Genomic DNA, 115,343 nt, shown 5'->3' on the forward strand with positions numbered 1-115,343 from the left:
ATTATTTTATGGCAGAATTTAATTCTTATTTGTTAGGTAAAGCGAGAAAATCAGTTGGTAACATCACGTTGTGTTACACGAAAGGGAAGAACATCGCGAAGGCGAAGGTGTTCTCGAGGAAAGACAACCCGACACCGGAGATACTGGCACAGCGGGCAAGGATGAAAGCATTGGTGCAACTGGGACGGAATCTTTTACCGGTGATCCGCAAAGGATTCACGGGTATCGGGAAAGGTTCAACGTCAAACGCGTTCGTGGCAACGAATCAAGAGGCGATCTTGGTAGACAACAAGAACGTGGTAACGGTGGACTTCGAGCGGCTGCGGGTGGCAACGGGGTTACTTACTCCGCCGAAGGTGACGATGGCGTACGACGAGGAGAGTAAGAAGTACCAGTTCACGCAGGAGGTACAGGAAGAGGAAGACGGGTACGCTTCCGCGGAGGACAAGGTGTACGGCGTGTTGTACGAAACGGAACGGGACAGGTCAAGGCTAGTGATGTTGAGAGCCCGCGGCGAGAGTGGCAGCACAAGTTACGCACTCCCGGAAGACTGGGATAGCACGAAGGTGAAAGTGTATTGCTTCGCCATGCTGAAAAACGGGAAAGGAGCATCGGACAGCGTACTGATTTCTTGATTTATGATTTCTGATTAGGTGATTCCTGCCGCACGGGCTTTGCTTTTGTGCGGCTGAATCCTCTTTCATTTTCAATTTTCAACTTTTAATTTTCAATTGTATGAATTATTTTATGATAGGAATGTTTTCGACACTGAGTTTAAATTCAGTGTTGTCGCAAATGGCGGATCATTTTTTCGCCGGGGTAGTAAGTATCGTGGGCGGAGTGGTTAGCTCCATCGTTGTCGCCCGGGTGAAACGCCGATGGAAACGCCGACAGGAATAGTGGTAATAGATTCCGATTCGGCACCGAACTGGTGCCGAATCACAAAAGAAGCATAGTGTTGTTAAGTACTTGTTACTCAAACACGAAGTAATTGTTCCAGCTTTCAAAAGCCGATAAATATGGATTTCACGAAAGAGTTTTGTAACTTGCAGCAACTTAAAAACAAACGATATGTACAATTTTGACCAAATAATAAATCGCCGGAACACGGCTTGCGCGAAATACGATAATCTGGCAAACGTGTTCGGGGTTACGGATATCCTCCCCATGTGGGTGGCAGATATGGATTTTCAGGCAGCACCTGAAATTCTGGAAGCCGTACGCCAATGTTGTGAAAAAGGAGTTTTCGGGTACACGTTCCGAACGGATGAAGCAAAACAGGCTTTCATTGACTGGACGGCACGTCGCCACGGCTGGCAGGTAAAACAAGAGTGGATATTAAGTAGCCCGGGTATCGTGACGGCATTGTCCCTCGCCGTGCGAGTGTACACGGGGAAAGGGGATAAAGTACTTATTTTTACCCCCGTTTACCCGCCATTCCATGCCGTGGTGAAAGACAATCAACGGGAACTCGTGTGCAGCACGCTGAAAGTAGAAGACGGACATTACCGCATCGACTGGGAAGATTTCGAGCGGAAACTGCAAGAAGGAGTGAAACTGCTTATCATCAGCAACTCGCACAACCCGGTAGGCAGGGTATGGACGAAAGATGAACTCACCCGCGTGGGTAATCTTTGCCTGCAACACGGGGTAACCATTCTCTCCGACGAGATACATGCCGACCTTGCCTTGTTCGGACACAAGCACACGGTAATGGCAGCCCTATCACCCGAAATTGCCGACATTACGGTAACCATGATGGCTCCCAGTAAAACATTCAATATCGCCGGAATGATGAATTCCGTTATCGTGATTTCATCTCCCGAACTACGCCGCCGTTTTGAAAAGGAAATATTATGCCTGCACTTGGATTTAGGAAATATCTTCGGGCATATCACGTTGGAAGCAGCCTATAAACATGGCGATGCATGGCTGGACGAGATGCTCCGCTACCTCGAAAAGAACATTACCTACACGCGACAATTCCTGCAACAAGAGCTTCCCCGGGTAAAAATGATTCCCCCGGAAGGCTCATTCCTGCTCTGGCTGGATTTCCGGGATACCGGATTGACACACGAACAGGTGCGGGAAAAATTACTCAAGGAAGCAAAAATAGGACTCAATAGCGGAACCGATTTCGGCGAAGAAGGCAGAGGATTCTTCCGCATGAACATCGGCTGTCCTCTTGCCACGGTAAAAGAAGGACTTGAACGAATAAAGAAAACATTTATTCCCCTATTGTAATAATCATTACAAAATATCTCTCCCTCGTGCCTTATCTTTGTATCAGAAATCAAAAACAACTACAAGATGAAACGAACAATAATCAAGATAGACGAGGAAAAGTGTAACGGTTGCGGTTTATGCGTACAAGGTTGTCACGAGGGAGCGTTACAGTTAATAGACGGGAAAGCCGTCATGATCAGCGATTTGTATTGCGACGGGCTGGGTGCGTGTATCGGGGAATGTCCCGTCGGCGCTATTGAGCTGGAAGAGAGAGAAGCGGAACCTTATAGTGAAGAGGCTGTCATGAAGCGTATCGCTCCTAAAGGGCAACACGTGATACTGGCTCATTTACACCATTTGAAAGAACATGGAGAAACAGAATTATTAAAACAGGGAGTGGAATACCTGAAACGCCATAACATTCCCGTGAACCTGCAAGAATTACATCCCGCCCAAAAACTGGGATGCGGGTGTCCCGGCTCCATGGCAAGAGAACTGAAACCTGTCACGAAAGCCGCCCCAGTCGCTTGTGCCGGAAATTCTGAACTCCGGCAATGGCCCGTTCAATTACATCTGCTTAACCCGCAAGCCGGGTATTTCCAAAACGCAGATGTACTCCTTGCTTCCGACTGTTCGGCATTTGCCGCCGGAAACTTTCACGAGCGTTTCCTAAAAGGCAAGATTCTGGCAATCGCCTGCCCGAAACTCGACCACAACACGGACTCCTACGTGGATAAACTTTGCGGTATGATTGACGATGCCAAGATCAACACGCTAACGGTGGTAATCATGGAAGTTCCTTGTTGCGGCGGACTATTCCAAATGGCATTGAAGGCAAGAGAACAAGCCTCACGCAACATTCCGGTCAAACGAATTATCCTTTCCGTGGAAGGAGAAGTAAAAAGCGAAGATTGGATGTAGTATCCTGTTGTAAAACATCTTATAACGAGAGCAATCGACATACATTATTACTATTTTTGTCCCCTCAAAAATAGGATTATGCATATAGATTTCACTACCATTATCGACTATATCGGAACCTTCGCTTTCGCGATCAGCGGTATCCGTCTTGCTTCTGCCAAACGTTTTGACTGGTTCGGGGCTTATGTCGTGGGAGCAGCCACGGCTATCGGGGGTGGAACAACCCGGGATTTATTACTGGGTGTCACCCCTTTCTGGATGCACCAACCATCCTACCTCATCGTCACGGGACTTGCCCTCCTGTTCGTCATCATATTCGGAAAACACGTGATCCGGCTAAATAATACCTTTTTCATTTTCGACGCCATCGGTCTGGGGCTATTCACCGTGGTCGGCATCGAGAAGAGCTTACTCGCCGGATTCCCCACATGGGTAGCAATCATCATGGGTATGACCACCGGAGCCGTCGGGGGAGTCATTCGCGACATTTTCATCAACGAGGTACCCCTTATCTTCCGAAAAGATATTTACGCCATCGCCTGTATTCTCGGCGGTTTTATCTACTTCGCCTGTGATACCCTCGGCATCGGTCACGTCACCACGCAAATCGTCACAGCCGGAAGCGTCATCCTTGCCCGTGTTGTCGCTGTAAAATACCACATCAGCCTCCCAGTACTGAAAGGGCATGAAGATCATTAGTATGAATCGAAAAAATGTGCCTGAAATTGTATTCCATAAGATACAACTCCAAGCACATTATCTCTCGGTCACCACGAGCTTTGCACGTCTACGACAATACCTATTTCACTATAATCCTGAAAATATCATCCTTTACGAAATGATAATCTTCATTACTTATTTCTATTGATAATAGATACACACCCTTGGGGATTTCGTGATGAAACGGGATAGTAAAAATCCCGCCGCCATTAATTGTACAAGCCGCTTTCATAGCTTCGGCATCACCTTCTCCGTCCACCTTTACATCTGCCACCCGATAAGTAATCGGAGCTGTTCCCAACACCCCCTGTATCCCCGTGGAAACCCAATCGGATTCATTCTCCCATCGTATGTACTCCTCCACTGTCCATTCCAAATTCACCACCAACGAGTCCGGAACATAAACAGCATTTTCCGTTTCCAAATAGCCAATTTTCACATCATGACACGACATCGCCACGACAACCAGCAATAAAAAACCAGCAATATATTTTCCCATAATTCTATTCATTTATAATTCACCACAATAAAAATTGTAATCCAAGGAAATCACGACACCTGTATTCGTTTGAATATCCGGACAAGCCAACGGAATACTTTTTTGAAAATCCAAAGAAACACAATAAAGAGTCAGCGGACCGGCATCTTCCACCCCGTGAGCAGGAGTAGACACCGTGTAAAGCCACACCTTTCCTCCTCCCAAAGTTGACATTTCAACACCACCGTCACGTCCGGAAGAGGCACTCGTGCCGATACTGCCGCGAGGAATATCCGTCATCATGTACCGGCCTTTAATCACGTGGCGCAACACGATTTTCTTACACGTGTCCGCGGGGATACTGTTTACATCAATGTATGCGCTGTCATACATCCAATTACGGATAGAATGATTGGTCGGTCCCAAAAACGTTATCTGCTCCCCGGGTCCCTCTCCCTCAAACAAAGAAGTTAACCCGGCACGTTCAATAACACGTACAATGGTATCCCAATTATATGAATCCCCTTTCAAGTACTCCAGCATAGAACAATCATGAACTCCATCTGAAATCCCCGTATCAATATAATTATATTTTGTATTACAAGCCCAAAACGTGGCTAACAACAGTCCAATAATTAATTTTTTCATGGCTATAACTTTATTTTCTATTAAACCAATATGTATTCTGAATCATCATAGGATTCAAAAAGAACGCTCCATCCCCTATCGGTAAAAAAAGAGCACCATCCGCCACTTCCTGATCCGTCAATAAACTATACACTTCCTCCTCTTCCTCGTGAGGGAACGGGAAAGGAACAAACACTTTATTTTTAGGCAATTCTGTTTTATAATATCCTTTATTTCGCATGATATCAAAGTAACGGTGGTCTTCAAAAATCAATTCTTTTTCTCTTTCCCGGAAGATCGCCATTTGCAAATCACCATCCGCGTATTCAACGGCTTTTGATCTCCGCTGAACTCTCCACAAATCCTGCACGGCACCGTTTGTATTCCCTAAATGCATCCGTGCCTCCGCCCTCAACAGAATCAAATCGGCCAAACGCCAAACCATCCTGTTCACGTCGAAATTCACAAATTCTAAAGTCTGTTCAGAAGTCGTGGAAGTACTGTACAACCCTTTTCTGTATTTATACTCGAAAGCATATCCGCCACAGGCGCGTGCGCTGTCCGGATCATTTGAATATAATTCCGGTTTATAAAAAAAAGCGTTCTTGCGTTCATCTGCTCCCGGGTACATATCGAGAACCGTTTGAATTTTCAATTTCCATTGATTACTATTAATATCTCCCGGAAGTGCTCCCGGAACAACAGGAAAACCGACAAACCAACGAGCGGATGTAAAAACAGTCCCATCCAATGTTTTATCTTGCGCGTTCAATTCTATCTCGAAAATACTCTCTTTACCATTACGTGTATTTAAAGTATTCGCGACCAATAACTCGGCACTATTCTCCAATTCATAAAACCCGCACTCGTCCGTGTCGATCACTTTGGATGCATAAGTATCCACCTTTTCCCAACATGCACGCACTTCTTCATCACTCAAACCTTTCCCCATCGCAGCTTTCCACGCGTAGATGTGTGCTATCAAAGTTGCCGCACTACCTTTACTACCGTATTGCTTCGAGGTAATTCTGGCTCCGGCATAATCCACCAATTCTTCATGCTTCTTCAATAACATGAAAGCTCTTTCCGCACAAGCTAATGCCGTATCCAAAACCTCCACCATCGGCTTTTTAGGACGAGCTTGAGTATCCTCTGTATGTCCGGAAATAACGGCATCTCCCCAATAACGGGCCAATTGCAGATAACATACCCCTTTTATGAAATTTGCCTGTCCATAATAAAAATCCATCCGATCTTGAGCGCACACGGGTTGTTGCACGTTATCAAACAACAAATTGCATTGATAAATCGCGTCATAGAAACTCTTCCAACTTGTCCCGACAGAATTCCATAAATGAAAACGCATAAAAACATCGGGAGATGGGAAATGACCGGAAGGAGAAGCATCCGTTTTCACCCCCGCATATTCCAACGTATTAAAAGTTCGAAACGACCATGCCAGTATCGCGTGCATTCCGCGAGTCAGCGCGGCTATATCCTGTTCATTTTTATAAAAATTAGTAAAGGTAACAGAATTTTCAGGCTCAACGTCCAACATACTGCTGCATGAAATACTCAAGCACAACACAATTGCAGCCAATAATCTTATCAATTTTCTCATAACCTATTCATCTAAAAATTTACGGTAAGTCCTAAAGATATCTTCCGGGCCAACGGGTAGTAATTAAAATCATCCATCCCCGAGTACATATCCACAACCTCCGGATCTAAACCGGAATAATTCGTCAATGTGAAAAGATTCTCGCCCGTGAAGAACAATCGCACACCGGACAGCTTCAATTTCTTTACAACCTGTTTAGGCACATCATAACCTATCGTGAATTGTTTCAACTTGATATAACTTACCTTTTCCAAGTTGGAAGCCAAAGTCCCCCCAAATTGCTGCAAAATATCACTATAAGCAGCCTTTCTCGGGTAATCGGTAATATCTCCCTCTTTTTCCCAAAAAGATACTTTACCCACGTTCTCCAGAATCGGAACATCCGGGTTTCCTGTTAAAGATTTATGATTATAAGTTCTATACATCTTACGTCCAAGAGAGTAAGTGAAAAGAATATTCACATCGAACCCTTTCCATTTAACTTCATTCACCCAACCTCCATAAGCCAAAGGCAAGGCACTACCTTGGTAAACCATATCTCCCGCACCGATCATGCCATCCCCATCAATATCCAAAATTCTCCTTGTTCCCTCCTCATAACGGGTAGCAGCATTACCGCTTCCATTTGCACCTACATACATTTTATGCTTGTAACCTCTTTGGTCATAAACATAAGGGATCTCATCATCCGTCTGATAATAACCGTCATCCTCGTACAAGAAAATAGAATAAAGCGGTCGTCCGATAACGTATTTTTCCACGTCACGCCCCGTGTAACTCTTCTTGAAAAGATTCCAGTTACGGGAAATATTAAATTTCATCCTCCAAGAAACGGCTGTTTCACGGAAGATATCAGCCTCCAGCTCCAGTTCCAATCCCTCGTTCGAAACCCGCATGGCGTTCTGCCATTGATTCGTCATAAAACTCCAGTTACCGCCCAAGGGAACGTAATACAAAAGACCTTTCGTCAACTTATAATAATAATCCAACTTAAATTTTATACGATAATCAAACATATCCATATCCAGCCCTAAATCATACTGGTCACTCTCTTCCCATGTCAACCGACGATTAATCATTCCACCCATGGGATTCGGAGAAATTGTCGTTTGTCCCAAGAAAGTCCCGTTCGGAACCATCACGCCGTGCGCCAAGTATGCCTGCCCGAACTGTTGCCCGGAACGTCCCCAAGAAGCACGAATCTTACCAAAATTCAACCAAGACACGTCTTCCAGAAAACTTTCTTCTGAAAAAGCCCACCCGACAGCCGCCGACGGGAATGTAGCCCAACGCACCTTATTCCCAAACACGGAAGAACCATCCTTACGCCAAGTTGCTTCAAAAAGATAGCGTTGCATATAATTATACGCCAAACGGGCATAATAACTGACCAACACTTTTTCTGTCCGATCCGTTTTAGCTTCTTTCAGGTATATGGTCTGCCCATTAACCTCAACAGATGTTCCCTCGTCCACGATATAATGAATCTTGTCACTGGCTCCCCCCAATCCTTTCGCCGCAATATAATCGTTCTGATCAGACTGGTAAGAAATACCGAACAACGCGTCTATATTGTGTTTCTCGTTAAAAGAGGTTTTATAGGTCAACATATTCTCGTTCAAAATTAACAAGTTCCGGTCGACCTCCCCGATAGAAGAACTCAGACCGTTTGTCGGATCCAAAGTACTGGGTCGAAAATTATTTCTCATTCCTTGATTGTAATCCAAGGAGCCAAGTACAGACAAATTCAATCCCTTGTACAACTGGTATCTTAAGTTCAGATTCGCGCGCAAACGGTAAGATTCATTCTTCTCGATGGAAGTATTCAACTCTTCGAGCAATTTCTCCTCATTTATCCCCCCGGCGGCAAGAAGAGAGGAAGTATTTTTGGGATCTACCGTCAACCTCTCGATTTTTGACCCGGACATGGTACCACCGGTACCGGCCCCGCGACTACGGTCTGTATACGCAAAATACAACCTTGTATCCAGACTCAAATTCCGGGCAGGTTGCGTACCTAAATTTACAATCAGATTTACACGGGAGAAATCACTCCCGTACATGATCCCCTTTTCAGTATAATAGCCGGCCCCCACGAGGTAATTTATCGTTTCACTTCCCCCGCTTGCTTGAATATTTGCGTTTACGATTTCCCCGGCACGGAATGCATAACGGAACCAATCCGTGGAATTATTATAATACGGATTCAAGGAATCCTGTAACTGTCTTTTCCCGCTTGTGCGCTTCATCGCGTTGTACCACCAACGGTCATATAATCCCAAACCGGTTTTAGAATCCAAATAATTCTGCGGGAATATATATTCCCCGTTATTATACCCGGCCATATGTTCATTCTTCATCATGTCAAAATTAAAAGCCCTCTCGCCTCGCCCTCCCGTTTGTACCGGAGTCTCGGGTAATATAGAGTAAGAATAGGATACATTTGCAGAAAAACTGGCCCTACCGGCTTTACCCTTTTTCGTGGTAATCAGGATCACTCCATTTCCGGCACGCGAACCGTAGATCGCCGCGGAAGCCGCGTCTTTCAATACCTCGACGGACTCTATCGTCGACGGGTCAATCTCTGCCAACGCATTCGTCCCCGTGATTGGAGAAGTAAACGAATGTACAGGAACCCCGTCAATAACGTACAACGGTTCCCCGTAATCGCGACCGTCCCCCACGAACAGGGAATTATATCCCCGGATAGCAACAACACTACCGCCGCCACCGGGAGCACCGCTCTGCGTATTGATCTCGACTCCCGCCATCCGGCCTTGCAACAGATTTTCGAGGCTTGCCGTCGGAACCTCTTTGATATCGTCCGCTTTCACGGAGGATATAGCCCCCACGACTTCCCGCTTTTTCCGTTCCCCGTAAGCCACCACGGTTACCTCGTCAATACTTGCCAAATCCTCTTCCAACGTGATTCTAAGCGTATCAGAGGGAAGCTTGAATTCCAGCTCTTTCGTCTTAAACCCGACGAAACTCAATACCAGCGCACCTTTCGTAATCGGCAACCGGAAAACAAAAATCCCTTTATTATTTGTTGCCGTACCGATATTCGTGTTCTTCAACCTCACCGTTACGCTCGGTATAGGCTCCTTCTTCTCGTCTATCACTCTACCGACCAACACGTGCTCTTTTTGAACCGAATCCCTCGTGACAACCGGGTTTTTCGTGTTAAGAATAACCACGTTATTCACGATGGAATACGTCAGATTCGTACCCTTCAACACGTGCAACAACACATCCTCCAAAGCCATATCCTTCACGTCGATAGAAATATTCCTGACGCTTTTGATATCCTTGTTATCAATGTTATAAAAGAACCCGTAATCCGTTTGCAATTTCAACGATTGAATCACTTCTTCCAAAGTCGCCCCGTTCAATTTAAGACTGACCGTCTTATTCTGAGAATAGAGGCTTGCCGATACATTCATCGACATCACGAACAAAAAAACTGTCAATAATCTTGTCATAAGCCACATTTTTCGAAAACAGTTCCCCCGTATAGGAACGTTCCAACGATTTTTTTTCATACATTTGTTATTCTTAAATGAAACATTACCGGGAACAACACCTGCAAAATGTTCGTTCCCTATTTGTTATTGACAAGAAGTTGCTGCAAACAACTTCTTGTTTTATTTTTACTCTTTCACGATAACCGTCCGGCCACTCACGTTAAATTGTACATCACCCGCTTTTGCTATGATTTCAAGCACTTCATCCAAACAAGTCTGTTTTTTCATGATACCGAAAAAACGTTTCTCTTTCAAACCCGGATTTTGATAAAACACCTCGACATCATACCAACGTGCCACCTTCCGCATAATGGATTCCAAATCATCATTCCGGGCAACAAACAGCCCATCCTTCCAAGCCACGTAAGGGAATACGTCCACCGTCTCTATTCTCACCTCCCCGGACTGTTTATGCAAACGGAATTGCTCTCCCGGTACTATTCTCCGGAACACATCCTTCCTCTCTCCTTTTACATTTATCCCGACGCTTCCTTTCACCAAGGTTGTTTGCACGACATCCTCATCCCGATAAGCCATCACGTTAAACTCCGTTCCGAATACCTTCACCTCTTCCTGCAAAGTTTCAACGATAAAAGGTCTCTTCTCATCTCTGTAAACAACAAAATACGCCTCTCCTTCCAGAAATACCCTGCGTTCATTCATTCCAGTGAAAGACGTCGGGTAACGCAAACGGGAATCCGAATTCAAGTATATTTTCGTGCCGTCAACCAATTCCACGATATACTCTCCGGAAGGCGGAACAACCAGCTCGTTAAAAACAGGAGCCTCCGTAATAACCGTGTTTTGTCGATAACGCAAAACGCCATTCTCAACTTGAATCGCTACACAATCCTGTCCGACAGTTTTTTCCGAAAACGTGGAATCAATAACGATTTTTTGTCCCCCTCCCAATGAAAGTATCACATTCTTATGACCGGGGGAAAAACGGAAACCCGAATTAACTTCTTGAACATTCTTCGTGCGATCGTTTTGCCAATAAACCGTTCCGAGCGTCACGGACAATAGCAAAGAAGCGGCAATTCCTCCCCAAGTCCATCGGTTCATATAACGACGTCGCTTTCCCCGAATACTAGCATATCCTTTCCGGACATCGACACGGGAACATTGTCTTTCCATAATCTTCTCCTGTTGCCGGCAAAAACGTTTATAATACAACCGATGTTCCTTGCTCTCGGCGTACCATACGTCAAATGCCTTCTGCTCCTCGGTGGAAAGAAGTTCCCCCGTCATTTTCCGGTAAAGAAGAGATACATTTATAAACTCCGATTCACTCATCTGTTTAAATTTTTACACCTATGACGTAAAAATGAAAAAACAGGGTGAACGAAAAATGAAAAAAATTATGGATTGAATAACTTTGAAATTGCTTTTCGTCTCATTTTCAGCAGAACAAAAGACATAAAAAGATGTACATGCTGACCAGAAAGAGTTTCTCGTAAATCTTGATATGCTTTTTTCATGTGAGTTTTTACCGTGTTAACAGACAATCCCGTGACTTCCGCAATCCGCAGATAACTCATCCCCTCGTAGACACTCAACTTCAACACTTCCCGCCGTTGCTCCGGTAATTTTTCAATTTCCTCCTCGACCCTGCAAATCAATTTCTCCTGCTCCAACACATCAAAATCTCCCGTGTAGTAAGCCGCATCAAACAACTTCACGTCCAAAGGATCGGTAATCTTTAATTTACGCAGGTAATCCACGCACCCGTTCTTCACGCAACTATAAAGATAGGAACGGCTATACTCCACATTCTTTAAATCCTTTCGGGATAAAAGTGCTAAAAAAACATCCTGCACCATATCTTCCGCCGTTTTCAAATCCCCCACGTACCCCTCGGCAAACAAGACAAGGCGCTCGTAATACTTCTCAAATAATATGTCGAACTCACTTTTCACCGTATATACACTTTATCCACGGACAAAGATAAAGAATATAATTATTTCCCAACAACGGTGACACAATTTATTACCACAAACCACTTTATAACACAGTTATCCCGCTACCGAACGGTAGCGGGATAACAAAGCATATTTATAATAAACGAGTTGTTGTATTATCAATCATAAATCTCCTCCAAAACGGCATCCAATTGCGCACCCCGCATATCCGTTTTAAAAATACGTCCTTCCTTATCCAAAAGAATACACGTGGGAACACCCTGCACGTTATACACTTTAGCAACCGGACCGTTAAACTCTCCCGGATCATTCAATTGCGTCCAAACCATATTCTCCTCTTTCATGGCTTTTTTCCACTCCGCATCGTTCCGGTCGATAGAGATACTGATAATCTCGAAACCTTTATCCTTATATTCCTTGTATACTTCTCTCAGGTGAGGGATTTCTCCCCGACAAGGTCCACACCACGAAGCCCAGAATTCCAACATCGCGTATTTCCCCGCGGGCACGTATTCCGACAACTTCACTTTCTTCCCCTCCGGATTCACCAACTCAATATCCGGGTACTTGGCGCCCACGGCGATACGCTTTCCGACTTCCGCCATTTTCTTGAACTCGGTAGCCTTTTCCGTGTTTGGCCATGCTTTCTCCACCAAGGTTTCCAATTCATCTATCTGCCCCGGGGTGATACGGACGTACATATCCTGAAAATACTGTTTAGCCATATCAAACCCCACCACGGTCTGGATATTATTCTTCACAAATTCCCATTTCATGTCAGCCAATTGCTTTTCCAGCTTCTCCATGGCACGAGCCAACTCGATCCCCTTCTTCTTGTTGAAAACACCATCCAGTGCCGGGCGGTGATATTCCTCCAAATACTGTCCATGCAAATCACCCAAACGGTTTCTCAACTCCCGTCCATCCGCCTGAAATTTCTTGTAGAGGTCTTCCATCGCCGACCCGCTCACTTTCGCTGCCTTTCGCGGTTTATCACTCCAGTACATAGTGGGCAGACTATCAATATTCCCCGAAAAACTAATCACGGAATTTTCCAGATAGAACGGACTATTCGTGACATTTCTCGGTGAGAATTCCCCTCCCTTAGGATTTCTATCAATCTGTATCGTGTAGTACCCCGGCTCCGCGACCACTCCCTCGAACACAAATTTCCCGTCCTTGATCACCGTGCTGTCAATCAATTCCGATTGCGGGTAATCCACTCTATTCAACACGACTTTCATTCCCTCCGCATTACCGGAGATTTTCCCGTTAATCACGTAACGGGGTGCCTTCTGGCAGGAATATCCTGCCAGCAAACACGCTAAAACAATAATTACTGTCCTCATATACTTTTTTTATAATGGATTTTGTTCTAACAAATTATTTCCAGCCAATGCACTTTGAGGTATCGGGAATATCAACTGCTTATCCGAAACGACGGTCGGCTTCACGTCTGAAATCTTCAAGTCACCCTCTATATGATAGCGTACCAAATCGAACCATTCTTCATAAACCTCCGCGATCAACTCCAACATCTTATGCTGCCGCACCATCTCCAACAGTTGATTATCAGGAATCGTGTTCACGTAATCCGTATCATACCCTGCACGATCGGTAATTTCTTTTAAACTTGCCCGAGCACCGGTATAATCATCATATCCGCGAATAGCGGCTTCCGCATGAATCAAATAAACCTCTGCCAAACGCAAATAAAAATAAGAATTTGACTGTCCATTCAGATCGCTCTCGTTCAACGGATATTTCCCATTTAAATTCGGGCCATAAGTACTTGTTGCAAAAGTCACGGCAAACCGCAAATCAAATCCTGCACCGGTCACCAAGTCACCATCTTTCACCCCACCCACTAACATATCAGCAACTTGTTGGGGATAACTTCCCGGCTTCGTTGACCTTATATTTGTAATTAACCTCTCTTTGAACCCCCAAGCATAAGCGGCAAATAAGGCTTCAGAAGAAGTATGTCCATGCTTGAATATATCCGCAAAATTAGTTTCCATCGTGTAGCCATACTCTGCCGCTTCATCCAATACCTCTTTCGCCAAATCGGTAGCCTCTTTATATTTCTTTTGATATAATAAGACCTTCGACTTAAATGCCCTTGCCGTAAGGTTACTAATATAATAATGTTCGGTTGGTTCTTCCGGTATCATTTTAATTGCATCCTCCACATCCTCCATAATATACTTGTAAGAATCCTCCACGGAACTCCTCGCGGCTGCTTTATTCTCCGTCATATGTCGTTTTACCAGTACGATCCCAAGGGTAGAATTTTCATCATAAAATTGTCCGTAAGCACGCAATAAAAAGAAATTTGCCATTCCCCGAAGGAATCGGCATTCCCCAATCATCCGTGACGTACTGACAGAGTCCAAACCTACGGCTCTCCCCTCTTCCAATTGTTCGCCCACGAGACTCGCGTAATTCACGATAGCATAAAGTCCTTTATAATATTTTGCGATCGTTTCAGATTCAGGTTTGACCGTATTATCACTAAACACGGCCCTATCTGTCAAAGAACTTGCCGTTAATGACCCCGCCAATAATCCCATATTAGGAGTAATCATACTAATGTCACTACTACGCCATAACTCGTACACGCCTCGTAAGGCAAGATCAGCAGACTTCGCATCCCGGATCAAAGAACTCTCGTCTAACTGATAATAGGGCTTAATGTTATCAATATCCCCGGTCAAGTCACAGGATGTCAAACCCAAAACCCCAATGAAGGAATATAGTAAATATCTTAATTTCATATCATCTCAATTTATATTATTAAAAACTAACCTTGAATCCAAAAGTAAATGTCTTACTTAAAGGATAATTGTCATTACTGAACACAGCCTGCGTGATCGGATTTCTACCCACGGTTACATCGTCTCCCATCAATTCCGGGTCCAAACCCGGCCAATTCGACCATGTCCATAAATTAGATGTGCTCACGAATAATTGTGCACTTTCCAACCCAACCCGTTTTGCCCAAAGATTCGGCAAATTATAGGAAAGCGTGATATTCTTCAGCCGCAAATAGGAAGTCTTAAACACGTAACGGTCCGAAGTTCTATAATTTTTTCCGGGATCTAACACCAGTAATTGAGCGTACCGGGCATTCGTGTTTTCCGGCGTCCATGTATTATGATAAAATTCTCTGGGAATACTATATCCTAAATTTCCATAAGCAGACGTCGACAAATCATTTAACATAGCTTCCGCACCTTGAGAGAATTGGAATACCACTGCCAAGTTCCAATTTTTATAGGTAACCGAATTAAAGAAACCTCCGAAAAACTTCGGTTCCGGATTAGCTATCACTTTTCTATCATCGCTCGTGATACGTCCGTCCCCATCTAAATCGCGATATTTATAATCGCCGGCACTTGTACCAGACTCTTGGAAATAAATACTATTATCCGTCGGGTCAACCCCGTTTGCCAAACGTGCCTCGTAATTATAGCGATCGACCTCTTCATTCGACTGAAATATTCCATCCACGACGTATCCTTTCATCACTCCCGCCGGATATCCCACGACAACTTGATCGACTTGGGAAGAGGACAGTGTAGCCCCGTGCAAATCTTTCACTTTATTCCGGTTAAAAGCAATATTAAAACTAGAAGTCCAATTCCAATCATCATTCCGAATAATATCGCCGCTCACTTCCACTTCCAATCCTTTATTCGTCAAGTCCAGCAGATTTGAATAATATGTTATCGATCCCGTTTCAAGTGCCACGGGAGAAAGACTCAAAGCCCCGTCCGTGAACCTGTAATAAGCATCTACACTCCCGTAAAGACGACGATTAAAAAATGAAAAATCTACTCCGCCATTATATTCTGTCGTCATTTCCCAACGCACATCTCGATTCGGGAACGCACCTTTCGGTAATACCGAAGGTTTTTGTGCCCATAGATCGTTGCTTGCCCTACCAAACAATTGTTTATAAACGAAATCGTCAATATTCGTCGATCCGGTCTGTCCCACGCTGAAACGCAATTTCAAATCATCCAATTTGGAAAAATCTTCCATGAAACGCTCGTTACTCATTCTCCAACCTAAAGAAAGCGAAGGAAAATACCCGCGTTTATTACCGGGTCCGAACTTAGAAGAAGCATCCGAACGGAAATTCACTTCAGCCAGATAACGATCCGAGTAAATATAACCGATACGGGCATACACGGAATTCAGACCGTTTACCGATTTACCATCACCGTAATATACAGCACTAGCTGCCGACCCAATATTGTTCAACACCTCATCGTCCGCAAAATCTTGGTAACCGGCATACTCACTCGTCGAGAAAGTACGATCCCATCCATACCCCACCATGAAACTCAAACGGTGGTCCTCAATATCCAAACTATAATCCGCCCGAAAATTAATAGATGTGTTTGAAACATCACTACTCGTTACATCACGGGTAGATGGATATGTACTTCCGCCAATAGCAGACCAATCTTCTTGGGTAAAAGCCGGAGTAAAACTACTGCCCTTGGATTGAAAATTTGCAATATTAATATCTCCCCGGACCTTCAACCCGTCTATAATACGATATTCCGCGTAGGCACTCCCGATAAATTGATACATCTCCGACCTGTTGCTTATCTGTCTTTTAGCAACCGGATTAGCCCCATATACCGGCATCCCCCACGATGGACTAAGATCTATTTGTCCCCAATCCCCGTTTTCTTTTTTAACCGGTGCGTCCGGACGTATGTTCCAAACCTTGTAAAACTCATCTGCAGTTCCCGTGGCATCTTTCCGCTTAGATAACGAATACCCCATAGTCACCCCACTTCTCAACCGGTCGGTAACATTAGCATCCACGGCAAGACGACCGCCATATCGCTTAAAACCGTCATTAATATAAATACCATCTTGATTCACCGAATTGAATGAAAAAGAATAATTAATATTTTGACTGCCACCACTTATTCCCAAATTGAATTGTTGATTCGTGGCATTAGAATTCTCTATTTCTTTCACCCAGTTGGTATTAACATCACCAATAACTCCTTCCAAAAGACCATTATATGTCGTACTTAACGGAGTATAATAATCCACGTCATATACAACATCCAAATCACCCATAGTTAGCATATTACCGAGCATCATCCCACGTGTTCCCTCGTCTATCCGGTAACCACCGCCTATCTGGGCTGACTTTTGGGCATTCATTGCCTCGGCAGAATATTTCATCATCATATCCTGTACTTCCGCAAATTGAGCCGTATTCAACGGTTTGTACCTTTTCACCGGATTCGCCACCGTCACGCTGTAACCCGCCGTCACGGTCAACTTCTCATTCCGTCTCCCGCTTTTAGTTTTCACGATAATTACACCGTTAGCCCCCCTCGAACCGTAAATCGCGGTAGCGGCGGCATCTTTCAACACGTCAATACTCTCGATATCATTCGGGGAAATCACCAATAACGGGCTCATCCCGCCTTGTTGCGAGAAAAACGGCACATCATCGATCACGTACAACGGTTCGTTCGAACTACCCGACACGGGCGAGGTAATACCTCTCACGTTAATCTTCGAGGGAGCACCCGGTGCACCGTTATTTTGTGTTACCAACACACCTTTCAACGCACCACCCAACATCCCGTCAAAAGACGTCGCACTACTGGAAAACTTACTCAACCGATCGGCGTTAATCGAAGATACCGAACTCGTCACGTCATGCTTTGACTTCGTACCATAACCGATCACGACCACGTCACCCAGACTCACTTGCTCTTCCTCCAGAACCACGTTGATCTCTTTCTGTCCCGTGTAAGGAACTTCCTTGCTTTGCATTCCCACGAAAGAGAAGACAAGCGTAACATCCTGCCGTTCGGCAAAAGTCAGCGTGTAATTCCCGTCGATATCGGTAGCGACACCCACCGTTGTCCCCTTCACGATCACGGATACTCCCGGCAGGGGCAGACCGTCCTTATCTTTCACGTTACCGGTTACCCGGATCTCTTTCACTTCCTTTTTCACGTTATCTCTCGCCACTATCGCGATAGAATTTCCCTCGATAGTGTACGTGTAAGGAGTCCCTTCCAACACCTTGTTCAGCACGTTCTCCACCGTCTCCGCCGTCACATTCAACGTCACCGGCTTCAACTTATCCATCTGATCGTCGCTATACACGAAATTGTAAGTCGTTTGTTTACGGATTTCGGCAAACACTTGCTTGACCGCCGCATTCTTAAGATTAATAGTCACCCGTTGCGGTGATGCAGAAGAGGAATTAGCCCAAAGATTCGTTACCATGCACAAACACAGCGTCATAATCACGAACACTTTGCAATAAATCCCCGCAAAAGCTTTCTTTTCTCGCGAATTTTTCATACTCTTGTAAATTAATTGATGATTCAATTGCCTAAACCTCCAATTTAGGCGGTTAACTTATTTACGACGGGAAGTGCTGGTAACACTTTCCGTCTCTTTATTTAGTAATGGTTATTTTATTTCCATCCACTTGAAATTTCACTAATAGCGTACGCTGAAGCAAATTCAACACGTCCCGGAAATCCTCGCTCCTGTCCACCCGTCCCGAGAACCGTTGGGAACGGGCATCATCAGCCGCGAACACCACCTCCACGTCATACCAGCGTCCCAATTTTTCCATAATCTGCTCCAGACTTTCACCCTCGAAAGAGAAATATCCCTCTTTCCATGCCACGTACGCCGACGCATCCACTTCCGTCACCACACATTCCCCCGTTTCCGTATTCACCTCCGCCATCTCGTTCGGGCTCATCATCCGTTCTCTCGAAGCATGTTCCAAAGACCTTACCCCCACTCGTCCCTCTACCAGCACGGTCTGTACCTGCCGCAGGTCATAGCTGTTCACGTTAAACCGTGTCCCGTAAACCTTCACTTCCACCCCGTTCACGCTCACCTTAAACGGCTTCTTGTCCTTCGTCACCTCGAAATAAGCCTCCCCTTTCAAAGAAACCTCTCTCGTCGTGTCACTAAAAATCACCGGATAAGTAAATTCAGACTCGGAATTCAACCAAACGACAGTACCGTCTGCAAGCTCTACCCGAAACTCTCCTCCGCGAGGAATGATCAATGTATGGTGATCCGCTTTCTTTCCCTGATTTGTCGATTCCGTGTAAGCGATTCCATCCTTTCCCGAAGAAACCACTCCGCCCGCGAGTTGTTTCAACAAATTGCTCTCTTTCGCCAAATTCACCCGTGTTCCATCCCCCGTTACCAAAATCGGTTGCGCTTTCCCGTGAACCGCCACGGGCAACACATTCTCGGGCATCACCTCCCGCGAACCGTTCGCATACCAGAAATACAGCCCCACACCCAACAATATGATAAACACCGCCGCGTAGCGAGTGAAATATACCAGACGTCGTTTACTGTTTTTCCGCTTATTCTGCCGAAATTTATCCACGTACCGGTTCCGGTCACGTTGATACGTTTCCCCGGACAATCCCGCGATACCTTCCGAACGGTCAAACTTAGAAATCCGATTGTAAAAAGCCCGATGCTCCGGAGAAGCATCCAACCAAGCATTCAATTGCTCCTGCTCCTCTTTTGTCAAATCCTCTGCAAGACTCTTCCTAATTAACGTCCATTCCAAAGATGCATCGTTTCTCTTTTCCATAGTTTTCGGGTTTAATTTTTATTAAGACGCCTCAAAAGAGAAAAAGGTTAAGACAAAATATCATTATTTTTTGATAAAAATTTTCAAGGTAGTGCATACCAACGAACAAAACACTAATTAACAACTAATTAGCAAATGAAAAATCGGATTAAAAAATTACCGAAGACAAAGAGTAACTCAACTCTCCCTCTGTTTATAGAGGGAAACTGGCGAGTAAGCGAGGGCAGCGGGAAGCTTGCTTCCTTGTTGCCGAGCGAGAGCCAGTTCGAGACCGGTTTCCGGGCTCAATACGGCGAAGCCGAGAGGGAGCTCTTCGATTTAGTGATTCAGTGATTGCCGATTCAGTAATTAATGAAACATCGTTTGTGTGGCTGGAATCATTCAATCACTGAATTAATAAACTCCTCCGTCAGCTACGCTGCCACCTCCTCTATAAACAGAGGAGGAGCTGGGATACAGTCTTAAACACTAGAGGAGCAACTTGTAACTTGCAGAAGGCAAGTTGCAACTCGCCGAAAGCGACTCTAGCCCCTTAAAACAAAGCGAACAACAATAAACGATCTTTCAGATAAGGCAATTTTTCCCGGATCATCCGGATAGCCCCGTTCATCTGAACCTTAGCACTATTTTCCGAAATCCCTAATTTTTCGGCTATCTCCTTAAACTTGTAATCCTCGGTGACACGCAAACGAAAAACTTCTTTCATCCCCGGGGGCATCTTATCGACAATTACCTGCAACTCGTCCAACACGGAGCCGTCCTCTATCGCATCCACGGTATCCGAATACAGGTGGGCTTCCAGTACATTCTGTTTATACGAGTCTTTGATTTTCAGATTCCGAAGGAAACTCAGACAACGATTCCTCACTGCCATAAACAGATAGGCCTTTACCGAAGTCGTTATATTCAACATCTCGCTCTTCTCGAAAAGATCCGTGAACAAATCCTGCACGATATCATGAGCTGCCTCGGGATCACATAAATAATTGGCAGCGAAACGATACAAACGGTTATAATATTGCTCGAACAAGAAAACATAAGCCTTCTCCTCCCGGTTCTTTAATTGTTTCACGAGCAAAATATCGTTTTCGTCCATAAAGTGATAGAGTAAGTCCTACAAAGATAACATATGCGAGTTAAAAAGCAAAATATACCCGAAACAATAAGAATACGGTAGAAAATTCCATAATAATAGCGTATCAATTCCGGTTCAATTCCGTCATGAACGCTATACGAACCCTATATGAACCCTATACGAACCCTATTTATAATAGCGTTTATAAAGGGTTATAAAAGCTTACTTAAAGTTTTTTACACGGAAGTGAACCGGAATTGATATACGACTGTAGTTAAATTCTTCTATATAATGGATAGTACTTCCCCGTAACCTCCCACTGAATATCAGACAAAAAAAAGAAATTAGAATTTGTATTCCTCAACAGAACCTATACCCTCGGCAATCTCTTTGATTATACCTTTTTCCACGTAAACCGGACGGGCATATTTCCGTACTATCGGGCGGTAGTGTTCAAAAATCAAAGAAGCTATAAAACAACAGGCACCTGACAACAAGATAATATTCTGCAATCCCGCGAACTTCTCGATAGCCCCCAACACCATACTTCCCACGGGAGCCATGCCCGTGAATGCCATGGCCATATACCCCATTACCCGTCCCCGCTTATCTTCCCGCGACAGCGTTTGCAACAAGGTATTGATAGAAGCCACGGCCGCGATGATCGTGAACCCGACAGGCACACACAAGACAGCCGCCACCCACGGCACGGTCACGAAAGACATCACGACAAGACCGATTCCCAGCAACGCGCCGGAGAGCATAACCACTTTTCCCAATCCCAACACGCTCTTCCGTGCCGCGAGATATAAAGCCGCGATAAACGACCCGACACCCACGCACGACAGTAACAACCCCAGCATCTCGCTCTCCCCGCCCAAAATAGTCTTCACGTAAGCGGGAATAAACGTCATTAACGGCAAACCGAAAAAGCTAATCGCACTCATCAACAACAACAGCGAACGGATAGGTATATCGTGTGCCACGTACAGGAATCCATCCCGCATATCTTCCCACACCCGTTGTTTCACGACGGTTTCCCGGTTCGGTTTTATCCGCATCATCAACAAGGCGATAATCACGGCGATATAACTGACACCGTTCAACAGAAAGCATATTCCTTCGCCCAACAAGCCGATCAGCACACCTCCCACGGCAGGACCTATCAAACGGGAACCGTTGATCACGGCGGAATTCAAGGCGATAGCGTTACCCAATTTCTCCGCGGGCACCAGACTCGGGTAGAACGACTGGCGGGTAGGATTATCCAAAGCATTGATCAACCCGATAAGTAGGCTCAACACCATAATGTGCCACACTTCGATCCAGCCCGTTAGCGTCAATAATGCCATCAGCAAGGCTTGCACCATAGACAGCGATTGCGTCACGACCAGCAAAGCCCGCCGGTTGAAACGATCGACAAAGACACTCATGTAAGGAGTCACGACCAGCACGGGGATTTGCGCCATAAACGTGACCGTCGCCAACAGGAACACGGATCCCGTCAGGCGGAATACCAACCAGCTCATGGCTATTTGCTGCATCCACGTTCCGACGAGTGACACGCATTGTCCCCCGAAATAAAGCCTGAAATTACGATTCTTCAGCGACGCGAATATCTGGGAGAAAGCCCCCGAGTTATTCGGCAATAACTCACGAAGCCCTCGCCAACCGCCCAAAAATTTATGTCTGCCGCTATTTTTTTTCATGTTTTCTCGTTTACCGGGACAAGTTCTCTCGTTTACCCGAAACTTGTAACCTGCCAACCTGTAACTTGCAACGTGGCGCGGCCACAACAATTCGCAAAAGTAGTTAGTTTTTACTTGAATCATGAAGCAACGCAGAAGAATTTTGGTTACTTTCGCGTAAAGATTAGGGTACATCATGACACTACAAACAGAAAATAGATTATCCGTGGCAGAAGCACAAGCCATTTGCTTGAGGAATAATATTCCTTTCTACTCTTATCGCCTGCCCGGTTCGCGTGAAGTCGTATTCGGGGCACAACTGACCAATAACATCCGCCTTTTTAAAGGATTCGAAAAACACCGGGGCGAGAAAGGCTTCATCATCACCCCTTTTAATCCCGCATCATGGAGTTTCCCCTTCTTCATACAGGCAGACCTGACGTTCACGGATTATCTCACGGATCAGGAAGCTATCGTTAATCTCCGGAATACCGTGTTCAACACGCCGGGACGTATTTTCACCAAGCAGGATTGCGAGCATTTCGAGTATCTGGACGAATTGCGCACCCTAATCGCCACGTTGAAACGGGAGGGAATGCGGAAAGCGGTACTATCCCGCACGATCACCATCCCGTGTGATTCTCTGCGGATAGCTCCCGTGTTGTTTGAACAGATGAGGCAATACCATCATGCCTTTCTTTTCTTTGCTGCCATTCCCGGCAAATGCGCGTGGATGGGAGCTTCGCCGGAGACTTTCTTGAAATACGATCGTAACGGATTTTTCTCTATGTCGCTTGCCGGCACGCAACCCGTGTCTACCGCACAGAACCCGCCGCAATGGGGAGAGAAAGACATCGAGGAACAACAAATAGTAACCGATTATATACAAAATACTTTAAAGCAATTTTTCACCCGCCATCTCGAAACGGAAGGACCGATCACGCTTCAAGCGGGCAACGTGTTTCACCTCTGCACCTTTTTCAGAAGTGACGAACAGATTCCACCCGACCGGATCGACGAACTGGTCACGCAATTGCACCCTACCCCGGCCGTTTGCGGTATTCCCAAGAAACGGGCGATGCAAGTGATAACCGAAATCGAGAAGCAGGAACGGGGATATTATGCCGGGTACCTCGGTCCGTTACAGGCAACCGGGGCGTTTGACCTTTTTGTCAACCTGCGCACGATGGAGGTATTCGACGATGCCTTGAAACTATACGTGGGCGGAGGTATCACCCCGTTGTCCGACCCGGAAACCGAATGGCAGGAAACTTGTCAAAAAGCCGATACATTACTCAATTTGATTCGCCAGATCAACTATGGAAAAACTACATTCTGATATCGAGAGCGTTCGCGTGCTCGTGAGTCTGCTCGTGCAAAAAAGAGTACGCCACGTCGTCCTCTCTCCCGGTTCCCGCAACGCACCGTTGGTGGTTTCAATCGCCCGGGAAAGACGCATACTCCACCGTGTTATCACGGATGAACGCTCCGCCGCTTTCTTTGCCCTCGGGATGGCTCAACAAAGTGGTGAACCCGTGGCACTTGTCTGTACTTCGGGTACGGCTTTGTTGAATTACGCACCTGCCGTGGCAGAAGCTTATTATCAAGGAGTGCCGCTTATCGTCATTTCGGCCGACCGCCCCGCGGAATGGATTGATCAGGATGACAGCCAGACAATCCGGCAACAAGGCGCACTCGACCGTTTTGTCAAGAAAAGCTACCAACTGCCCGCGGTGATTGCAAGCGAAGAGGAGCACTGGTACACGAACCGCGTGATTAACGAGGCTATCAACCTGACGAGACTTTCCCGCAAAGGTCCCGTCCATATAAATATTCCCCTGCGGGAGCCCTTGTACGAGTTTCACCAAAAAACACTTCCGGCGGAACGTGTCATTGAAGCGACTCCTTCAAGGAATGTTTTCCCGGACGAAATTATAAACCAACTGAGGCAGGAGTTCGCGTCTTCGACCAACGTGATGATCATCGCGGGATTTCAAGCTCCCGATCCGGTTTTACAACGACATATCGAACAACTCGCGGGATTCCCGAACACGGTAGTTCTCACGGAAAGCGTGGCTAACTTGACTACACCTTGTTCCTTCTCGACGCTCGATCGTATCATCTCGACCGTGCGTCCGGGGGAAGCCGGGGCATACGCTCCCGATTTACTCATCACGTTCGGGGGTGCCATTATCTCCCGCATGATAAAGGCGTTTATCCGCGAGCACCCGCCCCGCGTACATTGGCATATAGACGAACGTGCCACCCCGCCGGACACGTACAAGTCCATGACACGGCACCTGCAAACAAATACCGGGGAGTTTTTTAAACAATTCCTGTCAACACCGCTTCCCTTGATATCCGCTTCCGGCTACGCGTGGAAATGGTTGCAAAAAGCGGAATCGGCGACAACCAAACACGAGGCATATATAAACCGCATCCCGTGGTGTGACCTGAAAGCATTTTCCGTGTTGATGCCCTCGTTGCCCGCCGATAGCCACCTACAACTCGGGAACAGTACTCCCATCCGTTACGCCCAGCTTTTCCGCTATTCCCAAGTATCCCGTTCGGATGCCAACCGCGGAACCAGCGGCATTGACGGATGTACCTCTACCGCTATCGGGGCAGCCTGTTCTTTTGACGGGACGACAACCCTCATCGTGGGGGATAACAGTTTCCTGTACGACTCGAACGCTCTTTGGATGAAACAGATACCAGCCCGCCTGCGAATCATCGTGATGCAGAACGGCGGAGGCGGAATCTTCCGTTTCCTCCCGGGACCGTCGGCATTGCAGGAGGTGGAAAAGTATTTCGAAACACCGCATAAGGTGAACCTGAAACAATTGGCAAAAACCCATAATTTCGAGGTTTACAAGGCCGACAATGAAGCTGCTTTACGGGAAATTCTACCTGTTTTTTACGGACCGTCACAACGTCCGGCGGTATTGATTGTCGAGACCCCGGGGGAAATAAACGGCGAGATTCTGAAAAAATATTTCGAGGCTTTGAAATAGACTTGGAAGTAATTTATTATCTTTAAATCGTGGAAATGAAAAAGAAATTAATCGGATTAAAGATTTTGAGCATTCTTTCTCTCGTTATCCTTTTATCAGGGTGTAATGATGATGAAGAAAAGATTAGCGCCAAGCAAATCCGACAAGCTCTATTCGATATGAAAGGGACATATCATGGTTCCATTGAAGTTGCATTTTATCACGGGGATGAAATCAAAAAGATTGACAACGCCAAAGCCAAATCACGCGATTCTCTTTCATTCGTGATGCCGCTTGCACCCATTGCCGACATCATCGACGACAAGCAGGTTGCTAAGACCCTACGTGACATTGAAGAAGTGGAAGTCAAAGCCGAATACGAATTTTTACAAATTGACAATGATGGATACTCCGTGCATTTTGTACTCATTCCGGAAAACATTGTCATTCCCGCCAATGGAAACACGCCGGACATTACGATAGTCCTCGCCGACACGTTCGGCGGTGATTTTGAGAAAGCCTTTAATTTTATCATGTTCAATGTTTCTCCTAAAGAAATTTTAGTGGGAGGCACCAAACTTGATTCTTTCAAACAACTTGTCTATCACTTCAGAGGAGAGTATGAATAATCTAGCTTACAGTATGTAAATATTAAAACCATAAGAATATGTCAAAACGAAACTGGACTACTATCAAAGAATACGAGGATATTAAATTTGAGTTCTTCGAGGGAATAGCCAAAATCACGATTGATCGTCAGGAAGTGTATAACGCTTTTCGCCCGCAAACCAATTTTGAAATGTTGGATGCCATGAATATTTGCCGCGAACGCAGTGATATCGGGGTGGTGGTACTCACGGGGGCAGGGGATAAAGCCTTCTGCTCGGGAGGCGACCAAAAGGTGAAAGGCGTGGGTGGATATATTGACGAGAACGGGGTACCCCGGTTGAACGTGCTCGACCTACACAAAGCTATCCGTTCACTTCCGAAACCCGTGATTGCCATGGTCAACGGTTACGCCATCGGGGGCGGACACGTGCTGCACGTGGTGTGTGACCTTACTATCGCTTCCGAGAATGCCCGTTTCGGTCAGACCGGCCCGAAGGTGGGGAGTTTCGACGGGGGATTCGGTTCCTCTTATCTTGCCCGTCACGTGGGACAGAAGAAAGCACGGGAAATATGGTTCCTGTGCCGCCAGTACACGGCAAAAGAAGCCGAAGAGATGGGTATGGTGAATAAAGTGGTTCCCTTCGAGCAACTGGAAGACGAAACCGTGGAATGGTGCAAAACAATCATGCAACGGAGTCCGATGGCAATCCGCATGATTAAACGGGCATTGAACGCGGAACTCGACGGACAACACGGGATAATGGAATTTGCCGGAGATGCCACCCTCATGTATTATCTGATGGAAGAGGCACAAGAGGGTAAAAATGCCTTTTTGGAGAAAAGGGACCCGGATTTCCAACAATTTCCCAAGTTTCCTTGACAGCAGGGGCTATAAAATTTGTCATCATCAAGTATCAATATCCGTTCGTTTATTAAACGAAAAAAGATATTTTGTAGTTACAAACGTAATACATTGAAAATAAGCAAATATTCAAAATTCAATCAAAAAGTAAAGAACACAAAAAACAATATCAATAAACGAACGTTTAATAATATAGAATTACACATGGTAGTACATTGATAATGATAGAAAAAGGTAGTCATACGACTGAAAATGCTAAAAATGAAAAGGCTCAGATAGACCAATCACTATTGGACGCATTAATCAAAGGAGAGGAAGCAGCTTTCGAGAAAATATATAAAAGCTATTTCGCTCTCCTTCGAAACTATTCTGCCTCTATCGTGGGTGATTCCGACGCGGCTTACGAGATTATTCAAAATATCTTTGTCGCCTTATGGGAAAACCGTAAAAATCTCGACCGGGAGAAATCTCTCCGCAATTACCTTCTTCGCAGCGCGCACAACAATTCCTTGCGTTATCTCAAAACCCAATCTCTCCACCTACGACATCAAGAAAACCTCAAAAAGGAAAAAAGCGAAGAGGAACAAGAGAACGTGATCCGACACGAAGAATATCCCGATCCCGAACAACAATTATCCGCTTTACTGAATGAATTACCGGAAAGAAGCCGACAAGTGGTGATCATGAGTCATATCGAGAACAAGAAAAGTGCCGACATTGCCCGAGAATTAGGCATTTCCGTCCGAACGGTAGAAACCATTCTCTACCAAGCAATGAAAAAACTTCGGGGAAAAATAAAAAAATAGTATTTCCGAATACGTAGTTTCGGGAAGTCAGGTATTATATATATACTTTAGTGAATAGTGCGAATGAAAACAGATGCAGACAAATATTTGAATCGCCCCATCGGGGAAAATGAAGATGAGTTGCTGGATGAAATCTGGAACTCTCTCCCGGAAGAGGAGTGCGAGGAACATATATTGAACGAGAATTACCAAGAGGTGAAAAGCAGAATCCGCCGGAGAAGAAATACCCGCCGGATGTATTGGATTTCCGGCAGTGTTGCCGCGGCTTGCGTGTTCGTGTTCCTGTTTCTGTTGTTCCGTCCCACTGCCTTGCAGGATGTTCCGGTATACGCCCAACTCGATAACATGGGAGTATCCGTTTGCAACGAACAGGTGCAGTTGATTGTCGGGGATTCTGCCGTTTCAAACTTGGGAAGCGACGCGAAGATAAATGTAGACAAACATTCGAATGTCGCGCTGCAATCCGCCGACGGGAAAAAGATTATGCTGCAAGAGGCAAAAGTATTGAAAATATACGTCCCCTCGGGCAAGCATTTCAATCTTGAATTAACTGACGGCACACGTATCGTGCTAAACGCCGACACGTGGTTCGAGTATCCCTCGACGTTTGACTCCCAATCGGAACGCAGGGTGAAAATCAACGGAGAGGGATTCTTTGAAGTGAAAAGCGATACGACGAAACCTTTCTACGTGGAGATTCCCAACGGGGAATCGATTCGGGTACTCGGTACCTGTTTCAACGTATCGGCTTATGAAGACAACACGGAAAACGTGACCACGCTACTTTCCGGTAAAATAGCTTATCACGTTCCGGCGAACAACCAAACGGTGACTTTATCACCGAACGAGCAAATTCGCGTGGACAAAGGAACGAACAAGGTAAAAAAACACGAGGTAGATGCCGCGGAATACGCCATGTGGAAAGAGGGCGTAATTTATTTCAACAACGAGAAACTAAGCGTGTTAGCTAAAAAATTGTCCAGGATGTACGGTATCGATATTCAGGTATCGGAGGAACACCACGATTCCCGTTTTTCGGGGATGATCCGACACGAGCGGGGAATCGACTATATCACGAGGTTAGTAACAACGACAAGTAATATCAAATGTATTATTGAGAACGGGATTATATATTTGAAGTAGGTAAGAAAGGAGATAACGATTAATAAATCATAGTTAGAGGAACTCCCTCAATATCAATAATAAAACTTTATTGAAAAATAAAGTTCAAGACTTTGTATGCTTAAAAAAAATGAAAACTCGAGTATAAATAAATATCAATTAACACTAAATCAACATGAAAAAAGACAAATCATTTAGTCTGAGCCGGATGATACCCCGGGATAAACTCCGGGGAAAGATCCTCCTGCCGGTATTCCTGCTTATAGTGCTTTGCAGTTTTACGCGGGTAAGTTACGCTCAAGAGGCACAACTAAATTTAAAACTGGAAAATTCCACGTTACTGGATGCCTTGAAGAAAATCGGGACAGCCACGGGAATGGAATTCTTTTATAATGCCGGACAAATCAGTACTTCCAATAAACGAATCACGAGAGAATTCAAGAATACCCCGTTAAAGACGGCGTTGGAATATGTTTTGGACGAAACTCCTTTTACGTTCAAAATTGAAGATAAGACGATTATCATCACGCAACGTCCGGCGGAACCTCAAAAGCCCCGAACGAGAATCATCGAATTGAAAGGGGTTGTCGTAGACGGCGACACGCAGGAATCATTACCGGGAGTAACCGTCATGGTCGAAGGGACAACCAAAGGGACTGCCACTAACGCGGACGGACAATTCACGTTTCCTCTCGATTCGGCAGAGTATAATATTATTTTCTCGTACATCGGTTACGAGCGCCAAATAAAGAAATTTACCGGAAGCAATATGGCGGATTTTCAGAAAATCGTGCTCGTGCCTGCCGTTGAAAAAATCGAAGACGTGGTGGTGACCGGAATCTACCGGAGAAAGAAAGAGAGTTTCACCGGAGCGGCAAGCACGTATAAGGTGGAAGATTTGAAAGCCGCAGGAACGCAAAATGTACTCCAAAGTATCAGAACTCTCGACCCCTCTTTCAAGATTAATGTCAATAATCAATTCGGATCAGACCCGAACCGGCTGCCGGACGTGGAGATACGGGGCAAGAGTAGTGTCATGGGATTGAAAGAAGAGTACGGTACCGACCCGAACCAACCGTTGTTTATATTGGACGGTTTCGAAACGGATTTGCAGACTGTCATGGATTTGAACATGAACCGGGTTGCATCCGTAACACTATTGAAGGATGCCGCTTCCACGGCAATTTACGGTTCGAGAGCCGCCAACGGCGTACTGGTTATCGAAACGAAAGTTCCGGAAAAAGGAGTGCTTTCCCTCTCGTACAAGGGTGATTTCAGCGTCACCATGGCTGACTTGTCGGACTACAACCTGATGAACGCACGGGAGAAATTGGAGTTTGAAACCAGAGCGGGCAGGTACACCAGTACCAGCAGCAATCCGATGGATCAGGTCACGCTGGACAATCTCAGAAATCAACGTTTACAAGACATCGAACGCGGTGTTAACACCTACTGGCTCAGCGAACCGATTCGCACGGGTTTCGTTCAGAAACACAACCTTTATGCCGAAGGAGGCGAGGAACGCATCCGGTACGGGCTGGGGTTAAGTTACGGCAACACGCAAGGAGTGATGAAAGGTTCCGACCGTCAAACGATAAGCGGAAATATCGACTTGGTTTACCGTACCGGGAAATTCCAGTTCAGTAATAAATTTATACTGGATTACATGAAAACGAATAACCCGGCTGTTCCTTTCTCGGAATACGCAAAAGCCAATCCTTATTTCAGAAAATACAACAGCGAAGGCGGTATCGACAAATATTTATACTACACGGAAGACCCCGAAGAATATTCCGTACCCAATCCCTTGTGGAACGCTCACCTGAATAATTACGACGTGCAGGATCAATTCGGGTTCACGAATAATTTTATCCTCGAATGGTTTGCCACGAATGACCTGCGTGCAAGAGCCAAGTTCGGAATTACCAAAAACAATTCGACAGCCGAGGTACGTCTTTCCCCGCAACACAGTGATTTTGATGAGATGAGCGAGACGGAGAAAGGACTCTACACGAATGCTCAAACGAAAAATTTGAATTACGAAGGAGATATTTCGGTTACCTACGGACGCCTGTTCGCCGGGAAACACATGGTAAATGCTGTTGCCGGATTCAATTTCAGCACCAAGGAAAACACTCGAAACGGTTATAAGGCTATCGGCTTCACGGAAGATGAATTTGACGCCCCGTCTTTCACGAACAGCTACCCGGCAGGCTCTAAGCCGACTTACACGGAAAGCAAAACACGTGCCGCCAGTTTTTATATCAACGGGGGATACGCTTATGACAACCGTTATCTGTTTGATTTCAACTACCGCAGTGACGGTACTTCCGTGTTCGGGACAAACAACCGTTTCAGAAACACGTGGTCTGTCGGTTTAGGCTGGAACATCCACGCCGAGAAATTCATGGAGAATTGCGATTTCTTCCAGTTATTAAAACTCAGAGGTTCGGTCGGGAACCCGGGGAACCAGAATTTCGCTTCTTACCAAGCATTCTCGACCTACGCTTTCACGCACTGGATGAGCAATATTTTCGGAACCGGAGTTATTCTCGAAGGCTTGGGCAATCCCGATCTGGCATGGCAGGAAACTATCAATTACAGTTTGGGAACCGATATCACGATGCTGAACGAGCGAGTGAACCTCACCTTGGATTTGTACCGGAAAAAGACCGATCCGCTGGTAGCAGCCATCACGACACCGAGCTCTATCGGGGTGAAGAGTGTTATGATGAACATGGGACAACTGAAAACAGACGGTATTGAAGTAACGTTAAAAGTTTCTCCCATTTACCGCCCGCAAGAGCGTTTTGTATGGAATATCAGCCTCAACGGGACGCACGCTAAATCAAAATATTCCAAGATAGGGAATAGGTTACAGTCGATGAACGAACAGAATCAAGAGAACCTGAACACGACCAGATACTATGACGGCGGTAGTCCTACCGATATTTGGGCAGTAAGATCGGCAGGTATCGATCCGGCAACAGGTCAGGATTTATTTATCAAGAAAGACGGGACTTACACCTTCGCGTATGACAAGAATGACGAGGTGGTGGTCGGAAATACCGAACCGAAACTGGAAGGAGTGCTCGGCACAACCCTTTACTATAAAGGTTTCTCGTTCGGATGTTACCTGCGTTACCGGTTAGGAGGTCAGGTTTTCAATAGCGCTCTCTACGAAAAAGTGGAAAATATCAACCGGGAAGGGATCAATTATAATCAGGATAAACGGGCTTTGTACGACCGTTGGAGTACCCCGGGACAAGAGGCTAAATTCAAAAGAATCTCTCTTTTCCAAACGACCGAAACTTCTTCCCGATTCGTGATGGACGAGAACACGCTGAGCGGAGAGTCTTTCAACGTCGGTTACGAGTTTTCCCAACCTTTCATCAAGCATGTCGGGTTGTCCACATTAACCGTGCAAGCGAACATGAACGATATTTTCAGAGTTTCGTCGGTAAAGAGCGAGCGAGGCATTGACTACCCGTTCGCACGCACGATGTCATTCTCTATATCTGCAACCTTTTAAACGGAAGAATTATGAAAAGAAAAATACAATTAATCACGCTTATATGTTGCTCCCTTGTTTTCGGGGCTTGTGACAGTTGGTTGGACGTGAAGCCTTACGACCAGATAGCGGAAGAAGACCTGTTAAACTCGGAAGCCGGTTTCCAGAAATTACTGAACGGCGTGTACATCGAGTTGAACGACGAGAACCTTTACGGAAGTACCCTCATGGTGGAGATGCTCGAACTCATGGGCGGAGCCTACAAGATCGGCGACGACCAAGCGAAATGGGGGGATTATATTGATTTGAACAGTTACAAATACAGCACGGAATACTGGCGGGGACGTTTGGATAAAGTTTGGGAGAAGGCTTACGCACTGATCATGAACTGTAACAAGATTCTCGATAACATAGAAGGACGGGAATCACTCTTCACGGGGATCAATTACGATATTATCCGGGGGGAAGCCTTGGCGTTGCGTGCCATGTTGCACTTCGATATGTTGCGCCTGTTCGGTCCGGTTTACATGAATAACCCGGAAAACGTGTGTATCCCCTACTATCTGCATCAATCACCGAACGTGAATGATTTGTTACCCGCGAACAAGGTAATGGAATATATCATCGGCGATTTGCAGGAAGCGGAGAAAGCGTTGGCAAATGACCCGATCATCACGAAAGGTACTTTGATGGAGTCTGCCGGGAATGAATCCAATTTCCTGCGCTACCGGGCATTACGCATGAATTACTACGCGGTACAAGGGCTCATGGCACGGGTTTATCTCTATGCTGGGGATAAAACCAATGCTTCCACCTACGCCAAGAAAGTGATCACGGCGGCAGAAGCGGGGACATTCCCGTTCACGGAAAGGACGGAAGCAAAGAGTGACCGGATTTTCTCGTCAGAGGTATTGTTTGCTTTAACGAACACGAATCGAGTTTTGTTATTCAAGAATTACTACGACCCGTCCCGTAACCCGGCGTTTATATTTACCATGGATGAAAAATTATTGAATTTCCTGTACTCGGCGTCGGGTTCCTCTACCACGAGCGACACTCGTTTTGAGGCCAACTGGGAACAGGCTACTCTTCCCGGATTGACAAGCGGTGCCCGGTATTTCTATAAATACAATGATATGAGTACCACCGGACTGATACAGAACACGATGATTCCGATGTTAAAGTTGGGAGAGATGTATCTGATCGCCGCAGAAAGCGAATCGGAAACTTTGGATGACGGACTTCCATATATCAACACGTTGAGAAATAAAAGAGGTATCTCGAATTTAGGTTCACTAACCATAACGGCTCTGACCTACGAATACATGCGCGAGTTGTATGGTGAAGGACAATTGTTCTATTTCTATAAACGGACGTTTACAATGATCCTAAATAGAACGAATAGTCGCAATAATCCCACAGGTCAAGCGGCATCTACCCAAGTTTTCGTGGTGCCTTTACCCGACACTGAAATCAATAACAGACAATAATATGCGAATCATGAAAACAAGAAATATATTTATATGGATTATACTCATTCTAGGATTAACCGCTTGTTCTGAAGAAGAAGTTAATACCTATAATGCAGAGGAAGGAATCTATTTCAACCAACGTATAAGAGTGGGTAATATATTGACGGACAGCACGAATTTCACGTTCGTGTATATCGAGGAATCACAGAACGAGGCAACCGTATCTATTCCGGTTCAATTAGTCGGGAGGGCTACTGATGAACCTCGCCCGGTAAACATCAAAGTTGTCGGGGGAAGTGCAAAGGAAGGGGACGATTTCGTGTTACCCGTCAACCCGGTATTACCCGCAGGAGCCAGTTCGTTCAATTATGAAATTACGTTAAAGCGCTCGACTACCCTGCAGGAAGAAGCAAAAACAATCGAGATCGCCATTGAAGAGAACGAGTATTTCAGACCGATTATCACGCACGAGATCACAGATATCCAAAGCGGTACGGATGTTACAGCCATGCGTCATAAAATAGAGTTTTCGGAATTATTCACGGAGGCGCCTGCCGCTTGGTACACTTATATATACCCATTTACCCCTCAACGTTTCTTTCTGACTTGCCGGGTAATGGATATTCCGCGTTCAGACTTTAATGATGCGTCAAAAATAACAAGTGCCAGATTCCAATATTTAATATCTGAAATGAGAAAATATGTAGCGGAACAATTGTTACTGGAGAATCCCGATCCGGAAATCTTTGATGAGAACGGAAATCTTATCTTTCAACTACAATAAAAAAACTAATTATGAAACAGATATTATATAGAATAAAATCACTTTTTTTACTTGTTGCAATCGCAGGTGGAATTAGTGCTTGCGCAGACGATAAGGGTAATTATAATTACCATGATATCCCGGAAGTGAAAATTGAAGGTATCGGTAATTCCATTACAGCTTTGGCATACCAGAATTTGTCTATCCCCGTGCAGTTAGACGGCTTGCAAGCCGATGAGAACCGGTATGAATACGAGTGGCGGGCTATCCGTCAATTCGAGGCAGAAGATGAAAATGATGCCGCAAGCGAAGTGTTGGCAACCACAAAAGAATTTAATGATATTATATCTTTACGCCCCGGTCCTTATAAATTGATTTACACGGTAAAGGACAAGCAACTGGACGTATTTTACCAACAGCAGGCAAATCTTTCCGTTGTCACGACAACTTCCGAGGGATGGGTTCTTCTGTGTTCCGAGAATGGCAATGTCCGTTTGGATATGATTTCTACCGTGTTAGGAGAAGAGGTACATTCAAAGGATATGCTTGCCGATTCGGATATGCCTTTCAAAAAAGGACCATTGGCGTTCATCGCTCTTGACCCCGGAAACGAAGAAAGTGCTCCGCAAGTAGACCCTATATCTCCATTTTACTTGCTTACCGAAGAAGGAACTACCCGGTTGCATAAAGATGCTTTCGAATGGAAAGAAGAATATCGTATGAAATACGAAATGGGAGATATGAGCGATGCCAAACCTACTCATATCACATCAGCAGGATATTTTCGGATGATGGTAACACCGGATGGAATACATAGTAGTAATTTCGGTTCAGGAACCGAAGCATTGTGGGAATCAAAATTGAATTATCTCCGTAATGGCGATAACACGAAAGAGTATATACAAGTCGCACCATACGTGGGATGTAATATCACGAATCCGGCACAAATGGCTCCTATTTTCATGTTTTATGATTTAGACCATAAACGATTTGTTTACCATCCGGGAGGTATGTACGGGGCATTGATCCAAGATCTGACTGTCGGTTGCGTGAACATGAGCGATGATGAAGCCGGAATAGATGCTTCTTTTTCATTCCCAATAGGATACAACTACATCTACATGGAAAATACCGGACGTCAATATACGGAAGGCGCCATGGGCGGCTTTAATAATATCACTTTTACGATTCTGGAGAATAACGGCATTTATCATCTCTACGGGATCTCGTTAAACGATTATTATATGTTCATGGTGGGAATGGCGACAGCCCCCTACACAAAAACCCACTACGCAGACCTCTCCAATTGTACCGATATCACACGAGCAGAACATTTTGCATTCAGTCCCTTGAACAATCAGATGTTTTATGCCGTGGACGGAAAGGTTTACCGGGTGAATCTGGACACGAGTACCCCTTCTGCCCAATTCCAGTTTGAGGTGCCGGGAGAAATTACTTGTCTGAAATTCTATCTATACAGGAACGCAGAAAATGCCAGACATTCTTACGATTTGATCGTGGGTAGCGACAAGGGCGGTACTGACGGAGGTGAACTCAGAGTGTACGAAGCCATTGATAACCTTGCACAAATAACCGATTACAAAGAGTATCATTCCGGTTTCGGCAGAATCGTGGATATTATCTATAAAGAACCTATAACTCAAGAATAAAAAATGAAATACATTTTATTTATCGCATTCATTCTATCCGTCGTCAGTTGTGCAAAACACGACGGATATACCCTCACGGGACACGTCCCCGAAGCATGGGAAGGGAAACCCGTTTTTCTGGCACTGGATGATACAAATCAACCTCATTTTATCGACAGCACGAAAATATCGGGAGGCAAATTCAAATTCCAAGGTAAATTCGAAGTTCCGCGTTATTGCACGATTAACATTTACCTTGATCCCAATGACCGACAGACTCGTAGTAAAATTATAAACTTCTCGTTATTTATCGACAGCACAGCGGTTGAAGCCACTTGCGACTATTCCGGCAAACACCCCGTGTTCCAAATCTCCGGAAGCGGCACACAAACTGAATACCAGAACTACCTGAGCGAGATACAGCCCATGGAAGATGACCGGAGTAAAACGTTTTACGCTTACGGGGAAGCCTACTACAGCACGAAAGATTTAGCCAAAGCGCTCGAACTCGCCAAACTTGTCACGGAAAAAAGACTCGCAATCAGAGAGGCTAAAATGAAATACCTGAAAGCGCACCCCGAATCCGCCATCAGCGTTAAGATAGCGCAAGAACTCTCCGACAGAAATTCAGACCTTTCCCTGAAAGAAATTGAAGGATTGTTCACCAGCCTATCGCCCGAAATGCAAAATTCGGAAATGGGGCAGGCTCTTCGGGCAACAATTCAAGGCAGACAGGTATTTATCGGAGGGACTTTCATCGATATGGAACTCATGGCACCGGACGGAAGTAAAAAGAAAATATCGGATTTCGTGAAACCCGGATGTACTACATTGATCGAATTCTGGGCATCATGGTGCAGTCCCTGCCGTGCGGAAATTCCCCACATGCGTAACACGTACAGTAAATACCATCCCAAAGGGTTAAATATCGTGAGTATCTCCATTGACAGTGAGCCGAAGAATTGGCATCAAGCCATGGAAGAGGAAAAAATGCCTTGGGGACAACTTATTGATAATACCAAAGCAGCCTTTCGAGCTTATAACCTGACCGGAGTTCCTTCCTCTATCCTTGTAGACGACAAGGGAAAGATTATTAACGTAAACGCAAGAGGCGGATGGCTGGATGCTGCCATGCAGGAAATCTATGATTAATTATTAATATATACTTGAAATGAGAATCTTTATATTTATTATTTTACTCTCGCTCGCTTGCTCTTGTTCACAGAAGAACAACGACGATATTGTCGTGGACTTCAAAGTGCAAAACATGACCTATTCTAAGATTGCCATTGTTGTCAGCCCGGAAATAATCAAGGAAATGGATTTGGACAAACACGGGAAAGCTACCTGTACATTGCAGGGCGATGTGATATACGCACGGCTGTTTTATGGCGAGGAAGCCAAGAATGTTTTTTTCCGGAAAGGCGATCGTGTAACGATTTCTTTTGATGCCAACAATTTTAAGGACGGTATGAAATTCGAGGGGAAGAACGCTCCGGCGATAGAATACCTTAATTCTATCACTTATACCCCGATAAATCCCCCCGATTACGAGCGTTCACTGGACGGAATTATCAACCTTGCCAACGAGAAGATAGACGAGGCTACCAGCTTACTGAAAGCCCGAAAACTGGAAGCGACAAATCCCGAATTTGCAAAACTGGAAGAGGGACGAATTAAATATTCATATCTAGTCAGTTTGGTCATGTATCCCATAGGGCATGTCATGTTCGACACGACTTATCGCCCGAACGAGGAGTATTATTCAACATTGGAACAACATGTACAAGAGGACGAGAGTTTGATTGACCTCGACATTTACAGGGAATTTATTATAGAGTCCGCCCTTATACTTGGAAGCAAGGATAAAGAAATCTCCGGCATTTACAATAAAAATGTTGCCCGAATGAAATATATCGCTCAACATTTCAAAAATGACAAGCTAAAACAATCTCTTCTTAACGAGATTGCAGTCAGACAGATAAAGAAAAACGGTATTAATAATATCACCGAAATGGAAAATATTTACAATACCTACGTGACGGACCCGACTTTGCGGGCTGCCTATAAAACGGAGTACGACAAATGGAATATTGCCGTTGCCGGAAAACTTTCCCCAGACTTCGAAGCAAAGGACATTAACGGCAAAACTTACTCCTTGAAGGATTTCAAAGGGAAGTATTTATATATCGATATGTGGGCAACATGGTGCGGTCCCTGCAAAAGAGAAATGCCCTACTTGAAAGAACTGGAAAAGAAAATGGAAGGGAAAAACATCACCTTCCTCGGTCTTTCCACTGACGAAGACAAAGCGGCATGGGAAAAAATGGTCAAATCGGGAGAACTCTCCGGCGTTCAACTTTTGCTTGGGCGAGGGAGTCAATTCCAACGGGATTATAATATCAACGGCATCCCTCATTTCATTCTTATTGATCCGGATGGCAAGATTATTAACCCCAAAGCTGTCCGTCCTTCTTCCCCGGACGCCGAAAAGATTTTAAACGCCCTTCCTAATATTTAACCCTAACGCCTCCCTACACAGGCGGGAAAACTGTTTGGTTCGTTATTATTCACGAAAAGAAGTGATTACCGAAGCGGTTTCTCACCCCCTGTGAAGGGGGTGTTGGAGGGGGGGGGGAATTCGTACAAACCGACTTTTTAGCCTCTTCCTTGCTTTCATTTACAGAATATCTTACTTTTGCTTGTACAAAACCGAAGAATGATATGTTACAAGCAAAGTACACGAGATATATTCTGAAATTCAAACAGCCCGCCGGAACCTCCCGCGGCATTCTCTCGGAAAAAGAAACTTGGTTCATCAAAATCTGGGATTCGGAACATCCCGAAATATACGGACTGGGGGAATGTGCTTTATTCCGAGGATTAAGCGCAGACGACCGCCCGGAATACGAGAGAAAACTACAAGAAACCTGCCGGGATATTGGCAAAATACGCCATATACACTACCTACAAAATTGGAGCTCTATCAGATTCGGAGTGAATACCGCCCTGTCGGATTTAAAAAACGGAGGCAAACGCATTATCTATCCCGGTCTTTTTACCGAAGGACAAAAAGACATCGAGATTAACGGTTTAATCTGGATGGGTGATAAGGATACCATGCGCCAACGAATTATCGAAAAACTGGATGCCGGATTCCATTGTGTCAAACTGAAAATCGGGGCTATCAGTTTCGAGGAGGAATTAGATTTATTACGCTATATCCGAAAACAATTCAGCAAAGAAACCGTCGAGTTGAGAGTAGATGCGAACGGGGCTTTTACCCCGCAAGAGGCTCCCCGTAAACTGGAAAAACTGGCTCGCTATGACATCCATTCAATAGAGCAACCTATCCGCCAAAGACAGTGGAAAGAGATGGCTGCTTTATGCCGAAATACCCCTATCCCGATTGCCCTGGATGAAGAATTGATAGGAATTAACAAAACAGGTGAAAAAGGTGAGTTACTTGACATGATTCATCCCCAATATGTTGTAATAAAGCCATCTTTAACAGGAAGTTTCTCCGGCTCATGGGAATGGATAGCACGTGCTCGGGAACGCGGTATCGGCTGGTGGATTACTTCCGCGCTGGAATCCAATATCGGACTCAACGCCATCGCACAATGGACTGCTTATATATTGAATTTCCACCCGACGGGTATGCCCCAAGGACTGGGAACCGGACAACTCTACACGAATAATATTCCCGCCCCGCTGGAACAAACCGGTTCGACTATCCGGTATAACCCGCAATGTTCATGGGATGTAACCCCGATAGAATTTTAGATTATGACAATCAAAATAAACGGTATTCGCTACACCACGCCGGAAGCATTGCAGGCTATCGACAATCCGGATGTAGTCACATTCCTGCAAGAATGGTATGACGATAAAGACCACGTGACCGGACATACTTCCGGCTCCACGGGAACACCGAAAACTATCCGGTTGTCAAAGCAGGATATGCTGGCGTCAGCTAAAATTACAAACGCATACTTCGATATCCATTCCGAATCCCGCTTATTATTATGCCTCTCCCCGTCGTATATCGCCGGGAAGATGATGATTGTCCGCGGTATTCTCGCGGGAGCCGATTTGATTGTAGTTCCTCCCTCGTCATCCCCGTTGAAGAATTTAGAACAAGACATTGACTTTGCCGCCATGGTACCCATGCAGGTAGAAACCTGTCTTGCCACCCCGGAAACAGCAGAAAAATTCTCCCGAATTAAACAAGTAATTATCGGGGGTGCAGCCCTTTCCCCGGTACTGGAAGAACGCCTGCAACAAGTCCCCACACGTTGTTATTCCACCTACGGCATGACTGAAACCGTGTCACACGTTGCCCTGCGGGATATTAACGGCGTAAAGAAATCACCCGACTACTTTGCCTTAGGCGACGTGCATTTCGAAACAGACGAAAGGCAGTGCCTGATCATCCACGCCCCGCATTTGCATCAACAAACCTTTACCACTAATGACATTGTTAATCTCGTCGACACGACACGTTTCGAATGGCTGGGACGTCATGACAACGTGATTAATTCCGGAGGCATAAAATTATTCCCCGAGAAAATCGAAGCAAAGATTGCCCTCCTCGTGAAACAACGTTTCTTTATTATGCCCGAGGAGGATACCCGACTGGGACAACGAACCGTTCTCGTCATTGAAGATGTACCATGGGACAAGGCAGGAAAAAAACGACTTCAGGAACAACTGAAACAGCTATTGCACCCGTACGAAGTACCTAAAAAGATTTACTTCCGGGAACATTTCACAGAAACTTACTCGGGAAAAGTCATCCGAAAACTAATGTAACAAAAACTTTTCTATCTTTGCCGCACAAAAAACATACAAATTAGAGTTGCAATCCAGCGAGTTTCCGGTTTCTCAACTTGTAACCTGCCAACTTGCAACCTGTAACTCAAAAACAAAGTTTTTGAACTTATGAACTACAAGGAAGTTATCGAAAATATATATAACGAGGTAAAACCTTTCTTCGGGAAAGGAGAAGTCGCCAATTATATACCGGCTCTGGCAAACGTGAACCCGCGACAGTACGGGATTGCCATAGCTACCATGGACGGGCAAATCATCGGCACGGGAGATTACCAGACCAAGTTTTCCATCCAAAGTATATCTAAAGTATTCACGCTCGCCATGGTCGTGCGCCACATGGGAAGTGACCTGTGGCAATACGTGGGACGGGAACCGTCGGGAACTCCTTTCAATTCGCTCGTCCAGCTTGAACATGAACACGGCATTCCCCGTAACCCGTTCATCAATGCCGGGGCTCTCGTGGTCACGGACAAATTGATGAACCTCTACCACCGTCCCAAAGAAGCGATACTCCAGTTCGTGCGGGGAGTCGCCGGCTCGGAAGATATTTATTTTGACAAAATTGTAGCCCAATCGGAACAGGAACACGCCAGCCGTAACCAAGCCTTGGGATATTTCATGAAAAGTTTCGGAAACATCGACAACGACGTGGATTCGCTTATTGACGTGTATTGCAATCAATGCAGCCTTGTCATGACTTGCGAGGATCTGGCAAAATCTTTTCTCTTTCTGGCAAATCACGGGGTGAACCCGCACAACAACGAACAAATCCTGACGGTCAGCCGCTCGAAGCGCCTCAGTGCCTTGATGCTTACCTGCGGTTTCTACGACGAATCGGGAGATTTCGCATTCCGGGTTGGTATGCCGGGTAAAAGTGGCGTAGGCGGGGGAGTGGTCGCCATTATCCCGGGAGAACTCAGTATCGCCGTGTGGAGCCCTGAACTAAACGAACACGGAAACTCGTACATGGGTATAGAGACACTCGAAAGATTCACCACGAATATCGGGATTTCTATTTTCTAATCAAGATATATAATTCTTGATTTTCTCGCACTTATTCCTTACTTTTGTTAAGTAAGGATAAATTAACGTTTATGAGGAAAATCATCTTCTTTGGGCTATTGCTGTTTTTTTCTTGTAACCGGGACGAACAAATCACGGGAAAAGAAACACAACTTTTGTTCCAAAGTTACACGCCCGGTAACGCATCTCTCCATACCCCGGCTTTCGAAACGCTGGCTCTGTTCGCCATAGACCGGGATAACCGTGTTGTCCGTCACGAACATTTCACCCGAAATGATTTGCATGAAAACACGCTACGGGCAAAACTTCCCTTCGGACGCTATCGCCTCGCTTGCGTGGCTAACTGCCCGGATATAAATTTCAATACAGGAGAAACACTGGAAAATATACTACTTCGTTTACCTCAAAAAGGAGAGATTTTTGAAGAGGCGGATGATATACTGACGTCTCTCCAAAGTGTAAGTATCTCGGAAAATAAAGATGCAGTCTTTACTGTAAACCTTTATCGAAGGGTGGCACAATTGCAAGTGAGGTTGGAAAATATACCCGAAGAGGTCGATAACGTGAATTTTGAACTGTCATTCGTCCCCTCCGCCATCAATTTTACAGGCTCAAACACGAATACATTCGGGACAATCACGAAACCGATGCATCGGGAAGCAAATCAAGGGCATGTCGAACTCTTGACTTTTCCCGCCGGAAAAGGAGAAGCAACCCTGTCCGTTACCTATCGCACGGGAGATAAAGAAAAACGCAAAATCATCCCGTTCACGGAAAGCATAGACACGAACCGAATCATCCGGGTGGAAAGCAGTTTTCTTGAATTGGAAGAAGGAGGATTACAAGGAAATGGCATCAATTTATTGGAAAACGGGGACTTCGAGATTTGGAGTGATCTTTCCAAAGAGCCTGACAGCTGGCATTTTTTCAAAGACGGACGGGACAGTTCTGCCATAAAAACGGGTGAGGATAAAGTACATTCGGGAAGACAAGCGGTATTCCTGCAAGGAAAGACTTATCTATACCAAGATGTTCCCGTCGAGGCCCTCACCCGCTACGAGATTAAAATGTTCGTGAATGCCCCGTCCGCTAATTTCTCGTGGAAATATTACTGTTACTGGCGAAAGAACAAAAGTACGGCTCTCCCGTCGGAATACAACAAACCGATTCAAGCACAAACTTATCTGAAGCAAACCGACGAGTGGATTAATGTCTTCAACGGCAAAACATTCACCGCCCCGGAAGGAGCAAAATATTTGCGGGTGGAAATCCGCACCTATGGTAAGGCTATTGTCCCCGACGAGGGTATTTATATTGATGATTTTAGCGTAGAACTCGTCGAATGAGATACTTTCATACCAGAAAATCATGGAATTCCTTTTAAGTTTTCAGTATAAAAACTAAATTCGCGTTCCAAATCGTATAATAAATTATATTCACAATAATATGGGAAGAGCGTTCGAATACCGTAAAGCACGGAAGCTAAAAAGATGGGGCAACATGGCCCGCACGTTCACGAGAATAGGAAAAGAGATTGATATTGCCGTAAAAGCAGGAGGACCAGACCCAGCAAATAATACTCGTTTGCGCATCCTTATCCAAAATGCGAAAGCGGAAAATATGCCGAAGGAAAACGTGGAACGTGCCATCAAACGCGCCATTTCAAAAGACACTTCAGATTACAAGGAAATCGTGTACGAGGGATACGCACCTTTCGGTATCGCCGTTGTCGTGGAAACCGCTACCGATAACCATACGCGTACCGTTGCCAACGTGCGCCACTGTTTCTCCAAATACGGCGGCTCACTGGGAACAACCGGAAGTCTGGACTTCTTGTTCGACCGCAAATGCGTGTTCAAAATCTCCCGCCCCGAAAACTTCGACCTCGAAGAGTTCGAGTTGGAAATGATTGACTACGGTGCCGACGAAATCTTTGAAGACGAGGAAAACCACGTGATTATCTACGGTGCATTCGAATCATTCGGTGCTATCCAAAAATATCTGGAAGATAGCAAATACGAGATTACCAGTGGAGAATTCGAACGTATTCCTCTCGATACAAAAGAATTAACCGAGGAACAAAGAGAAACCGTCGACAAATTGCTGGAAAAATTAGAAGAAGATGATGACGTAACCAACGTTTATCACAACATTAAAGAATAATTTTCTTGCAGATTAAAAAATATTGTTGCATATTTGCACCCGCAAAACGGTTAAAACCGCTCGCAACAAGGAAGACTTCGTAGCTCAGCTGGTAGAGCAATTGACTCTTAATCAATGGGCCGTGGGTTCGAGTCCCACCGAGGTCACCGAAAATGAGCCACTTACGAAAGTAGGTGGTTTTTTTATAGGAAGTAAATACCCACCTAACTATAGAAAAGTCAAGTGGGTACCTTGTAGATTATTAACTACTTAATTTTTCTTCACGAAGATAGGATTCGAGTAAAACCATAAATCCTCGAAAGAGACTTTTGCCGCGGCTTCATTATTTGCCGTGGGAGTATCGACTAACGGATTTCCGTTAGCATCGGTTTCACCTGCTTTATTCAAGCCATGATTTGTTCCGCGTAACCTAAAATACGTATCCTTGGTAAGTTCCACCTCGTACTCGATCACTTTAACTCCCCCTTCTCGGGTTGTCCATTTCTGGCTCACGATACCATTCGCGTCAGTTACACCACCGACTGCATCGAAACGAGCGATAACTTTCGTTTTATCGTAATTGTCGATACTGTATTCCGCAGAACCTTTAGTTATTTTAGAACGCATTTCGCCGGCGATTAAATCGATATGATCAAGTTTTGGATTTGTCAGCGACGTGTACATGTTATTATTGTTTGTTTCAGGGTCCCGAACAACAATACTAATCTTGATTTTTTCTGTTTTTGCAGTATACGTTTGTCCCATGGTTGCCGAGCCGATAGAAAATTCAAGTTTATCAATCAGATCACCATGAACCGTAAATATATTACCGGAGCGAAGACCGTCAACAATACCTTGTGCCGTTTTTTCTTTGACAGACACATATGTTTTCTGGTATTCACCGGGATAAAAATCATCCGCCCCCTTACTGACATGCTTATGAAAATCGGAATTGGCAACTAACCAAAAATTCCGCCCTTCGGACAACATCGCATCCCAGAGTCCTCCGACTTGTGCTGCCATGATACCGGTACCGCCGTAAGTATAACTCTTTTTGAATGAAGATGAATTACCTATTCCTCCACGGTTCGCGGATGCTTGATGCCCCGGAGTACTTTCAAAAGCAACAAATACATCCGGTGCGACATCATTCAAATCCCGGAAATCGGATATAGACCATTTGTTCTGGCGTTCCGGGTGTGCAGGTACTATCCAACTTGTTTTCCGGTGATTAGCCTGCAACCAAGCCGCGGCTTCCATTGTTTTTTCGTGACCTGCTTTCGAGGACTTAACCCAACCGTATTCATTGCCGCCAGTCTGATCCTTGTCATTGTTATCAAACATATATTCAAACTGTGCCATCGCATCAGCATTTCTCGAAGCATCGGGACCATCAAATTGTCCCGTGATAATGCACGTACTCGCATGTTCGTGTCCCGCGGGGTTCCATTCCAAACCTTGCATGATAATCATATCTTTGTTTGCATCCCCGAAAGCCTTTGTCTGTAACCAACTATAATCTTTTATCGATTGCCAACGCCACATGTTTCTGCCGTTTGCATCCCCTTTAAATACGGTTGTTTCACTCCATCTCGGACATTCTCCCTCGAAATCCCCCTCACTGGCATCACCCCCGAAAGCACCCCCGTGTTCACTATTCACGGAGAAATCAAGGTCATATTTTTTAGCTTGAGAATAGACAAATTTAATTGGATTCGTACCATCCGAGTAAGCCGTGTGTTGGTGAAAATCTCCTGTCAGATACGTTCCGAATACCGGTTTTTCTTCTTCATTGCCTCCACCTCCGATTTCCGGATCGGAGTTTTCATTACAAGCCGAGAATAAAGCTACAACGAGCGCAAGTGATAATAATAAATTGTTTTTCATGTTTTCAAAGTTTCATTGATTAAATTTTGCGTCACAAATGTATGTACCCGATGTTACCAATAGATTTCAGAATAATGAAGAAATAGTAACGCCCTCTCGTAACAGGTTTTCCCGGGTGCAGGGGAATAACTTTCTTGTTTCTTTCACGTAAAAATCTCAAAATACACTATATTATGAGACACATCACTACATTATTCATGATGCTGGCCCTCGTGCTAGGCACCTTCGCGTCGCTAACCGCACAAAACATGACGGCTAAAGAGCAACGCAAACTAACCAGACAAGAACGTAAAATCGCTCAACAAAAAGAAAATGAACGATTGTACAAGGAAGCGATCCGGGCTCTGGAAAACAATAATTTTGTACTGGAAGCCCACCATTTGATCTTCAAAAGAGGTAGATCAACAAGCGTAAGTGCCACGAGAAATTTCATTTCTATGGCAAATAAAAAAGCTACCGTGCAAGTAAGTTTCGATACCCCCCGTCCGCTTCAAAACGGATTAGGCGGTTTCACGGTCGAAGGGAATGTATCGGACGTCAAAATGAAAACGGAAAAAAACGGAAGCGTTATTTATAGTTTTTATGTCCAAGGAGTGAGTATTTCCGCGTACGTGACTATTTCTCTCTCCCCCGGCTCTAATAACGTTTCGGCAAGGATTTCGCCCTCCTTCAATTCAAATACCCTTACAATGATGGGCAAACTTTTGCCACAGGAAAAAGCAAGTATTTTTGAAGGGATTAAACGTTAGCACACACGTTCAGATACAACCACGCCCCTTCATCCCCCGTACAAAGGAGAGATGAAGGGGTATATTATTAAAAATCTTACGACTTTACATCCTTCGTGTCATCTTTTAACAAAAATGTACTATCTTTACATTTGTAACCTACAAACCACACGAAAGATGAAAAGACTATTCTTCACTATTCTTTGTTGTTTCATTTGTCTTACAGCCTATATGCAGGACAAGCCGGAATGGCAGGACGAAACGATCCCTTTTGTCGGGAAAGAATACCCGAGAACCCCGTTTATGACTTACGGGGATATTGACAAAGCCCGAGATAACGATTTCAAGGCTTCCGCAGACTACAAGTTTTTGAACGGTAAATGGAAATTCCTCTGGGTTTCTACCTACAAGAAACGCCCGATAAACTTTTACAAAACGGATTTTAATGATTCCGGTTGGGAAGAAATCGAGGTTCCGGCAAACTGGGAAGTCAACGGGTACGGGGTCGCCTTGTATACGAATCACCCGTACGAGTTTTGCCCCCGCAACCCGCAACCGCCACTTCTGCCGGAAGAAAATCCGGTAGGATCATATCGCAAATACTTCGAATTGCCGGAACAATGGGACGGGAAAGAAATATTCCTGCACATCGGGGCGGTAAAATCCAGTTGTTACCTTTACGTGAACGGGACAAAAGTGGGATATAGCGAAGATTCCAAAGATCCCGTGGAATACAATATCACCCGTTACTTGAAACCGGGGCAGAATCTGATCGCTCTTGAAGTCTATCGCTGGTCAACGGGCAGTTATCTTGAATGTCAGGATTTCTGGCGTATCAGCGGGATTGAAAGAGATGTCTATCTCTTCGCGCAATCTCCCGTTCATCCTTGGGATTTCTCCATCCGACAGGACTTGGACAGCAGTTATACCAATGGACTTTTCGGGCTTGACCTAACCTTGGTAAACAAAAATCCGAAACAACCGGGACAAATCACCGTGCGTTATCAATTGGAAAGTCCGTCGGGTACACGAGTAGCGGAAGGGCAGAAAATAGTCAACGTCGATTCTATCGCCCATGTTCATTTCGACACCACGATTCCACAAGTAGAGGCATGGACAGCGGAAACACCCCATCTCTACCAACTTTTTATTCAAATCGAACAATCGGGCAAACAAACCGAAATTATTCCTTTTCGGGTCGGATTCCGCAAATTTGAAATCCGGGGCAACCAATTCCTTGTGAACGGGCGTCCCGTACTCATCAAAGGTGTCAATTACCACGAGCATAACGAACACACGGGGCATGTACTCGGCGAAGCCGATATGCGAAAAGATTTCAAAACGATGAAACGCCATAATATCAATGCTATCCGTTGTTGTCATTACCCTCAACAACGTCGTTTCTATGAACTCTGTAACGAGTACGGTTTCTACGTGTGCAACGAGGCGAATATCGAATCCCACGGCATGGGATATGATCTTCGCAAAGGTCGCACGCTCGGTAATAACCCACGCTGGCTGAATGCCCACATGGATCGCACCGTGAACATGTACGAAACAAGCAAAAACTATCCCTGTATCACGTTCTGGTCTCTCGGTAACGAAGCCGGGAACGGGTACAATTTCTACGTGACTTACAATTGGTTGAAAGCACAGGATACTTCTCGCCCGATACAATACGAACGGGCCGGACTCGAGTGGAACACGGATATTTATTGTCCCCAGTACCCGGGTGCCGACGCTCTCGAACGGTGGGGTAATTCACAAACAGACCGACCGTATATCATGTCCGAATACGCTCACGCCATGGGCAATAGTACCGGAAACTTCATGGATTTATGGAACGTGATCTATCGTTATCCCAATCTCCAAGGCGGATTTATCTGGGACTGGATAGACCAAGGCATACTCGTGAAAGATGAGAACGGTACACCATTCTGGGCTTACGGGGGAGATTTCGGGAGGGACGCCCCATCCGACGGCAACTTTCTGTGTAACGGTCTTGTCGGTCCCGACCGGGAACCGCACCCCGGACTCACGGAAGTAAAAAAAGCCTATCAGTACGTTTGGTTTCAGCCGGTCGATATCAGCAAAGGCGTCGTGAAAATAGAAAACCGTTATGACTTTACCAACCTCAACCAGTTCACTATTGAATACACGTTGATCGGCGACACGGAAATTCTACATTCGGGAACTCTTCCTTCGCAAAATATCGCTCCGGGTAAAGACCGTCAAGTAACCATCCCGCTTAGGAATCTAAAGATAAAACCCGGCGTGGAATATTTCTTGAATCTACACGTGAAAACCAAAAAGCCCGCCTTATTCGCTCCCGCAGGCTACATCGTGGCTTCCGAACAATTCCAAATCCCGGTAACGACACCTAAACCCGTTTATCAAGCCGCCCCGGAACAAGTGCTTTCCATGGAAGAGAACGGACCGGAAATTCGTATTTCCAACCCGGACATGGAATTTGTCTTCCACAAGCAAAAAGGGTACGTTACTTCCTACCGGGTGAAAGGCGTACAGTATATAGCGGATGATTTCGGCTTCCAACCCAACTTCTGGCGAGGCCCCACCGATAATGACTACGGCAACGGTATGCCCCATCGCCTGCAAGCGTGGAAACAAGCCGGCAAGAATTTTAAAATCGCCGGAATCCGGACTTCTGCCTCGACAATAAGTACGAATCTGACAATCACGTATCGGTTGCAGGAAAGTAACACCCGTTACCACGTGTCCTACACGATTTATCCCTCCGGCTACCTGAACGTGGCCTGTCATCTGGAAGCTAATCCCAATGCCCCGGAAATACCCAGAATAGGTGCACGCTTCCGTGTCCCGTCAGACCTCAACCAAATGGAATATTTCGGACGCGGTCCCGAGGAAAACTATCGCGACCGCAACCACGGGACACTCGTCGGGCATTACAAGAGTACCGCCGAGCAACAGTACGTGCCTTACGTTCGTCCGCAGGAGAACGGGCACAAGACAGATGCCCGTTGGTTAGCCCTAACTGACAAAACAGGTAAAGGACTCCTCTTTGTAGCCGATTCGAATCTAATGGAATTTAACGTATCCCGCAATCGGATAGAGGACTTCGATAGTGAAGAATCCACCAGCCCTTACCAATGGCAAAACTTCACGAAAGACGAATCCCATGATCCGTTAATGGCACAAAACCGCAAACCCAAGCAAACCCATGTCAACGAGATCCTCCCCCGTAACTTCGTGGAAGTATGTCTTGACCACCGGATGATGGGTGTCGCGGGCGACGATAGTTGGGGTTCCCGACCCTACCCGCGGTACACGCTCTCTGCGAACCGTGATTACTATTGGAGTGTTATGATCATCCCGATCAACAATAACTCTGAAATTAACAACCACACGGGGTATCGGTATTTGCCATAGAAACCTCTTCCAACTTAACCAATTCCCAAGCCCGGTAAACGACAGCGATATAACGTATTTCCGTGAGTCCGGCTTGGGCTTTTATTTTTTTGTCATCGGCATATCGGCGCAATTGCTCTTTTGCCTCTTCCAGTTTATTGGCAACTTCTTGGTCTGTGGCTCCATGCTTTAGATACTTGAACTCCACCACGTAACTGTACTTCATTCCGAGATGATTCACCAAATTCGGTGCCATCCACAGGTCGCAATATCCCTTTCCCAATTCTTGCTCCGGCCAAATAGTAAGATCCAAATGCCCCCAGAAAGATTGTTCCAAACGATCGATATCCGGGCTCACTCCGGCAAAATTAAAACTCAATATCAAATATTTATTCCGTTCCGATGTCGGATGTTGCCCGATGTAATATTTCCCGAACAACTCCTCGAAACGATCCTCGAACGCCACGTCATAATAACTTTCCAGTATCGACAACCACAACGACTTCCCGAAACGACGAGGACGTATCATAAATAAAAAATCGAGGAGAATTCTCCACCTCCTCGATAAAACGAGTTTTGTCCACGTAATAATAATCATCAGTTTGCAATAAACGGAAATCACTTAAACCATAAGGAAGTTTCTTCGTTGCCATAACCTGATATTTTAATCATTACAAAGTTACAACTTTTTCCTACGATTCCAATTGACATAAATACCCACTTGAAAGTTTACATTTTACGTTCCATCAATAATGCCGGGACACAATTCTTCACGCACCTAAAGAAAAGTCCCGGCATAATTAACTCGTGACACGTAAAATATATCACGAGTTATCATCATTTCAATCCTTCACGATAAACGTAAAACAATCCTTCACTACTTGGCTATAACCGGGATTCGTCAATCGCACAGACACCACGTAACGTCCCTCTGGCACATTCGTTCCCTGCGGGTAAACCAAAGCCCCCGCACCGCGGACACTCAAGTTCTTCATGAACTCTGCGGCTCCCGCCTCGTTTCCTTCCGAAGTCACGGATTCGATGGAAAAATTGATCTGTTCCGTTCCCAAGTATCCCTCCATCTTGATCGACACCCAAGGCGCCCCGTTCTCCATCCTGATCTCATCGAATTTCGGATCCAAAGTTTTACGAACAATCAACGTATCAGGATTATAATTAGCTTCCCCCGTTTCCAAGAAACCTTCCGGTATTTCGTGACATCCCCACACGAACATCCCCAACAAAACTATCATCAGTATTAAAAATCTTGTCTTCATAAAATACATTTAAAATTATTACTTCAAACTCTCCCCCGCTTTCAAGAAATCATCTATCGTCACGGCATAATCAAACGAGTGAACCACGCAATTATTCGGCTCAATATCCGCAGAAGCAATCTCGAACTCTCTACTAGCATTCAAGATCACCCCGTAGAGAGATACCGCCCCAATATTAGGAACGCCACCGTAACTCGTGGCAAAGGAGAATATCCACAAATCCGACCCTCCAAGCGTCGTGTAATATTTACCACCCTCCCCGATAACGGACAAGCCGGAAGACTTCTTCCCTCTCGGGATATCATTACGGTAAATTTTCCCCTCCACGATACAACGCAGCAACACGTCCCGACACGCCTCTGCCCTCAAATCCGTCACTTGCTTCAAACCATTCTCCAGCAAATAACGACGAATTGAATGATTGGTAATCCCAAAAAAAGTAATCCCATCGTAATGCTTCCCGTCCAACTCATTCCGTTCGAACAACGACTCCAACTCCGCGTGACGAACCATCACTACCGTGGAATCCCAATCATAGGGATGCTTCTCCATGTATTCCAACAAACTGCAATCATGCCGTCCTTGGCTCACTCCCGTGTCTATATAATTATTTTTCGTGCACCCGGCACCCAACAACATCGCTAACAAACATAGCGGTAATATATTTTTCAAAATCTTCGCGTTCATAATTATTGCTTTTTCCTGTTCCAATAAACATTTTGCCTCATCAAATCATTATTTTTAAAGGCGCTTGACGCCACGCTCATATAAAGCGCTCCATCCAGTATATCTTGGTCAGTCAAACGACTTGCGGCAGGCGTTAACTCCGTGCGCACGTAATCCCGTCCGCCATCTCGTCCCCAACCGTTACGCACCACGTCATAATACCGGTGATCCTCGAACATCAACTCTTTTTCCCTCTCCCGAAAGATAGCCAAACGCAAATCGGAATCTAGCCCTTTGACCACATCATCAGCACACGGGTAATTAAAAGTCGTGTTCCCGTAAGCACGCTCCCGCACCCGGTTCAAATCACTAATAGCTCCCCCGGAACGAGCATCCTGACGGGCACGACATTCCGCCCGCAACAAAATAATATCCGCCAAACGCCAAACCACCTTATTCTCGTCGTAACACTTGAAAATCGGCTCCATACTATAATCATATTCAACATAATACGGATTTCGATGCTTGATCACGTAAGCCCTTTTCGTGTTCCCGAACCGTCCGCCGGTCACGATCGAATCCCCTTCTTCCAAAAACAAATCCCTCACCACCGTGCATTTTTTCGAATTATCATACTTCGTGTACACGTTTCCTTCCGGGCGATACTCCACGGCAAGAGCAAACTGTTTTTTCGTCCCCTTGTTATACACCACGAAAAGCGAATCCGCATCCAATCCATAGAAATAAGCATCCCGACGCCGATCCTCCGGATGGAACATCTTATTCACCCTTTCCCGGTAGATCTCGACGAGATAATTGCCAAATGTTGGGGTAGGTGCGTACCTTGATTCCGTTCGCACGGGAAAACCGGTATATTCCTCGGCACAATAAGCATTGTATTTCCCATAATATTCTTGAGGGCCTCGATAAATCTCCCAAATCGTTTCATTCCCATTCCTGAGCATTTCATTCTGGCAAAGTGCCTCCGGATCCGATGCCAACGTGTAATTACCCGCTTTCCCCTCGATAATCATCGAACAATATTTCTCGGCCTCCGCCCAATACTCGGGCACACTCTCGATCTCTGCCCGCCAAGCGTAAATATGCGCCAACAAGGCTGCCGCGGCTCCCTTGCTCGCATATTGTTTCGTCGTGCGGGCATTCCCGTTTCCATCCTTTAACTCGTCGAAAACCGGCAAATCCAAAGCCTTCAATGCGCACACCGTCGCCACCTCCAGCACCTCGTGCACGGAACTCTTGCCCAACTTGCTATAATCGTTATAATCTTTCCGGATAGGAGCCTCACCCCATCTCCGTGCCAAGTTAAAATAAAGAAGTCCTTTCGCGAAATACGCCTGTAACACGTAAGGGGTCACATCCACATCTGCCGGGAAACGATGGGCGTTTTCTATAATCACGTCGGCACTATTTATCGCCGTGAAAGAAGCCGCCCAAGACATCTCAATCGTTGATGGTGAAAATTCCCTATAAGGCGCATAACTATTAGAAACCGTGTCGGCGATCCACCCGATATACAATTGATTGACATTATCCCCCGTTGCGGCATCCCGAAGGGCTACTTCCAAACTCGTCAATAACGCTTCGGCATCTTTCACCGAATTAAAAAAACTGTTAAATGTCACGTCACTCTCGGGTGTCATGTCAATCATACCCGTGCACCCGGTTATCCACACCGTCAACGTGATGATAATTCCGCATATTATCTTTTTCATCTTGATTAAAATTTAAGCGTTAAACCTAACGTCCATTTACGAGGTAACGGGTAAGCCTTACCTTCATCTATTCCCGTGTAAATATTTACTACCTCGGGGTTACCTCCCGAGTAATTACTCAAGTAAAATAAATTTTCCCCGGTAGCAAAGAAACGCATCTCCTTGAAAAACGTCTTTTTCAACAGATTTTGAGGCAAATCATACCCCAGCGTCAACTGCTTCAAACTCACGGAATGCACATTCTCAATATTCGAGCGAACCATATACTGATAAGTCTTACCCACACGGATATAATTCGCATCTCGATTCGAGGGACTCCAGAACGTGTAATCTCTCATATCCGCAAAAAGCGGTCCGGTACTCGCGATCGTCCCTTTCGTCGCATTGATAATGTGTCGCCCGATAGAATAATTAAACAGCACATTCAAACTCAATCCCTTCCATGTCACCTCGTTCACCCATCCCCCGTGAGCCACGGGAAGCGGGGAAGCTGCCGGATATCTATCGTCAAGTGAGATACTTTGATCTGCATTCAAATCTTTCAATTTCTGGGTACCCAGCAACCCACTATAATGCCTATCCGTCGATATCCCACCCAGATAAATTTCCGACCCGTCCAATTTATAATACACGGGCACCTCGTCCTCTGATTGGTAAAAACCACTATCATCATACACGTAAATCTGGTACAACGGCCGACCGATCACCAATCCTTCCTTATCCTGCTTGTCATACGACTTGCGGAAACGGTTCCAGTTCTTCGAGATATTAAACTTCGTCCGCCATTTCACCGCACTCTCCCGCATCACGTCATAACTAAATTCCAGCTCCAATCCCTCGTTAGAAACCTCCATGACATTATCCACGTAAGTATCATACGAGTATATATCTCCCGGCATCGGTATTTCGTATATCAAAGAAGAGGACAGTTTATAATAATAATCCAACTTCATGTTCAACCGATACTCGAACATATCCAAATCCAAACCGATATCATACTGTTCCGACTTTTCCCATGTCAAATTCGGGCTGACGGGAGTGGCAACCCCCATACCCGTGTTCCCTTGGAAAAATGCATTCAAACTAGACAATAAACCGTAAGACAAATACTCGTACCCGAACACCTGCCCGGAGGTTCCGTAACTTGCCCGTACCTTACCCCAGTTCAACCAACCACTCAAGCGATTCTTCAAGAAAGACTCTTCCGAGAAAGCCCATCCCAATGCGATGGACGGGAAATTCGCCCACCTGTTATTCTCCCCGAAAGTAGACGAACCGTCCCTCCGGAAAGCGAACTCCATCAAATAACGCTGCTTGTAATTATAACCCAATCGACCGAAGAAACTCACCAAAGCCTTCTCCCTGAAATAAGAACTGTACGAGGTCGTGGACTGCACGTTAGGATAATCCTCCGAACCGTAATCATAGATCGGGGGATTTCTCTCCGGGTTATAATAATAGATAAAATCGCTCGCTCCACGCTTACCGTGTCCCCCGATCCCGTAAACCTGTGTTTTATTCGCCGAATATCCCAAGAGCATCTCCAAATTATGAGCCTCCTTGAACGACTTCTTGTACGTCAACAACTCTTCCGTGTTCAACGACACGTTCCGCACGACCTGTCCCAACGATTTATTCTCATTTGTATTCGGGTTCAAATAACTCGGCTCGAATTTATTCAAATTCGCTTGCGAATAATCCACGTTCGCTGATGCGGAGAATTGCAACCCGTCCAAAATATAATACGTCAACACCACGTTCGCCATCACCCGGTAATCATCGCTACGCACTGTCACTCCCTTCACCAATTTCAACCATTGATCGACCACATCACCGGTAGACGATTCTATGGTCTTCTGCGAGGTCGGATCCACCGACATTCCCTCGTAACGCCCATTGCTCATCCCACCCGTGTTCACGCTCTTGTCCATGTAAGCCAAGTACAAGCGCGTATCCACTTGGAACTGCTTCACCGGACGGGAAACCATATTAGAAATCAAATTCACGCGGGAATATTTACTATTGATCATAATACCCGTCTCGTCATAATACCCGGCACCCACCAGATACTGGAACTTCTCGGTCCCTCCCGTCGACTGGATATTCACGTTCGTCACCTTTCCCGTGCGAAAAGCGTACTTGAACCAATTTGTCGAATTATTATAAAAGGGATTCAAACTATCTTGCAAATAAGGGATTGTTGTGGTATAGCGTTTCCCGCTACTCCAGAACGAATCGTACGTTCCCCACGTCCCGAAAGCCTCCTCGTAAGAATTCGGGTACAATATCTTATTCTCCCCCCAGTCAGGCATTTGCAAATTCCGCTTCCACAAAATCTCTCTCCAACGCTCCATCCGACCTCCCGTCTGCACGGGATATTCCATCAACTGGGAAATCGTGTACGAGGCATTGGCAGAGAAAGAAGACGTTCCCATCCGCCCTTTCTTCGTTGTGATCAAAATTACGCCATTACTGGCCCGAGAACCATATATCGAGGCTGCCGCCGCATCTTTCAATACCTCCACCGACTCTATCGTCGAGGGATCCAAATCTGCCAGCGTGTTCGTTCCCGTCACCGGGGATATAAACGAGTGCATCGGGATACCATCCACCACGTAAAGCGGTTGCCCACTATTTCCAGCGGCATCCCGTCCCTGAGAATCCCCACTGACAAACAAAGAGTTGTATCCCCGAATAGCCACCACAGCGGCACTCCCCGGAGCCCCGGACTGGTTCACGATATTCATCCCCGCCACGCGTCCTTGCAACATACTGATGATACTCGCTGCCGGCAATTCCTTCATCTCCTCAGCCTTCACGGAAGATATTGCGCTGATATTCTCCCGCTTGTTCTGCGAACCGTACGCCCGAACAACCACCTCGTCCAAGCCAGACACGTCCTCCTCCATCACAATCCGCAACGTGTCGGTTTTCTCGGTGAAAGCCACCTGTTGTTTCTTAAAACCGACAAACGAAAATTCCAACGCCCCCTTTTCCAGCGGCAAATCCATGGCGAACCATCCTTTTTCATTCGTCGCCGTTCCCACGGCCACTCCCGTTACTTTCACTGTCACTCCCGGCAGCGGTTGTTTCTTCACGTCATACACAAATCCCTTCACCCGAACGTTTTTCGTTTGCTGCTGTTCGCCTTTTTGTTCCTTAACGATCACCAAGTTTCCCTCGATCAAATAAATAAAAGGACTTCCTTGGAAACACAGATCTAAAATTTCCTCCACCTCCGCATTTTTCATATCCAGCGAGATAGCATTTACCCGCTTCACCGCGTCACTATCATACACGAAAGTGTAATCACTATTCTGACGGATATACCGGAATACCTCCACTAGAGAAGCATTTTTCATGGAAATATCCATCTTCTTCTGCTGTGAATACACGTTTGATGCATTCAAATGCATCGTACAGACAAATAATAAAACAATCCACGTCTTCATAATAATAAGCATTCTAGGTAATTTCCTTCGACAGAAATTACTGTTTCTCCATTTTTTTTTCATACTTTTGTTGATAACGTTAAACAATATTCTCCATTGCCATGGAGTTTGATTAGCAAAAAGCGGAATGTATGCCAGTACATTCTGCTTTTTTATTCTTCCACGATTACGGTTTGACCATTAATTTTAAATTTCACTCGTCCGTTTTTTTCTATCTTCGACAGCACTGCCGCTATATTATCATAGCGCTCGATCTCCAACGAAAAATGAGCTTCTTTTGCTGATGCGTTGGCAAAAAATATTTCGACATCATACCAACGTGCCAACTTATCCATGATATCTTCCAAAGAAGTCTCGGAAAAATAACACACACCCTCTATCCAACGCACCACCTCGGCTGCATCCACTTCACGAACGACCAATTGTCCTCCGTCAGCAATCACTTGCTGATTCGGTGACATGACATATTCTTGTTTGCCATTCGACACGTTTACCCGCCCCTCTACCAAAGTAGTCGTTATCACCTCATCCGTCGGGTAAGCCTCCACGTTAAAGAACGTACCCAACACCTCTACCGATATCCCTTGTGTCTTCACGATAAAAGGTTGCCGCTCATTTTTCGCCACTTTAAAACAAACCTCCCCTTCCATTTGCACCTCCCGAAAGTCCCCGCTAAAATGTACCGGGTAAACCAACTTCGATTCCGAATTCATCCACACCCGCGTACCGTCAGACAACAACAATTCGTACTCCCCTCCCCGGGGAACGATCAACGTATTGTATTTCACTCGAGCCGGACTTGCGAGTGAATCTTTTTTCATTTCATACTTCAACCCGCTCCCGGAAGTCGTTACACTCGCCCCTTCCGATACGGCAATGATTTGGGAAGTCGTATCAGTAATATTTACCGCTCTCCCGTCATCCAAAATCAGTCTTGCCTTGTACTCTTTGATATTATTCTCCACGGATTGAACCAACTGCATGGGAACTTTTGTATCCCGTAATTGCAAAGCCCCCACGACCACACACGCCCCAACCACCACGGCAGCGGCAGAATACCACCACCAACGTATAGAACTCTTCCGGGGCAATCTCTGTTGAAAGACTTTCCATTCCGCCTCCGCGTCCAATTCTCTCCCCCGTCGTACATCTTCCTTCAGCCGTTTCTCGATGCGAATCATCTCTTCCCGATGTTCCTCGGATGCCTCTATCCATTCCTCCAAAGCCGCAACTTCTTCTCCTGTAAGCGTACCGGAAACCTTTCGGGCTATCAATCGGGCAATTTTATAACGTTCGGTCAACTGATCCATAAACTTTTATTTTAATTTCTCTTATAACGACCGACTTTTTAAAGTGGGTGAATAAAATCACAAAAAAATTATACATTTGTGAGCGTAAAAACACAAGTAGTGGATAAAATGTTGACTAATCGTAACAATTTCAAGTTCTTCTTCCAAGAATATTTTGAACCGGTATTTCAATTTGCCCGAAAATACACGGAAGACGAAGACATTGCCCGTGATATCGCCCAAGATGCGTTTATCCGATTATACGAGAGGCGTGCAGACTTCGACGCCATGGAGAAAGCTAAATCCTTTGTTTACATCACTGCACGCAACCTTTGTTTGGATCACTTGAAACACAGAAAGATCGAGCATCAATACGCCCAAATCATAAAAACCGAAGAAGAGGAAGCAGAAGAACAGTTCTACCTCGAAGAGGTCACCTATCAAGAAACTCTACGCATCCTACGTGCCGCCATTGACCAACTTCCCCCGCAAACACGGGAAGTCATTCTCGTCAGCCTTGACGGCAAAAATAACAACGAAATAGCCGAAACTCTTGGTATTTCTGTCAACTCGGTAAAAACCCTAAAGAAAAACGCCTATAAATCACTACGGGAAATCCTCGGCAAACATTATTTACTTATCCTGCTCCTGCTTTTTGAAAACTACTCTTAATTTCCCCTATTGATTAACAAAACACGTTGTCATTTCCAGAAATCAAATGCAACAATTCCAGAAAATGACAACGCATCCACATAAATAAGCCACCAAGGACTAATCACATTCTATTTCAAAACTCCCGAAATGCCCTGACATAGAATATTGCTTCCTGAGGAAGAAGATTAGCATCGACATAACAAGTACCATACCAATAATTATTCGTCATTGAACATCCCGCATTCCTCACATTATCAGTCATAGACAGTGTAGATGAAGCATAATAATAATCATTCCAACTATTCCAATCTATGTTTACCGGGGACGAATTAGCGACAGAAGAATTCCTAATTGCTTGATTAAATTGCGCCCATGTATCCGGATTACTAATTAATCGTGCGAATTTTTTTACCACGTTATGAGCTGGAAGCACCCAACCGGTTACCCCATCCACGTTCTTATCATTACACCATTTCATAGCGGGATAATTCTTTAAATCAGGATCTACCGCCAAAACTGCATTCAAATTAGCTTGAGCATTATCTCTATCGTATGCGCTCGGGAAGTAAGTGCCCATAGGAGCTGTTCCCCAAGCCAATTCAACTTCATCCATGGAAACAATCCACCCGTGTGTTCCCGTTTCGTCCACGTCGATAACAATTCCCTGTATTCCATGGCGGTCATAAAAATCGAGCACTTTAAATGTTGGCAGATCTTCGACAGCCTCGCCCAAGATTGGAGATTGTCCCTCTTTCCAAGGAGAAATATCCTTTATCCGAACATGACACTCTCCCTCGTCAATCACGACCTCCATGACAATCTGTTTACCGGATTCAAAAACCAACTCCTTGTCCGCATTCCAAACACAAGAATAATTACCGAGCGTAAAGATATCCAAAAATTGTTCTCCGACATGTATCGTCTGGGGCACGATAATAACCTCCCGGGCCATTTCATACCCGCTCGGTATATCTTGAAGCTCCCGGGCGACAACATTACCTTTTGCTCCTACCGGAGATACGGTTCCCGTTCCCAAATCTATATTGGCAGCGGTTTGAGTATTGCAAACGGATAGTTGCCCACCTATCAAACTCCCGGGCATGGAAGTATTACTTTTCACGTGCAAGATTATTTTACTCATCAAGTGGTGAAATGACAACAAAAGCGGTTCACTCGTGTAAGTTGCCGCATGTTTCGTCCATAAAAAATCACTTTGTCGATTCCCATCCGGAGTCAACGAAACAGTATCTTGCCGCAAGTTAAGCTGAAAAGGATAAGCATGAGGCGCATCTTGAGCCTCCCGGTCATACGGAGCGTAAGCGTACACGTTAATTGTTGAACGATTGTTCCAAGTGGCACGAGGTTCGGCAACCAAACCTCCCGCACTTTGAGAAAAACGCATGTTATGTACCCCATCGGCATTAGCCAATTTTCCAGAAACATCGGTAGTTGATAACCAAATACCTACTTCCTGCCCTCCTTGAAACCGATAAGCAGTTTCCTCCGCCGTCATCCCGTCTATCAAGGCTGACAGATGAAGTTCGGCTCCTGAAGTATCATTACCCGTGCTATCATCATCATTACATCCTTCCACGAACCACAAACAGAATAACATGGAAAGCCATATATAATATTGTCGTTTCATTTTATTATCTGAACTTTACTTACAACCCTTATTTCACTTCAATTTCAAATTCCTGCAAACAAGCCGGTTCCAATTTTATCCCGGGAGAACGATATATACACGTGACACCGTCAAATTCACATTGCAAAAACGCACACCCTTCTTCCACTTGCTGAGGAGGAAGTATTGCTTTATACAACATTTGCTCCGAATCGGCACAATACAACGCCACGCTTCCCATCGTCAAGGGAAACAGTTCCCCTGTCCCTAAATTAAGTTGCATATTAGTCGCTATCTCACTAGCGGTTACCTTCACAGGGGAACCCACGATTCTATCTCCCACCAGTTTCACCTCAACCAAAGAAAATACATGCTCAAATTGAAGCTCCACGTCACCTTCGCTCAATCCTCGGGTATTTGCCGCACGCAAGACATCCGATTCCTCAACAGCCACCTCCGAGTTTTGTTTCGAATGTACACGAACATTTATTGCAGCAGGGTCAAAAGCCTCTCTTTGATACGGGTAATAAGCATAAAAATCAAGGGGTGCATTATCTTGACTCCAAAGTACCTTATCTATCGGGGAAGCCGGTTGCCAACCGTCCTCCGTTTTTACCCATTTAGCATTATGCGCTTGATTACCTGTTTGAGCGGGTATCGCCGAAATCCCGCCCTCCGTACGTTTTACCGCGTAAATCCCGATAGAATCTCCCACGGCGAACACCTCTTTGCTGGAACGGGCAAGCGCTGAAGCCTGAACTTTAAAATGAATTTCCCGAGGTGTACTTTCCACCTCCGCATCTATCGTATGTACACATGCCGCCCCGACCACCGACAGACACAAGACAATTAACCATCTTACATTCATAATTCCACGATTTAAATTCCCTCTAATTCTTCCAATACTTTCTTAGTTACAGCCTCAGAGGGACGACTCATATTATTATCAATCACTTTTCCTTCCCTATCAAGCAATATAAAACGAGGAATCCCCTTTATTTTATAGTCAATCGCTATCTGAGCACTCGGTCCTCCCCATAATTGGATGCCTCCCAATTTCTCCTGTTCCACCATTTTAATCCAATTCCGTTTCCGTTCATCCATAGAAATACTCACGAAATGAATATTTTTACCATGAAATTCTTCTTCCAATTTTTTCAAGAAAGGAATCTCTGCCCGACAAGGTCCACACCACGTTGCCCATACATCAATGTAAATATACTTTCCTTTCAAATCATCCAAACTGACTGTATTTCCTTCCACATCCTCATAAACCGCACCACTGGAAACAACGTGTTGCCCTTTTTTCAATTTATTCCACATGGCATACACCTTTTCAAGCTCCTGCCTATATTCCGGTTTAGACACATATTTATCATAAGCCGTTTGGAAACCCATCAAAGAATCACCTCTTGTGCTTTCGACATACACGAGAGCCATATTTTGCACCATATCTTCCAAGATTCGAGGACTCTTAAAATATTGTGTCAATACCCTCAACCGCTCCTGTATTATCGATTCCCAAGAAGCTCCAAAATCGGTAAATGCCAACATAGCTACAGCTGACTTCACATACTTTCTATAAGCAGAAACTTGCCACGCTTTTTCATCATCAATTAATTGTCGAGCTATGTATTCTTTTACAATAGGAGTTTCTCCTCCCTTAAAAACAGCACTTGTTTTATTTCCCCCTTCCCAAAAATGTTGAATCGGATAACTCGTTACGCCTTCCAGCACTTGATAACGGGCACGCATTAACTCTTTTTCTTCAAATTGTTTATTCAATTTATACTTGTGAATTGTTTTCTTATTTTGTTTTAGAAGTTGCTCTATTTTCCGAAGATAAGTCGTTTCATCTAAAAGAAAATCTTTATCCTCCATAGAGCCCAGTTTACACGTGTTCAAATAAGTATTAATATCTGCGTTCTCTCCTTCAAAACGAAGATCCAAATGTATGGCGATAAACTCTCCTTTTTCATTCGGGACCACGCTTATCATCAGATCTTTTCCCGGTTCTAAATAGAGAGTATTAGCACTAAGATCAATACTCAAAGTGAAATAAGCAGCTTCTTTTAATGATAAGGATATCACACTTTTCCGAGACGAATCGTAAGTCAGCACTTCATTAAAATTCGGACCGGACAAACTAACCTTCGGCCTCTGAAAATATTGGCTCAAATCAATTGTCAATTTGGTTTCTTGTGCGAACAAACGAGAAGAACAAGTAACAAGTAGCAAAATCAATATAAGTAAAAATGTTTTCATAGTATTATTTTTTATATTTAATCTTTAATCATTATTTCCGATCCTCTAACTTTCCGGTAAAAGCGAATTTAGATTTATACATCCAGCGAGAAGGACAACGCTCTAAATGCAAACGAACGCGAGCAACTTGATCAACCGTAATGGAATTCTTGTAACTGTAACTATCCATCACATTATACGAGGTAAAGTATAACGTATTTTTATCCGTGCTATTTCCCTTGCTATTATTTTTAAAAACAGAAGAAAAATCATTCCAATAATAAGGAGTGTCCGAACAATAATCAGTATCGCCATTCACGAAATTCGTTTCCCCGTACGCTTCCACACCCCGAGTCGTAAGCAATCCTAAATATTGAGCCATCGCCGTTGAAATTTCAAAATAATCGGCGGATTGCAACGGATTCAAGAAATGAGACATGTTGACAAAGAAACCAATATCCGTGGGACGCTCTGGAAAAGTTGCCGACAAGGCTCCGGCATTCAATCCGGGAATAGGATTTTCAGGCTGATCTATCACGTTAGGTCCTCTCACGATAAAAGACGACCCTCTAGGATCATTAATTAACCAAATATTCAAATAGTTCCGGTAATCATACATTAACGTGCTCCCCTTAGACATAACATAAATCTGATAATCATCGCTTTCTTTAAAAACGACAGAACTCTCGATCTCGTAATAATGTATCCCCGGATTCTCTAATTTAACCCCGTTATTATCATATTCCGCCAATCTAAAAATAATTCTGGCATTCCCCCCGTTAGGGTCAGTCGTGGCTTCACCATTAAAAACGTCATTCAATCGCTTTACATTTTTCTCCACAGTTTCCGGGGTAATATCAATAGGTGCTATACTCGGATTTTTAGCAGGATGCAAAACATGAAAGATCACGGGGATTTCTATTTCCTCGTACTTCTCCCGCGGTAAGGGCCTTACCCGAATTTCCACTTCTTCGCTCGTCAATTCCCCCGCTTCCACGCGAAAACGAATCGTACGTTCCCGCGTATCGGTAGTGGAAAAACTAAAATCGGAATACTCATTCCCGGAATCATCCAGCAAACGAAACAATCCTGTCGGCAAAAGATCTGCCGGAATCAACGAAGTATCCCGAACAATTCCCGGTATGTAAATCGCACTATCCCCCTCGTAAGTTGGTGTATAATCAGGTAATTCCAATATATTGTAAGCCTCCGCATAAAACTTCATCGTGGCTTTTCCGTCCGGCAGCAAAGTATTGTGGTCAGCACGCAACCGAACCAGTTTAATATTTCCTTCCGTAACGGGATTTTCAAAAAAGAAATCGTCATCCTTTTCACATCCCCCGATAAACAAGGAAATCAGTATCAAATAAAATATCTTTTTCATAAACGACCTATTATAAATTTTCACTAGTTGAAATTCGTCCATCCCGGATTCTGACTGATATCATTATAATCCAATTCGATATCGGTGGGAATGGGCAAAGCATAACGATAATCATTCGCGTCAAGGGTATACTCTTTAGTCCCGCTACTTTCCTTATCAAACCCCGAACGAGTACAACTAATCCCTAAACGTTTCATATCCAACCAACGCGAACCATTTTCAAAACACAATTCCAAGCGCCGTTCTTTCAACACCTCCGCCAATATATCACCGGTAACAGAAGTATTGTATCCCGGGATGCGAGCCCTCCTAAAGTCCTCAATCATGCGTGCAGCCTCGGACTCTTGCCCCAAACGACATTTCGCTTCAGCGTTTATCAAGAAAAGATCTGCTTTACGATATAACACCAAAATATCACAAACCGGACCATAATAATAAACAACCGGTTTGGAAATACAACGTCTTACTCTACCTTCATCTTCATTCTCTCGGAACCAAGCTTTTCTTCGAATATCCTCAGGTTCGTACATCAACCAAAGCTCCGAACTTACTTGTTGGGCATTGTTAGACCCCCATATACCCGTGCTTTGATTTCCTATACCAAAAAAACGGCTAGTTGCCAATTTCAACGCACAATAAGGATGTTCAACAATATAAGATACACTCTCGCCGGAAAACATATCCATCAATAATTCAGCACGATTCTCCGGGACATAAGAAGCAATCACTTCTCCCGAATATTTCTCGGCCATCTCCCAATCCGTATCTTTTGCCGCGGCAGAACCCGCTCTAAACATATACATCTCGGCCAAACAAGATTTAACAAAGCTCGGAGAATAAAAGAAATTCCATTTTTCCCTTGGCGTAGTATATTCCAAGACTTCCTTCAACTCCCGTTCAATAATCCCATAAATCTCCGTTTGCGTGCGCCTATCTCCCGGTGTCACATTTTCCGAATCCAGATTTAAAGGTACACCCAACTTATTATCCTTATAGGGAGCGAAAAACTGAATCAATTTCAAAATATTCCAAGCACGAATTACCCGAGCCTCACCCCCTATCGTTTCCCTCTCGGCTTGAGTTGCCGTCACTTTATCCAAATCATCAAGTATCGCGTTCATAAACCCGATAGAAACATAACAATTTTGCCAGAGAGAAGAAGCCAAACTAGTTCCTTTCCAATCGATATCCTGATAATAATATGTCATACACCTGTCATTTATATCCGAATGCTCTTTAAAAGCGAGCATATCCATATTATCCTCGTAAAGAGCCAATTGAATATTGACATCATTAAATATAGGCAAGGATAACGGCGCAGAATTACCATAGGAAGTCTTCAACAACGTGGAATAAGTCGTTGCCGCCCAATACGACAACAATTCCGCTTTCACGTCTTCCACGTTAGACACGATTTTTTGATTCTTAGGTATAAGATTCAGGTAATCCTTGCAAGCGGTCATCATGAAACCGATCAGACACAAGGATAACATACTTATTCTTTTCACGCGTAATTTCATAATCTCTATATTTAAAAACCGACACTCAATGAAAGCATATATTTTCTGGAATTAGGATAAGTAAATCCCCCAAAGTTTTCCGGGTCCAATCCTTTATATTTCGATATCGTAAATATATCCCGAATATTCAAGTTCACCCGACAAGAAGAGAGCAACAACTTCTTGCAGATTTTGGAAGAAAGAAAATACCCCAGAGAAATCTCCGTACACTTCAGAAAATCTCCACTTTCCAATTTTCTATCATACCAATCGGTTTGTAATGAAGCAACGTTTCCCGTTGTGCTATACCCCGGCATATCAGTTATATCTCCGGGTTTCCTCCAACGATTGAACTCTTGCTTCAACACGTTTTGAGAAGCCGATGAAAAACTACCCCCGTTAGCCACGGAATAATAAGCCGATGTTATTTTATGCCCTGCCATAAAAGTAAACCGGGTACTCAACGTCCATTGTTGCCAATTCAAAGCCGTCCCGAATCCCCCGGATATCGGCGGATAACTATCACCTAAAGTCTTTTTAATACGCCGCTTATCCTTCTCGTTTAACGAATCATCCATATCCAGCACCCAAGTCCCGTCTTCTCTTTGGAAGCCAATCGGGTTTTCACGATTCGAATTATCCACCAAAGCCAACGTGTGTCCGGTCAACGGGTCAATACCGGCAAACCGGTAGCCAATCCACGAATTGGTTGAAGTCCCTTCCACCGGTTCCGTACGCCCGTACCCTTTAGGAACATCCTGCACGTTTTTATAAAACGACTCTATTATTCTACTCTTGTTATTCGCGAAATTAAGAGATGTCGTCCACGTGAAATCCCGCTTACGAATATTCACCGTGTGCAAACTAACTTCCACGCCATAATTTCGAACGGAAGAACTATTATACCGAATCGTACTAATCCCCACCGATACAGGTAATGTTTTAGAATCCAACAAATCGCGAGTCACGTTATTATAATAATTCACCGTTGCCCGAATCCTGTTCCTGAAAAATGCCATATCCACGCCAAAACTGCGGTCCTGCTTCTTCTGCCACTTAATAGAAGGATTCTTGGGAGAAATGTAAGAAGGGATATCCATATCAAGAAACTTCGAAGACATCAAATAAGAAAGCACGTTAAACGGTAACGCCGTTTTATCGATACTCCCCGTGTACCCGTAAGAAACACGAAACGCCAATTCGTTAATCCACCCGAACCTCGTCATAAAATCCTCTTTATGAAGATTATATTTCAAACTGGCATTCCACAAGGGAGAAAATCGATTCTTAGTTCCTATAACGTCAGCTCCATCCATCCTAGCACTGGCAGAAAAAACATAACGGTCTTTAAAACTATACCCCAGTGACGCAAAAAAAGACACTCTACGATTACGCCCTTCACTCTGGTCCATCAAATTTTTAATCATTTGCTGCACGTAAGCAATCTTATCCGCCCCTATTTCCGGTATATTCGTCAACCCCTTCTCGGGATCATACTCCGGGAAACGCACAGAATTACTATAACCCGAGGCCTCAGACATCTCATATCCCAAGAACAAATTCAAAAAATGATTCTCCTTAAACCCCTGTATATACTCCAAGCGATTGGACCAAGTATAACTATGATTTCTGACATTCCTATGTCGAAGCGAACCGTTGTTCAAGTTATCGGGCAATTCACTGAATAAAGTACGCATCCAAGCGTTATTTTGTGCAACGTAAGTTCCCGGTTTATACACCACCTCCGTGTTATCAAAATAAGTATTAATAGAACCCGTGGTGATAAATTTCAGATTATCCAATATCTTGACCTCAATATCCAAAGAAACATTATTACTCAAAGCGTTCGTGCACGAGGTATTATTATAAAGTTCGTTCAGGATATTAAAATCAGATTTATAACCGTCTTTCAAAGAACTCAATTGATAAGAATAAGAGCGGTCGTACTCCATATTTCCCTCCTCGTCGTAAGGACGTTCATAAGGATTGGCAAAAGTCGCATAATGCAATATATTCACCCCGGCATCCGCGTCTTTATCTTTTCTAATATTAGAAGAAAGATTCAAGGAAAAATACAGCCGTTTATTAAAATCGCGGGACAATCGCAACATCGCGTTCCAGTTACTGTAATCATTGGAAGGGATTAACCCTTGACGTTGTTGCACGCTCAAACTCGCGTAATACTTCAACTTCTCGTTCCCACCCGAAAACGAGATATTATGATTGTGAGAAAAAGGCGTCCGAAATATCACATCGTACCAATTCGTGTTAATCTTACTCAAACGAGTGATTTCCTCTTCAGCCTCTTCACGGGAAATTTTTCCCATATCCGCATTTTTCAACAACATGATTACTCTTCCCCCCACCGCTTGATTAGGAAAATCCTCGTACACGCTACGTTCAAAAGCAATCTTCTCTTTCGAATTCATTAAATCCAATTTAGACTTTGGAGCCGCCTCTATTGAGAAACTCGAAGTTACGCGAATCATCGGGACTTCTTCTCTCCCCTGCTTCCGCTTCACCACTATCACCCCGTTAGCTGCCTGAGAACCGTAAATAGCAGTAGCGGCAGCATCCTTCAACACCGTGATGCTCTCGATATCCTCAGGAATCAAATCATTCAAGTTACCGTAAAAAGGAACCCCATCGACAATCCAAGTCGGATTCATATCACCGTATAAAGAATTTAATCCCCGGATACGAATCTCGGGTAATGCTCCCGGCTTCCCGGACGTGTTACGAGTACTGATTCCCGCCAAAGAGCCCCTCAAAACATCCCCGACCGAAACGTACCCTTTATTAGCTATATCTTTTGCCGTGACAACCTCCACCGCCCCCGTCATTCGAGTCTTATTAATAGTTTGATAACCTGTCACGACAACTTCCTCCACTTCCGAAACATCCTCCTCCATCACCACGTTAATCGTATCCTGTCCCGAGTACTTTATCTCTTGTGTTTTCATCCCGACAAAAGAAAATACCAAAGACAACTTTTCCATTTCCGGGAGCTTCAACACATACTTTCCTTTAACATCCGTCGTCGTGCCCACAGACAATCCTTTGACACAGACAGTCACCCCGGGCAAAGGTTCTTTTTTATCATCCGTCACCCGTCCCACTATCCGAAGCTCTTTCTTTTCCGGTTCTCTCAAGTTCTGGATAACAATCACATCCCCTTTAAACGTGTACGACAAACCGGTATTTTTCAAGCACATACCCAAAATATCCCGTACCATAGTTTGCCGCACATCCACGGAAACCTTCCGAACGGATTGTACATCTTCCGACTTGTAAATAAACATGTAATCGGTCAACTGTTCTATACTCCTGAACACCTGACTCAATGTTACATCGGACAATTTCAAATCGATACGCGCCTCCTGCCCGCGAACCGTCGCGTGACAAGTGCAGAATCCCCAAAGCATAAATAATGCAAGTGTCCTCATTTTTCTTAGCAATTGTTGAATTTTTCGTTTTTTTCCCATAGCTTTGTTTAGCTTATTATTAAATTAATACAGATGTTAGCTGAGGGGCTAACAGGTAAGGGGATGTGAGGGCATCTCCTTATTTTATTGACTCACGTAAATCGTCTTATCCGCGTAAGTGAAACGAATCCCTTTCGTTGTCTGGAGATATTCCAATATCGTCTTCACCTCCGCATACCGGTTGGAATGAAGATAAAAGCGGACATCTTTCAGCGAGGGGCGAGTGTACACCACTTTAAAATCATACCAACGGGACAATTGCCGGAAAATATCTTCCAGACGTTCGTCGTTAGCGATAAACTTGCCTTCTTTCCAAGCGAGGGTTTCCCGGACATCGGCTTGTTTCGTTTCTAATTTCCCGGAAACACGGTCGAATATCGATTGACGTGAGGGCGTCAACGTGATATCCTTACCCACTTCCGGAAATTCCTGTCTAATCTTCCCGGTGACGAGAGTGGTAATCACCATGCTTTCGTCATCGTAAGCCTTTATATTAAAACTCGTCCCGAGTACCTGCAAATCCATGGATTCCGTGTTCACGATAAAAGGGGCCTCCGCATCATGCTCCACCTCGAAATAGGCCTCCCCGTTCAAGTAAACCCTTCGTTCCCCATTTGAAAAAGTTTCGGGATACTTCAACGAACTTCCCGCATTCAGCCACACCCGGCTACCGTCAGCCAAGACGAGATTAAACTCGCATCCCCGGGGTACAACAAGAGTATTGTACTCCACCTGTCCGGCAATCGAATCCGACTTCGCCACGTACTCCAATCTCCCGGAGTCAGCCAGTTGAATATCTACCCTCCGGGTGGAACGAATGATCTCCGTGTTTCGGGGAGAAATAGGTATCTCCTTGCCATCAGCCAGTTTCAGTATCGGCACGTTTGCGGCGGGAACAGAAACGACAGTCAAAGCAGCGGGTTCCGGCGACCGTTGTTGCCAATTCCAAACCGTCAACCCGGAAACCAGAATCACGGCAATCACGGCGGCATACCTTACAATTCCTATCCGCAAGCGATGGCGGCGCACCCGCCCCACAACCTGTTTTCGAGCCTCATCATTATCTATCGCTTCCCACCGTTTCGCCCAACGGACCAAATGAAACTCTTTCACCCGTTCCGCGAAAATTCGTTGAGCGTCCATATCCCCGGCAAGCCACTCGTTGAACTCCCGTTCTTCCGCCTTGCTTAATTCTCCCGAAAGATACTCCCGGATTCGCATTTCTTTTTCATCCTTATTCATCGTGTCGTATTCGTCTACTCATTTTATAAGACAAACACAAGAATCAAAAAATGGGTGAATCAATTTTGAAAGTTTTTTTAGAAATTATTTCTCTCCAAGATAAAAAATAGCAATAAAGAATCAGGAAATTGCTGCCGCAATTGTTTCAAACCACCGCTTAACAGCGTCTTCACGGTATTCACGGACACCCCCAACTCTTCAGCCGTTTCCTTGTATTTTTTTCCTTCAACGACAATCGACATGACCACCATTCGGGTCTTTCGCGGCAATCTCTCTATCGCTTGGCGAATAGCCTCGATCAATTCCAAAGAAACGGCCGTCGCTTCCTCCTCGATGGCATCATACTTCAATAATTCCGCTTGCGCGAACTCCTTCTGGTCCCGAATCCTGTTCAAACAAGCGTTTTTCACGCTCCGGAACAAATAAGTACTCAAAGCCTCCGGCGTCAACTGCCGGTAAGCGTTATTCTTGATAAACTGGTAAAATACCTCCTGCACGATATCCTCCGGAAAACTGCAATCATCAAGCATCGAGCCGGAAAATAGCACCAACGGCTTATAATAGCGTTGAAATAGCAATTTCCCGCCCTCATTCATATTCCTCTGAAAGGCAGTTAATATTTCCGAATCGGACACACCCATTTCATCCAATTTTCCATTTAATAATACAAAGATAAAAATTAATCGTTCAATCGCGCTATCGACAAGAGCAGAATTCTTGAAACAAAAATTCCCGATACACGATTTATTCCACGATAAACGTGTACCCGTATATTTCGTCACTCACGTTAAGATATCACGAACTCTGGATTAAATTACATTCATGAAAACAAACCAACAGAATTTGTTTCCTAAACGACTTTTCAAAAAAGTAATGGTATCTCTCCTGTATGCCTTCACCGCTTTCGCTTGAATAGCAAGCACTTCAGCTATTTCCTCGTTCTTTTTTCCCTGTAAGTGTAACTCGAACACCTCTCGGCTACGATCCGGTAATTCCTGTATAGCCAGAAATAGTTCCCGGTAAATTTCTTCCCGCATCAAATTATACTCCCTTTCTTTCTCTTCATTGGATTCCCGACAAATATAAAACATTCTCCATAACAAACAAAATGCTTGTACACCTCCTCCAATTCAGACATGGGAAAAGTGAAATAAGCTGAATAATTATAATTTTTCATGTATCTACTTTATACTTTCTTTATATCATCTCCTATTCAACTCCCATTCAACTCCTATTCATCTCCTATTATAAAGGTTGTTGAATAGAATTTTAATTGAAATTAAATAAAATTTGATACATGCTAAATATATGGTATTATCACTATAAATAGTAATAAGATTACTGAATAGTCCATTAATTCTACTCGAACGCACACGGTACTCGAAAAGAAAAAGCCCGCCTTTCCAGACGGGCTTTTATTACAAACCATTAAAACAACATCTATTTATTCTTCAACGTCTTGGCAATCTTCGCCGCTAAAGCCTGATAATGAAGTCTATCCTCTCCTGTCGAGGTCGCAACTTTACTGTTGATCAACTTTTGTGCTTTAAAAGCCAGATCGATCAAATAAACAGAAGAATTATCCAACGCTTTCACATCTACCTTTTGCAAGAACCCATAACCGGGAGTACCGAATTGCTCTTGCCTTAATTGAGAAGCGATATAACCGGCTCCATTCTCTGACTCTATTTCCCGGAGTTTATTCTCGAACAAACGAACCATTCCACTAGGATCAAGATCATAAGCTAAAATCTCGTCGATACTCGGCGCGTAAGCCGTGTTCAAACCGAACAACCCGCCGGATTGTTTTTGGTCGGCCAAAGGAGCAAGCACCAAATCCACGAGCGTACTTTGCAATAGTTTGTCACCATCCGTCAGTTTCGTGCCCTTTATAGCACTTTCAAAAGCACCGTTATACAAATCGTTCAAGAACTCCTTCACGGTATAGGGATTAGAAGCGATATGCGCGGAAAGTAAAACGTTATCCTTCAATCTTGTCAAATTCCCGGCCAATTTTGTTCTTAATAAAGTAGTCATATCCACTCCCATGGGGAATTTTTTGAGCAAAGGAGATTTACTTAACCAATCCGCGTTCCTGTATTCATTCAAAAGCCAAGCCAAAGAAGCCTTTTGCACATCTTTCGGCACAGACACGTAACGTTCGCCGGGAGTACCTTCCTTGATCTCCGTCAAATAGATACCACCCACGTTATAAGAGACATTCGTGATATAGCGGAAATACTGGTTGGCGATCTGATTGTACAAACCGGAACGGTGGCTGTAATCCGGATCGTTATCAATCCATTGTTCCAGATTAGGCAAAATATATTTCAAATTCTTAATCCCGTAAGTACTTGCCTTGATCGGGTCGTCACCCAAATCCTCTTCAATAGCACTCGGGTCATAGCGGGATAAAATCTGTTGCCTTCCGTAACGATAAATAGGATCGCCTGCCTTCTCGTCTACCCAACTTTCCAGAATAGCTTGCTCTTCCCACATATCTTTCGCTTGAGGGAGATATTGATAATTCCATTTGATCGTGAAATAGTCGTAAACACCCAAATCCGGGGGTGTCAACTTCACGCCTTCATCCCCGGGTTGCGCCACGTAATTGAAACGGGCGTAATCCATAATGGACGGGGTTGTCCCGTATCGCTGAGTGAACGATACTGAGCGTAACGAATCCACCGCGTAAGCAGCGGAAGATGCCATATTATGCATGAAACCGAGCGTGTGACCGATCTCGTGTGCCACGATGTATATCATCGACTCTTCCATGATGTCTTCCGGCATTTTTTTCGCCCGTATTCTGGGATCAACCTGTGCCGTCTGCACGAAACGCCAGTTGTTCACCAAACGAATCACGTCATTATAAATCAACACCGTGGCATTTATAATCTCTCCCGTGGAAGGATCTACCCAAGAGGGACCCATCGCGTTCTCCGTAGTTGACGGCAAATAACGGATACAAGTGTACTTGATATTGTCCGGATCAAATTCGGGATCGTTCTTAGGGAAATCACGTACTTGCATCACGTTCTTGAACCCGATCGCCTCGAAAGCTTTATTCCAGCTCAAGATAGCTTTCTTCACCGGACTGATCCACTCCGCCGGGAAAGCATCGTCCACGTACCACACGATAGGTTTCACCGGCTCCACCAACTCTCCCCGTTGATAAGCGGCCACGTCTTTCGGCTCCAAACGCCAACGATTCGCCAACGAGTATTTTTGGATTCCGTCCTCTCTCGTGGAAACATGATACTTGCTCGTGTTGAAAACACTTACTCGTGAATCTGAAACGCGGGGACGCATTTTGTCTTCAGGCAGGAGAACTAAAGAACGGGTTACCTTGCCCGTGACCGGAAGATTGTCCAGTAGCGTGAAAAACAAAATCTTAATCGAAACTTTGTATGTCATATAAGATTTAACGACCAGATTATCATCGAAACTCTTGATTTCATCCAATCCGGAAGCTTCCTTGCGGAAATCACCTGTCACGCTAAGCATTCCCATGCGCGGCAAAAACGAAAAGTCCTTCACATCCGTGGTAAATAATTCCGTCATATCAACCACCACTGCCGACCGGTCGTTATTATAAGTTTCGATCTTGTAACTTGCCACGATAGCATCGGCATAACTCCGGTTCACGGCATTTTGCAACGCCTCGTTGCCGGGATCAATCGTCGCGGATGTCGTGATATTCTTTAAATAAATACAACTGTCACCCATCACGAAACGCACGTGTAAAGGATCATTCTGTTTATACCCGACATCCCCGAACATGGCATCGGAAGTCTCGGTCAACGTCGAAGCCAACAACATTTCCCGCCCCAGATATTTCAAGGGGATCTCGAAATAAAGTTTGCCGTTCAGTTTATGCATCGTGATAAAATTACTCTTTGCCATCACCTTGCCCGGTTTATTCAGCAATTTGTCATAATCCGTCTGCACGGGAGTTGCTTCTTTTTTCTCCACAGCAGCTTTCTTCTTTTTACGGGAAGACGCCAAAGCCTCTTGGCTAACGGGTAGCACGAATACGGCTACCAACAATACTAACATCCATTTTTTCATAAAAATCATCTTAAAAATAAAATTCATATATAATTGAAAAACATACAATTCTCTCTTAAATGTCGGTAGTTACCCTACCGACATTTATCGTGAAATGAAAAAAACACATGATCAGAGTTCCGGTCCCCGCGCTATCGCTTCCAGATCTACATTATACTTCTCTTTCATGTAATCGAGTACCTCCAAGCGTTTTTTCTGTATCAACGGGTAATCCGCGGGAGGATATATAGACAAGAACTCCTCTTCCGTGTAACGGAAGCCCAAGAAAACATAAGTCAAAAAGTTCAAGGTCGGGTTCGTGTAACTAATCCCCCAAATACTTCCGAAGTTATAAATATCTCCTGACAATGTCCCAAGGAAACCTCTTTTCAAATAATAATCCGCATCACTGGTATTCCACGTGTTTATATCCTTCGTGTAATTGAATCCATCATGAAAACTGGCAGGAATGACCACTTTCCCCCGATCTATGGCAGACTCTAAAAACTGTTTCATAATTCTTATCCGGTGCTCCCTCAACTTTTCCCAAGTAGCGGGAAATTCAGTCACGCTCGGGTTATAAATAGAATTTGCCCAAAAATCCAACCCTCCGGTGAAATTCGTTACAGCTTCCGTTGATATCCCTCCCGACCAACCGACGGTTTCTGTCCTGTAATCATGAATAAGAAAATAATACATAGGCAAAACGGAACGAGACAAATCCGTCGGCAAATAATCAAAAATATGTTCCTTCATGAATTTCACGTGATTTTTAGCCTGTTCATCCGTCAATGACTCTCCCGAATAACTCGTTTGCCCGGAAATAGCCCAAGCCCGACTGAAATCCAAAGGAGAGAATCCCTTGTAAATCAAGTACACGTCATGTTTCTCTTTCATCTCTTCAGCAATCTCATCCCATTCATTCGTACCCTGCGGGAACTGGTAACGCAGTACGACATCAGCTTCTCTCGGGACAATCGCATCTTCATCGTTACATGAAGCGAATAATCCCCAAGCCAATAATATTAATACGATATATCTCATAACTTTCTTTTATTATATCCGACATTATCTTGGATTAGCCAATTTATTTTGGATCAACGCTCTATTTTGGTTCATCACGACTTGCGGTATAGGCAACGTGTAGCCGGGATCCTTCTCCTGCAACACGTACTCGACAGGCGTTTCCCCCGCGTTCCACACGTGCTTGATGGACGGCATTCCATAACGGCGCAAGTCGAACCAACGATGAAACTCAAAACACAGTTCCAACCTCCGTTCTTGCCGAATTTTATCCACGAGGTCTTTTCCGGTTAACCCGGAAACTTCTTTACCCGGGGTATCGGTAGTAAAACGCTTTGCCCGCAAATCATTCAACACTTTCAGCGCAGTCGCTTCATCCCCGTCCAAAGCTGCCGCTTCAGTCAAATTCAGGTAAGCCTCCGGCAAACGGAACGCTTGCGAAAAAGAGGTTGATTCGAGCGAATGAGCAAATGAGGTCGTATTTTTCCCGAAAGGCAGAAATATATCAGCATAATTCTGTTCCCGGAATATATAGTATTCTTTGCGTAAATCCCCCTCTTTAAAACCGGCAATCAATTCCGGGGACGCATTAAAAATACTAAACCTATAACTCAATTGTACCCCAAGATAAGCATCAACGTCCGCCACCTTGCCGAATAACCAAATCACATCGGACGCATTCTCGTTTATAAACGGATAATAAGACAGAGAACCCGGTATTTCCAACGTATTGAGGTCTATTAATGAAAATTCCCAATCGTCAATCACTTTCTTGGCATATTTAGCCGCCTCTTTCCAATTCTCCATGTAAAGGTACACCCTTGATTTCAGCAATTGCACCATCGGCAAATTTACACGCAAATCTTTCTTGTATTGCAATTCTTTGGGTAAAGTCTGGTAAAGTTCCTCCGCATCACCCAAATCTTCCAATACTTGTTTATAAACTTCTTCCACCGTATTCCGGGCAATATCACTTTGTTCCACGCCACTATTCAATTTTAACGGGATACCGAGTGCCTTCGGGTTATAATTATAAGGCTCCCCAAAAATATTTACCAAATTGAAAAAATAGAACCCTCTTAAAGCATACGCTTGAGCTTGTACCAATGTTTTTTCATTATACGTACCGTTCACTTTATCTATATAATCCAGTACCCCATTTACCCCCAAGATAAATCTATAATGGGATTCCCATATATCTTTATAAAGCGAATAAACCTTATTAAGTTCCTCGAACATATCGGGATGCCATGAATATAAATATTTGATAGCATTTGCTTTAGGTTCATCATAACTTGATATCGTTCCCGTTTGGGACGTATAAGTAATATCATCATCCAGCAAGTTGAGCCCGGCACTCAGAACGGTATACGTACCAAGCGGTCGAGGGTAACCGACACCCAATAACATCTCGTCCAAAGAAACGATATCCTTGGGAATATACAAGGTGTCGGATTTGGGTTCCAAAAAATTATCACAACCCGCCAAACCGAGAATAACGATTATTAATAATAAATTCTTTTTCATCTTGTTCATTCATTAAAATCCTACATTAATACCCAAAGAATAAGTCTGCGGAATCACACTTTGCACTCCATTAGTCATCAATTCCGGATCATAACCGTCAAAACGTTTATTGGCGATCACGAACACGTTGTTCACGGTTGCACTTAAGGCAAGCGTTTTAATTCCCACACGTTTGCATAAATCCAACGGCATATTCCAAGTCAAATTAATCTGACGACAACGCAAGAAAGAAGCATCCACCACCAAAGCATCCGAATTTCCCCAAATCGAGTACCAATTCAATTCCGTTTTATCCGGGAGCATTATTTTCGGGTCTATAATTCCGCGAGTCAAAGCCGGTATATTCGTCTTCGTTTCATCACCCGGTTTTTTCCAACGCTTCAACAAATCACGACTTAAATTCGAGTAAGGTTCCGGAACTTTTCCACTCAAAAACGAACCATAGGGATTCGGAAGACGTTTCTTACCACCCAGTATAAGAGCGAAATCGGAACTCAACACGAAGCTCTTGTAACGTATTCCCAGATTCAAACCTCCCGTGAAATAAGGATCTTTCTGCCCGGACCAAACCATGAACTTGGTCGGATCCATATTAGCATCCCGTTCCTCCTCCGGAACATCCATATAATTAAACACCGGACGACCGTCCTCATCGCTTAACCCCTTAAATGAAAACGACCAGAAACTTCCCACGGGGTATCCTTTCTTTGCCAACTCCGTGGTTTTCGCGTTAAGTAACTCGTAATACTTCGGGTTTTCCTTTGTTGCCGATTTTGCTTTATTCCAGTTTTTCGATGAATTCAAACTGACACTTACAGCAAAGTCTTTTGTCCGGACAGGCGTGAAAGCGACCGTAAATTCCAATCCTTTATTATCTATCAATCCCCCGTTAAGTTCCAAAGAAGTTTTCCCGTATTCATAAGCGACATCCTGCATCACGATAGCATTCGACGAACGAGTATAATACTCGGCAGTCACGTTAAACATCCTGAAAAGTTCCAGATCAAGCCCCAGATTCCACGAAGTCGTACGCTCCCAAGACAAATGAGGATTCGGCAGATCGGCAACCGACGACCAATATTGCTGGTAAGTATTATCAATACTTTCTCTATTCAGAATCAAGTCCATCGATTTATTTGAAAGAGCATTTCCCTGTATACCATAAGTAACACGGAAAGCCGCATTATTCAACCAATCGAGAGTCGACGCCATAAAAGGCTCTTCGGTAACCCGCCACAGCAAACCAAATGAATAAGTCGGGTCCAAACGCTTTTTCACATCTTGCCCGAACCGGTTTGACATATCATTACGAATATTGGCATTCAACACGTAGCGGTTCTTGTAAGAATATGCCAATGTCCCGAACCATGAAAAATAATTGTCGGTCTGATCGCTTTTATTCCAAGAGGGACGACCGTAAACGGAATATATATCCTCCAGCGGTCCCAAGGGCTTTTGGGCTACATAAGGAGCGTTTATCGGCACTAATTTATCAAAATCCGTGGGACGAGCCAATTTATATCCCCGCTCGGGCATATATCCCCATACCATGTTTTCAAGAGTCATGTTACGATTAGAACGCACCTCCATCCCCAACATCACGTTCAAACGATGATCCGTGTCAAACGTTTTCGAGTATAACAATTTATTCTGCACGTTGTAAGAAGCCTGCGTAATCTCGTTCGTGTACAAAGACCCCCCGTAAGGTAGCATGGCTGCTTTGAACTCCGGATCGCCTGTCCCCTTGGAACCATAATCATACCCCCTGTATTCCTTGGCAATGTAATAGGTACGTTCCAACGCCTCAACTTCACTATTTTTGGTATAATGGTTGTATCCGCCGGTAAATTGGTAAGTCAGCCCGCTAATAATCTCCCATTTGAAATCAACAGACGAAGCTATCGTGAAATTACGTACCTTGGAACCACTGTTATCCCGCTCGTTAATAATATTATATCCTAACGATTCCACGTTCCCGTTATACGTGTAACTTGCCCGTTGCTGGTAAAACAAAAGATCCCCGTGTGCATCGTAAGCCGGAATGGCACGGCTAGTGGAAAGAGCGTAATCCATCGGATTCACGCCAGGCCCAAAACCATTCGTGAGCACTGATGTCCCGTTAGCCGTAACATCCAAGGTGATATTATTCCGCAATTTCGCGTTAAAAGCAATTCTTCCGGTATACCTCTCGTTATCGTTCCCGGTCTCTTGACCGTTCTCTTTAGTATACCCCATAGACGCGTTATAAGTAAATTTCTCCGAACCCCCGGAAACACTGACACTGTGCTGATGACTAAAAGCATTGCGGGTAAGCAGCTTCAACCAATTCGTGTTCACGCTTTCCAGCTCCTGTTTGCGTTTCAAGAAATCAGTTCGTGAAATATCCTTTTCTAAAAACATCCGGTACAACCCCTCGTAAACATCCATCTGTTTTATGGGCTTATACGTATAGAAAGAACCTTCCTCTATGGTTTCGTCAGCAAACGTCACCCGTTCTTGAGAATTCATTAAATTAAATCGATCGTATGTGGGACGAGCCGTAAACGAAAAATTCCCCGAGTAATTCACCGTCATGCGATCGGCTTTCCCTCGTTTCGTGGTAATCACGATAACACCGTTGGAAGCCTTCGACCCGTAAATTGCCGTGGCGGATGCATCCTTCAACACCGTGATCGTTTCGATATCCTGCGGGTTCAACCATGAAATCTGGTTACCGATAATCGTGGATAAATCCTGCGTCATCACGGCTGTTGCTGTCAATTTAATCGGGTCAGCCTGAATAATACCGTCTACCACCCACAAAGGATCGGTATTTCCCAATAACGTGGAAGCTCCCCGAATCTGAATCTTTGGACTCGTTCCCACGCGACTGCTCGTGTTCATCACGATCATACCTGCTACACGCCCCTGCAACATCTGATCGAGAGAAGAATAGTTCGGCATCATAATATCATCCGCTTTCACCGAATTATAAGCCCCCACCATATACCGGCGGTTGATACTCTGATAGCCGGTAACGACAATTTCTTCCATCGTGTTCAACACCTCTTTCATCACCACGTTGATTGTGTCTTTCCCTTGATACTTCATCTCCACGGTTTCCATACCTACAAAAGAGAAAACCAAAGAAAATTCATCCAAATTAGGAATCTGAAGGCGATATTTCCCGTCTTTATCCGTGGCGGTACCTATCGACAAGCCTTTCACCATTACCGTAACACCCGGTAGCGGGGCTTTCTTAACGTCTGTCACCAAACCGACTACCCGCACGCTCTTCTGTTGAACAACGGCAGTTTTTTTCACCAGCATCACCACGTCCTTGTCATACTTGAACGTGAGGGAAGAGCCGGCAAGCACATCCGCCAACACGTCTTTAACCTTCTTGTTCTCGACATCCACGTCGACCGTGGGAATCTCGTTCATCTGCTCCGCGTTGTACAAAAAACGCAATCCCGTCTGCTTGTGAATAGCATCGAACAACTCGTACAAGCTGACCTTTGTTAATTTTAACGTCACGTTCTGTTCCTGTCCCAAACCTTCCGCGGCAACAGAAAACACGAAAAACATGACAAAGAAGACTGTTAATCTCATGATTTTCCAATTTTTTTCGCGCACTCGACCCAAAAAGAGGCACGATGTTCTCTTTTTTTTCATACTTTTGTATAAGAATTTTTGTGTTAAACATGATAACCGCATCCCCCAAGATGTTGTTATCGGATTATTACAATCCGGAGAGTCGCCAAACTCTCCGTTTTTTTTATTTAGCACTAACTATCACTATTCTATCTTTCACGCTGAAACGTGCGTCCGAGGTATTCTCCAAGAAAAACAACAATTCCTGAATATCGGCATACCGCTGCATATTCCCGAAGAAACGCAAATCCTTAAGCGATTCGTTCTGGAAGAACACGTTCACGTCATACCAACGTGCAGCCTTTTCCATGATCGACTCCAACCGCTCGTTCACGAACACCACATCCTGACTCTTCCAAGCAATATAAGGATACACGTCGACCTCCTTCACTTCTGCTTTCCCGGTCGCCTCGTTTGCCACTCCCAGTTGGTTCGGTTTCAACCGTACCTCTCCCGCGGTACGATTCGCCTTAAAACCGACCGAACCTTTCACCAGTACCGCTTGGATTTCATTATTCTTGTAAGTATTCAAGTTAAACTCCGTGCCGTACACTTTCAGTTGGTACTCTCCGGAACGAACCATGAAAGGCTTTTTCGTATCTTTCTTCACGCTAAAATAAGCCTCTCCTTTCAAACGTACTTCCCGCTTATCGGCAGTAAACTTCACCGGGTACTCCAACTCCGAATCGGCATTCAACCACACCTCCGTTCCGTCTGCCAGAATCACGAAAAACTCTCCTCCTCTCGGCACGATAATCTTGTTATATATCACTTGGTTTGCCGTTCCCGCCTGTCCCGTGTTGTACTCGATTCCTTTACCGTCCTTCATCTTCACAACAGAACCATCCTGTTCCAGAATCGCGTTTTTATTGTCCGCCAAATCAATGACTTCACCGGAAGAAAGTACAAGACTCGCTCGCGGGAACCCATGACAGATCACCTCATTCCGGGCAATCGACTTTTTTTCGGGCAAAGGTTTATTCATCAAGTACACTCCACCCAACGCCACAATGATCGCTATCGAAGCAACCGCACCGTACCATACCCGACGCACTTTCGTCCCGTTTATCCGGCGTAACATCAACTTCTTCCCTTTCACGGCATCCACCAGTTGTTCCTTCCCAGCCCACCGGATATGCAAGCAATCCTTCACCAACCTATCGAACTCTTCTCTGTTCTCGGGGGCAGCATCCAACCATCGCTCTACAACAGCACTCTGCGCATCATCCAACTCCCCGTTGAAATAATCCAGCAACAACGTTTCCTTTTCCAGACCCAATAAATCTTTTTCCATAGTCCAATTTGTTTTCACACATAATACCGGAAAACTTCAAAAAGGTCTAATGGACTTGTGATTTTTTTTCAAAATTATTTTTTATCGTACAGGCTCAGTCCCCTTATCTCCAGCGACAATAGAAAAGCAAAAAGCCCGAGAACAACTCTTTATTCAACCGCTCCCGCAACTTCTTCACGGAGTTCCCCAGCAATGTTTTCACCGTGGAAACGGAAATCCCGTACCGTTCCGCCACTTCACGATACTTCAGTCCTTCCAAGAAAACACAATTCATTATTTCCCGGCTCCGTTCCGGTAATAACGCCATTTCTTCCAACACTCTCGACACGAGCTGGTCATGCCGTTCATTATACTCTTCGAAAACCAGCTCCACGTGATCCAATACCGAGGCATTCCGAAAAACATCCCGCTTTTCAATCCGCTTGAAACAACGGTTACGCACGGACACGTGAAGAAAAGAAGACAACGTCTCCGGCTTGAATCTCAGATAAACCTTATCTTTCCAAATAGAAACAAATAAATCCTGCACCACGTCCTCCGCCAGATTCATATCCCGCAAAAAAGTATCCGCCCAAACCACCAAAGGTTTATAGTACGCATCAAATAACAGCTCCATTCCCTTTTGGTTCATGGAAGACAACATGACACATATCTCTTGATCCTTTTTTCTCCCGGAATTATTCACTCGCTTTATTTCTAATAATTAACTACTCTTTCATCTCAAATCCATATTGACAAAATTAGAAGAAATTATCATACCACCAAAAAGGAATGCTTAAAAATCCATTCTAAGACTTTTAAGCATTCCAAAAGAAGTGAGCATCTCACTGGCTGTCACAAGCACTTATTTCAACAACCGCTCTTGTATAATCTTCTCGTATTTCTCGGGATCTGCCCCGATTTCAACAATAGGCTTTCCGTTCACGGGCAAAAAGAACAAGGTCGGCAACGCGTTTATATTAAATTTATTGCACAACTCTTTTTCCTTGTCGGCATTCACTTTCAAGAAAATCACTTGGTCTTTATATTTTTCCGCCAATTGCTCCATCACGGGCAATAATTTCATGCAGGGACCGCACCACGAAGCCCAGAAATCAATTACAACCGGCTTGTCGCCCTTGTACGTGAACTCCGTCCCGTTCTTGTAATCATGAATGTTCTCCCGGAAATAGATGCCCGTGATCTCGTTCAGTTTCCCGGGTTCCAGCTTGACTTTTTTCTCCGTCTCCTCATCTTTCACTTCCACGAGGTCAAAAGTTTGGAAATAAATTGTCTGGCGAGTGAAATCCACCGAGAGAATCCCGTGTTTCAATATACCCGCACCCACCACGGAACGTAGAAGAGAACCATTCACGGGGATTACCGTTTCTTGCAAAGATTCCCGTACAAAATCACATCGTGATGCCACCTTAGCGGGACTAGATACCGGAGTTCTGCCGTACCCGTTATACACGGGAACCGCATTTCCCGACGCCCCCTTCAGACGAGCAAAATCAGCCTCGTTCAATTCCACCAATCCCGAGTTCCAAGTATCCAATATACAAGAGAAAGTCATGCCGTCTATCGTTACCGGACATTCCATCCCGACGCCTTGTAACAGTTTGGCATTCGCACGATGATCCAATTTCATGTAAACGGGACGATAAGGCTGTGACATCGTTATCTTTTCCCGACGGGAATCAATGGTTAAAACCACCCCCCGGAAAAGAGCCCCTCCCATGACACCGGCAACGCCCAACTCCCGCAGATAAGGTTCATCTTCCAGTATAAAAGCCCCAAGCTCATTAGCGAAAGCGCTATTCCCGAAAGAAATCGAATGAATCGACACGACCTTGGACGTCGGTACTTTTTTGAACTGGAACGTACTGTACGGGAGTTTTCCATTGCTACCCGGGTCGATATTCAACTTCTCCACGTACTCCGGCAATATTGCCGGATGTCCTGCCAAGTCTAACACGAAATCGGCATCCATACCGTTCACGACACACGTTATAATGATTTTCCCGTCTACCACCCGGTAATCTCTTACCTCGGAAACGTTATTTTTAACCTGCGCCCACGATACCACGGGGAGCAAGACCACCAAAAGCCACACGAATAATTTACTTTTCATCTCTTGTTTCGATTTTAATAAATAATTACTTTCTCCCCCTCTCGAGTTTGAATCGTCAATTTTGTTTTCTTTTTTGCCTTCAATTCCGGGATTCCGTTAAGGATGCTCTCGCAAAAATCATATTTCCCGACAGGTTTCCCGTTAATTTTAAGCACCTTGTCGCCCATCTCCACGACATCTTTCATATCTCCCCACACGGCTGCAACCACCAGATCACCGTCTTTCACCTGCAATCCCACGTTATGAGGTTTCTCCTCCAACTCATTCTCCGGCTTATAGGATTCAAAATAAAAACGGGCACGGGGATAATCTATCGTCACCTTACCGTAATCCAGTAATTTGACGCCTAACAACGTGTAAGGAGGCGTGGCAGTTTCCGCTATCACGTTCTTGAATTTAGTCCCCGCCACGGATAACAACGGGAAGTTCACTCGCCGTGAATCACGCTCCGCGGCTATTCCCCCCACGCCGATAGAACCCACGCTACGCCCCTCGGACAAAAATTCATAAGCGGAGCCGGATGGCAATACCTCGAAATCGGATTCCTTCAATGAAAGAAATCTCGGGCAACCCGTGTCAAACAGGCAAATAATGTTGTGTCCGCTTCCCACTTGAAGTGATATGACAGGCATTCTCGCTTGCATGAAACGAGCCATTTTCCGAAGCGACACGATAGACTCTTTCTCGGCGGTGGTGATGGTCACGGTCTTCTTTTGCCCGTCGATCACCACGATTGATTGCGCCAACAAATCGCTCCCTATCAAACCGTCGATCGGAAAACAAGCCAAAGGCGACGGTTCCGGCAGTTTCATCGCCGGCACATTCTTGAAACGAAACACGTTATCGGGGGTTTCTATACTATCGATCTGCACAAGCGGGTAAAATGACTTGCGTCCGTTCGCGTCGGTCACTTCCAAGGAATCCGTCACTGCCAGCCCGTACTCCCGACAAAATTCACCCGTCAAGGTAGTTCGGGATGCCCCCGTGTCGAAAATAAACGAACGTAGAGTCCCGTTCAATTTCATCTCCACAACCATCTTGCCCCCGACCATCCGGTAGGGCAATTCTGCCTTGTATTGCTGCGCGATCGCCGGAAAAACGCTCACGCAAAGCAAGCATAAAATGATGATCTTGTATCTCATAGCTTATTTGCTTAATTTATCAGCGGCTTTCACGGCTTCCAAAGCATTCACGATACCACCGGAAAGGCACAATTGTTCAAAAAGATACAGGTCTACAGCATTCTTCCCTCCTCTCGTGACGTTCTTTTCCAATTCCACGCCCTTCCGGGAGGTCACCGTCTGTAACAATATATCACGAATCTGGCTACCCGTCAATTTCGGATAATACGTCTTAATCAAAGCCGCAACACCCGCTACCATGGCGGAAGCCATCGGCACGCCATTCCCGTACTGGTAGATATCTCCCGTGCAAGCGGACAATACTTTTATCCCCGGGGCGTAAATATCCAACTCCTTCGCCCCGAAATTCGAATTCGCGGACGGCATTCCTTCTTTGTCGGACATTCCCACCGTCATCAGGTTGGTCAATTCTTTTCCGCCATCCATCCAACGATTCGGGAAAAACGTTTCCTCGCTCATGTCACGGGACATCTCGTGCACGGGGACGATAACCAATACCCCTTTTTGTTCTGCATAGCGAATCGCCTCGCTTATCCATTGTTTTTGCACCTCCGGGTACAACGAGTTCTGTTGCGGCAACACCACGACAGAAGCCCCGTGCTCCACGGCATAACGAATCGCTAAAGCCATGTCTTTCAAGTAAGGTTCTCCCGCACCGGCTTCTACCACCAAGGTCATAATTCTCGCTTGTTCAGCGATGGGATTGTTGCGTCCTTCCACATCCCGTTGTCCGGCAATCACCCCCGCGATCATCGTCCCGATAGCGGCATCCGCGGTCAACAACACGTTATTCCCGTACGCGCGATCATTTATATCCAGATAATTGTCACCCACGATCGCTTGACGCCCGTCATTACCGTATCTCGCTACCGCCTGCTCATATTTCTTTTTTTGATCCGCAAGATAAGTCTCCGACAAAAAAGCATCGCGATTACGCTCCCACTCGTCATTTTTCATCATATGAGCCCTCATTTGCAACGCCGCGATCATTATTCCCCGGCTTGTGGGATCCTCTGCTGTTTTAGGCGAGCACATCTTCACGACATCTTCGACCGTGAATCCTGTCTTTTTTAGGGAAACCGCCCGTACCTCCCGGTCGAACAGCCCCATGTAATACCGGGAATTATACACTGAATTTATGGCTCCATAAGCCTGCAACAACCGGGACTCCCCCCGAACCACGGAATTGAAGTAATTATATTCTTCCATATTCTCGGGTGCAGCACACTCCTCTCTTTTCCCATTGGCAAAGGTGTAAAATTTACCCCCGTCTTTCATGATATCCCCGTACTTGTCTTTCAGGCGCAAGAACTCGCGTTCTCCCTCCCGGTTCACGGACGGCATCACCTGCCCGTCTTTGCCCCCGATGAAATTCCAGCCGTTCACGTCGTCCACGTACCCGTTTTTATCGTTATCCTTCCCGTCGGCTTTCTCTTTCGGATTCTTCCAAATATTCGCTTTCAACGCCTCGTGTTCCGTGTCGATACCCGTACCGATAAGCGCCACGATAGGTTTTGCTTTCGCTTTCTTTCCTTTCAAAAATTCATACGCCTCGTTTACACCAACGCCGTACACACCGTCTTTTTCAAAAGAACAATTATACCAGTCCCTATTCGACTGTTTTTGCTCTTCCACCTTTGAATTTTGTTTCACCAATTGAGCCTTTGCCGCACTACCAATAGCGACCAATACACTCATCATCAAGATTGTAAAATACTTTTTCATCATTACAGTTTTTTATTTTTTATACAAAACGAACCCTGTTCCAATTGAAAATTGAAAATGCAGAATTGGAAATCCCCTAATCCTTCAATCTAAAATTTAAAATCTAAAATTGATACGTCTTTCTCGCTTTTTCTATTGCCTTTTTCACCTCGTCGCCCCGCAAGTCACGGGCTATGATCTTACCCTCTTTATCGATTAGAACGATAAAAGGAATCTGATAAAAACCGTAGGCATCCTGAATTACATTTTGCTTGTTCCCTTTCGTGAATCCTTCCCGGTTCCACAAGGTCACCCAAGGCAGTTTATCCTCCTCGACCATCCTACGCCAATCTTTTTCCCGGTTGTCCATGGATATCGTGATAACGACAAGATCATCCCCTTTCATAGAGTCGTACTCTTTAACCAACTTTCTCGCTTCCGTGCGACATCCCCCGCACCAAGAGGCAGAGAAATCCAACAGTACCAATTTCCCCTTGAAATCACTTAAGCTCACGTCATTCCCGTCCAAACCCACGAAAGTAAAATTGTAAGCCTGCTGCCCCAAAGCGAATTTCCGGCGACGTGCCACCTCATCCACGAGGTATTTCACTACCCGCGATTCCCTCTCGTTCTCGGGAATCATATCCAATATCTGCCTGTAAGACTCGTAATCCAGATCAAAGAATCCCTTGTTCAAATACATCAACGAAACTCGTACCACGGGATCCAGTGTCGAATCGTTTTTCACGGGATTCTGGATCTCCTCCCGCCTAGAGCCCGAAGCCCTGAATTTAGCCATAATATCCATATATTGCATATACAGATCAATCCCGTCGAACTCTATGGAACTCTCTTCCGGTCGGTCCTCATTCAAAAATCCTTTCAATATTATAGGACTATCCGTGAGGATCATCATTTCCGAGTAACTTCCGAAATGGACGTTATACAAATCTTTCTTGATACGTACCGGTTTGGTTTTGAATTCCTCTCCACTCTTCACCGAACACTCGACAATCGTATTCCCCGACAAATCGGTCACCTTGATTGTCAACGGACGTAGCGTCCGCAGTTTCCCCTTCAGGGAAAACTGCGCGGAAACGCTAAACGTCAATAACATAAATAAAGTAGATACGAATAATTTCATCATATTAATCTTCTTTCAAAGCCGCCATTCGAGTAATATCCCAATCGTATTTATCTTTCATGTATTTCACCGTGAAATCATAGTACCGGATGATCAACGGGTACTTGTCTTCCGGGTACTTGATCAATACCGAATCACGGGTGTAGCGCATACCCAATTTCAAATAATTAGAGAAATTGGTTTTGGCATCCATGGTCAGCGTTGTCTGGAGAGGTGTGAAATCGTAAGCCGTCACGAGCATACTCCCGGGATAACCGAGTTTCATATAATAATTCTCGGCATTCACCGAAGTGCTGAATTTTATCGAATAATCGAAAGCTCCTCCCGTTTGAAAATCTGCCGGAATCGCGATCGTACCTTTATCCACCATCTTGGTCAAAATGTTTTGCAGAATAACGGTACGCCGTGCCTTACATTCCCAAGGAGTTCGAGGCAAGTCGTAAGGTTGAAAAAATTTAATAATCATACCGTTCCCGTAATCTTTATAGGCTATATTCTCCTCTTTCGCCCGGAAAGAAAACGCCCAATAATCCAAACCATCCCAAAGACAGGGCTTAGGCGCATACCCGATAGCTCCGGCAAACACCTGACGGAAATCATCAACCATATAGATATAATTGGGTAACACCCCCCTACACAATTCCGGTTTCAAGAAACCAAATACATGATTCTTGAAAAAATCGGTATAAAATATCGCGTACTCGTCACTCAAGGGTTCCCCGTAATATTTTATCGTGAACGTCCCGGACCAAGCTTGATTCAAATCCAAGGTATCGAAAGCCGTGTAAATGGGAATCGTTCCGAAGGTATTCGCGATTTCCAACAAATCTTGATCCCAAGCGTTATTCCCTTGAGGAAATTCAAAACGACTAATACTCGAAGCATCCTCAGAACGGGGATACAATTTATCCTCATCGTTACAAGCAACTAACGTTGCCAACAAGAATATCAAACTAAAGGCATACTTGTATTTCATGGTTCCTCGTTTTATTGTAATGTTTTCTCGGTTGTTAATTTATTCTGAGTCAGGGCGGAATTACGCTCTATCACGTTTACAGGGATCGGCAAGGTGTAGGCGGCATCACCCTCCTCCATCACGTACTTGCCTAAATTTACCCCCAACTCCACCCAGCGACGCTCGAAACGAGGCATCCCGTAACGACGCAAATCAAACCAGCGGTGTCCCTCGAAACAGAGTTCCCGACGACGTTCTTCCCGGATAAAATCCAACAACTCCTCGCCGGAATAATTTACCTCGTAATCCGTATCCGCCGCGTATCGCTTCTCACGTAAATCATTTATCATTTTCAAAGCCAAAGATTCGTCCGTGTCATAGACGGCTTCCGCGAGTATCAAATAAGCCTCCGACAAACGAAGTGACATACCGAATTCCGTTTTAGCTTTTACTTTATTATTATATTGCATCCCGCACTTGCTCCACGGGAGATAGTGCCCGGCAACCGGCTTCAGTTGCTCCGGTTTCGCACTCATCGGTCCGCGTAACTCTTCCACGAGATAGAGTGTCTTCCGCAAATCTTCTTCATCTTTATAACAAGCAATCAGATCACGGGAAACATTCACGTAATAGCCATAGGTGGTTCCATCTTCCATTCTTTCCGACCCCCCGATGATCCCGGTAAAATCCCCCGAATTCCCGTACACCCAAATGGTTTCCGGGTTATCCAATGACACGTAATTGGGATAAGAAGCATCTTCCCCTGCCGTGATGGTTGTTTTCTTCACGAACGATTTCAAGTCATACAACTCGAACCCCCAATCCCCGATCACTTTCTTCGCGTATCGGGCAGCCCCTTCCATATCCTCCATGTGCAGGCATACGCGGGCATGGAGTAATTGCACAGCCGGTAAATTTATACGGTAACCCGCCGCATTCTGTTGATCCATCGGCAAGAGCAGGAAATTCTCTTCCGCAGCATTCAAATCCTTCACGATCTGCTCGTACACCTTGGCAACCGTTTCCCTTCTCTCGAAACTACTTAACAAATTACTCGTTAATTTCAAAGGCACCCCGTCGGCATTCTTATCGTGATTGTACGGTTCCCCGAAAAGGTTTACCAGATTGAAATAATAGAACGCACGCAAAGCATAAGCCTGCGCGGCCACGTAAGCCTTCTCCTCTGTCGAGCCCTTCACGTCGTCCAGATAATCCAAGGCGGCATTCGCTCCCAAAATATACTGGTAATACTTGTTCCATTCCGAAACGGAAGTTTGCGAAGGGTATAACTCAAACATATGAGGATTCCATGAATAGATGTATTGCAAACCGACAATCCCCTGAGTAGAGGTCTGCAAAATACAGTCTTCACTCATCTCGATATCATCGTCAAAAGCATGGTGAAGATTGAACAACCCCTCGGAAGTTGCTAACGGGTAAGCATCTCCCAACAGCATCTCGTTCAAAGCATTGACGTTTTTGGGCACGTATTCACTAGGAGAATCCGGTTCCAAAAAGCTCGAACAAGCACATAAACTCGTGAGCAAAATTATATTGAATAATATCTTTTTCATATATCAAATCATTTAAAAACCAACATTAATTCCTACCGAATAGGTCTTGGGCATCACTCGATTGGGCATCTCCGGGTCAAAACCGTTGTAGCGCTTGGAAGCAATGACAAACAAGTTATTCACGGAAGCCGTCACCGTCAAACTATTTAACCCGATCCGTTGTGCCATCTCGTTGTTCAATCTCCAACTCAAATTTAATCCCCGGCAACGCAAGAATGACCGCGGTACCGTCAACGCGTCCGAATTAGCATAAGCGGTAAACAAATTATACCTGGAATTTACCGGTATTTCCATCGTGTAATTCTTACCTCCAATCACGAATCCCGGGATACTCGTGTGCGCCTCGTCACCCGGTTGTTTCCAGCGTTTCAGCAAGTCCCGGTTAAGATTATTTTCCGCATTCGGCATATAAATCCCCGTATCCAAATCACGATAGGGAGAACTCAAACGGGCAACACCCCCTAACAACAGCGAAAATGAAGTTGCCAACGTGAAAGAACGATAACGAATATTCAAATTTACCCCTCCCGTGAAATAAGGGTCTTTCTGACCGGAGTATTTCAAAAAACTGGTCATGTCCCCGTTGTACTCCTCTTTCGACATGATACGATTGAACATCGCGCGACCGTTTTCAGGATTCAACCCGGCAAAGTCAAACGACCACATACTTCCTAACGGATAGCCCTTTTTCAAAATCCTTTCAGTAGTTCCGTTCAAAAATTGAGCCAAATCGGCAACTTCTTTATCGACTTTCCCCCCGGAGTTCCAGTTCTTGGAAGAGTTCACGCTCATGTTAATACCGAAATTCTTCGTGTTCACCGGAACGAAAGAAACCGTAAACTCGATACCTTCGTTATAGATTATCCCACCATTGACAGACATGGCATCTCTACCGTTCTCGAAAGGAATGTCCTTGGAGATAATCGCGTTGGAACGCCGGATGTAGTAATCGATGTTGGCATTCACTTTACCGAAGAACTGCAAATCCAACCCGAAATTCCACGAGTGCGTGCGTTCCCAAGAGAGGTTCGGGTTAGGAATAGAATTGATGGACGAATAATACTCGTTGAATATCCCCAATACCCCATTCTGGTCCAATATTAAATCCGGACTGAGATTCGTCAAAGCATTTCCCTGAATCCCCCAAGTCGCTTTCAAATTCACGTTTGTCAATACCCGTTGGTTCCGCATAAATTCCTCCTCAGTCATCCTCCATGATAAGCCAAAAGAATAAGTCGGGTCGAATCGTTTATTCGTGTTCTGCCCAAAACGATTGGAGGCGTCATTACGCACGTTGAAATTAAAAACATACCTGTTTTTCAACGAATAAGCCAAGGTCGCAAAAACAGAGAAGAAATTATCCGTCTTTTCGCTCAAGGTACTTCTACCGTTGTATAAATCTTCCAATATCCCGTAACCCGTCAAAGAGGCACCTCCCCCCACGGGAACAAAATCTTCCGGCAGAGTAGGACGTACCGTCAAATTGCCCCGGTCTGGCACATACCCGTAACGTGTGTTTTGATCGTTTTTGTTTTTCGTGGAACGGGCTTCTATCGCCACCATGGCATTCAAGCGGTGATTCTCGTTAAACGATTTCGAGAACATCAATTTATTCTGGACGTTATACGAGGTTACCGTGGCAGCAGAACTGAACAGCGTTCCCCCGAAAGGCAGAAGAGCCGCACTAAACCACGGGTGTTCGGCACTCACGGAACCATAATCATAACCCCGATACGTCGAGGCGATTGCCGTAGAACGCTCCAACGCCCATGACTAGCTGTTCGTCGTGTTGTACGAGTACCCACCGGTAAACTGATAGGTCAACCAACTCAATAATTTCCATTGAAAATCAAAACTCAACTTCAAACTACCCGTGTTGACTTCCGAACCCGTGTTTTCCAATTCATTAAGCACGTTGTAACCGATAGATTCTATTTCTTTATTGTACTTGTATTCCAGTCTTTTCCGGTAATAGGAATAACTTCCGTCTTCCTCGAATGCCGCGATGGAACGGCTTGTCGTCAAAGCATAGTTCAAGGGGTCTACCCCGTTGAACCCTTTGTTTGTTCCGGTTGTACCATTCAAGGTCAAGTTCACACGAATATTATCACTCATATTCAAGGTCACTGCTGCCCGTGCAGTCAGACGCTCAGAACTATTTCCTTTCTCCTGCCCGTCATTTGAATTATAACCCACGGAAAGAGCGTAATTCACCTTATCCGACGCCCCGGTAACACTCACGTTATGATTGTGCCCAAAAGAAGTCCGGGTTAACAAATCCAACCAATCCGTGTTCACCGTTTCCAAGTAATTACGTGTTTTAATAAATTCATCCGACGTCATTTCCCCGCTCTGGAACATCTTCAAGGCTCCCTCGTAAGTATTAATTTGTTTTATCGGCTCAAATTTATACCTCAATCCGGCGGCGAAAGCATCCTCGCTGAATTGCACTCGTTCCTGCGAATTCATCAAATTGAAATTCTTGTATCTCGGGCGAGGGGCTATCGAGAAATTACCGGCGTAATTGATAGACATACGTCCCGTCTTTCCTTTCTTCGTCGTGATTACAATCACACCATTGGAAGCCCGGGAACCGTAAATAGCCGTGGCAGAAGCATCTTTCAACACAGTAATGGTTTCAATATCATTCGGATTCAACCAAGACACCTGATTCCCAATTATTTCCTTCATATCCAAAGTCATATTGGAACTGGCATTAAGGGAAATCGGGTCGTCCTGAATAATCCCGTCCACCACCCAAATGGGATCTTGATTTCCCAATAACGTGGAAGTACCGCGTATCTGAATTTTAGGAGTAGTACCCGCACGGGTACTGGAACTCAATACCATCATACCCGGCACCTGTCCCTGCAACATCTGGTCGATAGTGGCATAAGCAGGCATCATGATATCTTCCGCTTTCACCGTGGTATAGGAACCCACCATATCTCTCCGGTTCACGTTCTGGTAACCGGTACTGACCACGGTTACCTCGTCCATCTCGTTCACGGTTTCCCTCAACACCACGTTGATCGTGTCCTGCCCCGTGTATTTCACCTCTTTAGATTCCATCCCGATGAAAGAGAATATCAATGTCAGATCTTTCACCTCCGGCAATCTCAACACGTATTTTCCGTTCCGGTCTGTCGCCGTCCCTATGGTCAACCCCTTCACCATGACGGTTACTCCCGGCATGGGATTCTTTTGCTCATCGGTCACCTGCCCGACAATCTTAATTTCCTTCTTTTGTTGCACCATCGGAAGTTTACGGATCACTATCACTTGATCTACGATCTCGTAATCAAAACCGTTTTGCCGCAACACCTGATCCAGCACTTCCCGCAAGGTTACGTCCTTCAACTCTACATTTTTCACTTTTGTATTCCCTAGAATCTCCTTCCGGTACACGAACTCGTAATCCGTGTTCTCCTTGAGATATTCCAACACGTTTTCCAGCATTTCATCATGAAACACCACGTTCAATTTCTGCTCCTGCGCGTACCCCATGGCACTCGCTGTCCCGAACGTCAATAGCAGAACAAAAAACTTCAATGTCATAACTAACAGAATTTTTCGCAATCTTCCTTCCGGAAGACTACACGTTGTACTCTTTTTTTTCATACATTTGTAAAGCATTACAGTTAAACATGCATCTGCGACCAACAGATGTTTTGTAATAGGGGAATCGACCAAATTCCCCTTTTTTATTTATATCACTGGTATACAGTCACCGTTTGTCCCAATACCTTGAATTTCACTTCACCCGTTCGTTCCAGAATATCCAGAATTGACTCGAAGGAAGCATACCGTGGAATCTTTCCCTTAAAAGTAATATCCTTGGCGGCTTGATTCTGGTAGAAGACGCTGAAATCATACCAACGAGTCAGCTTGGACATAATCTCTTCCAGTGTCTTATCCTCCAACACGAACATCCCGTTCCGCCAACTCACGATATCCCCCGTGTTCACCTTCCGGGTATATACATTCTGTTTCCCGACCACGGACTGCATACCGGGGGTTAATTCCAGACTCTTCCCATCGGTATCTACTTTTACTTTTCCCTCCACCAACGTCGTGTAAACGTATTCTCCGTCGGGATAAGCATCCACGTTAAACTCCGTTCCCAGCACCTCCACTACTTGACCCTTTGTTTTCACCCGAAACGGGCGTGCAGCGTCTTTCGACACCTTGAAGAATCCCTCGCCCTCCAACTCTACCACTCGTTCCTTGCCCCCGAAAGCAACCGGGTATTTCAATTTCGACTCCGCGTTCAACCACACTTGAGTACCGTCAGCCAGTATCAAATCGAACTCCGCCCCCTTCGGTACATTCAACGTGTTGAAGGCCAATGCCTGCTTACTAATGGCATCTTCTGCCAGATAAGCCAACGTCGAACCACCCGTTCTTGCCACGGTCACCCCTTCTTCCTTAAACCCGGCGGCAACACTATCCAACAGCACGACCGAACCGTCATTCAACTTCAGCGTCGGGCGCTGGGCGGAAATCAAGGCTATAGAGGGCATAGCGTCACGTTTCTCTTCCCGTTCACCCTTGAACAAGTAGAAACTGCCAACGACCAATAACACTACGGCGGCAGCCACACCAAAGCGCAATATCCTTAAACGCAATCCGGCACGGCGTTCCCGGTCGATTCTTTTCTGCATGGCATTCTTTGCCCGAATACCATTTATCTTTTTGTATTTAGCGTATTCTCCCGAAAAGAAATCACCTCTCTGCCAACGAAGAAACAACTCCTCGTTCTCGGGAGAGTTCTCCTTCCACACCTCCAACTCCCGCATCTCCTCGTCCGTGATTTGTCCGGCACGCTGGCGAGCCAACAATTTCGCTATCCGGTATTCGATTTTATTATCACGCATCATCATCGATTCTTTAAATTTACCCCTATAACGCAACCTCCCCCGAATGGGGTAATAGAAAAAGCATCTTTTTTCAAAAAAAATTATAAACCTCTAATTACAAGGAAAGAAATAAGAAAGAAAATAACGTAGATTCTAGTTTTTCTCTCAGAAAATCAAGGGCACTCGCTTTGTATTTCTTGACCGAACTATCAGATAATCCCAACTTCTCGGCAATCTCCACGTTTTTCAACCCCTCGATAAAACTCATCTCGAACACCATTCTCGCTTTCTCCGGCAACTCTTCTATCGCGTTGTACAAAATCGTCTGCGCCTCCTGATCGATTACCGAATTTTGGAAAAACGCTTCATTCTCCAATTGCGATACATAACGCTCCTTTGCAGAATTTTTACGGTGAATACTAATAATCTCGTTCTTTATCGAAGTATATAAAAATGACTTGAACGTGTACACGGAGTCAAATTTTGTCCGTCGCTGCCAAGCGCTGAAAATGGCATTCTGCACGCAATCCTCCGCCAGAAATTCACTCTCCCCTCCCAAATATTTCACGGCATAGAGAATCAGCCCGGGATATACCTCCCGGTACAACAAATCCAACTTCCCTTTCCGGAAATCAATCAATATCTGCTCTTCCCAATTCACTGCCATAATTTATATTGCAAGTATAAGCAAAAAATCACGGCTGTAGAAATTACAGTCGTGATTTTATCCTCCTAAATGACAATATTCGTTACATTGATTTCATAGACATAACATGATAACATATTTATACACCGAAGGGTGTAGCATAGATATTTTATACCTTGCCACACCCTTTACACACTACCAGCTTCCTCATTCAGACGCCATCATGAAAATCACGCACCATATTATGTTTTTCACTAACGTTCATACGTTCTCCCCCACAATCATCATAACCCTTGCAAACTCTGTTTGATAATCTCTTGCATTTGTTGCATCTGCATTTGGTCTTCTATTTCAGCACTGACCAAGTAAGCTTGATTGAAACATTGTTTCGCTTTCTCCGGATTATCGGTCTTCTGAAAACACTGACCTAACATAACCAGTAGCCGGGCACGAAACATGGCTTCCATATCCATCTCCAATGCCTTTGTAATCCACGGGATACATTTCGTGTAGGCATTTTGTGACATTTCTCCCTTGTACACAATAGCTAAATCCTCCAAAGCCTGCGTGTAATCCACCAAGGTTACCTGCTCTCCTTTACCCGTGAAATACTTGTCCATATTCTCAAAAAATGCCATCTCGTTGTGACGGTACAGATTATACGTGGCATCCGCCAACAAGGTCATCGCATCCAACACGGACAACGTACCGAACGAAAAACCGGAATATACCTCTTTCAAATCCCCGTTCACACGGCTCAACCGCTCCTTGTATGCCAGATTTCCTCTCCGGCACAGGCGGATAATATATCCGTTATTCATGCCGATAATATAGGAAGCAACGGCATCCTTACCGACAACAGTAACAAATTTCGGGTAGTTCGCCACCACAAAGTCAAAAATAGGATCTTCTTTATCCGTCTGCGGGTGAAACATGGTCAACAACGCGAAATCCGTCTCGTTAATCATGTTTTCCAGCTTCTTATTCTTTAAATATTCCGGGAAAAGGCTCTCGACACGGGTAGCCCATTTCTGCCGTTCGTAGCCGTTCCGAGTCATCATGAAAACAGGGACATTCAACAACAACTGTTGTTGCACGTCAATGTCCTTTTTATTCTTCTTGTATTTCTCGTACAATTGTTCAAAACTCAATTCCTCTCCTGCGGCTATTTTAGCTTCTCGTATCAACATATCGGGAGCGACAGCCCCCCGTACCCGCCGGATCTCTTTTTCATCTTTGGCTCTGACAAACACGAGAGTAGGCAAAGCCGTCACATCGTATTTTTTGGCAATCTCTTTATTCTCTTTCGCATCCGCATCTACCTGCACGCACACGAAACGGGAGTTAAAATAATCTCCTACTTCCGGGAGCGTAAAGACTTCCGCCGCCATTTGCTTGCAGGGGGCACACCAGTCCGCATAAAAATCGACAAACAAATCTTTATTCTCTTTTTTTGCCTTCTCCAAAGCCTCTTGAAAAGTACCTTTAAACAATTCCATTTGGGCAGCAACCTCCCCTGATGCTCCCCCTATCAGGAACACCATTAAAATAAATATCTTTCTCATACTATTATGCTTTATTACTTTCGGTCTATGCGAAGGCATAGACCGAAGCTGATTACTCTACATCTCCCCCTTCATCAATTTCATCCATAACCAGAAAGGTAAAAACATCTTCCAACACTTTTGTTCTTCCCTCATTCTTGATTTCCAGCGTTATCGTATACGCACCGACAGGCACATCCACGTCTATACCGACATAAATCCGACCGCCTCCCATAACACCCGCATAAGTCATAAACTTGGCGGCATTCTCCATGTTAGCACTCTTCACCCCGACAATCGAATACTGCAAAGGTTCGGTTCCCTTCACCCCCTGTATGCGTGACGAGGTCCATGGAAGTTTAAATTCGATACGATCCTGATAATCGGAAATTTTCTTCGCCATAATAGCCGGATCTTCCATTCCCAATCCTTCCGCTATTTCTTTCAATTCTTCGTTAATCTCATCCTGTTCATCCTGTATCGGATATACCTGCTCCCATACCTCATCAAAGAATATATCCAATTCCTCTAGTTTGGCATTAATTTCCTCTTCTCTATCCGGAGTGGGAGGATTCTCATAATCATACAACTCGTCAAGCAGAGCATCATATTCTTTTTGAGGTGCTTTCATTGACTCTCTCAGTACATCAAGTTGCTTCTCCAGCTCCACCAATTTTTCGTGTTGCTCCACCGTCTGCTCCTTAAAGGCATCCAAAATCCCTTGTAATCTTACGATTTCTTTTTTTACATTGATTATAGGCAAAGTATCGGGAGTATATCCGGCAATATCCGTGTACAAGTATCCGACCGTGATATCTTGGCAAGCAAAAAACAAACCGGAACACCCCAACAGTAATAATATTATTATTGTCTTCATCATCGTTCTGTTTTAAAAATCCCTTAACAAAAATTCATATCCCATCGCCTGCACCACGCCGTTATTTGTCTGTATATCTGTTGATCCTACAATCCAATTCTCCGCCGTGGACAACCGTTTAGCCATATTAAGCGAGGCATAGCCGGCATGTTGTACTCCCCCGTAATCTCCTCTCACTACCCACAGGAAAAGTTCCGACAACATAGTAGGCACCACAATCCCGTCGATCTCCTCGTATTCTTTCTTACTCTTACCATCAATCAACTTACGATTACCATCGGGGACATCATCCAGCATCAATCGCTTCGTCACAATCAGGCTTTTCAATAGAGGCACACACACGGACGCCGGAATATCCGTTACCCGATGCCAGTACTCGCTATCGTCCACCTCTTCTCCCGCGAGCTTATCTTCATCCAATTTCCGGTTGTAATCGAGCATATAGCGCACGATTGTATTATTCGTGATACCGAAAAAAGTAATCTGTTTGTACTCTCCCGTGCCCTCGAACAGCGGTTTCAACCCGGCGTGATCGATCATAATCATCGTCGAATCCCAGTTATACCGATCCGTTTTAAAGTACTCCCACATAGAGCAGTCATGAACGCCGTTTGCCAAACCGCTATCTATATAATTATATTTGGTGCATGAACATATCCCGATCATCCCCAAGAGCATCACCCCTCTCAATAGTTTATTTATTTTTGCTGCCATAACCAATAAGTATTTTGTTTCATGAATGGATTTTTCTTATCTGCACTATGCATATAAACCGGCAAATAAAGAGCCCCGTTCTTTACCTCCTCGTCGGTCAATGTCTTGTAGTTCCCTTTCAATTCATCCCGGAAATAACCGTTCCGCACAATATCGTAATAGCGTTGTCCTTCCCCGAAAAGCTCCCGCTCCCGTTCATGGAATATCTCCTTCAATAAGCGTTTTTTCTCCGTGGAACCGTTATACCCTCTCAATCCGGCACGATCGCGTACCCGGTTCAAATCCCCGACAGCCTCCGCCATTCCCAACTGAGCCCGGCACTCTGCCCGCAACAGAATCAAATCTGCCAAACGCCAGACGACACGATTCCCGTCCATAGCGATCAACTTAGACCCACCTTGAGTCACATTGGGGTTTTTAGAATAAGTTTCATCCCGCCATTTATTGATAAAAGCATAGCTGGAAACGTACTCCACTTCATACTTTTCACCGGTTTCCGGATCCTCCTTCTCGATAAGCAAGGTTTCTCCCAACTTATACCAAAACTCCTTTCTTCGGTCGTCCGCGGCCTCGTACATCGCCTCCACGGCACGAACCGTAATCCTTGGCATACTTCTAGCCGATGCTATTGTACTCGGATCGGTCACGCCATAAGGATAATGTACCAAACACAACCCGGGATAACGCATCTCCAGAGAACTACTATTATACCAATTATCATCCACGTCATTCACTTCTATTGCGAGAATAACTTCCTTCGTACCCCGTCCCTTGCCAAAAGTATTCTTGACAAGCGAGGCTATATCATCTTCCAAGCCGTAAGTTCCCACTTTCCCGTCGATCACGAGTGAAGCTTCCGCTTCCGCTTTTCTCCAGTACTCCTCTTTCCCGTAAAGCCCCCCCATCCACGCGTAAATATTCGCCAACAAGGTATGTACTGTTCCCAGACTGGCATACTGCCGGGAAGTTATCGCCCGTCCGTTGGCATCCGTCAAATGCTCGTACGTCGGCAAAACCCGCTTTGCAGCCTCCGCCCAACGAATAGCCTCCGCCAGAACCGAATCTACCGGACTTTTGGGTTGAACGGTCGGATCTTCCGAACCGGGAGCAATTGGAGCTTCCCCCCAGTCTTGAGCTAAACGGAAATACATCAACGCTTTCACAAAATCGGCTTGGGCAATCCAGAAATCAGCCCGTTCTTTCGAAATGTTTTCAAAACGGGAACGGTTTTCTCTTAACATATTTGCCAGACTGATCGCCCTGTAATGAGCTTTCCAATTTATCTCAGATTTATCCAAAAAAGATGCCGGGTTCAATTCCTGAAATCCCGCCGCGGTAGTATTCGGTCTGTCTATCTGCAAACCGGCATACCCGAACGCGGAAACACGGGGAATGGCACACACCAATTTTTCACTCTGAAATATCGAGATCAAAATTCTCTCCAGATCTTTTTCATTCTTGAAATAATTCCGGTAGGTAACAGACACCTCCGACTCCACATCCAGCCAGTCATCACACGAGAAAAGCGGCAGGAACAATATGAGAAACAATATTTTTTTCATGATTCTTCTCCTTAAAAGTTTATGGTTAATCCAATGGTAAACTTACGAGGCAACGGGTATCCCGATAATAAATCCACTCCCTCCGTTATATTGACAATCTCAGGTTCCGGACCGCTATAATTCGTAAGCAGGAACAAGTTTTCGGCAGTTAAAAAAACACGCGCACCGGATAACCCTATTTTCTTGGCAAAACGTTCGTGCAGGTTGTACCCCAAGGTCAACTGTTTCAAACGAAGCATATTGACATTCTCGATATCACAATCATAATTCCCGGTAAATTGATCATTCAGATCATACGAGATCAACCGAGGATAATCCGGATTTTTACTATTCGGTCCCGTCCACGCATTAATCCTATTCACATCGACAAACATAGGTCGCATCTCGCCCGGATCAACATTCAGGGAACGATCATCATATAATTTCAATATATGCCTCCCGAGAGAATATACAAAGAAAATATTCAAATCAAATCGTTTCCACCTGAGCTCGTTGGCAAATCCGCCATGAGCGAGAGGCAAGGGACTGGCAGCATAATACTTATCGCTCTCTGTAATCCTCCCGTCCCCGTTCAAATCAACCAATCGTCGGGTCCCGGGGAAGAATATATCTTCTATCCTTGAACCGCTGAGAGGCTGGGGTCTCGAATTAGACTGATAATAATAAGGCACCTCGTCCATACTGTTATAAAATCCGTCCGTTTTATAAGTTCTGATATTGTATAAAGACTTCCCGATAATATTATTATCAAAATCGTAACCGTCATTGCTTTTCTCAAAACGGTTCCAGTTCCGGGAAGCGTTCAGTTTAGCCCTCCACGACACGGCGGATTCCCTCAGAATATCCACGGTCAACTCCATCTCGATTCCTTCATTCGACACCCCAAGGGCATTTTGCCACTGAAAATACTGATAATTCAAATCACCGCCTAAATCCATCCGTTGCAATTGTCCCTTCGTGTAACGATAGTAATAATCACAGGTCAATTTCACCCGGTAATCGAACAGACTGATATCCAACCCGAAATCATATTGATCCGTTTTCTCCCAACTCAATTTACGATTCAATAATCCGCCATCCATATCAGGTCCCATGCCGGCCTGTCCAAAAAAAGACCCACCGGTATTCCCCATTAATCCGTGCGCGAGATAACGTTGTGAAAACTTTTGCCCCGAACGTCCCCAACTTACGCGGAGTTTCCCGAAACTCAACCAGTAGAGATTTTTCAGGAAAGATTCATCCGAGAAAACCCAGCCGACAGCCACGGAAGGAAATGTAGCCCACCGCACGTCCTCACCGAATACCGACGATCCATCCCGGCGAAGCGTGGTCTCGAACATATATTTCTCCTTGTAATTATACCGCAAACGTCCGAAATAACTATTCATCCGCTCTTCTTCCAAACTCGACTCGTATTCAAATGCAGATCCCCCCTCGGGATTTGTTTCCCTGTCGGATTCTTTATTATTGTTTATCAATCCGTTACCCTCTCCCCATTCTCCTTTAGCGTAATGAACGAAATCATTAGGTCCGCCCTGCGCCGATCCCTTATTATTGTATGTTTGATCTTTCTGGAAAGAAAGTCCCAACAAAAAATCAAAATTATGATCGTTCTTTACCGTGAAATTGTACGATAATAAGTTCTCGTTAATTAATGACAAATTACGTCCGATAGTACCGTTTGTAACAGACCTGTGGAAATCCTTGTCAGCTGTACTCGGAGAAAAGTTGTTCTGATTCTGCTGATTGTAATCCACGCCACCGGAAACCCGCAAATGCAGGTTACGAATAATCTCATAATCCAATACCAAATTATAACGCAATGAATAACTTTGGTTTTTTTCTATATCCGCGTTCAATTCATCAAGTATGTATTTACTCACGTAATCATTGCCCGGCTTCAAAGACGATTCCGTCGCCACGTTGACACTAATCCCTTCCACTTTCTGTCCCTCGCCACCTCCACCCCGGCTTCTCTGGCTATAGGTCAATGACAACTGGTTATCCAATTGGATACGTTTGGAAGGATACGCTGTCAGGTTCGTGATCACGTTCACCCGTTCAAAATCAGTCCCTAATACAATACCCTCTTCCTTGTAATACCCGGCACCGATCATATAACGCATCGTTTCACTTCCTCCCATGGCCTGCAAGTTGGCATTTAACACCTTTGCCGTCCGAAAAGCATACTTCCACCAGTCTGTCGAATTATTGTAAAATTTATTCAAACTATCTTGTATCATAGCAGCTTTATACCCCTTGTCGGGAGTCCCGAAAAACCAGTCGTATACCGGATAATTGTTATCCTTGGTATAGTTATAAACCTCTTCATAGGAAGTTGGGATCACCCAAGTTTGATCAGCTTTCTGGTAAGGTTTTATCGTGTTCTTCAATGCCTGCATGGCATAGCGACGTGTCATATTTCCGCCCGTCTGCACGGGTGTCTTGGGTAACCAAGAGGCAGAATAGGAAGCATTCGCCGTGAATTGCGCTTTACCGGCACGTCCTTTTTTCGTGGTTATCAGAATAACCCCGTTACCGGCACGAGAACCGTAAATAGCGGCAGAGGCGGCATCTTTTAACACCTCTATGGATTCGATCATGGACGGGTCCAAGTCGGAAAGCGTGTTCGAGCCGGTAATCGGGGAAGTAAATGCCTGCATCGGCACCCCGTCCACCACGTAAAGCGGCGTCCCGTAGCTCCGGTCAGCACTCTCTTCTGCCGTTCCTCCTTTGGTAAAAAAAGAGTTATACCCCCGGATAGCCACGATAGCCCCTCCGCCACCGGGAGCACCGGACATATTATTCACTTCGACTCCCGCCATGTGTCCCTGTAACAGGCTTTCCAAGCTATGCGTGGGCAATTCCTTGATATCTTCCGCTTTCACGGAAGAAATTGCACTGATCACAGTCCGTTTTTTCTGGGAGCCATAAGCAACCACCTGCACTTCATTCAAGCCGGTAACTTCCTCCTGTAAAACAATCCGAATAGAATCCGTTTTTTCCGTGAATTCGAAGCTTCGGGATTTGTACCCTACGAAAGAAAATTCCAGCTTCCCGCTCTTGATTGGCAAAAGCAAGACAAATTTCCCGTTCTGATTCGTCGCCGTACCTACCGATGTATTAGCCAATCGGACGGTCACACCGGGTAATATTTCTCCCTTTTGATCAACCACAATACCTCTCACTTCCTTTTTTACCGGTTGTTCGGATTTATCCGCGGCAACTCCCGCTTTCAAGGAAAGTACAATAGTCTTGTCCGATATGGAATAAGTCCACACGGTTTTACGCAAACAACTATCCAAAACGGTCGTGAGCGGTTGCTCGTTCATCGATAAGGTAATTCCACTCACTTCCCGGGCTTGATTGCCTACAAAAAGATAGCGGTAGCCTGTCTGTCGCTTGATTTCGTCCAAAACGGACACCAAAGAAGCATTTTTCACGTTAATTGTCACCTTTTGGGCGGAAGCCACGGTAGCACTTAACGATAGAATCGCGCAAAAAAGAAGCATAATCATCTTTCGCGAAGACAAAAATCTTTTCATTTTTCCCCTCGCTGGGGAAAGTCGATTTTTTTTCATAGATTTGTCAAATTGGGTTAAACACTAAATTATACTCTGGATAACCTATATGATTCGGGAAACGGTCAGGTTTCCCGAATTTTTACAGTTCCTCTTTTTCCTTGGATAATATTTCTATTTTATCGTCATAATAGACCACTTTAATCTCATTCGTCAATTGCAGTATATTCAAAAATTCCTGTATCGATTCGTACCGTCTTAGCGAACCGAACAAACTTTCGTTTTGCAGTTTTTCGTCTATCACGACCTCGATATCGTACCACCGGGACAATTTTCGACCGATACCGACAAAGGATTCTCCGTCAAAAATAAATTCTCCTTTCCGCCACCCGGTATACACTTCGGTACATACCTCCCGCACGGATAAGGTCGAATCCCCAAGGGCAAACACGGCTTGCTGCCCCGGAACGAGCAATTCGTCCCGCGCTCCCGTGTGAACCTGCACTTTTCCCTCTTCCAGAGTTACCTGTACCGTCGGTTCGTCGGAATAAGACATCACGTCGAACGAGGTTCCCAGCACACGTACATCCACCTGCTCCGTTCTCACGATAAAAGGCACGCCCGATTTGGCCACCTCGAAATAAGCCTGTCCTTTCAAGCTGACCACACGGCTGTCCCCGGAAAACGCCACGGGATAGGACAATTCGCTCTCCGCGTTCATCCATACCCGAGTCCCGTCGGCAAGCACCAATTTATACTCGCATCCCTTGGGGATTACCAACTTGTGGATTAAAGGAGCCTCTACTTCCCGGACATTTTCCCGATAGCTTAACTCCTCCTTTTTCGTGTTGCTCACGATCACCCCTTGATTTTCAAAAGTAACTGCCGTCGCTAAATCAACCCGTCCCGTATCTCCCACGACAAGATAAGCCCCCGTATGTTCGCCGCCAATTGCCACCATTTCCTGCATCACAACAGGTTCCGACCGATTCACCCACGAAACAATAATTAACCCGGCAGCAACAGCCGCGGCCCCACTCCATCCGATCCTCCGGATACGTCTTACCCGGCGCACCTTTCTCTTGGAATTTACCTTTTCCAACGCTTGTTTGATATCGATACCCTCGAATTCACTCCATCGTTTTTCAAGTTCACTGCCGTCCAATCGCCCCCTCAACTCTTCCCGCACGTCCTTTTCTTCTATATATTTCTCCCATTCTTCCGAACCGGACCAGAGTTCACGAGCCACCTTATGGGCTAAATTGATATATCTTCGTAAATCTTTCATTCGTCATTCATTTATATCCATAACGACTAACGAATCCGAAGTGACTAAACAGACTCTGATTTTAACATTTTTAAATCTTTCCCGTGCGGTTATTCTCTACAATCCAATACGCATGAACCACGGTTTGAATAACATCACCGGAGTAAAACACCATTCAATACCGGATAATATGGAAGAACTATCTTTATCGGAATATTTAAATCCATTTCAAGGGCATTTCATATATACAAACCTATACCAAAAAACAATTACTCCACCACATTTTTTTATCCTGATAGGTGTTTCATGGGGGTAGAATAGAAGTATGATAGAAGTATCTCCCAATCAACACTCGGCAAGCCACCAAGTATATACCCGTTACGTTACTGACTTGGGTAGGTTTACCTATAATGTTCCAAGGGAACTCATTAAAGCAGTCTAAAGACAACCAATAAAAAGATTCGTGAAGGAAGCGTGTTTTTTAATAACGAGATACCCCGTTGCTTCTGAGCCCGCACGGTACTGGGCTCAATACCTAACTGCCGGGCTATTTCCGTGCTATTATAACCGAAAAGCGAGAGGCGCATCACTTTTGCACATTCGGCGGGTAATAATTCTATTTCCCGTTTTAAAATAGATAAAGTTTCCGTTTCAATGATCGATGCCAGTATCGATTCTTGCGATACCTCTGTCCCCACATTCTCTTGTTGATGTTTCTCTACGATTTTCAAATGCTTGATGTAATCCAGACAACGATTACGCACGATAACATAAAGATATGAACTCAACTCTTCTTCATCCTCAACGGGAATCCCTTTCTCGAACAACATGACAAATACATCCTGCACTACATCCTCTGCCGCTTCCATGTCCTTCAGCACACGGGACGCAAAAAACGCCAATTCCCGATAATACTTTTCGAAGACCCGTGTACATATTTTATCTCTATTCTTTTCCCGATCCAGAAGCATATTTGAAACATTTCGCAACAAATATACAATACAATTTCAAATATTAAAATTATATTTCTCACTGTATTGGTAATTATCACATCCATTTCGCTAAAACGATTCATATTTTCACTCCAGCGTTTTTAGTATTTTCAGTTGGTCGCATGTTCCGTACGTGTCGTAAACATACCAATTCATATTCTTGATAATGTACTCTTTCCCTAATCCGTCAAATCGATCGTCTGAAGACTGAAATTCAACTAGTTTTATTGTTTCACAGGTTTGCTTTTGCAAGTTATTGCAGAGGTCTTTCATCATGTTTTTCGGGAGAGAATCTAACATTTGAAATATATTGTCCGTCATTTCGAACCCAACAGTGAAAACACATCCTTCTTGATTGATATAAAGTAGAATAGCAAAATTTGCCGAGGATAAACACTTCTTTATTGATGTTTTTATCTCGGTCGGTACAACATTGTACCAGACACTGTCCTGCCAATTGAAAATAGACTCTCTTGTTTCGTTGGATATAAAACGAGTATTGATTCTACCCGGAGATTTACTCTCGAAATTTTGAAATTTCTTTTCAAAATCGGGAAGTTGTAATCTCCAATAATATATTTTCCCTGTTATATAAGAACTTGCTTTTATAGGTACAACTTCTAAACCGTTAATCACTCTTGACGGCAAAGTATCTACAATGACAGGATTTTTATCAACCTGAGCTTCAGCCAACGTGGCACATAAGAGACTGCTCAATAGTGTTTGAATTACTTTTTTCATAATTCATAGATTTTTAATTAATAATTCTAATTTGTAACCCGCGGGTACAAGCCAATCTTTATATTTTGCCAACAGATAAGGGGCATACTCGTCGTATTTTATTTTATACTAAAAGCTGACAATTATACGGCCTCGTCGGGTTTCCGTTTGCTGATAGTTCAAAATTTCATATTTAACACTTCGCACATGTTGTATATAATTTTTAGGTGGGAACGAACCCGGAAAAGGATTATCATATATCATGCAAGAGATTATAGAATCTCCGCACACTTGAAAATATTCCGGGATATACAGGTTTGCACCCTCTTCTCCAGCAAAAGCCTGAGGTGTTAAATCAATTCTGTATTCCCGACTATCTATTTTTGCACGGAGAGCTTCTTCAATCTCCTTTTTCGACAAGTTTTCATGTAACGAGGCACATGACGATAAGCAGATTAACGTACTTATTACCAAAAACAGGAGTAAGTTTTTTTCATAATCGCTATTTTAAGAAGTTAAAATAAAAAGCCGCCTCAAGGATGAGAACTGAGACGGCTTCGAGTTTAAACCACTCTTCTTTGAACCTATTCTTTCTTCTTTTTCAGCATCTCGTCAATCTTTTTTTCGAGGTCTCTGCCGCGAAGGTTTTTAGCCACGATACGGTTTTCCTCATCGAGGATAAAGGTGCAGGGGATGCCTTTCACGCAGTATTCGGCGGCGATTTCGGAACGTTGTCCTTTCAAGTCGGACACGTTTTTCCAGTTACAGCCGTCTTGACCGATAGCAGCCAACCAAGCCTGTTTGTTGTCATCAATTGAAACACTGATGATTTCCAAACCTTTCGGGCGGAAGCGTTTGTAAATTTTTATCAGATTCACATTTTCTCGTCGACAAGGACCGCACCAAGATGCCCAGAAATCAATGACTTTCACTTTCGCATTTGTCTCGTGCAAAGAAAGTACGCCACCATCGGACAACGCCGCACTGAAATTAGGGGCTATGGCTCCTATCGCTATCTTCTGTATTTTTTCCAGTTCGGTAGCGATTTGTTTGCCGAAAGGTGTAGCCTTAGCCTTCTCTCCCAGTATCTCGTAACGCTCTGCCAGTTTCGTCTCATCAAGGGTTTGCGGCAACTTGGCAGCTATCACGTAAGCAGCGACATACGTGTCATTGTATTTTTTTAATAGAGCCAATTCTTCAGCTTCCATTCGTGCGGCAATTTTCTTGAACTCTTGTTCTAGTTTCTGCGCTTGTGCCGGATTTGCCCGTGCTTGTGCTTGCAATTGCTGTCCGCTTTGCGCCAGATATTTGTCCAAATCGTTGAATTCTTTCCATATTTTCTGCGCTTCACCGCCACCCTCAACGATCAGCTCATTGGAGCCCACAGCAATCGTATAGTTCGCATTCTCCAGCATCAAAGCTGCTAATATTGCATTTTTTTTAGTTGGCATCAAGTATGCTAATGTCACCTCCGGCATTCTGCCTGTAAACTCAAAAACCCCGTTCGCAACCGTGGCCTCGCCTATGTCGACCATCCCATTTTCCGTGCTGGCAACCAGTAGTAATTTTCCGTTGACGGAGTTGTCCAACCGTCCCTCGATCTTGTAGCTATCACCTTGTGCCATACTCACGATAACACAACTTAATAACAAGCATACAGTAAATAAAATCTTTTTCATTTTCTCATTTAGATTTAAAAGAGGTGACCGAAAAGTCCGTATTTTATTCAGGATGACAAGCGGGGACTTTTCAGACAACCTCTATGTTAATGATTTAATTATTTCTGTTCCCGTTGTCTCGGGAGTTTTAGTACAGGTTCTTTTTCCGTTTTCGGGTTTGCCTTATCGATTACCAAACCGTCCACGATCATCCCGGCGGGATAGATCATTGAGGCGGGAGATGAGTTAGGCAAGTAGTTCATTACCTCCTCCTTTGAGGATATCGCAACTAGTTTCAATAACTTGGTCAAATCCGGCATACGGAAGCCCGTTGTACGAACCCGTGTCTCTTTTCCATCTTTGAGATCAACGCGGTAAACCACGAGTGCCGACCCAGAAATCCCTCTCACGATGTAAGCGCACGATTGTCCGGCTTCTTTAGCTGTCTTAAGCAACAATTTTTTCATTCTCTCATGAGTCATTGTTTTTTCCGCCTGCACGTGAATAGTACCCGTTCCGGTCGCTAGCGTAGGGCTTTGCGGTGACATCATGAAACGGGAACTACCGGTTGTTTCCGGGGCTTTCAATGTCGGGATACGACCGTTCAGCATCTTTTTGAACACACCTTTCTCGACAAGTACCATTTCTGCTTCCGGAGTCACACCGTCACCATCAATCTCGTAATAGCCATATAACGGCACGCCGTTATACTCTTTCATGGTCGTGTAATTTTTTACAGTCAGACGATTGTCCATGATTTTTTGCCCGAATTGATCTGCCAACCCACCTCTCGTCGGGGAAAGCGAACGGGCGGCGACTAATCCGCCACGATACAGGAGGTTGTTTGCCAGAATAGTTGCCACGGCTCCTCCCTCGAACATGATCGGACCATTGTAGTACTCTGCCACCGGCGGTGCCGCTTTCAATTGAAGTAATCCTTCGGCAAACTCTCTCACCCGTTCTTTCAACTTCTCGACGGAAGGAATTTCCGCCGGAGTCAATAGTGAAAGAGAGAATGAATCACCTAGATTCGAGCCATCATCTCCTCGTGTTTCGGCAGAAACTGTCACGTTCACGTATCCCCCGGGTTCCTTCAACTGTACCCCTTCAGTAGTTAGCCGGTACATATCTATCTCCGTTCCGTTGATTACCACACTGGAATTGTAAATATCCTTGTACTCGTTAAATACTGCCGATGCTTCAACCACGAGTTGTTTCAAAACAGCTTGGTCAATGTCATATTTCATTCGACGTTCCTGCAAGCGGGTCACAGCCGGTAATGGTTGCATATCCGCCAAAGCCGCTTCTTCTGGTGAAAGGGGATTTTGTTGCAGGTAATTCGCTTTCTGTGCCATCATGCCCAGCGAATATTTGTACATCATATCCGACGACTCCCAAAAACCTCGTCGTATCACGTCATAATCCACTTCCGACGGTAATTGTGCCGGGGCAATTTGTTCCGAGTACTGCACGTCACTGTTGTTCTGGTAATCCCCAAGCATTAACTGTGTGCCACCATTCATTTTCCATGGTGAAACACTCAAATGCAATAACCCTCCCAATGAGCCTACCGCTTGAAAATGACGGTAACGAGCTACCGTGTATGAGATGTAATAGGGTTTCGAACCACCCGGCAACACAAGGGCAGCGTTATTACGATCCAGTTCGGAACGCATGGCCGCGAAAATCGTTTCGTCCGTGTTACCGATAACTTTATTTTCCGGTTTCGGTGAAGGTAAAACCGGGGCTATATCACGTGCTTGTGCACGACGTTGTGTTTCTATCTGGCTCACGAATATCGTGGGTGATATTGCCGTCACGGGTACCCAACCTGATTCCGCACCACAAACGCCCGTGAAGACTTTTGGATTGTTACCGGCCGCCGTGATATTAGAAAACATTGACAAGGGTGTTCCGATCATGTCCACACCCCGCACCAGTTGATCCGGACGACCATCCACGAACACCCGGTACACTTCCAAGGGAGTCACGTTGAACGAGTTCAAACTTCCACCCTCGCCCGTGTACGTGAAACCGCTTGTCACGGTACGGAAATAATAACCGTATTCCTTTCCTTGTTTTTTAGCTTCAGCCGTTAGCATGGCACGCAATTCGTCTTCCGTGTAGGGGCGTGTCGTTTCGATGATCAGATTGGATTGTCGAGACACGGGATCACCTCCCCCGGAAGTACGTCCGTGACCATTGCTCTCGGGAAAACCATCCAGCGGAACCCGACTCATCAAAAATTCTTTCAACACACCATTCACCACGTTGTCCACCCGGCGCCCTTTCACGCCCTCGTCATCGTACACGTAGTGACCGTAAAGATCCGTATCGACATAAGATTTGAGTAACGGATCGCTGTAAACTTGAAATTCAGCGGGTAAGACTTGTTCACCTACCATTTTCTTGAACGTCTGCCCACCCGATTTCAAACGGTGACCTTCCAAACGGTGACCGAAAATCTCGTGAAAGAATACGCCGCTTGCAGGTCCCGATAGGATTGCAGGACCCGTGTACGGGTCAGCTACCGGTGCGTCACGCAAAGCCAGTAATCGTTTGATCATATCCTGTGCGTCAACAATCATCCGATCATTATCCGGCAATTCGTCAGGCGTGTACGCGAAATAATCCATGTTCAGCGGCAACTCCATTCCATCATCAGCTTTCAGTGATGCCATCAACATCACCCGAGTAGCTACCCGGTTCTGCACCACTACGCTTCCCTCGCTGTTCACGAAATAGGTACGTAAAACTTGAAAATTAAAACTAGCAGATCCTTGGCGCAACTCGGGACAAGTCTTGAACACGGCGGAAACCTCATCCATTCGCTGTTCCCAAGCCCGTTTGATATCCATCTTTTGTTTTCCGGCAGCCACGGGAGCCTCGTAATAATGTTCCACCGGAGTCTTGGAAAAACACGGTGCTTTATCCTCGTCCGCCACGCTTACCGCGGCTTTCATCTTTGTTTGGTCATACATACTCCGGGCAAACTCGTAACGTTTCAACGTCTCCCGCCAGATCGCTTCCCGAATGGCATCCGCATCGTCGTTCAAAGGTAGAATTACTCCTTGTGCGCCTTGTGCGTTAGCCCCGGAAACACCGCCCTGCATGTTATACTTGAAGTTATCCAGTTCCGGGCTTCCCAAGCGAATTTGCGGCACCAGTGTCCGCATACGGTTTTCATTTGCCGATACCACAGCCCCGAACGAACTTACAACTGTAATGGTGTAGTCGTCCATCGCCCTCATATTCATATAGTAGGGTGCGTTCTCTTGCTTTTTTAACTCCTCCATGTTGTACTTCAACTCCTGCTTCATCAATTGCAGGAGGCGCTCCTCCTGCTCTTGACCGAATACCCCGGAGAAAACCAATAACAGTACCCCACTAAAAAAGAGCCTGATTAAGTAATTGATTTTAAACATACTTTTTTAGTCGTATTTGATACACGGTCGCTCTCGCAACCGTGTATATATGATTATTTATAGATAACAACATCTCCTAACTTACACTTGGTCGTACCTCCTGCATTCACTCCGTCACGCAAGGTAAATTTGATATATTTTACCAATCGGCTACCCCCGGCATCGGAAATCGGTAATAGAGTCACCTCTCCCGAACCACGTCCCAAAATATTGGTCTCTAAAAATGTGACATTTTTCCAAATGACGCCATCGGTAGAAGTCTGCATGGTGATCGCAGAAGGAATTACATATGCTGCTTCCTTGTCCGCTTGCGGGTTATAATTCGGCTGTGCTACTTTTATCCCTTTGATCTCTGTTTCCGTCATGAATTCCATCATCATTTCATAGGTGCGTACAGATGTAAAAGAAGTTGTTTCCCACACGGTAGAGAAGTTGTCATCTAACAAATAATCCAAGTCCGCATAAGGATCAACGGGTGTGCATAAAATTCTGTTTCCATCGTTAAACATCCTTAACTCTTCCTTTTTTACGGTGTTTAATCGAGGTAACACAGGATACCCTTTGATATCCATATAATCTATATATTGGCTACCCAAATAATGTGCATTATAACCAGGACCGTAAGAATCGATCCTCATACCCAATATTTCGTTTGCCTTGTTCAATACCAGCATACTTTTTTTCAGAGGCCCCAGTAATTTACTCATGTCATACGGTGTATTGGGAAAGCGCTGTAAGTAACGATTTTTGCCGAATATGATTCTTTGCAGCTTCGGGCAATAAAGTACATCTTCAAAAGTTTCGATATCGTAATCGAACTCCAGTTCTGTCACATTATTGATAAACTCCTCAAACTTCTCTTCCTTTTCTTTTGTAGTCGTTGAGTAGCCATAACGCTGTTCTATCGCACTAACGAATCCCGCACTGTAAATCTTCTTTCGACTTACCGCAAACGGGTCGAAGTCGATCACATCTGGACAGTCCGCCACTTTCCCTTTGCGGAGTACATAGACCGTATCGGCAGGATTCATACTCACGTCATCAATCGTGATAAGAGTATTACTTGTTGCTTCACGGAACGTATAGTACTGAGTTTCTCCGTTTGTATCCTTGTATTTCAATTTCAACTCCTCGATATTCTCGTTCCAATGGTCGGAAAAGAAAATCATTTTATTTTTCAAGAAATAAGATTTCACGACACCCCTCGTGAAGGCAAGCATAATCTCGTGCTGCCTCGTGTAAGGACGTCCGTAGGTTGTTTCTCTTAACGACTCGTTCCCTGCCTTATCCATAGCGCAAACATCGAACCGATATGTCCCGTCCGCCAAATTCTTTAACTCGAAAGAATCGGATGTTTTCGGAAGTAATACCGAATCTTTAAGGTCTTCGAATGACCATATTACTTTTATTTTATCGATCGTGGCATCTGTACCATTTATCCAATCCACGACCAAACCTTCCCATCTGGGAGTAGCATGGACTTCCGTGCACATTGCCACGTAATGGATCTTTCCGTCTCCGGAAAAGTCACTATACGTATCCTCCAAGCTTTCGCTGCAACCGATCAGCAATGCCGCCGCCGCAAATAAGTTTATTATGTGTTTTCTCTTTCTCATGGTTTAGTTCTTTTTTACATAAACTTCTAGTTCGTGCAACGTGAAATACTTTTCCTTATTTCGATCTATTTCCGGATTCCTCCCCTTGAACGTATCATTTACTATAATTTTCAGATAGCGATAAGTTTGGGCGCGTGCAGGGAATACAACATCCACATAGACCGGATCTTTCTGGGCAAGTTCATTTACGTCTTGCGGGGCAAATTCCAGTTGCGATGTGAGATTCGACCATTTGTTTTTACCTGTAGCCAAAGAATCCTGATGCAATTTACCCAAGTACTCCCACTTGCCGGAATTCGGATCCGGAGATTCATTATTACCATACACCACCACCTTACAAGGCACTTTGTCTTCGTAAGAACCTAACCATACTTCTCCCAACGCGAACCCCGGAGTGGCATTAATTGCTCGTAGCGGGTAGAGGCAGTACATCCGGATCCAAGCCGGTATTTTCTGTTCTCTCATATCAAGTATGATAGGCTTTCCATAAGCCTGAGGACCTGCCAGATAGGTTGCATATACTTCCGTACACGGTTGACTTATCGGATTTTGGGAAGCCGAGGCGATCAAACGCTCTTCTCCTTTTAACTCCCCGTCGAACAAATATTTCACTCCTGTTTTCGCTTTTTCATTTTCCACGGAAGGTCCCTTGAAATCATCTGCCGTCATCGGCCATTTTTCAGTCTGATAAGCATCTATATCCGGATAGATTTCCTGTCTTACCCGATAGCCCTGAAAATCCTCCGTACGGATAACCACCGTGTTCTTCGCTCTTTCCTGCTGCACGACAAAATTCAACGTGTCTCCTGCCCGAACAATCGGGAAACTCTTTATTAAAATCGTGTCTTGCTGATTTGTTACGGGATTGGTTCCCAAATAAAAAACATGAGCCATTCCGGTTACAACCGAGGGACTTTTATAGATTACCCGGAAACCGTTCCATGAAGAATATACTTCAATATCGTTAAAAAATGCCCAAGGTGCGCTATCCAGCGTGTTGAACTTATAT

General features: G+C 44.9%; 83 protein-coding genes and 1 tRNA gene (1 of these 84 running past the window's edge). 27 read left to right on the top strand and 57 right to left on the bottom strand.

The window, feature by feature from the left end; genetic code table 11:
• The 5 genes from Q5866_RS00005 to Q5866_RS00025 form a co-directional block, all read left to right on the top strand.
• The coding region (locus Q5866_RS00005; protein WP_303177954.1) for a DUF6266 family protein at positions 1-635 on the top strand (635 nt) is incomplete at its 5' end.
• Positions 636-735: 100 nt separating this feature from the next.
• Positions 736-900 carry a hypothetical protein gene (locus Q5866_RS00010; protein ID WP_303177956.1) on the top strand — a complete coding sequence of 55 codons (165 nt, stop codon included), beginning with the start codon at positions 736-738 and terminating at the stop codon, positions 898-900.
• 171 nt (positions 901-1,071) lie between these two features.
• Entirely contained in the window at positions 1,072-2,244 is a 1,173-nt protein-coding gene (locus tag Q5866_RS00015; protein ID WP_303177958.1) for a MalY/PatB family protein, read from the top strand.
• Between the two features lie 66 nt (positions 2,245-2,310).
• A complete protein-coding gene (locus Q5866_RS00020) occupies positions 2,311-3,147 on the top strand; it encodes an ATP-binding protein (protein WP_303177960.1) in 837 nt (278 codons plus the stop codon).
• A 78-nt stretch (positions 3,148-3,225) separates the two neighbouring features.
• On the top strand, positions 3,226-3,846 hold the full coding sequence (locus Q5866_RS00025; RefSeq protein WP_303177962.1) for a trimeric intracellular cation channel family protein: 621 nt from the start codon (positions 3,226-3,228) through the stop codon (positions 3,844-3,846).
• A gap of 100 nt (positions 3,847-3,946) precedes the next feature.
• Here Q5866_RS00025 and Q5866_RS00030 read toward each other — a convergent pair whose 3' ends face one another.
• The 10 genes from Q5866_RS00030 to Q5866_RS00075 all read right to left on the bottom strand — a co-directional run bounded on the left by Q5866_RS00030 (position 3,947) and on the right by Q5866_RS00075 (position 19,672).
• Positions 3,947-4,366, bottom strand: a complete 420-nt coding sequence (locus Q5866_RS00030; RefSeq protein WP_292265245.1) for a hypothetical protein — start codon at positions 4,364-4,366, stop codon at positions 3,947-3,949.
• A 12-nt stretch (positions 4,367-4,378) separates the two neighbouring features.
• Positions 4,379-4,993 (bottom strand): fasciclin domain-containing protein, encoded by a 615-nt coding sequence (locus tag Q5866_RS00035; protein WP_227216502.1) that lies wholly within the window; start codon positions 4,991-4,993, stop codon positions 4,379-4,381.
• 10 nt (positions 4,994-5,003) lie between these two features.
• Entirely contained in the window at positions 5,004-6,593 is a 1,590-nt protein-coding gene (locus Q5866_RS00040) for a RagB/SusD family nutrient uptake outer membrane protein (protein ID WP_292265240.1), read from the bottom strand.
• An 11-nt stretch (positions 6,594-6,604) separates the two neighbouring features.
• On the bottom strand, positions 6,605-10,075 hold the full coding sequence (locus tag Q5866_RS00045; protein ID WP_303177969.1) for a SusC/RagA family TonB-linked outer membrane protein: 3,471 nt from the start codon (positions 10,073-10,075) through the stop codon (positions 6,605-6,607).
• A 168-nt stretch (positions 10,076-10,243) separates the two neighbouring features.
• Positions 10,244-11,413, bottom strand: coding sequence for a FecR family protein (locus tag Q5866_RS00050; RefSeq protein WP_303177971.1), 1,170 nt, complete (start codon positions 11,411-11,413; stop codon positions 10,244-10,246).
• Between the two features lie 65 nt (positions 11,414-11,478).
• Entirely contained in the window at positions 11,479-12,036 is a 558-nt protein-coding gene (locus Q5866_RS00055) for an RNA polymerase sigma-70 factor (RefSeq protein WP_303177973.1), read from the bottom strand.
• 161 nt (positions 12,037-12,197) lie between these two features.
• The gene (locus Q5866_RS00060) at positions 12,198-13,388 is read right to left on the bottom strand and encodes a TlpA disulfide reductase family protein (RefSeq protein ID WP_303177975.1); all 1,191 of its coding nucleotides are present in this window, start codon (positions 13,386-13,388) and stop codon (positions 12,198-12,200) included.
• A 9-nt stretch (positions 13,389-13,397) separates the two neighbouring features.
• On the bottom strand, positions 13,398-14,816 hold the full coding sequence (locus Q5866_RS00065) for a RagB/SusD family nutrient uptake outer membrane protein (RefSeq protein WP_303177977.1): 1,419 nt from the start codon (positions 14,814-14,816) through the stop codon (positions 13,398-13,400).
• Between the two features lie 19 nt (positions 14,817-14,835).
• Entirely contained in the window at positions 14,836-18,399 is a 3,564-nt protein-coding gene (locus Q5866_RS00070) for a TonB-dependent receptor (protein WP_303177979.1), read from the bottom strand.
• Between the two features lie 97 nt (positions 18,400-18,496).
• On the bottom strand, positions 18,497-19,672 hold the full coding sequence (locus Q5866_RS00075; RefSeq protein WP_303177981.1) for a FecR family protein: 1,176 nt from the start codon (positions 19,670-19,672) through the stop codon (positions 18,497-18,499).
• Between the two features lie 135 nt (positions 19,673-19,807).
• Here Q5866_RS00075 and Q5866_RS00080 point away from each other — a divergent pair, with 135 nt between their 5' ends.
• Positions 19,808-20,005: a hypothetical protein gene (locus Q5866_RS00080; RefSeq protein WP_303177983.1), complete on the top strand. Its 198-nt coding sequence runs from the start codon at positions 19,808-19,810 to the stop codon at positions 20,003-20,005.
• Positions 20,006-20,204: 199 nt separating this feature from the next.
• Here the strand turns inward: Q5866_RS00080 and Q5866_RS00085 are convergent, their stop codons facing one another.
• Entirely contained in the window at positions 20,205-20,768 is a 564-nt protein-coding gene (locus Q5866_RS00085; RefSeq protein ID WP_303177985.1) for an RNA polymerase sigma-70 factor, read from the bottom strand.
• 323 nt (positions 20,769-21,091) lie between these two features.
• Complete coding sequence (locus tag Q5866_RS00090; RefSeq protein ID WP_303177987.1) at positions 21,092-22,681, bottom strand: MFS transporter; 1,590 nt, start codon at positions 22,679-22,681, stop codon at positions 21,092-21,094.
• Here Q5866_RS00090 and Q5866_RS00095 point away from each other — a divergent pair.
• From Q5866_RS00095 to Q5866_RS00180, 18 genes are all read left to right on the top strand, one after another.
• Positions 22,662-23,774 (top strand): isochorismate synthase, encoded by a 1,113-nt coding sequence (locus tag Q5866_RS00095; protein ID WP_303177989.1) that lies wholly within the window; start codon positions 22,662-22,664, stop codon positions 23,772-23,774. The two genes, Q5866_RS00090 and Q5866_RS00095, sit on opposite strands and share 20 nt — an antisense overlap.
• Complete coding sequence (gene menD, locus Q5866_RS00100) at positions 23,755-25,449, top strand: 2-succinyl-5-enolpyruvyl-6-hydroxy-3-cyclohexene-1-carboxylic-acid synthase (RefSeq protein ID WP_303177991.1); 1,695 nt, start codon at positions 23,755-23,757, stop codon at positions 25,447-25,449. Before Q5866_RS00095 ends, menD begins: the two co-directional genes overlap by 20 nt.
• A gap of 35 nt (positions 25,450-25,484) precedes the next feature.
• Positions 25,485-26,057: a DUF4840 domain-containing protein gene (locus tag Q5866_RS00105; protein WP_303177993.1), complete on the top strand. Its 573-nt coding sequence runs from the start codon at positions 25,485-25,487 to the stop codon at positions 26,055-26,057.
• A gap of 38 nt (positions 26,058-26,095) precedes the next feature.
• A complete protein-coding gene (gene menB, locus Q5866_RS00110; protein WP_303177995.1) occupies positions 26,096-26,917 on the top strand; it encodes a 1,4-dihydroxy-2-naphthoyl-CoA synthase in 822 nt (273 codons plus the stop codon).
• Between the two features lie 203 nt (positions 26,918-27,120).
• Complete coding sequence (locus tag Q5866_RS00115; RefSeq protein WP_303177996.1) at positions 27,121-27,705, top strand: RNA polymerase sigma-70 factor; 585 nt, start codon at positions 27,121-27,123, stop codon at positions 27,703-27,705.
• Between the two features lie 63 nt (positions 27,706-27,768).
• On the top strand, positions 27,769-28,848 hold the full coding sequence (locus tag Q5866_RS00120) for a FecR family protein (protein ID WP_303177998.1): 1,080 nt from the start codon (positions 27,769-27,771) through the stop codon (positions 28,846-28,848).
• A 154-nt stretch (positions 28,849-29,002) separates the two neighbouring features.
• Positions 29,003-32,359 (top strand): SusC/RagA family TonB-linked outer membrane protein, encoded by a 3,357-nt coding sequence (locus Q5866_RS00125; protein WP_303178000.1) that lies wholly within the window; start codon positions 29,003-29,005, stop codon positions 32,357-32,359.
• Positions 32,360-32,370: 11 nt separating this feature from the next.
• The gene (locus Q5866_RS00130) at positions 32,371-33,828 is read left to right on the top strand and encodes a RagB/SusD family nutrient uptake outer membrane protein (protein ID WP_303178002.1); all 1,458 of its coding nucleotides are present in this window, start codon (positions 32,371-32,373) and stop codon (positions 33,826-33,828) included.
• 10 nt (positions 33,829-33,838) lie between these two features.
• A complete protein-coding gene (locus tag Q5866_RS00135) occupies positions 33,839-34,594 on the top strand; it encodes a DUF4843 domain-containing protein (RefSeq protein ID WP_303178004.1) in 756 nt (251 codons plus the stop codon).
• An 11-nt stretch (positions 34,595-34,605) separates the two neighbouring features.
• Positions 34,606-36,243 (top strand): PKD-like family lipoprotein, encoded by a 1,638-nt coding sequence (locus tag Q5866_RS00140; protein WP_303178006.1) that lies wholly within the window; start codon positions 34,606-34,608, stop codon positions 36,241-36,243.
• 3 nt (positions 36,244-36,246) lie between these two features.
• Positions 36,247-37,374 (top strand): TlpA disulfide reductase family protein, encoded by a 1,128-nt coding sequence (locus Q5866_RS00145; protein WP_303178008.1) that lies wholly within the window; start codon positions 36,247-36,249, stop codon positions 37,372-37,374.
• A 19-nt stretch (positions 37,375-37,393) separates the two neighbouring features.
• Positions 37,394-38,743 (top strand): TlpA disulfide reductase family protein, encoded by a 1,350-nt coding sequence (locus Q5866_RS00150; RefSeq protein ID WP_303178010.1) that lies wholly within the window; start codon positions 37,394-37,396, stop codon positions 38,741-38,743.
• A 203-nt stretch (positions 38,744-38,946) separates the two neighbouring features.
• A complete protein-coding gene (locus tag Q5866_RS00155; protein ID WP_303178012.1) occupies positions 38,947-40,008 on the top strand; it encodes an o-succinylbenzoate synthase in 1,062 nt (353 codons plus the stop codon).
• A 3-nt stretch (positions 40,009-40,011) separates the two neighbouring features.
• Entirely contained in the window at positions 40,012-41,037 is a 1,026-nt protein-coding gene (locus Q5866_RS00160) for an AMP-binding protein (protein WP_303178014.1), read from the top strand.
• Positions 41,038-41,166: 129 nt separating this feature from the next.
• Positions 41,167-42,081, top strand: a complete 915-nt coding sequence (locus Q5866_RS00165) for a glutaminase (RefSeq protein ID WP_303178016.1) — start codon at positions 41,167-41,169, stop codon at positions 42,079-42,081.
• A 71-nt stretch (positions 42,082-42,152) separates the two neighbouring features.
• The gene (locus Q5866_RS00170; RefSeq protein WP_303178018.1) at positions 42,153-43,427 is read left to right on the top strand and encodes a FimB/Mfa2 family fimbrial subunit; all 1,275 of its coding nucleotides are present in this window, start codon (positions 42,153-42,155) and stop codon (positions 43,425-43,427) included.
• A gap of 100 nt (positions 43,428-43,527) precedes the next feature.
• On the top strand, positions 43,528-44,244 hold the full coding sequence (locus Q5866_RS00175; protein ID WP_099291457.1) for a YebC/PmpR family DNA-binding transcriptional regulator: 717 nt from the start codon (positions 43,528-43,530) through the stop codon (positions 44,242-44,244).
• 73 nt (positions 44,245-44,317) lie between these two features.
• Positions 44,318-44,390, top strand: a tRNA-Lys gene (locus Q5866_RS00180).
• 103 nt (positions 44,391-44,493) lie between these two features.
• Here Q5866_RS00180 and Q5866_RS00185 read toward each other — a convergent pair.
• A complete protein-coding gene (locus Q5866_RS00185) occupies positions 44,494-46,110 on the bottom strand; it encodes a hypothetical protein (RefSeq protein WP_099291445.1) in 1,617 nt (538 codons plus the stop codon).
• Positions 46,111-46,283: 173 nt separating this feature from the next.
• On the opposite strand from Q5866_RS00185, the gene Q5866_RS00190 reads away from it, so the two are divergent.
• Both Q5866_RS00190 and Q5866_RS00195 read left to right on the top strand, forming a co-directional pair.
• Positions 46,284-46,859 (top strand): DUF4251 domain-containing protein, encoded by a 576-nt coding sequence (locus Q5866_RS00190; protein ID WP_186976141.1) that lies wholly within the window; start codon positions 46,284-46,286, stop codon positions 46,857-46,859.
• A gap of 156 nt (positions 46,860-47,015) precedes the next feature.
• A complete protein-coding gene (locus Q5866_RS00195) occupies positions 47,016-50,246 on the top strand; it encodes a glycoside hydrolase family 2 TIM barrel-domain containing protein (RefSeq protein ID WP_303178024.1) in 3,231 nt (1,076 codons plus the stop codon).
• On the opposite strand, the gene Q5866_RS00200 is transcribed toward Q5866_RS00195, so the two are convergent.
• The 7 genes from Q5866_RS00200 to Q5866_RS00230 all read right to left on the bottom strand — a co-directional run bounded on the left by Q5866_RS00200 (position 50,212) and on the right by Q5866_RS00230 (position 58,663).
• On the bottom strand, positions 50,212-50,754 hold the full coding sequence (locus Q5866_RS00200) for an AAA family ATPase (protein ID WP_255469510.1): 543 nt from the start codon (positions 50,752-50,754) through the stop codon (positions 50,212-50,214). The genes Q5866_RS00195 and Q5866_RS00200 overlap by 35 nt on opposite strands.
• Positions 50,693-50,878: an AAA family ATPase gene (locus Q5866_RS00205; RefSeq protein WP_255469511.1), complete on the bottom strand. Its 186-nt coding sequence runs from the start codon at positions 50,876-50,878 to the stop codon at positions 50,693-50,695. The genes Q5866_RS00200 and Q5866_RS00205 overlap by 62 nt, the downstream gene beginning before the upstream one ends.
• A gap of 189 nt (positions 50,879-51,067) precedes the next feature.
• Positions 51,068-51,502, bottom strand: a complete 435-nt coding sequence (locus tag Q5866_RS00210; RefSeq protein ID WP_303178029.1) for a hypothetical protein — start codon at positions 51,500-51,502, stop codon at positions 51,068-51,070.
• Between the two features lie 18 nt (positions 51,503-51,520).
• A complete protein-coding gene (locus Q5866_RS00215) occupies positions 51,521-52,189 on the bottom strand; it encodes a transcriptional regulator (RefSeq protein ID WP_255469512.1) in 669 nt (222 codons plus the stop codon).
• A 2-nt stretch (positions 52,190-52,191) separates the two neighbouring features.
• Positions 52,192-53,901 carry a RagB/SusD family nutrient uptake outer membrane protein gene (locus tag Q5866_RS00220; RefSeq protein WP_186976144.1) on the bottom strand — a complete coding sequence of 570 codons (1,710 nt, stop codon included), beginning with the start codon at positions 53,899-53,901 and terminating at the stop codon, positions 52,192-52,194.
• A 5-nt stretch (positions 53,902-53,906) separates the two neighbouring features.
• Entirely contained in the window at positions 53,907-57,353 is a 3,447-nt protein-coding gene (locus Q5866_RS00225; protein ID WP_303178032.1) for a SusC/RagA family TonB-linked outer membrane protein, read from the bottom strand.
• A 152-nt stretch (positions 57,354-57,505) separates the two neighbouring features.
• Entirely contained in the window at positions 57,506-58,663 is a 1,158-nt protein-coding gene (locus Q5866_RS00230; RefSeq protein WP_303178034.1) for a FecR family protein, read from the bottom strand.
• Between the two features lie 78 nt (positions 58,664-58,741).
• On the opposite strand from Q5866_RS00230, the gene Q5866_RS00235 reads away from it, so the two are divergent.
• Positions 58,742-59,314 carry an RNA polymerase sigma factor gene (locus Q5866_RS00235; RefSeq protein WP_303178036.1) on the top strand — a complete coding sequence of 191 codons (573 nt, stop codon included), beginning with the start codon at positions 58,742-58,744 and terminating at the stop codon, positions 59,312-59,314.
• Between the two features lie 115 nt (positions 59,315-59,429).
• On the opposite strand, the gene Q5866_RS00240 is transcribed toward Q5866_RS00235, so the two are convergent.
• The 37 genes from Q5866_RS00240 to Q5866_RS00415 form a co-directional block, all read right to left on the bottom strand.
• Positions 59,430-60,941 (bottom strand): fimbrillin family protein, encoded by a 1,512-nt coding sequence (locus Q5866_RS00240; RefSeq protein WP_186976147.1) that lies wholly within the window; start codon positions 60,939-60,941, stop codon positions 59,430-59,432.
• Between the two features lie 28 nt (positions 60,942-60,969).
• A complete protein-coding gene (locus tag Q5866_RS00245; RefSeq protein ID WP_186976148.1) occupies positions 60,970-61,788 on the bottom strand; it encodes a fimbrillin family protein in 819 nt (272 codons plus the stop codon).
• A gap of 11 nt (positions 61,789-61,799) precedes the next feature.
• A complete protein-coding gene (locus Q5866_RS00250) occupies positions 61,800-63,185 on the bottom strand; it encodes a TlpA disulfide reductase family protein (protein ID WP_099291438.1) in 1,386 nt (461 codons plus the stop codon).
• Between the two features lie 31 nt (positions 63,186-63,216).
• Positions 63,217-64,548: a hypothetical protein gene (locus Q5866_RS00255; protein ID WP_099291437.1), complete on the bottom strand. Its 1,332-nt coding sequence runs from the start codon at positions 64,546-64,548 to the stop codon at positions 63,217-63,219.
• A 23-nt stretch (positions 64,549-64,571) separates the two neighbouring features.
• Positions 64,572-66,068 carry a RagB/SusD family nutrient uptake outer membrane protein gene (locus Q5866_RS00260; RefSeq protein WP_186976149.1) on the bottom strand — a complete coding sequence of 499 codons (1,497 nt, stop codon included), beginning with the start codon at positions 66,066-66,068 and terminating at the stop codon, positions 64,572-64,574.
• Positions 66,069-66,079: 11 nt separating this feature from the next.
• On the bottom strand, positions 66,080-69,493 hold the full coding sequence (locus Q5866_RS00265) for a SusC/RagA family TonB-linked outer membrane protein (protein WP_186976150.1): 3,414 nt from the start codon (positions 69,491-69,493) through the stop codon (positions 66,080-66,082).
• Between the two features lie 123 nt (positions 69,494-69,616).
• The gene (locus Q5866_RS00270) at positions 69,617-70,774 is read right to left on the bottom strand and encodes a FecR domain-containing protein (protein ID WP_186976151.1); all 1,158 of its coding nucleotides are present in this window, start codon (positions 70,772-70,774) and stop codon (positions 69,617-69,619) included.
• A 77-nt stretch (positions 70,775-70,851) separates the two neighbouring features.
• Positions 70,852-71,415, bottom strand: a complete 564-nt coding sequence (locus Q5866_RS00275; RefSeq protein WP_303178271.1) for an RNA polymerase sigma factor — start codon at positions 71,413-71,415, stop codon at positions 70,852-70,854.
• 168 nt (positions 71,416-71,583) lie between these two features.
• Positions 71,584-71,865 carry an RNA polymerase sigma factor gene (locus Q5866_RS00280; protein ID WP_186976152.1) on the bottom strand — a complete coding sequence of 94 codons (282 nt, stop codon included), beginning with the start codon at positions 71,863-71,865 and terminating at the stop codon, positions 71,584-71,586.
• Positions 71,866-72,214: 349 nt separating this feature from the next.
• Positions 72,215-74,845, bottom strand: coding sequence for a zinc-dependent metalloprotease (locus Q5866_RS00285; protein ID WP_303178043.1), 2,631 nt, complete (start codon positions 74,843-74,845; stop codon positions 72,215-72,217).
• A gap of 111 nt (positions 74,846-74,956) precedes the next feature.
• Positions 74,957-75,868, bottom strand: a complete 912-nt coding sequence (locus tag Q5866_RS00290; protein WP_186976154.1) for a hypothetical protein — start codon at positions 75,866-75,868, stop codon at positions 74,957-74,959.
• A 24-nt stretch (positions 75,869-75,892) separates the two neighbouring features.
• Positions 75,893-77,374 carry a RagB/SusD family nutrient uptake outer membrane protein gene (locus Q5866_RS00295; protein WP_303178046.1) on the bottom strand — a complete coding sequence of 494 codons (1,482 nt, stop codon included), beginning with the start codon at positions 77,372-77,374 and terminating at the stop codon, positions 75,893-75,895.
• Positions 77,375-77,386: 12 nt separating this feature from the next.
• A complete protein-coding gene (locus tag Q5866_RS00300; protein ID WP_303178048.1) occupies positions 77,387-80,965 on the bottom strand; it encodes a SusC/RagA family TonB-linked outer membrane protein in 3,579 nt (1,192 codons plus the stop codon).
• A 166-nt stretch (positions 80,966-81,131) separates the two neighbouring features.
• Positions 81,132-82,301, bottom strand: a complete 1,170-nt coding sequence (locus tag Q5866_RS00305; RefSeq protein WP_186974959.1) for a FecR domain-containing protein — start codon at positions 82,299-82,301, stop codon at positions 81,132-81,134.
• A gap of 103 nt (positions 82,302-82,404) precedes the next feature.
• A complete protein-coding gene (locus Q5866_RS00310; RefSeq protein ID WP_227216382.1) occupies positions 82,405-82,917 on the bottom strand; it encodes a sigma-70 family RNA polymerase sigma factor in 513 nt (170 codons plus the stop codon).
• Positions 82,918-83,145: 228 nt separating this feature from the next.
• Positions 83,146-84,414 carry a co-chaperone YbbN gene (locus Q5866_RS00315; protein ID WP_303178051.1) on the bottom strand — a complete coding sequence of 423 codons (1,269 nt, stop codon included), beginning with the start codon at positions 84,412-84,414 and terminating at the stop codon, positions 83,146-83,148.
• A 14-nt stretch (positions 84,415-84,428) separates the two neighbouring features.
• Positions 84,429-85,556: a retropepsin-like aspartic protease gene (locus tag Q5866_RS00320; RefSeq protein WP_303178053.1), complete on the bottom strand. Its 1,128-nt coding sequence runs from the start codon at positions 85,554-85,556 to the stop codon at positions 84,429-84,431.
• A 3-nt stretch (positions 85,557-85,559) separates the two neighbouring features.
• Positions 85,560-87,257 (bottom strand): S8 family serine peptidase, encoded by a 1,698-nt coding sequence (locus Q5866_RS00325; RefSeq protein WP_303178273.1) that lies wholly within the window; start codon positions 87,255-87,257, stop codon positions 85,560-85,562.
• 127 nt (positions 87,258-87,384) lie between these two features.
• Entirely contained in the window at positions 87,385-88,407 is a 1,023-nt protein-coding gene (locus Q5866_RS00330; protein ID WP_303178055.1) for a peroxiredoxin, read from the bottom strand.
• A gap of 1 nt (position 88,408) precedes the next feature.
• Complete coding sequence (locus Q5866_RS00335) at positions 88,409-89,380, bottom strand: hypothetical protein (protein WP_303178057.1); 972 nt, start codon at positions 89,378-89,380, stop codon at positions 88,409-88,411.
• Between the two features lie 11 nt (positions 89,381-89,391).
• Positions 89,392-90,933 carry a RagB/SusD family nutrient uptake outer membrane protein gene (locus Q5866_RS00340; RefSeq protein WP_303178058.1) on the bottom strand — a complete coding sequence of 514 codons (1,542 nt, stop codon included), beginning with the start codon at positions 90,931-90,933 and terminating at the stop codon, positions 89,392-89,394.
• A gap of 12 nt (positions 90,934-90,945) precedes the next feature.
• Positions 90,946-92,697, bottom strand: a complete 1,752-nt coding sequence (locus Q5866_RS21050; RefSeq protein WP_368501990.1) for a TonB-dependent receptor — start codon at positions 92,695-92,697, stop codon at positions 90,946-90,948.
• 9 nt (positions 92,698-92,706) lie between these two features.
• Positions 92,707-94,491, bottom strand: coding sequence for a carboxypeptidase-like regulatory domain-containing protein (locus tag Q5866_RS21055; protein WP_368501991.1), 1,785 nt, complete (start codon positions 94,489-94,491; stop codon positions 92,707-92,709).
• A gap of 155 nt (positions 94,492-94,646) precedes the next feature.
• Positions 94,647-95,816 carry a FecR family protein gene (locus tag Q5866_RS00350; protein ID WP_303178060.1) on the bottom strand — a complete coding sequence of 390 codons (1,170 nt, stop codon included), beginning with the start codon at positions 95,814-95,816 and terminating at the stop codon, positions 94,647-94,649.
• 91 nt (positions 95,817-95,907) lie between these two features.
• Positions 95,908-96,459 (bottom strand): sigma-70 family RNA polymerase sigma factor, encoded by a 552-nt coding sequence (locus tag Q5866_RS00355; protein ID WP_222621131.1) that lies wholly within the window; start codon positions 96,457-96,459, stop codon positions 95,908-95,910.
• A gap of 263 nt (positions 96,460-96,722) precedes the next feature.
• Complete coding sequence (locus Q5866_RS00360; protein ID WP_186974950.1) at positions 96,723-98,003, bottom strand: thioredoxin domain-containing protein; 1,281 nt, start codon at positions 98,001-98,003, stop codon at positions 96,723-96,725.
• Between the two features lie 52 nt (positions 98,004-98,055).
• Positions 98,056-98,862 (bottom strand): hypothetical protein, encoded by an 807-nt coding sequence (locus Q5866_RS00365; protein ID WP_303178064.1) that lies wholly within the window; start codon positions 98,860-98,862, stop codon positions 98,056-98,058.
• Between the two features lie 9 nt (positions 98,863-98,871).
• On the bottom strand, positions 98,872-99,573 hold the full coding sequence (locus Q5866_RS00370; RefSeq protein WP_186974948.1) for a hypothetical protein: 702 nt from the start codon (positions 99,571-99,573) through the stop codon (positions 98,872-98,874).
• Entirely contained in the window at positions 99,558-101,135 is a 1,578-nt protein-coding gene (locus Q5866_RS00375) for a RagB/SusD family nutrient uptake outer membrane protein (RefSeq protein ID WP_186974947.1), read from the bottom strand. Before Q5866_RS00375 ends, Q5866_RS00370 begins: the two co-directional genes overlap by 16 nt.
• Before the next feature lie 11 nt (positions 101,136-101,146).
• Entirely contained in the window at positions 101,147-104,716 is a 3,570-nt protein-coding gene (locus Q5866_RS00380) for a SusC/RagA family TonB-linked outer membrane protein (protein WP_303178066.1), read from the bottom strand.
• Positions 104,717-104,798: 82 nt separating this feature from the next.
• Positions 104,799-105,944: a FecR family protein gene (locus tag Q5866_RS00385; protein WP_303178068.1), complete on the bottom strand. Its 1,146-nt coding sequence runs from the start codon at positions 105,942-105,944 to the stop codon at positions 104,799-104,801.
• A 407-nt stretch (positions 105,945-106,351) separates the two neighbouring features.
• Positions 106,352-106,894, bottom strand: coding sequence for a sigma-70 family RNA polymerase sigma factor (locus tag Q5866_RS00390; RefSeq protein WP_186974944.1), 543 nt, complete (start codon positions 106,892-106,894; stop codon positions 106,352-106,354).
• Positions 106,895-107,002: 108 nt separating this feature from the next.
• Complete coding sequence (locus tag Q5866_RS00395) at positions 107,003-107,656, bottom strand: hypothetical protein (RefSeq protein ID WP_186974943.1); 654 nt, start codon at positions 107,654-107,656, stop codon at positions 107,003-107,005.
• A 563-nt stretch (positions 107,657-108,219) separates the two neighbouring features.
• On the bottom strand, positions 108,220-109,314 hold the full coding sequence (locus tag Q5866_RS00400; protein WP_186974942.1) for a TlpA disulfide reductase family protein: 1,095 nt from the start codon (positions 109,312-109,314) through the stop codon (positions 108,220-108,222).
• Positions 109,315-109,412: 98 nt separating this feature from the next.
• Entirely contained in the window at positions 109,413-112,718 is a 3,306-nt protein-coding gene (locus tag Q5866_RS00405; RefSeq protein WP_303178072.1) for a metallopeptidase TldD-related protein, read from the bottom strand.
• Positions 112,719-112,771: 53 nt separating this feature from the next.
• Positions 112,772-114,334: a DUF4998 domain-containing protein gene (locus Q5866_RS00410; protein WP_186974940.1), complete on the bottom strand. Its 1,563-nt coding sequence runs from the start codon at positions 114,332-114,334 to the stop codon at positions 112,772-112,774.
• Between the two features lie 3 nt (positions 114,335-114,337).
• Positions 114,338-115,343, bottom strand: the 3' portion of a protein-coding gene (locus Q5866_RS00415) for a DUF4959 domain-containing protein (RefSeq protein ID WP_186974939.1). It continues 329 nt past the right edge of the window; the window shows 1,006 of its 1,335 coding nt (coding positions 330-1,335); its start codon lies beyond the right edge, outside the window; its stop codon occupies positions 114,338-114,340.

The organism is uncultured Butyricimonas sp. (genome assembly GCF_959596855.1).
GTDB classification, from domain to species: Bacteria; Bacteroidota; Bacteroidia; order Bacteroidales; family Marinifilaceae; genus Butyricimonas; species Butyricimonas muris.

What these genes read in the sequence shown, in the direction of transcription:
- Q5866_RS00010 (WP_303177956.1), top strand. Translation starts at nt 736, where the DNA reads ATGAATTATTTTATGATAGGAATGTTTTCGACACTGAGTTTAAATTCA.
- Q5866_RS00015 (WP_303177958.1), top strand. Translation starts at nt 1,072, where the DNA reads ATGTACAATTTTGACCAAATAATAAATCGCCGGAACACGGCTTGCGCG.
- Q5866_RS00020 (WP_303177960.1), top strand. Translation starts at nt 2,311, where the DNA reads ATGAAACGAACAATAATCAAGATAGACGAGGAAAAGTGTAACGGTTGC.
- Q5866_RS00025 (WP_303177962.1), top strand. Translation starts at nt 3,226, where the DNA reads ATGCATATAGATTTCACTACCATTATCGACTATATCGGAACCTTCGCT.
- Q5866_RS00030 (WP_292265245.1), bottom strand. Translation starts at nt 4,366, where the DNA reads ATGGGAAAATATATTGCTGGTTTTTTATTGCTGGTTGTCGTGGCGATG.
- Q5866_RS00035 (WP_227216502.1), bottom strand. Translation starts at nt 4,993, where the DNA reads ATGAAAAAATTAATTATTGGACTGTTGTTAGCCACGTTTTGGGCTTGT.
- Q5866_RS00040 (WP_292265240.1), bottom strand. Translation starts at nt 6,593, where the DNA reads ATGAGAAAATTGATAAGATTATTGGCTGCAATTGTGTTGTGCTTGAGT.
- Q5866_RS00045 (WP_303177969.1), bottom strand. Translation starts at nt 10,075, where the DNA reads ATGACAAGATTATTGACAGTTTTTTTGTTCGTGATGTCGATGAATGTA.
- Q5866_RS00050 (WP_303177971.1), bottom strand. Translation starts at nt 11,413, where the DNA reads ATGAGTGAATCGGAGTTTATAAATGTATCTCTTCTTTACCGGAAAATG.
- Q5866_RS00060 (WP_303177975.1), bottom strand. Translation starts at nt 13,388, where the DNA reads ATGAGGACAGTAATTATTGTTTTAGCGTGTTTGCTGGCAGGATATTCC.
- Q5866_RS00065 (WP_303177977.1), bottom strand. Translation starts at nt 14,816, where the DNA reads ATGAAATTAAGATATTTACTATATTCCTTCATTGGGGTTTTGGGTTTG.
- Q5866_RS00070 (WP_303177979.1), bottom strand. Translation starts at nt 18,399, where the DNA reads ATGAAAAATTCGCGAGAAAAGAAAGCTTTTGCGGGGATTTATTGCAAA.
- Q5866_RS00075 (WP_303177981.1), bottom strand. Translation starts at nt 19,672, where the DNA reads ATGGAAAAGAGAAACGATGCATCTTTGGAATGGACGTTAATTAGGAAG.
- Q5866_RS00080 (WP_303177983.1), top strand. Translation starts at nt 19,808, where the DNA reads ATGAAAAATCGGATTAAAAAATTACCGAAGACAAAGAGTAACTCAACT.
- Q5866_RS00085 (WP_303177985.1), bottom strand. Translation starts at nt 20,768, where the DNA reads ATGGACGAAAACGATATTTTGCTCGTGAAACAATTAAAGAACCGGGAG.
- Q5866_RS00090 (WP_303177987.1), bottom strand. Translation starts at nt 22,681, where the DNA reads ATGGCTTGTGCTTCTGCCACGGATAATCTATTTTCTGTTTGTAGTGTC.
- menD (WP_303177991.1), top strand. Translation starts at nt 23,755, where the DNA reads ATGGAAAAACTACATTCTGATATCGAGAGCGTTCGCGTGCTCGTGAGT.
- Q5866_RS00105 (WP_303177993.1), top strand. Translation starts at nt 25,485, where the DNA reads ATGAAAAAGAAATTAATCGGATTAAAGATTTTGAGCATTCTTTCTCTC.
- menB (WP_303177995.1), top strand. Translation starts at nt 26,096, where the DNA reads ATGTCAAAACGAAACTGGACTACTATCAAAGAATACGAGGATATTAAA.
- Q5866_RS00115 (WP_303177996.1), top strand. Translation starts at nt 27,121, where the DNA reads ATGATAGAAAAAGGTAGTCATACGACTGAAAATGCTAAAAATGAAAAG.
- Q5866_RS00120 (WP_303177998.1), top strand. Translation starts at nt 27,769, where the DNA reads ATGAAAACAGATGCAGACAAATATTTGAATCGCCCCATCGGGGAAAAT.
- Q5866_RS00125 (WP_303178000.1), top strand. Translation starts at nt 29,003, where the DNA reads ATGAAAAAAGACAAATCATTTAGTCTGAGCCGGATGATACCCCGGGAT.
- Q5866_RS00130 (WP_303178002.1), top strand. Translation starts at nt 32,371, where the DNA reads ATGAAAAGAAAAATACAATTAATCACGCTTATATGTTGCTCCCTTGTT.
- Q5866_RS00135 (WP_303178004.1), top strand. Translation starts at nt 33,839, where the DNA reads ATGAAAACAAGAAATATATTTATATGGATTATACTCATTCTAGGATTA.
- Q5866_RS00140 (WP_303178006.1), top strand. Translation starts at nt 34,606, where the DNA reads ATGAAACAGATATTATATAGAATAAAATCACTTTTTTTACTTGTTGCA.
- Q5866_RS00145 (WP_303178008.1), top strand. Translation starts at nt 36,247, where the DNA reads ATGAAATACATTTTATTTATCGCATTCATTCTATCCGTCGTCAGTTGT.
- Q5866_RS00150 (WP_303178010.1), top strand. Translation starts at nt 37,394, where the DNA reads ATGAGAATCTTTATATTTATTATTTTACTCTCGCTCGCTTGCTCTTGT.
- Q5866_RS00155 (WP_303178012.1), top strand. Translation starts at nt 38,947, where the DNA reads ATGTTACAAGCAAAGTACACGAGATATATTCTGAAATTCAAACAGCCC.
- Q5866_RS00160 (WP_303178014.1), top strand. Translation starts at nt 40,012, where the DNA reads ATGACAATCAAAATAAACGGTATTCGCTACACCACGCCGGAAGCATTG.
- Q5866_RS00165 (WP_303178016.1), top strand. Translation starts at nt 41,167, where the DNA reads ATGAACTACAAGGAAGTTATCGAAAATATATATAACGAGGTAAAACCT.
- Q5866_RS00170 (WP_303178018.1), top strand. Translation starts at nt 42,153, where the DNA reads ATGAGGAAAATCATCTTCTTTGGGCTATTGCTGTTTTTTTCTTGTAAC.
- Q5866_RS00175 (WP_099291457.1), top strand. Translation starts at nt 43,528, where the DNA reads ATGGGAAGAGCGTTCGAATACCGTAAAGCACGGAAGCTAAAAAGATGG.
- Q5866_RS00185 (WP_099291445.1), bottom strand. Translation starts at nt 46,110, where the DNA reads ATGAAAAACAATTTATTATTATCACTTGCGCTCGTTGTAGCTTTATTC.
- Q5866_RS00190 (WP_186976141.1), top strand. Translation starts at nt 46,284, where the DNA reads ATGAGACACATCACTACATTATTCATGATGCTGGCCCTCGTGCTAGGC.
- Q5866_RS00195 (WP_303178024.1), top strand. Translation starts at nt 47,016, where the DNA reads ATGAAAAGACTATTCTTCACTATTCTTTGTTGTTTCATTTGTCTTACA.
- Q5866_RS00200 (WP_255469510.1), bottom strand. Translation starts at nt 50,754, where the DNA reads ATGATACGTCCTCGTCGTTTCGGGAAGTCGTTGTGGTTGTCGATACTG.
- Q5866_RS00205 (WP_255469511.1), bottom strand. Translation starts at nt 50,878, where the DNA reads ATGGCAACGAAGAAACTTCCTTATGGTTTAAGTGATTTCCGTTTATTG.
- Q5866_RS00210 (WP_303178029.1), bottom strand. Translation starts at nt 51,502, where the DNA reads ATGAAGACAAGATTTTTAATACTGATGATAGTTTTGTTGGGGATGTTC.
- Q5866_RS00215 (WP_255469512.1), bottom strand. Translation starts at nt 52,189, where the DNA reads ATGAACGCGAAGATTTTGAAAAATATATTACCGCTATGTTTGTTAGCG.
- Q5866_RS00220 (WP_186976144.1), bottom strand. Translation starts at nt 53,901, where the DNA reads ATGAAAAAGATAATATGCGGAATTATCATCACGTTGACGGTGTGGATA.
- Q5866_RS00225 (WP_303178032.1), bottom strand. Translation starts at nt 57,353, where the DNA reads ATGAAGACGTGGATTGTTTTATTATTTGTCTGTACGATGCATTTGAAT.
- Q5866_RS00230 (WP_303178034.1), bottom strand. Translation starts at nt 58,663, where the DNA reads ATGGATCAGTTGACCGAACGTTATAAAATTGCCCGATTGATAGCCCGA.
- Q5866_RS00240 (WP_186976147.1), bottom strand. Translation starts at nt 60,941, where the DNA reads ATGAAACGACAATATTATATATGGCTTTCCATGTTATTCTGTTTGTGG.
- Q5866_RS00245 (WP_186976148.1), bottom strand. Translation starts at nt 61,788, where the DNA reads ATGAATGTAAGATGGTTAATTGTCTTGTGTCTGTCGGTGGTCGGGGCG.
- Q5866_RS00250 (WP_099291438.1), bottom strand. Translation starts at nt 63,185, where the DNA reads ATGAAAACATTTTTACTTATATTGATTTTGCTACTTGTTACTTGTTCT.
- Q5866_RS00255 (WP_099291437.1), bottom strand. Translation starts at nt 64,548, where the DNA reads ATGAAAAAGATATTTTATTTGATACTGATTTCCTTGTTTATCGGGGGA.
- Q5866_RS00260 (WP_186976149.1), bottom strand. Translation starts at nt 66,068, where the DNA reads ATGAAATTACGCGTGAAAAGAATAAGTATGTTATCCTTGTGTCTGATC.
- Q5866_RS00265 (WP_186976150.1), bottom strand. Translation starts at nt 69,493, where the DNA reads ATGAGGACACTTGCATTATTTATGCTTTGGGGATTCTGCACTTGTCAC.
- Q5866_RS00270 (WP_186976151.1), bottom strand. Translation starts at nt 70,774, where the DNA reads ATGAATAAGGATGAAAAAGAAATGCGAATCCGGGAGTATCTTTCGGGA.
- Q5866_RS00275 (WP_303178271.1), bottom strand. Translation starts at nt 71,415, where the DNA reads ATGGGTGTGTCCGATTCGGAAATATTAACTGCCTTTCAGAGGAATATG.
- Q5866_RS00280 (WP_186976152.1), bottom strand. Translation starts at nt 71,865, where the DNA reads ATGTTTTATATTTGTCGGGAATCCAATGAAGAGAAAGAAAGGGAGTAT.
- Q5866_RS00285 (WP_303178043.1), bottom strand. Translation starts at nt 74,845, where the DNA reads ATGAAAAAATGGATGTTAGTATTGTTGGTAGCCGTATTCGTGCTACCC.
- Q5866_RS00290 (WP_186976154.1), bottom strand. Translation starts at nt 75,868, where the DNA reads ATGAGATATATCGTATTAATATTATTGGCTTGGGGATTATTCGCTTCA.
- Q5866_RS00295 (WP_303178046.1), bottom strand. Translation starts at nt 77,374, where the DNA reads ATGAAAAAGAATTTATTATTAATAATCGTTATTCTCGGTTTGGCGGGT.
- Q5866_RS00300 (WP_303178048.1), bottom strand. Translation starts at nt 80,965, where the DNA reads ATGAGATTAACAGTCTTCTTTGTCATGTTTTTCGTGTTTTCTGTTGCC.
- Q5866_RS00305 (WP_186974959.1), bottom strand. Translation starts at nt 82,301, where the DNA reads ATGGAAAAAGATTTATTGGGTCTGGAAAAGGAAACGTTGTTGCTGGAT.
- Q5866_RS00310 (WP_227216382.1), bottom strand. Translation starts at nt 82,917, where the DNA reads ATGGAGCTGTTATTTGATGCGTACTATAAACCTTTGGTGGTTTGGGCG.
- Q5866_RS00315 (WP_303178051.1), bottom strand. Translation starts at nt 84,414, where the DNA reads ATGAAAAGTAAATTATTCGTGTGGCTTTTGGTGGTCTTGCTCCCCGTG.
- Q5866_RS00320 (WP_303178053.1), bottom strand. Translation starts at nt 85,556, where the DNA reads ATGAGATACAAGATCATCATTTTATGCTTGCTTTGCGTGAGCGTTTTT.
- Q5866_RS00325 (WP_303178273.1), bottom strand. Translation starts at nt 87,257, where the DNA reads ATGATGAGTGTATTGGTCGCTATTGGTAGTGCGGCAAAGGCTCAATTG.
- Q5866_RS00330 (WP_303178055.1), bottom strand. Translation starts at nt 88,407, where the DNA reads ATGATGAAATTATTCGTATCTACTTTATTTATGTTATTGACGTTTAGC.
- Q5866_RS00335 (WP_303178057.1), bottom strand. Translation starts at nt 89,380, where the DNA reads ATGAAATACAAGTATGCCTTTAGTTTGATATTCTTGTTGGCAACGTTA.
- Q5866_RS00340 (WP_303178058.1), bottom strand. Translation starts at nt 90,933, where the DNA reads ATGAAAAAGATATTATTCAATATAATTTTGCTCACGAGTTTATGTGCT.
- Q5866_RS21055 (WP_368501991.1), bottom strand. Translation starts at nt 94,491, where the DNA reads ATGACATTGAAGTTTTTTGTTCTGCTATTGACGTTCGGGACAGCGAGT.
- Q5866_RS00350 (WP_303178060.1), bottom strand. Translation starts at nt 95,816, where the DNA reads ATGATGATGCGTGATAATAAAATCGAATACCGGATAGCGAAATTGTTG.
- Q5866_RS00355 (WP_222621131.1), bottom strand. Translation starts at nt 96,459, where the DNA reads ATGGCAGTGAATTGGGAAGAGCAGATATTGATTGATTTCCGGAAAGGG.
- Q5866_RS00360 (WP_186974950.1), bottom strand. Translation starts at nt 98,003, where the DNA reads ATGAGAAAGATATTTATTTTAATGGTGTTCCTGATAGGGGGAGCATCA.
- Q5866_RS00365 (WP_303178064.1), bottom strand. Translation starts at nt 98,862, where the DNA reads ATGATGAAGACAATAATAATATTATTACTGTTGGGGTGTTCCGGTTTG.
- Q5866_RS00370 (WP_186974948.1), bottom strand. Translation starts at nt 99,573, where the DNA reads ATGGCAGCAAAAATAAATAAACTATTGAGAGGGGTGATGCTCTTGGGG.
- Q5866_RS00375 (WP_186974947.1), bottom strand. Translation starts at nt 101,135, where the DNA reads ATGAAAAAAATATTGTTTCTCATATTGTTCCTGCCGCTTTTCTCGTGT.
- Q5866_RS00380 (WP_303178066.1), bottom strand. Translation starts at nt 104,716, where the DNA reads ATGAAAAAAAATCGACTTTCCCCAGCGAGGGGAAAAATGAAAAGATTT.
- Q5866_RS00385 (WP_303178068.1), bottom strand. Translation starts at nt 105,944, where the DNA reads ATGAAAGATTTACGAAGATATATCAATTTAGCCCATAAGGTGGCTCGT.
- Q5866_RS00390 (WP_186974944.1), bottom strand. Translation starts at nt 106,894, where the DNA reads ATGCTTCTGGATCGGGAAAAGAATAGAGATAAAATATGTACACGGGTC.
- Q5866_RS00395 (WP_186974943.1), bottom strand. Translation starts at nt 107,656, where the DNA reads ATGAAAAAAGTAATTCAAACACTATTGAGCAGTCTCTTATGTGCCACG.
- Q5866_RS00400 (WP_186974942.1), bottom strand. Translation starts at nt 109,314, where the DNA reads ATGAAAAAGATTTTATTTACTGTATGCTTGTTATTAAGTTGTGTTATC.
- Q5866_RS00405 (WP_303178072.1), bottom strand. Translation starts at nt 112,718, where the DNA reads ATGTTTAAAATCAATTACTTAATCAGGCTCTTTTTTAGTGGGGTACTG.
- Q5866_RS00410 (WP_186974940.1), bottom strand. Translation starts at nt 114,334, where the DNA reads ATGAGAAAGAGAAAACACATAATAAACTTATTTGCGGCGGCGGCATTG.